The 106493-nt window shown below is 71.2% G+C and carries 89 protein-coding genes and 1 pseudogene (1 of these 90 cut by a window edge); 43 read left to right on the top strand and 47 right to left on the bottom strand.

Annotated elements, in window-relative coordinates; genetic code table 11:
• Positions 1-6 precede the first annotated feature (6 nt).
• Together ACLBX9_RS11730 and ACLBX9_RS11725 are read right to left on the bottom strand one after the other, a co-directional pair.
• Positions 7-933, bottom strand: a complete 927-nt coding sequence (locus ACLBX9_RS11730) for an ABC transporter permease (protein ID WP_447717960.1) — start codon at positions 931-933, stop codon at positions 7-9.
• Positions 926-1696, bottom strand: coding sequence for an ABC transporter ATP-binding protein (locus ACLBX9_RS11725; RefSeq protein WP_010685112.1), 771 nt, complete (start codon positions 1694-1696; stop codon positions 926-928). Before ACLBX9_RS11725 ends, ACLBX9_RS11730 begins: the two co-directional genes overlap by 8 nt.
• A gap of 389 nt (positions 1697-2085) precedes the next feature.
• On the opposite strand from ACLBX9_RS11725, the gene ACLBX9_RS11720 reads away from it, so the two are divergent.
• Complete coding sequence (locus ACLBX9_RS11720) at positions 2086-3777, top strand: methyl-accepting chemotaxis protein (RefSeq protein ID WP_447719031.1); 1692 nt, start codon at positions 2086-2088, stop codon at positions 3775-3777.
• Positions 3778-3801: 24 nt separating this feature from the next.
• On the opposite strand, the gene ACLBX9_RS11715 is transcribed toward ACLBX9_RS11720, so the two are convergent.
• From ACLBX9_RS11715 to ACLBX9_RS11685, 7 genes are all read right to left on the bottom strand, one after another.
• A complete protein-coding gene (locus ACLBX9_RS11715) occupies positions 3802-4941 on the bottom strand; it encodes an amidohydrolase/deacetylase family metallohydrolase (RefSeq protein ID WP_447719030.1) in 1140 nt (379 codons plus the stop codon).
• Positions 4942-4978: 37 nt separating this feature from the next.
• Positions 4979-5989 carry an ABC transporter ATP-binding protein gene (locus tag ACLBX9_RS11710; protein ID WP_010685115.1) on the bottom strand — a complete coding sequence of 337 codons (1011 nt, stop codon included), beginning with the start codon at positions 5987-5989 and terminating at the stop codon, positions 4979-4981.
• Positions 5986-6996, bottom strand: coding sequence for an ABC transporter ATP-binding protein (locus ACLBX9_RS11705; RefSeq protein WP_447719029.1), 1011 nt, complete (start codon positions 6994-6996; stop codon positions 5986-5988). Before ACLBX9_RS11705 ends, ACLBX9_RS11710 begins: the two co-directional genes overlap by 4 nt.
• Positions 6996-7907 (bottom strand): ABC transporter permease, encoded by a 912-nt coding sequence (locus tag ACLBX9_RS11700; protein ID WP_039893924.1) that lies wholly within the window; start codon positions 7905-7907, stop codon positions 6996-6998. Before ACLBX9_RS11700 ends, ACLBX9_RS11705 begins: the two co-directional genes overlap by 1 nt.
• 59 nt (positions 7908-7966) lie before the next feature.
• Positions 7967-8908 (bottom strand): ABC transporter permease, encoded by a 942-nt coding sequence (locus ACLBX9_RS11695; RefSeq protein ID WP_010685118.1) that lies wholly within the window; start codon positions 8906-8908, stop codon positions 7967-7969.
• A 263-nt stretch (positions 8909-9171) separates the two neighbouring features.
• A complete protein-coding gene (locus tag ACLBX9_RS11690) occupies positions 9172-10758 on the bottom strand; it encodes an ABC transporter substrate-binding protein (RefSeq protein WP_447719028.1) in 1587 nt (528 codons plus the stop codon).
• Positions 10759-11402: 644 nt separating this feature from the next.
• Positions 11403-12680 carry a polyhydroxyalkanoate depolymerase gene (locus ACLBX9_RS11685; RefSeq protein WP_447719036.1) on the bottom strand — a complete coding sequence of 426 codons (1278 nt, stop codon included), beginning with the start codon at positions 12678-12680 and terminating at the stop codon, positions 11403-11405.
• A 296-nt stretch (positions 12681-12976) separates the two neighbouring features.
• Between ACLBX9_RS11685 and ACLBX9_RS11680 the strand changes: the two genes are divergently transcribed.
• From ACLBX9_RS11680 to purQ, 5 genes are all read left to right on the top strand, one after another.
• Positions 12977-14362, top strand: a complete 1386-nt coding sequence (locus ACLBX9_RS11680; RefSeq protein ID WP_010685121.1) for an ActS/PrrB/RegB family redox-sensitive histidine kinase — start codon at positions 12977-12979, stop codon at positions 14360-14362.
• A 45-nt stretch (positions 14363-14407) separates the two neighbouring features.
• Positions 14408-15007, top strand: coding sequence for an ActR/PrrA/RegA family redox response regulator transcription factor (locus tag ACLBX9_RS11675; RefSeq protein WP_010685122.1), 600 nt, complete (start codon positions 14408-14410; stop codon positions 15005-15007).
• 107 nt (positions 15008-15114) lie between these two features.
• Positions 15115-15354 carry a hypothetical protein gene (locus tag ACLBX9_RS11670; protein ID WP_010685123.1) on the top strand — a complete coding sequence of 80 codons (240 nt, stop codon included), beginning with the start codon at positions 15115-15117 and terminating at the stop codon, positions 15352-15354.
• 140 nt (positions 15355-15494) lie between these two features.
• Complete coding sequence (purS, locus tag ACLBX9_RS11665) at positions 15495-15734, top strand: phosphoribosylformylglycinamidine synthase subunit PurS (protein ID WP_010685124.1); 240 nt, start codon at positions 15495-15497, stop codon at positions 15732-15734.
• Complete coding sequence (purQ, locus tag ACLBX9_RS11660; protein ID WP_010685125.1) at positions 15734-16414, top strand: phosphoribosylformylglycinamidine synthase subunit PurQ; 681 nt, start codon at positions 15734-15736, stop codon at positions 16412-16414. The genes purS and purQ overlap by 1 nt, the downstream gene beginning before the upstream one ends.
• A gap of 728 nt (positions 16415-17142) precedes the next feature.
• Here the strand turns inward: purQ and ACLBX9_RS11655 are convergent.
• From ACLBX9_RS11655 to ACLBX9_RS11635, 5 genes are all read right to left on the bottom strand, one after another.
• Positions 17143-19575, bottom strand: a complete 2433-nt coding sequence (locus ACLBX9_RS11655) for a penicillin-binding protein 1A (RefSeq protein ID WP_447719027.1) — start codon at positions 19573-19575, stop codon at positions 17143-17145.
• A gap of 170 nt (positions 19576-19745) precedes the next feature.
• Positions 19746-20993, bottom strand: coding sequence for an N-acetylmuramoyl-L-alanine amidase (locus ACLBX9_RS11650; RefSeq protein ID WP_447719026.1), 1248 nt, complete (start codon positions 20991-20993; stop codon positions 19746-19748).
• A 323-nt stretch (positions 20994-21316) separates the two neighbouring features.
• Positions 21317-22012 (bottom strand): hypothetical protein, encoded by a 696-nt coding sequence (locus ACLBX9_RS11645; protein ID WP_447719025.1) that lies wholly within the window; start codon positions 22010-22012, stop codon positions 21317-21319.
• Between the two features lie 198 nt (positions 22013-22210).
• Entirely contained in the window at positions 22211-22564 is a 354-nt protein-coding gene (locus tag ACLBX9_RS11640; protein ID WP_010685130.1) for a phasin, read from the bottom strand.
• Positions 22565-22879: 315 nt separating this feature from the next.
• Positions 22880-24166 (bottom strand): glycosyltransferase, encoded by a 1287-nt coding sequence (locus tag ACLBX9_RS11635; protein ID WP_447719024.1) that lies wholly within the window; start codon positions 24164-24166, stop codon positions 22880-22882.
• A 111-nt stretch (positions 24167-24277) separates the two neighbouring features.
• On the opposite strand from ACLBX9_RS11635, the gene ACLBX9_RS11630 reads away from it, so the two are divergent.
• Both ACLBX9_RS11630 and ACLBX9_RS11625 read left to right on the top strand, forming a co-directional pair.
• Positions 24278-25543, top strand: a complete 1266-nt coding sequence (locus ACLBX9_RS11630) for a glycosyltransferase family 4 protein (protein WP_447719023.1) — start codon at positions 24278-24280, stop codon at positions 25541-25543.
• A 383-nt stretch (positions 25544-25926) separates the two neighbouring features.
• On the top strand, positions 25927-26103 hold the full coding sequence (locus tag ACLBX9_RS11625; RefSeq protein ID WP_010685132.1) for a hypothetical protein: 177 nt from the start codon (positions 25927-25929) through the stop codon (positions 26101-26103).
• A gap of 204 nt (positions 26104-26307) precedes the next feature.
• Here the strand turns inward: ACLBX9_RS11625 and ACLBX9_RS11620 are convergent, their stop codons facing one another.
• From ACLBX9_RS11620 to ACLBX9_RS11605, 4 genes are all read right to left on the bottom strand, one after another.
• Entirely contained in the window at positions 26308-27990 is a 1683-nt protein-coding gene (locus ACLBX9_RS11620) for an acyl-CoA dehydrogenase family protein (protein WP_010685133.1), read from the bottom strand.
• 619 nt (positions 27991-28609) lie between these two features.
• A complete protein-coding gene (locus ACLBX9_RS11615; RefSeq protein WP_447719022.1) occupies positions 28610-28816 on the bottom strand; it encodes a hypothetical protein in 207 nt (68 codons plus the stop codon).
• 193 nt (positions 28817-29009) lie between these two features.
• Entirely contained in the window at positions 29010-30560 is a 1551-nt protein-coding gene (locus ACLBX9_RS11610; protein WP_447719021.1) for an FAD-dependent oxidoreductase, read from the bottom strand.
• 113 nt (positions 30561-30673) lie between these two features.
• Positions 30674-31564: a DMT family transporter gene (locus ACLBX9_RS11605; RefSeq protein ID WP_447719020.1), complete on the bottom strand. Its 891-nt coding sequence runs from the start codon at positions 31562-31564 to the stop codon at positions 30674-30676.
• A gap of 214 nt (positions 31565-31778) precedes the next feature.
• Between ACLBX9_RS11605 and ACLBX9_RS11600 the strand changes: the two genes are divergently transcribed.
• Complete coding sequence (locus ACLBX9_RS11600) at positions 31779-32681, top strand: YihY/virulence factor BrkB family protein (RefSeq protein ID WP_010685138.1); 903 nt, start codon at positions 31779-31781, stop codon at positions 32679-32681.
• 49 nt (positions 32682-32730) lie between these two features.
• On the opposite strand, the gene ACLBX9_RS11595 is transcribed toward ACLBX9_RS11600, so the two are convergent.
• From ACLBX9_RS11595 to ACLBX9_RS11585, 3 genes are all read right to left on the bottom strand, one after another.
• Positions 32731-34404 (bottom strand): formate--tetrahydrofolate ligase, encoded by a 1674-nt coding sequence (locus tag ACLBX9_RS11595; RefSeq protein WP_447719019.1) that lies wholly within the window; start codon positions 34402-34404, stop codon positions 32731-32733.
• A 296-nt stretch (positions 34405-34700) separates the two neighbouring features.
• Positions 34701-36569 carry a tetratricopeptide repeat protein gene (locus tag ACLBX9_RS11590; RefSeq protein WP_447719018.1) on the bottom strand — a complete coding sequence of 623 codons (1869 nt, stop codon included), beginning with the start codon at positions 36567-36569 and terminating at the stop codon, positions 34701-34703.
• A gap of 279 nt (positions 36570-36848) precedes the next feature.
• Positions 36849-38522 carry an electron transfer flavoprotein-ubiquinone oxidoreductase gene (locus ACLBX9_RS11585; protein ID WP_447719017.1) on the bottom strand — a complete coding sequence of 558 codons (1674 nt, stop codon included), beginning with the start codon at positions 38520-38522 and terminating at the stop codon, positions 36849-36851.
• A gap of 395 nt (positions 38523-38917) precedes the next feature.
• Here ACLBX9_RS11585 and ACLBX9_RS11580 point away from each other — a divergent pair, with 395 nt between their 5' ends.
• Both ACLBX9_RS11580 and ypfJ read left to right on the top strand, forming a co-directional pair.
• Positions 38918-39820: a uracil-DNA glycosylase gene (locus ACLBX9_RS11580; protein WP_447719016.1), complete on the top strand. Its 903-nt coding sequence runs from the start codon at positions 38918-38920 to the stop codon at positions 39818-39820.
• A gap of 155 nt (positions 39821-39975) precedes the next feature.
• Entirely contained in the window at positions 39976-40887 is a 912-nt protein-coding gene (gene ypfJ / locus ACLBX9_RS11575; RefSeq protein ID WP_010685143.1) for a KPN_02809 family neutral zinc metallopeptidase, read from the top strand.
• A gap of 123 nt (positions 40888-41010) precedes the next feature.
• On the opposite strand, the gene ACLBX9_RS11570 is transcribed toward ypfJ, so the two are convergent.
• Positions 41011-41271, bottom strand: a complete 261-nt coding sequence (locus ACLBX9_RS11570) for a hypothetical protein (RefSeq protein WP_039893851.1) — start codon at positions 41269-41271, stop codon at positions 41011-41013.
• A gap of 232 nt (positions 41272-41503) precedes the next feature.
• Here ACLBX9_RS11570 and ACLBX9_RS11565 point away from each other — a divergent pair, with 232 nt between their 5' ends.
• Together ACLBX9_RS11565 and ACLBX9_RS11560 are read left to right on the top strand one after the other, a co-directional pair.
• Positions 41504-43126: an ABC-F family ATP-binding cassette domain-containing protein gene (locus tag ACLBX9_RS11565; protein ID WP_010685145.1), complete on the top strand. Its 1623-nt coding sequence runs from the start codon at positions 41504-41506 to the stop codon at positions 43124-43126.
• A gap of 109 nt (positions 43127-43235) precedes the next feature.
• Positions 43236-43718, top strand: coding sequence for a hypothetical protein (locus tag ACLBX9_RS11560; protein WP_039893852.1), 483 nt, complete (start codon positions 43236-43238; stop codon positions 43716-43718).
• A 15-nt stretch (positions 43719-43733) separates the two neighbouring features.
• Here the strand turns inward: ACLBX9_RS11560 and mnmE are convergent, their stop codons facing one another.
• The gene (gene mnmE, locus ACLBX9_RS11555; RefSeq protein WP_447719015.1) at positions 43734-45059 is read right to left on the bottom strand and encodes a tRNA uridine-5-carboxymethylaminomethyl(34) synthesis GTPase MnmE; all 1326 of its coding nucleotides are present in this window, start codon (positions 45057-45059) and stop codon (positions 43734-43736) included.
• Between the two features lie 156 nt (positions 45060-45215).
• Here mnmE and bla point away from each other — a divergent pair, with 156 nt between their 5' ends.
• The 5 genes and pseudogenes from bla (at position 45216) to ACLBX9_RS11530 (ending at position 49481) form a co-directional block, all read left to right on the top strand.
• Positions 45216-46097, top strand: a complete 882-nt coding sequence (gene bla, locus ACLBX9_RS11550; RefSeq protein ID WP_447719014.1) for a class A beta-lactamase — start codon at positions 45216-45218, stop codon at positions 46095-46097.
• Between the two features lie 93 nt (positions 46098-46190).
• A pseudogene (locus ACLBX9_RS11545) lies at positions 46191-46678 on the top strand (YbaK/EbsC family protein).
• A gap of 70 nt (positions 46679-46748) precedes the next feature.
• On the top strand, positions 46749-47105 hold the full coding sequence (locus ACLBX9_RS11540) for a hypothetical protein (RefSeq protein ID WP_085988040.1): 357 nt from the start codon (positions 46749-46751) through the stop codon (positions 47103-47105).
• Positions 47106-47209: 104 nt separating this feature from the next.
• Positions 47210-48058 (top strand): pantoate--beta-alanine ligase, encoded by an 849-nt coding sequence (panC, locus tag ACLBX9_RS11535; RefSeq protein WP_447719013.1) that lies wholly within the window; start codon positions 47210-47212, stop codon positions 48056-48058.
• A gap of 112 nt (positions 48059-48170) precedes the next feature.
• Positions 48171-49481, top strand: coding sequence for an OprO/OprP family phosphate-selective porin (locus ACLBX9_RS11530; protein WP_447719012.1), 1311 nt, complete (start codon positions 48171-48173; stop codon positions 49479-49481).
• A 126-nt stretch (positions 49482-49607) separates the two neighbouring features.
• Here ACLBX9_RS11530 and ACLBX9_RS11525 read toward each other — a convergent pair whose 3' ends face one another.
• Positions 49608-51065 carry an EAL domain-containing protein gene (locus tag ACLBX9_RS11525; protein WP_447719011.1) on the bottom strand — a complete coding sequence of 486 codons (1458 nt, stop codon included), beginning with the start codon at positions 51063-51065 and terminating at the stop codon, positions 49608-49610.
• A gap of 279 nt (positions 51066-51344) precedes the next feature.
• Between ACLBX9_RS11525 and ACLBX9_RS11520 the strand changes: the two genes are divergently transcribed.
• Both ACLBX9_RS11520 and ACLBX9_RS11515 read left to right on the top strand, forming a co-directional pair.
• Complete coding sequence (locus ACLBX9_RS11520) at positions 51345-52223, top strand: MipA/OmpV family protein (protein WP_010685154.1); 879 nt, start codon at positions 51345-51347, stop codon at positions 52221-52223.
• 61 nt (positions 52224-52284) lie between these two features.
• Positions 52285-52506, top strand: coding sequence for a heavy-metal-associated domain-containing protein (locus tag ACLBX9_RS11515; RefSeq protein WP_010685155.1), 222 nt, complete (start codon positions 52285-52287; stop codon positions 52504-52506).
• Between the two features lie 57 nt (positions 52507-52563).
• On the opposite strand, the gene ACLBX9_RS11510 is transcribed toward ACLBX9_RS11515, so the two are convergent.
• On the bottom strand, positions 52564-52713 hold the full coding sequence (locus ACLBX9_RS11510; RefSeq protein WP_010685156.1) for a hypothetical protein: 150 nt from the start codon (positions 52711-52713) through the stop codon (positions 52564-52566).
• A 385-nt stretch (positions 52714-53098) separates the two neighbouring features.
• Here ACLBX9_RS11510 and mnmG point away from each other — a divergent pair, with 385 nt between their 5' ends.
• From mnmG to ACLBX9_RS11485, 5 genes are all read left to right on the top strand, one after another.
• The gene (gene mnmG / locus ACLBX9_RS11505; protein ID WP_447719010.1) at positions 53099-55006 is read left to right on the top strand and encodes a tRNA uridine-5-carboxymethylaminomethyl(34) synthesis enzyme MnmG; all 1908 of its coding nucleotides are present in this window, start codon (positions 53099-53101) and stop codon (positions 55004-55006) included.
• Positions 55003-55638: a 16S rRNA (guanine(527)-N(7))-methyltransferase RsmG gene (rsmG, locus tag ACLBX9_RS11500; protein ID WP_447719009.1), complete on the top strand. Its 636-nt coding sequence runs from the start codon at positions 55003-55005 to the stop codon at positions 55636-55638. The genes mnmG and rsmG overlap by 4 nt, the downstream gene beginning before the upstream one ends.
• Complete coding sequence (locus ACLBX9_RS11495) at positions 55635-56492, top strand: ParA family protein (RefSeq protein WP_010685159.1); 858 nt, start codon at positions 55635-55637, stop codon at positions 56490-56492. The genes rsmG and ACLBX9_RS11495 overlap by 4 nt, the downstream gene beginning before the upstream one ends.
• A 108-nt stretch (positions 56493-56600) precedes the next feature.
• Complete coding sequence (locus ACLBX9_RS11490) at positions 56601-57494, top strand: ParB/RepB/Spo0J family partition protein (protein ID WP_447719035.1); 894 nt, start codon at positions 56601-56603, stop codon at positions 57492-57494.
• A gap of 121 nt (positions 57495-57615) precedes the next feature.
• A complete protein-coding gene (locus tag ACLBX9_RS11485; RefSeq protein WP_447719008.1) occupies positions 57616-58350 on the top strand; it encodes a class I SAM-dependent methyltransferase in 735 nt (244 codons plus the stop codon).
• A 5-nt stretch (positions 58351-58355) separates the two neighbouring features.
• On the opposite strand, the gene holA is transcribed toward ACLBX9_RS11485, so the two are convergent.
• From holA to ACLBX9_RS11440, 9 genes are all read right to left on the bottom strand, one after another.
• Entirely contained in the window at positions 58356-59387 is a 1032-nt protein-coding gene (gene holA, locus ACLBX9_RS11480; RefSeq protein ID WP_010685162.1) for a DNA polymerase III subunit delta, read from the bottom strand.
• A 2-nt stretch (positions 59388-59389) separates the two neighbouring features.
• On the bottom strand, positions 59390-59935 hold the full coding sequence (gene lptE, locus ACLBX9_RS11475) for an LPS assembly lipoprotein LptE (protein WP_039893855.1): 546 nt from the start codon (positions 59933-59935) through the stop codon (positions 59390-59392).
• A 161-nt stretch (positions 59936-60096) separates the two neighbouring features.
• Positions 60097-61053: an AEC family transporter gene (locus ACLBX9_RS11470; RefSeq protein WP_447719007.1), complete on the bottom strand. Its 957-nt coding sequence runs from the start codon at positions 61051-61053 to the stop codon at positions 60097-60099.
• 117 nt (positions 61054-61170) lie between these two features.
• A complete protein-coding gene (locus ACLBX9_RS11465) occupies positions 61171-63429 on the bottom strand; it encodes a TonB-dependent siderophore receptor (RefSeq protein ID WP_010685165.1) in 2259 nt (752 codons plus the stop codon).
• Between the two features lie 133 nt (positions 63430-63562).
• Positions 63563-64426 carry an acid phosphatase gene (locus ACLBX9_RS11460; RefSeq protein ID WP_447719006.1) on the bottom strand — a complete coding sequence of 288 codons (864 nt, stop codon included), beginning with the start codon at positions 64424-64426 and terminating at the stop codon, positions 63563-63565.
• Between the two features lie 169 nt (positions 64427-64595).
• Positions 64596-65450: an alpha/beta fold hydrolase gene (locus ACLBX9_RS11455; protein ID WP_447719005.1), complete on the bottom strand. Its 855-nt coding sequence runs from the start codon at positions 65448-65450 to the stop codon at positions 64596-64598.
• Between the two features lie 26 nt (positions 65451-65476).
• On the bottom strand, positions 65477-66322 hold the full coding sequence (gene dapD / locus ACLBX9_RS11450) for a 2,3,4,5-tetrahydropyridine-2,6-dicarboxylate N-succinyltransferase (RefSeq protein WP_039893858.1): 846 nt from the start codon (positions 66320-66322) through the stop codon (positions 65477-65479).
• 141 nt (positions 66323-66463) lie between these two features.
• Positions 66464-66916, bottom strand: coding sequence for a cyclic nucleotide-binding domain-containing protein (locus ACLBX9_RS11445; RefSeq protein ID WP_447719004.1), 453 nt, complete (start codon positions 66914-66916; stop codon positions 66464-66466).
• Positions 66917-66981: 65 nt separating this feature from the next.
• Positions 66982-67668: a response regulator transcription factor gene (locus tag ACLBX9_RS11440; RefSeq protein WP_010685170.1), complete on the bottom strand. Its 687-nt coding sequence runs from the start codon at positions 67666-67668 to the stop codon at positions 66982-66984.
• A 398-nt stretch (positions 67669-68066) separates the two neighbouring features.
• On the opposite strand from ACLBX9_RS11440, the gene ACLBX9_RS11435 reads away from it, so the two are divergent.
• Positions 68067-68633 carry a L,D-transpeptidase family protein gene (locus tag ACLBX9_RS11435; protein ID WP_447719003.1) on the top strand — a complete coding sequence of 189 codons (567 nt, stop codon included), beginning with the start codon at positions 68067-68069 and terminating at the stop codon, positions 68631-68633.
• Positions 68634-68636: 3 nt separating this feature from the next.
• Here the strand turns inward: ACLBX9_RS11435 and ACLBX9_RS11430 are convergent, their stop codons facing one another.
• Positions 68637-69344 carry a YggS family pyridoxal phosphate-dependent enzyme gene (locus tag ACLBX9_RS11430; RefSeq protein WP_447719034.1) on the bottom strand — a complete coding sequence of 236 codons (708 nt, stop codon included), beginning with the start codon at positions 69342-69344 and terminating at the stop codon, positions 68637-68639.
• A 407-nt stretch (positions 69345-69751) separates the two neighbouring features.
• On the opposite strand from ACLBX9_RS11430, the gene leuS reads away from it, so the two are divergent.
• The gene (leuS, locus tag ACLBX9_RS11425) at positions 69752-72334 is read left to right on the top strand and encodes a leucine--tRNA ligase (RefSeq protein WP_447719002.1); all 2583 of its coding nucleotides are present in this window, start codon (positions 69752-69754) and stop codon (positions 72332-72334) included.
• Positions 72335-72601: 267 nt separating this feature from the next.
• Here the strand turns inward: leuS and ACLBX9_RS11420 are convergent, their stop codons facing one another.
• The gene (locus ACLBX9_RS11420; protein WP_010685174.1) at positions 72602-73369 is read right to left on the bottom strand and encodes a TerC family protein; all 768 of its coding nucleotides are present in this window, start codon (positions 73367-73369) and stop codon (positions 72602-72604) included.
• Positions 73366-74331 (bottom strand): lipid kinase, encoded by a 966-nt coding sequence (locus tag ACLBX9_RS11415; protein ID WP_010685175.1) that lies wholly within the window; start codon positions 74329-74331, stop codon positions 73366-73368. Before ACLBX9_RS11415 ends, ACLBX9_RS11420 begins: the two co-directional genes overlap by 4 nt.
• Before the next feature lie 310 nt (positions 74332-74641).
• On the opposite strand from ACLBX9_RS11415, the gene ACLBX9_RS11410 reads away from it, so the two are divergent.
• The 3 genes from ACLBX9_RS11410 to ACLBX9_RS11400 all read left to right on the top strand — a co-directional run bounded on the left by ACLBX9_RS11410 (position 74642) and on the right by ACLBX9_RS11400 (position 78096).
• Complete coding sequence (locus ACLBX9_RS11410) at positions 74642-75577, top strand: hypothetical protein (RefSeq protein ID WP_010685176.1); 936 nt, start codon at positions 74642-74644, stop codon at positions 75575-75577.
• A 141-nt stretch (positions 75578-75718) separates the two neighbouring features.
• On the top strand, positions 75719-77029 hold the full coding sequence (locus ACLBX9_RS11405) for a thermonuclease family protein (RefSeq protein WP_447719001.1): 1311 nt from the start codon (positions 75719-75721) through the stop codon (positions 77027-77029).
• Positions 77030-77055: 26 nt separating this feature from the next.
• On the top strand, positions 77056-78096 hold the full coding sequence (locus ACLBX9_RS11400) for an aldose epimerase family protein (protein ID WP_447719000.1): 1041 nt from the start codon (positions 77056-77058) through the stop codon (positions 78094-78096).
• Positions 78097-78645: 549 nt separating this feature from the next.
• On the opposite strand, the gene ACLBX9_RS11395 is transcribed toward ACLBX9_RS11400, so the two are convergent.
• Together ACLBX9_RS11395 and ACLBX9_RS11390 are read right to left on the bottom strand one after the other, a co-directional pair.
• A complete protein-coding gene (locus ACLBX9_RS11395) occupies positions 78646-79155 on the bottom strand; it encodes an Hsp20 family protein (RefSeq protein WP_447718999.1) in 510 nt (169 codons plus the stop codon).
• A 312-nt stretch (positions 79156-79467) separates the two neighbouring features.
• Positions 79468-80505 (bottom strand): KpsF/GutQ family sugar-phosphate isomerase, encoded by a 1038-nt coding sequence (locus ACLBX9_RS11390; protein ID WP_039893859.1) that lies wholly within the window; start codon positions 80503-80505, stop codon positions 79468-79470.
• 193 nt (positions 80506-80698) lie between these two features.
• Between ACLBX9_RS11390 and ACLBX9_RS11385 the strand changes: the two genes are divergently transcribed.
• Positions 80699-82132, top strand: a complete 1434-nt coding sequence (locus tag ACLBX9_RS11385; RefSeq protein WP_010685181.1) for an FAD-linked oxidase C-terminal domain-containing protein — start codon at positions 80699-80701, stop codon at positions 82130-82132.
• Positions 82133-82156: 24 nt separating this feature from the next.
• Here the strand turns inward: ACLBX9_RS11385 and ACLBX9_RS11380 are convergent, their stop codons facing one another.
• The 4 genes from ACLBX9_RS11380 to ACLBX9_RS11365 form a co-directional block, all read right to left on the bottom strand.
• Positions 82157-82699, bottom strand: a complete 543-nt coding sequence (locus tag ACLBX9_RS11380; protein WP_010685182.1) for a MucR family transcriptional regulator — start codon at positions 82697-82699, stop codon at positions 82157-82159.
• 427 nt (positions 82700-83126) lie between these two features.
• Positions 83127-84338, bottom strand: coding sequence for an ABC transporter permease (locus tag ACLBX9_RS11375; RefSeq protein WP_447718998.1), 1212 nt, complete (start codon positions 84336-84338; stop codon positions 83127-83129).
• Positions 84339-84936: 598 nt separating this feature from the next.
• Entirely contained in the window at positions 84937-85440 is a 504-nt protein-coding gene (locus tag ACLBX9_RS11370; protein WP_010685184.1) for a DUF4112 domain-containing protein, read from the bottom strand.
• An 81-nt stretch (positions 85441-85521) separates the two neighbouring features.
• Positions 85522-86676 (bottom strand): aminotransferase, encoded by a 1155-nt coding sequence (locus ACLBX9_RS11365; RefSeq protein WP_447718997.1) that lies wholly within the window; start codon positions 86674-86676, stop codon positions 85522-85524.
• 383 nt (positions 86677-87059) lie between these two features.
• Between ACLBX9_RS11365 and ACLBX9_RS11360 the strand changes: the two genes are divergently transcribed.
• The 6 genes from ACLBX9_RS11360 to ACLBX9_RS11335 all read left to right on the top strand — a co-directional run bounded on the left by ACLBX9_RS11360 (position 87060) and on the right by ACLBX9_RS11335 (position 98125).
• A complete protein-coding gene (locus ACLBX9_RS11360; protein ID WP_191991988.1) occupies positions 87060-87227 on the top strand; it encodes a hypothetical protein in 168 nt (55 codons plus the stop codon).
• Between the two features lie 310 nt (positions 87228-87537).
• The gene (locus tag ACLBX9_RS11355; protein ID WP_010685187.1) at positions 87538-88911 is read left to right on the top strand and encodes an MdtA/MuxA family multidrug efflux RND transporter periplasmic adaptor subunit; all 1374 of its coding nucleotides are present in this window, start codon (positions 87538-87540) and stop codon (positions 88909-88911) included.
• 211 nt (positions 88912-89122) lie between these two features.
• Positions 89123-92260: an MdtB/MuxB family multidrug efflux RND transporter permease subunit gene (locus ACLBX9_RS11350; protein WP_447718996.1), complete on the top strand. Its 3138-nt coding sequence runs from the start codon at positions 89123-89125 to the stop codon at positions 92258-92260.
• Positions 92257-93123 carry an endonuclease domain-containing protein gene (locus ACLBX9_RS11345; RefSeq protein WP_447718995.1) on the top strand — a complete coding sequence of 289 codons (867 nt, stop codon included), beginning with the start codon at positions 92257-92259 and terminating at the stop codon, positions 93121-93123. Before ACLBX9_RS11350 ends, ACLBX9_RS11345 begins: the two co-directional genes overlap by 4 nt.
• Complete coding sequence (locus ACLBX9_RS11340; protein WP_447718994.1) at positions 93120-96584, top strand: efflux RND transporter permease subunit; 3465 nt, start codon at positions 93120-93122, stop codon at positions 96582-96584. The genes ACLBX9_RS11345 and ACLBX9_RS11340 overlap by 4 nt, the downstream gene beginning before the upstream one ends.
• The gene (locus ACLBX9_RS11335; protein WP_447718993.1) at positions 96584-98125 is read left to right on the top strand and encodes an efflux transporter outer membrane subunit; all 1542 of its coding nucleotides are present in this window, start codon (positions 96584-96586) and stop codon (positions 98123-98125) included. Before ACLBX9_RS11340 ends, ACLBX9_RS11335 begins: the two co-directional genes overlap by 1 nt.
• A gap of 233 nt (positions 98126-98358) precedes the next feature.
• Here ACLBX9_RS11335 and ACLBX9_RS11330 read toward each other — a convergent pair whose 3' ends face one another.
• Together ACLBX9_RS11330 and ACLBX9_RS11325 are read right to left on the bottom strand one after the other, a co-directional pair.
• Entirely contained in the window at positions 98359-99126 is a 768-nt protein-coding gene (locus ACLBX9_RS11330) for an SHOCT domain-containing protein (protein ID WP_447718992.1), read from the bottom strand.
• A gap of 154 nt (positions 99127-99280) precedes the next feature.
• Positions 99281-99877, bottom strand: a complete 597-nt coding sequence (locus tag ACLBX9_RS11325; RefSeq protein ID WP_010685192.1) for a nitroreductase family protein — start codon at positions 99875-99877, stop codon at positions 99281-99283.
• A 134-nt stretch (positions 99878-100011) separates the two neighbouring features.
• Here ACLBX9_RS11325 and ACLBX9_RS11320 point away from each other — a divergent pair, with 134 nt between their 5' ends.
• Both ACLBX9_RS11320 and ACLBX9_RS11315 read left to right on the top strand, forming a co-directional pair.
• Positions 100012-100725: a DUF433 domain-containing protein gene (locus tag ACLBX9_RS11320; RefSeq protein WP_447718991.1), complete on the top strand. Its 714-nt coding sequence runs from the start codon at positions 100012-100014 to the stop codon at positions 100723-100725.
• The gene (locus tag ACLBX9_RS11315) at positions 100722-101114 is read left to right on the top strand and encodes a PIN-like domain-containing protein (RefSeq protein ID WP_447718990.1); all 393 of its coding nucleotides are present in this window, start codon (positions 100722-100724) and stop codon (positions 101112-101114) included. Before ACLBX9_RS11320 ends, ACLBX9_RS11315 begins: the two co-directional genes overlap by 4 nt.
• 26 nt (positions 101115-101140) lie before the next feature.
• Here the strand turns inward: ACLBX9_RS11315 and ACLBX9_RS11310 are convergent, their stop codons facing one another.
• Positions 101141-102208: a GSCFA domain-containing protein gene (locus ACLBX9_RS11310; RefSeq protein WP_447718989.1), complete on the bottom strand. Its 1068-nt coding sequence runs from the start codon at positions 102206-102208 to the stop codon at positions 101141-101143.
• A 74-nt stretch (positions 102209-102282) separates the two neighbouring features.
• Here ACLBX9_RS11310 and ACLBX9_RS11305 point away from each other — a divergent pair, with 74 nt between their 5' ends.
• Complete coding sequence (locus tag ACLBX9_RS11305) at positions 102283-103317, top strand: WcbI family polysaccharide biosynthesis putative acetyltransferase (RefSeq protein ID WP_447718988.1); 1035 nt, start codon at positions 102283-102285, stop codon at positions 103315-103317.
• 6 nt (positions 103318-103323) lie between these two features.
• Here the strand turns inward: ACLBX9_RS11305 and ACLBX9_RS11300 are convergent, their stop codons facing one another.
• On the bottom strand, positions 103324-103728 hold the full coding sequence (locus ACLBX9_RS11300) for a response regulator (protein ID WP_447718987.1): 405 nt from the start codon (positions 103726-103728) through the stop codon (positions 103324-103326).
• Between the two features lie 363 nt (positions 103729-104091).
• Between ACLBX9_RS11300 and pal the strand changes: the two genes are divergently transcribed.
• The 3 genes from pal to tilS all read left to right on the top strand — a co-directional run.
• Positions 104092-104586 (top strand): peptidoglycan-associated lipoprotein Pal, encoded by a 495-nt coding sequence (gene pal, locus ACLBX9_RS11295; RefSeq protein ID WP_010685196.1) that lies wholly within the window; start codon positions 104092-104094, stop codon positions 104584-104586.
• 119 nt (positions 104587-104705) lie between these two features.
• Positions 104706-105728, top strand: coding sequence for a tol-pal system protein YbgF (gene ybgF, locus ACLBX9_RS11290; protein ID WP_010685197.1), 1023 nt, complete (start codon positions 104706-104708; stop codon positions 105726-105728).
• A protein-coding gene (gene tilS / locus ACLBX9_RS11285; protein ID WP_447718986.1) for a tRNA lysidine(34) synthetase TilS crosses the window boundary here: on the top strand, positions 105725-106493 show its 5' portion. Its footprint extends 389 nt past the window's final position; 769 of the gene's 1158 nt are visible here — the first part of the coding sequence; it begins with the start codon at positions 105725-105727; its stop codon lies off the right edge, out of view. The genes ybgF and tilS overlap by 4 nt, the downstream gene beginning before the upstream one ends.

Below are 106493 nucleotides of genomic sequence, written 5' to 3'. Positions count from 1 at the left end.
CGCCGCTCAGGCCTGCATGCCCCAGCGCTGGACGGTGCGGCGCTCGATGGTCTGGAAGATCAGGTTCTCGACCACGAGGCCGATCAGGATGACGGTGAGCAGGCCGGCGAACACGTTCGGGATGTCGAGCATGTTCTTGTTCTCGAAGATGAACCAGCCCAGCCCCCCCGCCCCGGACGACACGCCGAACACCAGCTCGGCCGCGATCAGGGTGCGCCACGCGAACGCCCAGCCGACCTTCAGGCCGGTCAGGATCGAGGGGAACGCCGCCGGGATCAGGATCTTGCCGATCAGCCCCGGGCCCGACAGCCCGTAGTTGCGCCCGACCATCTTCAGCGTCCGGCTCACCGACAGGAAGCCCGAATGCGTGTTGAGCGCGATCGCCCAGGTCACCGAGTGCACCAGCACGAAGATCAGGCTGCCGTTGCCCAACCCGAACCAGATCAGCGCCAGCGGCAGCAGCGCGATCGCCGGCAAGGGATTGAACATCGACGTCAAGGTCTCGAGGAAGTCGGTCCCGATCCGCGACGCGATGGCGACGCCGGTGAGCAGCGTCGCCAGCGCGACGCCCGCGGCGTAGCCCATCAGCAGCACCTTCAGCGACACCCAGGCGCGCGCCGGCAGCGTGCCGTCCATGATGCCGCGCACGAACGCCTCCACGGTGGCGGTGAAGGTCGGGAACAAAAGGTCGTTGTCGAGGTAGCGCCCGTAGGCCTCCCAGATCCCGGCCAGCAGCGCCAGGATCAGCAGCTTGCGCAGCCACGCCTGGTTGTACAGCCGCTCGGCCCACGACAGCTTCTTCTCCACCACCGTGGCGCCGTGGGCGTGCCCGGTCTCGCGCACGATCTCGGGCCGGGGCGGGTCCGCAAGGGCGGGCCGCGGCGGCACCGTCCCCGGCCGGGGCGCGTCCGTCAGGGCTTGCGCGCTAGACATTCTCCGCCTCCTGGATCTCCTCCGAGAACAGCATCTGCTGGATCCGGCCCTCCAGCCGCAGCGCCGCCTCCGGGCTGTCGGCGCTGTTGAGCTCGGCCTTGACCTCGCCCGGGTGCGGCGAGAGCAGCAGGATGCGCGAGCCGACCTTGATCGCCTCGGGGATCGAGTGGGTCACGAACAGCACGGTGAAGCGCGTGCCCTCCCACAGCGCCAGCAGCTCGTCCTGCATGCGCCGCCGCGTGAGCGCGTCCAGCGCGGCGAACGGCTCGTCCATCAGCAGGATGTCGGGCTCCATGGCCATGCCGCGGGCGATGGCCACGCGCTGCTTCATCCCGCCCGAGAGCGTGTGCGGATAGCTGTCGGCGAACTTCGTCAGGTTGACCTTGTCGATGTACAGGTTGGCCCGCTCCAGGGCCGCGCGGCCCTTGAGCCGGCCCGAGGCCTCGAGGGCAAACACCACGTTCTGCCGCACCGTCTTCCACGGCAGCAGCTGGTCGAACTCCTGGAACACCATCATCCGGTCGGGCCCGGGCTCGGTGACCGCCTGACCCTTCAGGCGGATCTCGCCCTCCGTCGGCGCCATGTAGCCGCCCACCGCCTTGAGCAGCGTCGACTTCCCGCAGCCCGACGGCCCGAGCAGCACGAACCGGTCCCCGGGCCAAACCCGGAAGCTCACCCGGTAGGTGGCCGTGACGAGATGCTCGGGCGTCTTGTAGCGGAGCGTGACGCCGTCCACCTCCAGAAGAGGCTGACCCGTGTCCATCCTTCCTCCCTGCCGCCGCGGCTTGGGCCACGTTTCGTTGGCGGCCCGGATATGGTCCGGGCTTCACGGAAATGTGTATCGGTCGCACTCGGAGGCTGTAAAGGCGCTCACGCCCCGCGCGGCCCGCTTTGCGTCGCATCTGTCACGGCGGCCGAAGACGCTGTATCGACCATTAATATTCGTTTCTCGTCTAGTTTTCATATATTGAAGGCATTATTCAGGTCACAATACTGCAAATGTTATAAGGTATTGATCTCTTCCGACTTAAGCCGCTCATTTAGCGATCACCGTGGAAGTATTTTCTTAAAAGGTATCTTTCATCAATTCGCCGCATGGTGATGCACGCAATCCGATTGGTTCGGATCGATAGAAATCTTCGGGGCCCCTCCATGCGGTTTCAGTTATCCATCAAGGCATCCCTGATCGGAGCCTTCGGCTGTCTCGCCCTCATCGCCGCGGGACAGGGGACTCTCTCGCTGACCAAGCTGTCCGGCATCCGCTATTCTGTGAACGAGGTGACGAAGAACTGGCTGCCCTCGGTGCTGATCCTCGGAACGATCCAGAACGACGTGGCCGACATCCGCGTCAAACAATTCCGCATGCTGACCTTCAACGCCACACCCGAGCAGCGTGCCGACAACCAGAACCTGCAGGCGACTGCCATGGCCAAGCTCGCGGCCGACCGGGCGATCTACGAGCCCATGATCTCCTCGCCGGAGGAGCGGGCCCTGTGGGAGGCGTTCAGCGGGCTCTGGGCGCAGTACGAGGAATCCAACCGCGCGATGGCCCAGCTCCTCGAGCAGGGCCGGCCCGCGGAGGCGCTGGCGCTGATCGGCAGCCGCGCGCAGCTCGACCTGTACAACCGCATGCGCGAGGCCCTTGGGTCGGACGCGGAGCTGAACAACCGCAGCGCCCATCAGGAGACCAGCTCCGCCCTGACGCAGGCCGAGGCCGCCATGGTCGCCGCCTACGTGGCGGTGGCGTTCGCGGTGGCGGCAGCGTTCGCGGCGTCCCTGTTCGGGATGCTGCGGGTCTCGCGTCCGATCACGGTCATCACGCAGGCCATGGCGGTCCTGGCCCGCGGCGACGCGGCCGCCGCGGTGCCGTACCGGGACCGCCGGGACGAGATCGGCGCCATGGCGTCCGCCGTGCAGGTGTTCAAGGACAACCTGATCCGCACCCGGGCGCTGGAGGCGGAGACCGCCGAGGCGCGGCTTGCCGCCGAGGAGCAGCGCCGAAGCGGCATGCGCCAGATGGCCGACAGCTTCGAGCGGGCGGTCGGCGGCATCATCGGCCTCGTCTCGTCCTCCGCCACCGAGTTGCAGGCCACCGCGGGCTCGATGTCGGCCATGGCCAGCCAGACCTCGGCCCAGTCCACCACCGTGGCGGCGGCGGCCGAGGAGGCGGCCTCGAACGTCAACACGGTGGCGGCCGCGGCCGAGGAACTCGGCTCTTCCGTGCAGGAGATCGGCCGGCAGGTGGACGGCTCGGCCGACCTCGCCCGGCGCGCCGTGAGCGAGGTCGACCGGACCGGCGCGCTGGTGCAGGAACTGAGCGCGGCGGTCACCCGCATTGGCGACGTGGTCGGGCTGATCTCGTCGATCGCCGGGCAGACGAACCTGCTGGCGCTGAACGCCACCATCGAGGCCGCGCGGGCCGGCGCGGCAGGGCGCGGCTTCGCGGTGGTGGCCTCCGAGGTGAAGGCGCTGGCCGAGCAGACCGCCAGGGCCACCGAGGAGATCTCGGGCCAGATCAGCCGGGTCCAGGACTCGACCGGTCAGGCGGTCACGGCGATCGGCTCCATCACGGCGCGGATCCAGGAGATCAGCGGGGTGGCGACCACCATCGCGGCCGCCGTGGAGGAGCAGGGCGCGGCGACGCAGGAGATCGTCCGCAACGTCACGCAGGCGGCGCAGGGCACCGGCGCGGTGACCAGCACCATCACCGGGGTGGCGGGCGCCGCCGAGGAGACCGGGGCGGCGGCGAGCCAGGTGCTGGGCGCGGCCTCCGAGCTGTCGCGCCAGTCCGAGCACCTCGCCGCCGAGGTCGGGCGCTTCCTGGCGACCGTCCGGGCCGCCTGATGTCCTGGGCCGAGGGCATCCGGCTCAGGCCGGGTGCCACCACCGGCCCTTGAGCACCACGCCCTCCGCGGTGATCCTCTGGGCACCCGTCATGTGCTCGCCGCGGGTGTCGACGTAGTCGAAGGCGCCGTCGCGGACCGCCAGCACGGTGGCGTCGCCCAGCGCCCCGACCTTCAGGGTGCCGTACTCCATGCGCTTCAGCGCCACGGCGGCGTTCACCGTGGAGGCGGCGATGACGTCGGTGAGGCTCATGCCGAGGCAGAGCATCTTCGACATGGTGGTGACCTGATCGAAGGCCGGCCCCTCGATGCAGAGCTGGTGCACGTCGGACGAGATCGTGTCCGGCAGGAAGCCGCCGGCCAGCATGGCCCGGGCGGTCTTGAAGGCGAACGAGCCCTTGCCGTGGCCGATGTCGAACAGCACGCCCCGCGCCCGCGCCTCGCGGAGCGCCGGCTTCACCGCTCCTTGAGCGGTCACCGGCGAATTCGGGAAGGGCCGGAAGGCGTGGGTCAGCACGTCGCCGGGGCGGAGCATCGCCAGCACCTGCTCGTAGCTCGGCGGCGGCTCGTCGATATGGGCCATGAGCGGCAGGCCGGTCTCCTCCGCCACCTGCAGGGCGATGTCCAGCGGCGCGGTGCCCTGGTCGCCCGAGGCGTGGCGCCCGACCCGGACCTTGATGCCGACGATCACGTCCCGGTTGGCCTCGGCGACCTCGACCGCCTCCCGGGGCGCCATGAGCCGCGGGTCCTCGCTCTCGCCGACCATGACGGTCTTCGAGAAGCCGAAGATGCCCGCGAAGGAGACGTGCAGGTAGGCGAGGATCCGCGCCTGCGACCGCTCGATCACGTGACTGCGGAAGCCCGCGAAATTGCCCGGCCCGGCGCTGCCGGTATCGACCGAGGTGGTGACCCCGGAGGTCCGGCAGAATGCGTCGGCGTCGATGCCGAGCGAGGTGCCGCCCCAGTAGACATGGGTGTGCAGGTCGATCAGGCCCGGCGCGACGATGGCGCCGTCCATGTCGCGGACCTGCGTGCCCGGTCCCGCCGGCAGGTCGCGGCCGAAGCCCGAGACGCGGCCGTCCGCGAAGGCGACGTCGCAGATTCCGTCGTGGTTCTGCGACGGGTCGATGACCCGCGCGCCCTTCAGGATGAGGTCGTGCGGCACGGAAGGCTCCGGATGTGTTTCGCGGGACGCTCAACCGTCATGCCGCCCGAGCGACCGCGTCGTTGAGGTGGCAGGCGGCGAGGTGGCCGGCGCCCACGGGATCCAGCGCCGGCACCTCGGTCCGGCAGCGGTCGAAGGCGTGCGGGCAGCGGGTGTGGAAGCGGCAGCCCGACGGCGGGTTGATCGGGCTCGGCACGTCCCCCTTGAGCACGATCCGGGTGCGCCCGGCCCCGGGCTCGGGGATCGGCACCGCCGAGAGCAGGGCCTGGGTGTAGGGATGCTTCGGCGCCAGGAAGATGTCCCGGCGCGGACCGATCTCGACGATCTTGCCGAGATACATCACCGCCACCCGGTGGGTCATGTGCTCGACGATGGCGAGGTCGTGCGAGATGAACAGCATCGCAAGATCAAGCTCGCGCTGCAGGTCGCGCAGCAGATTGACGATCTGCGCCTTGACCGAGACGTCGAGCGCCGAGACGGCCTCGTCGCAGATGATCAGGTCCGGCTCGGCGGCGAGCGCCCGGGCGATGCCGATGCGCTGGCGCTGGCCGCCCGAGAACTCGTGCGGGAAGCGCCCGAGCGCCTCGCGCGGCAGGCCGACCCGCTCCATCAGGCTGGCCAGCCGACTCTCCAGATCGGCGGCGTTGCGGGCCAGCCCGAAATTGCGGATCGGCTCGGCCAGGATCGCCCGAACCCGCATCCGCGGATTGAGCGACGAGAACGGGTCCTGGAACACCATCTGGATGTGGCGCCGCAGGGGCCGGAGCGTCCCGGCCGAGAGGTCGTCGATGCGCTTCCCGTCGAGCACCACCTGGCCGGCGGTGGGGGCGTAGAGCCGCATCAGCGCCTTGGCGACGGTGGACTTGCCGCAGCCGGACTCGCCGACGAGCGACAGGGTCTCGCCGCGGGCGACCGTAAAGGACAGGCCGTCCACCGCCTTGAGCACCCGGGTCTGCCGGCCGAGCAGGCCGCCGCCGAGGGAAAAATGCTTCTTGAGGTCGTTGACCTCCAGCAGGGTGCGGCCGGCGGGTGCGGGCGTGGCGCTCATGCCGCGAGGGCGTCCTTCGGCGCGTAATGGCAGGCGGCGAGGTGGCCGGGCGCCTTCGGCTCCAGGGCCGGGGCGTAGGCGCGGCACAGGTCGGTGACGTCCGGGCAGCGCCCGGCGAAGACGCAGCCCTCGATCCTACCTTTGAGGCTCGGCACCATGCCGGGGATCTCGGCGAGCCGCGCGTCGGCCCCGTGCTCGACCGCGCCGAGCTTCGGCACAGCCCCCATCAGGCCGCGGGTGTAGGGGTGGCGCGGCGCCCGGAACAGGTCGCGGACCGGCGCCTCCTCGACCTTGCGGCCGGCATACATCACCACCACCCGGTCGGCGACCTCGGCCACCACGCCGAGATCGTGGGTGATCAGCATGATGGCGGCGCCGACCCGGGCCTTCAGGTCGCGCATCAGGTCGAGGATCTGGGCCTGGATGGTCACGTCGAGCGCCGTGGTCGGCTCGTCGGCGATCAGGAGCTTCGGCGAGCAGGCGAGCGCGATGGCGATCATCACCCGCTGGCGCATGCCGCCCGAGAGCTGGTGCGGGTATTCCCGCACCCGGCGCTTCGGCTCGGGGATGCCGACCAGCGTCAGCATCTCCACGGCCCGCGCCTCGGCCTCGCGCCGGCCGAGGCCCTGGTGCAGGCGCAGGGTCTCGCCGATCTGGCGGCCGACCGTCAGCACCGGGTTCAGCGAGGTCATCGGCTCCTGGAAGATCACGCTGATGTCGTTGCCGCGGATCTTGCGCATGGCGCTGTTGGGCAGGTCGAGGAGGTTTTTCCCTTCGAACTTGATCGCGCCGGCGATGCGGGCGGGCGGCTCGGGCAGGAGCCGCAGGATCGACATCGAGGTCACCGACTTGCCGCAGCCGGATTCGCCCACGATCGCCAGGGTCTCGCCCGACTGGATCGCGAACGAGACCCCGTCCACCGCCCGGTTCACCCCGTCGGGGGTGCGGAAATGGACCTGCAGGTTCTCGATCGACAGGAGGGGGGTGCCGCTCACGCCGGTGCTCATCAGACGTCCTTGGCCATGCGGGGATCGAGGGCGTCGCGCAGGCCGTCGCCGACGAGGTTCACGGCGAGCACCGTCATCGAGAGGAAGATGGCCGGGAACAGGATGATGTAGAACTTGACCTGCCAGAGCGCCCGGCCCTCGGCCATGATGTTGCCCCAGGAGGGCGTCGAGGGCGGCACGCCCGCGCCGATGAACGACAGGATCGCCTCGGTGATCATCGCGGAGGCGCAGATGTAGGTCGCCTGCACGGTCATGGGCGCCAGCGTATTGGGCAGGATGTGGCGCCAGATGATCGCCGGCATCCGGGTGCCGGTGGTCACGGCCGCCTCGACGTAGGGTTGTTCGCGCAGCGACAGCACCACGCCGCGTACGAGGCGGGCGACGCGGGGGATCTCCGCGATGGTGATGGCGATGATGACGTTCTGGACCGAGCCGCGGGTCAGCGCCATCAGCGCGATGGCGAGCAGGATCGGCGGGATCGACATCATCCCGTCGACGACCCGCATGACGATCCCGTCGAGCCAGCGCACCATGCCGGAGACGAGCCCGACCGCCAGCCCGGCGACTGAGGCGAGGAACGCCACCGAGAAGCCCACCAGCAGCGAGACCCGCGCCCCGTAGACCACCCGCGAGTAGACGTCGCGGCCGAGCATGTCGGTGCCGAACCAGTACTGGGCGGAGGGCACCCGGGTGCGCTTGGCGGGCGCCAGGGCGGTCGGGTCGACGGTGCCGAGATAGGGGGCCAGCACCGCCATCAGGAAGACGATGAGGAGCAGCACGCCGCCGACCACGATGGTCGGGTTGCGGCGCACGTAGGTCCAGACCGGGCCCCGGCGCTTGCGGGCCGGGATCACGTCCGGCAGCGGCGCCGCGACGGCGAGGCCGGGCGGCGGTGCTGCCTTGGCGGTCACGCCCTCGGGCGGGGCGCCCGCCGGCGGGGCGTGGTCGGGGAAGGGCGCGACGGTCGCGGTCAATAGCGGATCCTCGGGTCGAGCACGGTGTAGAAGAGGTCGATGGCGAGGTTCACGAGCACGTAGACGAAGCTGAACAGCAGCACGACGCCCTGGATGACCGGGTAGTCGCGCCGCAGGATCGCGTCGACGGTGAGGCGCCCGAGGCCGGGGATGGCGAAGACCGTCTCGGTCACCACCGCGCCGCCGATCAGCAGGGCGATGCCGATGCCGATGACGGTGACGATCGGCACCGCGGCGTTCTTGAGGGCGTGGACGAACAGGACCGGCCCCTGCGACAGCCCCTTGGCCCGGGCGGTGCGCACGTAATCCTGGCTCAGCACGTCGAGCATGGTGGCCCGCGTCACCCGGGCGATCAGCGCGATGTAGACGAGGCCGAGCGTCACCGCCGGCAGGATCAGGTTGGACAGCCAGGGCCAGAGCCCCTGCTCGATCGGCGTGTAGCCCTGGACGGGCAGCCAGCCGAGTTCGAGGGCGAAGACGTAGGCCAGGATGTAGCCGACCACGAAGACCGGCACCGAGAAGCCCGTCACGGCGAGCCCCATGACGAGGCGGTCGATCAGGCTGCCGGCCTTCCAGGCGGCGACGACGCCCAGCGGCACCGCCACCACGATGGCGAAGACCAGGGTGACGAGCATCAGCGAGACGGTGGGCTGCACCCGCTGGCCGATCATGGTGGTGACCGGCAGGTTGGTGAAGATCGAGGTGCCGAGATCCCCGTGGAGGATCTGCCAGGACCATTCCCAGAACCGCACCAGGAACGGCCGGTCGAGGCCGAGCGTGGCGCGGATGCGGGCGACGTCGTCGGGCGTCGCCTGGTCGCCCGCGATGATCGCCGCCGGGTCGCCGGGGGCGAAATAGAGGAGGCTGAAGACGAACAGCCCGACCACCGCCATGACCGGGATGGTGGCGAGGATGCGCCTGCCGATATAGCCGAGCATGGGGCCTCGCTAGGGCGTGGGCGAGAGGGACTGAAGGGCTCGACGCATCCCCCTCCCCCCTCTGCGGGGGAGGGTGGCCCCCGAAGGGGGTCGGGAGAGGGGAACCCGGCTTCCGGAAGGGACGCGGCCTGCATGAAGGGCAAAGCCCGATCCTGCATCGTCGCTCCCCTCTCCCGACCCTCGCTGACGCGAGGGCCACCCTCCCCCGCAGAGGGGGGAGGGAGCCCGCACCAGGCGTGCCGACCCGACCATCACCCGCCCCCTCACGCCTTCGACACGCCCCAGGTGAAGGGGATCGGCCCCTTCACGATGCCCGAGACGTTCTTCCGCCACGCCTGGTAGCCGAGGAAGAACCCGGTCGGGACGTAGACCACGCCCTCGCAGGCGGCGGCGTTGACCTTGTCGATGGCGGCCTTCTCGGCGGCCGGATCGGCGGCATCGAACCACTCGGCGATGGCGGTCTCCACCGGCGGGATGTTCGGCCAGCCGAACCACGCCTTGTCGCCGCTCGCCCGCACCGCCGGGTAGCCGGCCGGGTTGATGGTGTCGGCGCCGGCGTGCCACGTGTGGAACATGTTCCAGCCGCCCTGGGACGGCGGCGCCTTGGAGGTCCGCCGGGTGCCGGTGGTGCCCCAGTCGGTGGCGACGAAGTCGACGTTGAAGCCCATCTGCTTCAGCAGGTCGGCGGTGATGTCGCCCTGCGCCTTGGTGATCCCCTGGTCCTGGGCCACGATGCAGACCACCGGCTCGCCCTTGTAGCCGGCTTCCTTAAGCAGCTTCTGGCCGAGCTTGATGTCGCCCTTGCCGACATTCTCGCCGCCCGCCTCGCTGTAGAGCGCCGTGCCGGGGGTGAAGAAGCCCGGCAGCTTCTTCCACAGGCTGTCGTCGTCGCCGACGATCGCCCGCATGTAATCCTCTTGGCTCATCGCGGTCATGACCGCCTGCCGGATCTTCGGATTGTCGAAGGGCGGGTACAGGTGGTTCATCCGGAACGACCCGATATTGCCCAGCGGGTCGGCGATATCGACGTTGAGGTTGGCGTTCTTGCGCAGGAGCGGGACGAGGTCGGAGATCGGGTTCTCCCACCAGTCGACTTCGCCGTTCTGCAGGGCCGCCGAGGCGGTGGCCGCGTCCGGCATGATCACCCACTCGACCCGGTCGACCAGCATGCGCTTGCCCCCGGCGAGCCAGGAATTCGGCTCGTCCCGGGGCTTGTAGTCGGCAAACGTCTCGAACACCGCCCGGGCGCCGGGCACCCACTCGTTGCGCACGAACTTCATCGGACCCGAGCCGACATACTCTGTGATCTGGGTGAACGGGTCGGTCTTGGCGATCCGCTCCGGCATCATCAGCGCCATCGGGGCGTTGGTCTTGCCGAGCGCGTAGAGGAGTTTCGGGAACGGCTTCTTGAGGCGCCAGCGGAAGGTCCGGTCGTCGGTCGCCGCGAGTTCGTCCTGGACGCCGCGGATCATGATGCCGATCGGGTCGCGGGCCATCCAGCGGTTGAGGCTCGCCACGATGTCCCTCGCCTGCACCGGCTCGCCGTCATGCCACTTGAGGCCGGGCCGCAGCCGGAAGGTCCAGGTCAGCTTGTCGCCCGAGACCTCCTCGGACTCGACCATCTGGCGCTGCGGCTTCAACTGGTCGTCGACGCCGTACAGCATGTCCCAGACGAGGGTGCCGGCGTTGCGCACCACGTACTGGGTCCCCCAGATGGGATCGAAATTGGCGAGGTTCGCCTGGGGCACGAAGCGCAGCACCTTGGCGCCCTGCGCCCGCGCCGGCCGCGCGAGTTGCGGCGCAGCCATACCGAGCGCAGCCGAGCCCTTGAGAAAGGTCCTGCGGTCCATCGTCGTCTCCCTGGCGGTGCGGATCTCAAGCATCGGCCGCCGGCCCGCACCTTGCGGGCGAGTTTGAACAATTCTTAAGCAGAGGCGCAATGGCCCGGCGTGACAACGGGGCCCGGGCAAGCGTTCGCGCGGCCGTCGGACGGACGGCGTGGGGACTGGCGCGGGCGGCAAGTGGGGTCAGCGGGCTCACGGCGCGCCTCACGCAAACCCCGCGCCAGCACGGCCGCGAGTGCGTTATGTATTCAGGATGACTGAAGGATCATCGGCGCGCGGCACAGGGCTTCACGGGCGGCAGATCGCGACCGGCCCTTCTCTCGAGCGGACTACGCTGTTCGCACATCTCGATCAGGAACAGGCACACACAGCTCCGCTGCTCCCCCTCCCCCTGTTGCGGGGGAGGGTGGCCCCTGCGTCAGCAGGGGTCGGGAGAGGGGAGCGACGTTTCCGGAAGAATCGCGACCAACATGAAGGCCAGCGGCTACTTCTGCGCCGTCGCTCCCCTCTCCCGACCCCCTTCGGGGGCCACCCTCCCCCGCAGAGGGGGGAGGGAGACCTGCGGAGCCGTCTTGTCCGCTCTCAGAGGAGATGTGTGAACAGCGAAGCCGACACGGGAGAGGGAACCCACGCTGCGTTCCGCGGCCGCCTCAGCCCACCTGCCGCAGGTGCGCGCCGCGCACGCTCGGATTCGCCTGCATGGCGCGGATGAAGGCGGCGATGCGGGGCGCGATCACCGCCCGGTAGCGGGACCCGTTGAACACGCCGTAATGGCCGACGCCGGCCTGGAGGTGGTAGGCCTTGCGCGCCTCCGGCAGGTTCGGCGTCAGGTCCAAAGCCGCCTTGGTCTGCCCGACGCCCGAGATGTCGTCGTTCTCGCCCTCGACGGCGAGGATCGCGCAGCGGCGGATCGCCCCGAGATCGACGGGCGTACCCCGGTGCGTCATCAGGCCCTTCGGCAGGGCGTGGTCGACGAACACGGTCTGCACGGTCTGGAGGTAGTACTCGGCGGTGAGGTCCATCACCGCGAGGTACTCGTCGTAGAACTCGCGGTGCTTCTCGGCCGAGTCACCGTCGCCCTTCACCAGATGGTCGAACATGTCCGAGTGGGCGGTGACGTGGCGGTCGAGGTTCATCGCCATGAAGCCCGACAGCTGCAGGAATCCCGGATAGACCTGGCGCCAGGCGCCCGGATAGATCGGCGGCACGAGGCTGATCGTGTTCTTCTCGAACCACGCCTGCCCGCGCTCCTGCGCGAGGCAGTTCACCGCGGTGGGCGAGCGGCGCGTGTCGATCGGCCCGCCCATCAGGGTCATGGAGGTCGGCACCGCGGGCTCGTCGGTCGCCTCCATCAGCGCCACCGCGGCGATCACCGGCACCGCCGGCTGGCACACCGCCATCACGTGCAGGTCCGGCCCGAGGACGGCGAACATCTCCTGCAGGTAGTCGATGTAGTCGTCGAGGTCGAACCGTCCGGCGACCACCGGCACCATCCGGGCGTCGGTCCAGTCGGTGATGAACACCCGGTGGTTCGGCAGCATCGCCTCCACGGTGCCGCGCAGCAGCGTGGCGTAGTGGCCCGACATCGGCGCGACGATCAGCAGCTTCGGCTGCGGTTCGGCAGGAGCCGTCGGGAAGGCGCGGTCGAAGGCGATCAGGCGGCAGAACGGCCGCTCCCAGACCACCCGCTCGGTGACCGGCACGGGGGCGCCGTCGACGACCGTCTCGGTGAACCCGAAGGCGGGCTTGCCGTACTGGCGGGTGACGCGCTCGAACATCTCGCAGCCGGCACTGACCGCGCGGGCGTAGGGTCCGTAGGCCAGGGGATTGCCCGGCATCTGCAGCCCGTAGCGCGTGAGGTCCGCGGCGACCCGGGCCGGCGCCATCAGGGCGCGGGCGCCCTCGTACATGGAATAGGCCAGCAGCATCGTCACCTCGCAGTCCTGATCGGGTCGGCGGCATCCAGCCACGCGGCCCATCCCCGTCCAACCCGACACGTTAGGATAATGCTCCACGCTGAATGAAGGCGGAACATCCCGCACCCGCGACGACTTGCCTGAGACAACTTGCCTGTGACCCGTTGCCTGTGACGACGTTAGCCAGCGACGACTCGTCCGAGTCGGCTTGCTGGGATCCCCGCTCCTGCGCCAAGGGGTCGGGATCGCGGAAACGACCCGCGAGAAGCCGGGCGGCGCGTGCCGTCGGGCGCATACCGAACCTGCGCATGCCCGACACCGATCTCAGCGGCCTCGGCCGCGACGCCCGACATCTGCGGCTCGACACCTTCGTCCGCCTGCGCTGGCTCGCCATCACGGGCCAGAGCGCGGCGGTCGTGGGGGCGCAGTTCGGCCTCGGCCTGCCGCTCCCCTTCGGCTGGTGCTTCCTGGTGATCGCCACCTCGTCCTGGCTGAACCTCGCCCTGCGGATCCGCTTCCCGGCGAGCTACCGGCTGAGCGACGATTCCGCCGCGCTGCTGCTGGCCTTCGACATCGTGCAGCTCGCCGCCCTCCTGTTCCTCACGGGCGGCCTGCAGAACCCGTTCTCGCTGCTGTTCCTCGCGCCGGTGCTGATCTCCGCCACCGCGCTGCCCCCGGAGCGGACCCTGGCGCTCGGTCTCCTGGCGGTGGGGCTCGCGACGCTGCTGGCCCTGGTGCACCGGCCCCTGCCCTGGTTCGCCGACGGGCGGATCGAGCTGCCGTTCCTGTACGTCTCGGGCGTCTGGACCGCGATCCTGCTCGGCACCGCCTTCACGGGCGTCTACGCGTGGCGGGTGGCGGAGGAGACCCGGCTCCTCGCCCAGGCGCTCGCCGCCACCGAGCTGGTGCTCGCCCGCGAGCAGCACCTCTCGCAGCTCGACGGGCTGGCGGCGGCCGCTGCCCACGAACTGGGCACACCGCTCGGCACCATCATGGTGGTGACCAAGGAGCTGATCCGCCAGCTCGGGCCCACGGCCTCGCCCGCGGTGGCGGAGGATCTCGAGCTGCTGCGCGAGCAGGTCGACCGCTGCCGCGGCATCCTGGGCAAGCTCACCTCCCTCGACGGGGACGGGGCGAACTTCCTCGAGACGGTCACGTTCAGCCACCTCGTGGAGGAGCTGGTCGCCCCGCAGCGCGGGCTCGGCGCCGTCCTGGACGTCACCAGCACGGGCGACGGGCCGGAGCCGGCCTGCCGCCGCAACCCGGGGGTGATGTTCGGCCTCGCCAACATCCTCGACAACGCCGTCGATTTCGCGGAGGCGCGGGTTTCCGTGGAGGGGCGCTGGAGCCAGGAGCGCGTCTGGATCGAGATCCGCGACGACGGGCCGGGCTTCTCCAGCGAGGTGCTGCTGCGGGCGGGCGAGCCCTACGTGACGACCCGCAGCCAGGACCGGCCGCAGACCGGCGGGACCGTGGGGGCCGGGCTCGGCCTCGGGCTGTTCATCGCCAAGACGCTGATCGAGCGCTCGGGCGCCCAGCTGACGCTGACCAACGTCTCGGCGCCGGATGCCCACGGCGCCGTCGTGCGGGTGTCCTGGGCCCGCCACATCTTCGAGCGGGGCGCCGCGCCGCGGCATTCTCCCGAACTCAATATACGCACCCCCCTGCCGCCGCGCGATGCCGTACCTATATAGGGGACAGACCAAGAACCCGACGAAATAACCCGAAAGGAGTGCCGGATGCTCACGCAGACCGGGATTTCGGCGGCGACCGACGCTGCCGTGATCAACGAGGCCGATCCGCTGGCCGCCTTCGCCGACCGCAGCCTTCTGATCGTCGATGACGACAAGCCCTTCTCCACCCGCCTCGCCCGCGCGATGGAGAGCCGCGGCTACCACGTCCAGGTCGCCGACAGCGTGGCCGACGGCGTCTCGGCCGTCGAGGCGCGGGCGCCCGCCTTCGCGGTGATCGACATGCGCCTCGGCGACGGCAACGGCCTCGACGTGATCGCCCGCCTCAAGGAGCGCCGGCCGGAGGCCCGGGGCGTGATCCTGACCGGCTACGGCAACATCGCCACGGCGGTCACCGCGGTGAAGCTCGGCGCCTTCGACTATCTCGCCAAGCCCGCCGACGCCGACGAGATCCACGGCACCCTGATGGCGCAGCCCGGCGAGCGGGCCGACCCGCCGGAGAACCCGATGTCGGCGGACCGCGTCCGCTGGGAGCACATCCAGCGGGTCTACGAGCTGTGCAGCCGCAACGTCAGCGAGACCGCGCGGCGCCTGAACATGCACCGGCGGACGCTGCAGCGGATCCTGGCCAAGCGCGCGCCGCGCTGATCCACCGGCCGACGCACGGTCGGTTGCATCGGCCTGCCCTGGTAGGCTAGTCGCACGGGTCTCGGGCGTTCGCGCCCGGGACCCGATCTGTTTGGGGGCTTGAGACCGTGAACGGGCGCAACGCCATCACCATCGTGAGCATGATGGTCCTCGTCGGCACCGAGGTGTTCGCCGTGGCCATCGCGGCCGGCTGGGCCATCGCCGGCATCTTCGACCTCGGGGAGCGCGTGGGCCACGTCCTGATGGGCGTGTTCAGCCTGTTCGCGGCCTGGATCATGCTCCAGCTCTGGCGCCGGGCGACCAGCATCGAGCCGCTGCGGGCGACCTCCGCGGCGCCCCGCCGGTAAGCGAACCCCGCGCGGACCCGCCCCGCCCTCGCGTTGCTGGCGAGCCGGGAGGGTCCCTGTTAGAACCGCTCCGCGGCCGGCTGCGTAACGGCGCCGCAGCTCACATCCCGTCCCCGGCCCCCTGCGAGACCCGAAGACCCATGAAAGCCCGCATCATCGTCACCCTGAAGACCGGTGTTCTGGACCCGCAGGGCAAGGCGATCGAGGCCGCCCTCAAGTCGCTGGCCATCGAGGGCGTTGACGGCGTCCGGCAGGGCAAGGTCTTCGACATCGAGGTGTCGGCGGCCGACGCCGCCGCCGCCGAGGCGACCCTGCGCACCGCCTGCGAGAAGCTCCTGGCCAACACGGTGGTCGAGAACTACGCGATCGAGATCCTCTGATGCGCGCCGCCGTCGTCGTCTTCCCGGGCTCGAACCGCGAATCGGACGTCGTCCGGGCCCTGCGCCGGTCGGGCGCCCAGGTGGACCTCGTCTGGCACGCGGACCACGAACTCCCCGCCGGGACCGACCTCGCGGTCCTGCCGGGCGGGTTCTCGTACGGCGATTACCTCCGCTGCGGCGCCATCGCCGGCCGGGCGGCCGCGATGGACGCGGTGCGGGCCCATGCGGCCCGCGGCGGCCTCGTCCTCGGGATCTGCAACGGATTCCAGATCCTGTGCGAGTCCGGCCTCCTGCCGGGCGTGCTGATGCGCAACGTCAACCGGCGCTTCATCTGCCACCGGCAGACGCTCCGGGTCGAGCGCACCGACACCCGCTTCACCAGCGCCTACAGGCAGGGCCAGGTGATCGACGTCTGCGTCGCCCACGGGGAAGGCAACTACTTCGCCGATCCGGAGACCCTGGCGCGGATCGAGGACGAGGGCCGGGTGGCGTTCCGGTACTGCGACGCGGACGGCACCATCACCGTGGAGGCCAACCGCAACGGCTCGCTCAACGCCATCGCCGGGGTCTATTCCGAGAACCGCAACGTCCTCGGGATGATGCCGCATCCGGAGAACTTCGTCGAAGGCCTGATCGGCGGGACCGACGGGCGCGGGCTTTTCGACAGTCTCGCGGCGTGAGAATGGGCCACGAGAATCGGTATTAACCAACGGTTAGGGTTTTCAGGCCATAAACAGGCATCCAGACTTCTGGATATCGAGTTGGACGTTGTTCGTCCGCTCTGTTTGATGCCTCCCTGAAGACTCTTCCAAGCCGCTCCATCCGGGGCGGCTTTTTTCTGTGCGCCGGGGGCGTGCCCGCACGCGATTCGAGAACGCGACCGAGCATCCGCGTCTCACCCTCCGCCACCCCGGCGGGCTACCGGTTTCGCACGGTGTCCCTGATACCGTTTCCGGTTGAACGCTTCGGTCGGTGCAGCCCGCTCCGTCTTTGCGGGCGCAGCGAAGCAACCCAGGGCTGCGGTACCTCGGGGAGCGTGGCGCGATCTGGATTGCTTCGCTCCGCTCGCAAAGACGGCGGAACCGATCCGATCAACCGGAAACGGTATGACGCCGCACAAGCAGAACGTGGCGCGGATCCCCTCGCCTGTGCGGACTCGCGGATTCACACTTCCGGGGCTGAGACCAACACCCCTGAAGAATGGGCGCTTTCCCCTCCCCCTTGCGGGGAGAGATCAGGGGTGGGGGTGGTTCAGGTCTGGTCGCCGCGGTGCCGTCTGCACCACCCCCACCTCCGGCTCCTCCCCGCAATGGGGAGGAGAGCGCCTCGGCGCAGAGTGGGCGCGGTGCGCTCTGCCGGCCCCATCGGGCAAAAGAAAACGGCGGGTGCCAGACCCGCCGTGATCCTCTCAGTACAACCCGCCGGCCTGCGCGGCCCGGTCGGCGTCCGGCGGCACCGCCGCGGTCGCGGGCGGCGGACCCTCCCGGTTCGCGGGCGGCGCCACGTAGGAATCCGGCGGCGCGGTGCCGGGCTTGAACGCCTCCAGGATCGTCCCGGCGCCCTCCCCCGAGCCGGCGCGGGTGCCGCTGGCGAGGTTGACGCGGATCAGCTTGATCCCCGGGGGCACGCGGAACGGCGTCGGCGGCTTGTCCTTGAGCGCCGTCTTCAGGAACTCCAGGGCGATCGGCGCCGCCAGGCCGCCGCCGGTGGCGCGGTCACCGAGCGAGCGCGGCTTGTCGAAGCCGAGATAGATGCCGACCGCCAGATCCGGCGAGAAGCCCACGAACCACGCGTCCTTGGCGTCGTTGGTGGTGCCGGTCTTGCCGGCGAGCGGCTTGCCGATCTGTTTCAGGATCGTGGCGGTGCCGCGCTGGACCACGCCCTCCATGATCGAGACCATCTGGTAGGCGGTCAGCGGGTCGAGGACCTGCTCGGAATCGTCCACCAGCTTCGGCTCGTCCTGGCCCGACCACTTCTCGGCGTCGCAGCCGATGCACTTGCGGTTGTCGTGGCGGTAGATGGTCTCGCCGGTGCGGTCCTGGATCCGGTCGATTAGGGTCGGCCGGATGCGCCGGCCGCCATTGGCCAGCATCGAGTAGGCGGTGACCATGCGCATCACCGTGGTCTCACCCGCGCCCAGCGACATCGGCAGCACCGGCAGCATGTCGTCGTAGACGCCGAAGCGGCGGGCATACTCGGCGATGAGCGGCATGCCGACATCCTTGGCGAGCCGGACCGTCATCAGGTTCTTCGAGTGCTCGATGCCGTAGCGGAGCGTGTGCGGGCCGCCGGACTTGCCGTCGTAGTTCGAGGGCGTCCAGGCCTCCTGGCCGGGGCCGGCCTCGATGGTGATCGGCGAATCCTGCACGATCGACGCCGGGGTGTAGCCGTTGTCCAGAGCCGCCGAGTAGACGATCGGCTTGAACGAGGAGCCCGGCTGGCGCATCGCCTGGGTGGCGCGGTTGAACTCGGACTCGTCGTACGAGAAGCCGCCGACCATGGCGTGGACGCGGCCCGTGTTCGGGTCCATGGCCACGATGGCGCCGGAGACCTCCGGCTTCTGGCGCAGGCGGAACTGGCCGCGGCCGCCCTCCATCGCCTCGACATAGACCATGTCGCCGGCCTGGAGGTTCGGGCGGCCGGCCCAGCGCATGCCGTCGGGGGTGATCACGCCGGTCTCGCGATCCTTGCCCACTTGGCCGGACGCCTCGCGCCGGGGCTGGAGGCCCACCTGCACGCCGCCGGCGCCGTTGCCCAGCACCACGGCGAGCCGCCACGGCGCCACGTCGCCGAGCGCAGGAACCTCGGCCGCCGCCATGCCCCAGTCGCGCCCAGTCAGGTCGACCTTGGTGACCGGACCACGCCAGCCATGGGCCTGGTCGTAGCGCACGAGGCCGTCGACCAGCGCCTTGCGGGCCCAGGCCTGCATCTTCGGGTCGAGGGTGGCGCGCACCGAGAGGCCGCCCTCGTAGAGCTTCTTCTCGCCGTAGCGCTCGGAGATCTCGCGGCGAACCTCCTCGGTGAAGTAGTTGGCGTTGGCAGCGTTCGGGAAGGCGACCCGCGGGTTGACGCCGAGCGGCATCTTCTTGGCGGACTCCGCCTCCTCCTTGGTGATGTAGCCGTTCTCCGCCATCAGGCGGATGATCTCGTTGCGGCGGTCCAGCGCCGCCTGGGTCTTGCGGTAGGGGTGGTAGTTGTTCGGCCCCTTCGGCAGGGCGGCGAGGTAGGCCGCCTCGTTGATGGTCAATTCGTGGACCGACTTGCCGAAATAGTCGAGCGCCGCCGCCGCGACCCCGTGCAGGTTGCGCCCCGGGACGATGGTGCCCAGGAAGATCTCGTTGAGGTACAGCTCCAGGATCTTGTCCTTGGAGTAGGCCGCCTCGATCCGGAGCGCCAGCAGCGCCTCCTTGATCTTGCGGTCATAGGTCTGCTCGGAGGACAGCAGGAAGTTCTTGGCGACCTGCTGGGTGATGGTCGAGGCGCCCTGGCGCTTGCCCGATTTCGCGTTCGTCAGGAAGGCGCGGACGATCCCCTCGGGGTCGATGCCGCCGTGCTTGTAGAAGTTCTTGTCCTCGGCCGACAGGAAGGCCGCCACGACGATCTTCGGCATCGCCTGGATCGGCAGGTAGAGCCGGCGCTCGCGGGCATACTCGGCCAGCATCGAGCCGTCGGCCGCGTGGACGCGGGTCATCACCGGCGGCTCGTAATTGGAGAGCGCCGCGTGGTCGGGCAGGTCCTGGCTGTACTTCCAGTAGAAGTAGCCGCCCACCGCCGCGCCGACCACGAACAGCACCGCGGCGGCGCTGAACAGGATCCCGAAGAAACGAAGGATCAGACGCATCCGGTGTTCCGCTCGTCGCTGGCCCGGCCGCATGCCGGAATCGGCTCATCCGGCGCGTAACGTCCGCCCTCGATGCGGTCGGCCCCCGGATAGTCCCGTCAGGCCCCCTCGAAATGCCGGCTCAGCGGCGGTGCGACGGGGCGTTCGGATGCCCCGTATCGACACTTACTCTATGGTAAAACTGGGGCGACGGCGGCCGAGCGGCGCGTCCCCACCGGCCGCCCCAGCGTGGCACGATTGGTGAAGAACAGGTCGATCGCCTTGGCCATGGAGCCGGTGACGCCGGCCCGCCACTCCGGCGATTGCAGCATCTCCAGGTCGCGCTTGCTCGACAGATAGCCCAATTCCACCAGCACGCTGGGCACGTCGGGTGAGCGCAGCACCACGAAGCGCGCCTCGCGGTGGGGCTTGGAACTCATCTCCATCACGGGGGCGAGCTGACCCATCAGCGTGCGGGCGAAGCCCGACGAGAAGCCGCGGGTCTCCCGCAGGGTCAGCTCCTGCAGGATGTCGGCGATGTCGGGCGGCGCCTCGGCGGCCTCGACGCCCGCGGCGGCATCGGCCCGGTTCTCGCGCTCGGCAAGCTTGGCGGACTCGGCGTCGGTGGCCTTCTCGGACCCCGTGTAGATCGTGGCGCCGCGCACCTGGGGGGCGGCCGAGATCGAATCCGCGTGGATCGACACGAACAGGTCGGCCTTGGCCTCCCGGGCGAGGCGCACCCGCTCGGCCAGCGGCACGAACACGTCCCGGTCGCGGGTCATCCGGACCCTGTAGCGGCCGCCCGCCTCCAGCTTCTCGACGAGCGCCTGGGCGAAGCCGAACACGATGTCCTTCTCGAACACGCCGCCCACCGCGATGGCCCCGGGATCGGTGCCGCCGTGGCCGGCATCGACCATGATCAGCGGGCGCCGGTCGGCGGGCTCGGGCGCGGCGGTCCGGGCCTGCACGGGGGCGGGATCGGCCGCGGACGCCGCCTTCCGGAAGGCCTCGCGGTCGGCGCGCTGCAGCGGGATCGTGAGCAGGACGGCCCCGTCCTTGGGCCGCGTGGCGGTCTCGATCCGTCCCACCGTGGCGGGCGAGGCGAGGTCGATCACGATGCGGGAGCGGCCCGGGGCGAACAGGCCGTAGCGGAAGGATTGCACGAGGCCGTCGCGGCGGCTGCCGGTGCCGGGTTCGAGCTGGAAGTTGACCTCGGGCAGGTCGATCACCGCCCGGTCGGGCCGCTCCATCACGAAGCCGCGGGCCTCGACGGCGCGGGACAGGGTCAGGGTGAGGCGCGTCGTCCCCGCCTGGGTGGCCAGATCCGCCCCGATGGCGACCGCGGGTTTCTCGCCGGTCTCCGCGCGGGCCGACGGTCCCGCCAGCGCCAGCGCGAGGCAGAGACAGGCGGTACGAATCAGGCGCGTGCAGCTCGGCATCGGTCCGGCATCGTCTCCCGTGCCCTCCACGAGGGCATAGGACCGGCATGGTTAACGGATGGTCACCCGTGCCGGTTCGCTCGGGCCGTTCCTGAGACCGCAATGCGACGATCCCGGGGCGGTCGCAGGGCCACGGACCCGGGTTGCGACGCTGCCGCTTGCTGATCGCCTCGCAACACCCGTCCCGTCATCCCGGGGCGCCGCAGGCGTGCCCCTCCGGGTCCTGCTCCGCAGTTCCGGAATGACGGCTTAGTTCTCCCGAGGTCGAGACGAGTCCCGTTGACCCGGATTCGCAGCCCTGGAGGCAATCGCCCCGGGACGCTTCAGCGGAACGCCATCACCCGACTCGCCTTGCTGACCACCGTGACCCAGCAGCTCAAGGAGGCGTCGGCGGCGCGCTGCGCCTCACCGACCTGGAGACGGATCAGGTCGGCCGGCGTGCGGGCGTCGGACAGGGCGCGCAGATGCGCGAGGGCGGCCTCGCCCTCGCCGCGCATGTAGCGCGCGATGGTCGAGCTGATCTCGACGACGTCCCAGCGCTCGGGCGCGAACACGATGCGCTGCGAAGCCGGGGCAGCGGCGACGGCCGGGGATTCCGCCAGGACGGGAGACAGGTCCGGTGCGACGGCGTCGGTCGGCGCCGATCCCGGCTGCACGACCGGCTCGGCCTCCGGGATCGGTGCCTCGTCGGGGGCCGCCGCGGAGGACGGCTCGGGCTGAGGATCACCCTGCGGGTCGGAGATTTCGGTGGTGGCCTGCGCCACCGGTTCGGCCGTCCCGGCCTCCGGCACGACGGCCGCCTCGACGGCGAGCCCCTGGTCCGTGGCAGGATCGGTGGCCGTCTCGTCCTTGGACGTCTCGTACTTGGACGTCTCGTACTTGGCCGTCACGGCCTTGGCCGTCTCGATGGCGGAGATCCCGGTCGCGGGCGTCTCGGCCCCGGACGGCACATCCGCATCAAGCGGCGGCTTCGGCTCCCAGGCGGGACGTCCCCCTCTCGGTCGACGCGGCTTTCCCATCGCGCGATCTCCTCCTGTCCGCGGCAGCTCGTTCCGGGCGGAGCGGCGGCCGGAGGATCGTGCGCGGCCGGCCCGCTCGCCCCGCCGGGGCCGGACCTGTGACGCTCGGGCGTCGAAATCTCTGGGTCCGGCCGGCGCGAAGCGGCCGTCCGGATGCCGGAACGCGACCCCGGATGACCGGGGTCGCGCGGTTTCGCCTTAGCGGGCGGCGTTCTGGGCGAGGGCGCCGTAGTCCTTGGCCTGCGCCTGCAGGGCGGCAAACTGGCTGCGGACGAACTCGGACTGGAGCTCGAAGGCCTCGCGCAGGTCCTTGGTGCGCACGAGCTTCTGGGCGAAGTCGAAGGTCGCGTTGGCGTTGGTCTGCGCGTGATCAAACCCCTTCGCGACCGCCGCGGTGAAGGTCGACTGGAAGGTCTGGCCCGAGGCCTGGACCTGCTCAGTGGCCTTGATGGCGTTCGCCATGAGGGTGCCGACGGCGTTGCGGGCCTGGTCGACGCTCTTCTCGGCGAAGTCGCGCATCTCGGTCGGGATCTCGAAGTTCGGGGTCTGCATCGATGTCTCCAGCATCATTCTTGGAGCGGGACGCCGTCTGCGTCCGCGGTGACGCGCCTCTATATGTTGCACTGCAACAAGAAGTCAAGTGCATGTTTCGGGGTCGATGCCGGATGGGTAGGACCCGATAAAATGCCGGTGCCAAGGTTCCGTACAGTCCCCGGCAGACTCGGCCGCCTGCGAATCGCTCACGCTCAAGCTCTGCCAGATATTGGCGGCTCGCGGGCCGACATTCGCGACGCGGGCTGGGTTTACAAAATTATTTCTCGATGTCCAGAGGACAGGCAAAGGATATTGTATTCTGTTCGCTGACGCTCAGGCGGGTTCGATTCCGGGACTGTGCGGGCGCGGCGCGGGTCGCGCATGTTGCGACGCACCAAGATCCGACCGGGCGAGGCCGATATAGAGGGCCTGCAGCGCCGCCGCGTGCACGGCGAGCGTCATCGGCTCCGCACGGAAACGGCGCCGGGCTTCGGCACCGAGGGTGCGGGTCCGGGCGTCGTCCCGCAGGGCTGCGAACGCGTCCGCCAGCGGCGCTACCTCCGGGGCGACGACGAAGCCGGTCTGGCCGTGCCGGACCTTCTCGGCGGCGCCCGAGCGGTCGGAGGCCACCACCGGGATCCCGGCCGCCAGCGCCTCGTAGACGGTGAGCGGGCCGGTCTCATACCAGCGCGACGGGGCGGCCAGGGCCCGCGCGCGGGTGCGCAGCATCGCCCAGACCGCCTCGGGCGCCTGCCAGCCCACCACCTCGACCCCGGGCCGGCCGCGCAGCTCAGCCTCCAGCGGGCCGGCGCCGATGAACAGGGCGGTCAGGCCGGCGGCCCTGGCCGCGTCGGCCACGAGATCGGCGCCCTTCTCCCGGGTCAGGCGTCCGACATACGCGACCGCGTCGCCCCCCGCCGGCGCGGCCGGCGGCCCGTCCGCGACCCGGACCGGGTTGTCGACGCGGTGATGGGTGACCGCATCGCCGCCCAGGAGGTCGCCCATCCGCTCCGCGACGAGACGGCGGCTCGCGTCGCAGACGTGGACGACGTGGAGCGGGCGGCCCCTCAGCACCCGCCGCAGCGTCACCGCGCGGGCGACGCGCACGAGCTTGTGGGCGCGGCTGCGCGGGTCGCAGGGCGCCGCGAGGCAGGCCGCCGACAGGGGTACGCGCCCGCAGGGCTCGGCCCGGTCGAAGCGGTAGTAGACGCCGTTCGGGCAGGCCAGGGCGTAATCGTGCAGGGTCACGACCAGCGGCGCGCCCGCTGCCGCGAGGATCGGGAAGACCGCCGGCGACAGGGCGCGGGTCCACTGGTGCAGGTGGATGACGTCGGGCCGCGTCGGCAATCCGCCGAGCGCGGCGGCGAGGCCGCGGGCCGCCGCCGCGTGCCAGAGGCCGGCCGCCGCCGCCCGGGCCCCGCCGAGCGACCAGATGTCGGGCAGGTCGAGCACGACCCGCCGGATGCCGGCATGGTCCAGCATCGGGTCGGCGGGGCCGGCGATCGCCTGGATGTAGGTCACCGCGACGCCCGCCTCGGCGAGCCCGCGGGCCGATTCGAGGGCGACCTTCTCGGCGCCGCCGCTGGCGGCCGCGAACTCGGCCAGGATCACGACGTGCATGCGGCTCCCCCGGCCTTCGACCGAGGGAGCATGGCGGAGACCGGTTTACGGGGGATCAACCGCCGGCTGTTACTGACTTCGGTCCCGGATCACAGCGGCGGAGTCCCTGACGTGCACGTCGTCCTCGTCGCAGACCACGCCGCCATCAACGGCGGCCAGGCCAAGGTCGCCATCGAGTCGGCCCTCGGCCTCGCCGCCCGCGGCGTGCGCGTGAGCCTGTTCGCCGCGGTGGGACCCGTGGATCCGCGGCTGGAGCCCGCCGGCATCCGGGTGGTCTGCCTGGATCAGGACGACGTCACCACGGCGCGCAGCAAACTGGCCTTCGCCGCGCAGGCGATCTGGAACGGGGCGGCGGGCCGGGCGCTGGCGCGGGAACTCGCTGCCTGCGATCCCCGCGACACGCTGGTCCACGTCCATGCCTTCGCCAAGGCGCTCTCGCCCGCGATCGGCCCGGCGCTCCGCGCCTCGGGCCTGCCCTGCCTCTACACGATGCACGAGTTCTTCCTGGTCTGCCCGACCGGCGGCTTCTACGCCTACCCGGAGCAGCGGATCTGCCACCGGCGGCCCATGTCGGCCGCCTGCGTCGTGGCGAACTGCGACGCCCGCAGCTATCCGCGCAAGGTCGCCCGGATGATCCGCCATGCCGGCCTCACCCAGGTGGCCCGGCTGCCGGAGCTGTTCGCCCACGTCATCACGATCAGCGACCTGCAGGAGGGCGTCGTGCGGCCGCTGATGCCGCCGGGCACCGCGTTCCACCGGGTCGACAACCCGATCGCCGTGGCGCGGGCGCCGGTTCGGGACGAGCCGCCGGGCGACTTCCTGTTCGTCGGGCGGATCTCCACCGAGAAGGGCGCGCCGATCTTCGCCGAGGCGGCCCGGCGGGCGGGCGCACGCGCGGTCTTCGTGGGCGACGGCCCCCAGCGGGCCGAGCTCGCCGCGCGCTACCCGGAGGCGGTGATGCTCGGCTGGCGCGACGCCGCGGGCGTGCAGGCGCTGATGCGGCAGGCCCGGGCGCTGGTCTTCCCGAGCGTCTGGTACGAGGGCCAGCCGCTCACCGTCTACGAGGCGCTGGCCTGCGGCACGCCGGTGATCGTCAGCGATGCCTGCGCGGGTCGGGAGGCGGTGGTCGACGGCGAGACCGGGTTCTGGTTCCGCTCGGGCGACTCGGAGGCGCTGGCCGCGCATCTGCGCCGCCTGTCGGAGGACGGGCTCGCCGCCCGGATGGGCCGCGCCGCCCACGACCGCTACTGGGCGGCGCCGCTGACCCTCGATGCGCATCTGGACCGGCTCGAAGGGGTCTACGAGACCGTGATGCGCGAGGCGTCCGCGCGCGGGCCAGCTGCCGCGCGGGCCAGGCGGCCGCTCGCCACCGCGTGACACCCACGCCGGTCAGAGCCGTGCGCGATGGCATTGCACAGGGTCCGCGACACAAGCCAGGGAAGCCCTGGACCAGCTCTCCCACCCCTCCCCCTCATCCTGAGGTGCCGGAGCGCAGCGGAGGCCTCGAAGGAGCCCTCCAGCCGGCGCGCGTTCCCTGGAGGGCTCCTTCGAGGCGGCTGCGCAGCACCTCAGGATGAGGGGGGATGGGTGGGATCGCCGGAGTCCAGGACACCGTCGGATCCTGTGTGACGCGGCCGCTTCGCTGCGCGCGCGATGACGGAGGGGACATCTCGACCCGGAAAGATCGGAAACACCGGCCCTCCCTCGCGTTGATGCCCACCAGCACCCTTGCGTGCCCCCGTCACGGACGAGCGTGAGACATGGCCGACGACCACAAGCCGAACGAGACCAAGCCGGGCTTCCAGCAGGGCAGCGCCAAGCCGGGCGACGACAAGCACCCCGACAACAAGCAGGAGAAGCTCAACGAGCGCCTGGACGACGCCCTGGAGGAGACGTTTCCGTCGAGCGACCCGGTCTCGGTGAAGATCACCAAGTAGGGGTTGGCCTCCGCCAGGGGGCTGAGCCCGTCACCTGCCGACCGGAGAAACGCTCTCTTCTCCCCTTGTGGGGAGGAGCCGGAGATGGGGGTTAGAGCAGGATCGGGCGGAGCGGTGCCTTCTGGACCACCCCCATCCCTGGCCCCTCCCCGCGAGGGGGGGGAGGGGAAAGCGCGCGGATGGCTCTGTGAACCGTCCGACTGATCAGGCGGCTTCGAGTAACCGGCGAGCGATCACCTGGGCCTGGATCTCCGCCGCGCCCTCGAAGATCGAGAGGATGCGGGCGTCGCACAGGATCCGGCTCACCGGGTATTCCAGCGCGAAGCCGTTGCCGCCGTGGATCTGCAGGGCGTTGTCGGCCGCCGCCCAGGCGACGCGGGCGCCCAGCAGCTTCGCCATCCCGGCCTCGAGGTCGCAGCGCTTGCCCTCGTCCTTCTCGCGAGCCGAGAAGTAGGTGAGCTGGCGGGCGATGTTGATCTCCACCGCCATCATGGCGAGCTTGTCGGCGACCCGCGGGAAGCTGACCAGCGGCTTGCCGAACTGGACCCGCTCCTCGGCGTAGCGCAGCCCCACGTCGAGGGCCGACTGGGCGACGCCGATGGCGCGCGCCGCGGTCTGGATGCGGGCCGATTCGAAGGTCTGCATCAGCTGGGCGAAGCCCTTGCCCTCGACCTCGCCGAGCAGGTTGGCGGCCGGCACCTCCAGCCCCTCGAAGGCCAGCTCGTACTCCTTCATGCCGCGGTAGCCGAGCACCTCGATCTCGCCCCCCGACAGACCCTGCACGGGGAAGGGATCCTCATCCGTCCCGCGCGGCTTCTCGGCGATGAGCATGGAGAGGCCCTTGTGGCCCTTCTCCTCGGGCTTGGTGCGCACCAGCACTGTCATGATGTCGGCGCGGACCGGGTGGGTGATCCAAGTCTTGTTGCCGGTTATTTTCCAGACATCGCCGTCCTTGACCGCGCGCGTGCGCAAGCTCGCGAGGTCGGAGCCGGTGTTCGGCTCGGTGAAGACGGCGGTGGGCAGGATGTCGCCCGAGGCGATCTTCGGCAGGAAGCGCTGCTTCTGCTCCTCGGTGCCGCCGCACAGGATCAGCTCCGCGGCGATCTCCGAGCGGGTGCCGAGCGAGCCGACGCCGATATAGGCGCGGGACAATTCCTCCGAGACCACGCACATGGCGGTCTTGGGCAGGCCCATGCCGCCGTATTCCTCGGGGATCGTCAGCCCGAAGACGCCGAGCTCGGCCATCTTCTGCACGATCTCCATCGGGATGTAGGCGTTCTTCAGGTGCCACTCGTGCGCCTGATCGACCACCTCGGCCTTGCCGAAGCGGCGCATCTCGGAGCGGATCGCCTCCATGTCCTCGTCGAGGCCCGAGGCGCCGACCGTGGCCGAGCCGCTGCCGTCGCGCATCTGGGCGACCAGGGCGGCGCGGTTCTCCGGGGTGTTGCCCTCGGCGATCAGGGTCTCGACGGCGTCGGTGCGGTAGGAGGCCACCTCCTTGGCGGTGAGCCCGAGGGAGCCGGTGGGCCGGACCATCTCGCCCTGGCTCATCGGGATGCCGGAGAACAGCTGGTCGAGGTACTCGCCGGCGCCGATCCGCACGAGGAGCGACTCCGTCTCGCCGAACCGGCCCTCCGCCTGGAGGCGCTCGGCATAGCCGCCGAGTTCGGCGATGGCCTCGGCGTAGGTCGCGAGCCACGCGAGGCCGTGGGCGGCGTGCTGCTGCCCTTCGAGCTTGGCCGCATCGACGCGCCCGTCCGTGCCGAGGATCCGCGTCCGGACCCGGCGGGTGGCCTCCGCGGCGAGGGCCTTGGCGCTCTCGCCGGCGGACTTGGTCAGGGAGACGAGATCCTGCGGTTCGGTCTGGATGGCGGGGGATGCGGACATGCGTTCAGCTCGCGTGGCGTTTTATTGGATCGTGTCTTTTAACCTGTTCGGGCGCGGAGCCGAAGCAGATTTCGTTTGTGGCGTCTTGAACTGAAGTTGAAGACGCGACGACTTGGCGAGAACCCGTTCGACTTGGGAGGTCCAAATTTCAACCTCATTCTGAGGTGCCGGAGCGCAGCGGAGGCCTCGAAGGAGCCCTCCAAGAGCCGCGCGATCCTGGAGCCTTACGATGAGGCGCTTCAGAAAACCCGTCTGTGTCTCGATGGCTACGACCAGGGATCCGACCCGTCATTCAGGGGCGCCGCAGGCGAGCCCGGACCCGGAGGGCACGCCGGAGGCGGGCAATCCAGAACCGCTGTTGGTGCAGAGTCTTGGCGCGGTGGCGGGTCTGGATTTCCGGGCTCCGCTGCGCGGCCCCGGAATGACGGAGGGAAGCGGCTGCGATGCGTCGATAGAGTGGGAGTTGAGCCATCCGCCCGAACGGGCGACGAAAATCGCACGGTGTCCAATTTCTAGCCCTGGAGCTCTCCTTCGAGGCCCGCTGACGCGGGCACCTGAGGATGCGGTGGTGATTGGGAGATCGCCGGCTTCGATCGACGGACGGGTCACGTCCGACCGCTCAGCGCTTCTGTTCGCAGCGCGTCTTCACATAGGCCCCGTCCTCGCCCTTGAACCCGGAATTGGCCGCCAGCACCGGCCCCTGCACGAGGCATTCCTGGAGCGTGTGGGCCGGGCCGGTGACCACGTCGATGGCGGTTTCGCGGGAGCAGTCCGGCGCCTGGACGGTGGCGGCGCAGATGAGGGCGACGACGACGATCGAATTCATGGGGCCTCCCGTGAGTCGGGCCCGGCTCTCGAGACGGCGGGCGGCGTCTACCGAAAGATGAAAGTCCTGGGGCTGGTTCCATCGGCCCGGAGACTGGGTCTTTGCGACCGGAGGGCAGCGAGCCAGGGCAGCGCTGCGTTCGGAAGCGTCGCGCATCTCCGGGTCGCTTCACTGCACGCGATGACGGCGTGCGTCACACCAGCGCGGCGAGATCGGCGCCCGACTCGATCACGTCAGGGCTCGGCACCCGATCCTCGCCCAGCAGGTGCAGGAAGGCCGTGAAGGCCGGGTTGCGCCCGATGCTGCAGGCGGCCACCGCCCGGTTCTCGCGGACGTAGTAGGCGATGAAGTCCAGCGCCTCCGGGTCGCCCTGCAGGATGATCCGCTCGAAACCCGGCGCGTAGCCGCCGTAATCGAGTCGCTTGTCCCCCTGGTTGCTCCAGAAGAACGGCGCGCCGGAAAAGCCGCCGGTTGCGCCCAGGATCGCCCGGGCCGCGTGCGTCCCGTGCTGCTGCGCCAGCCGCCAGTGCTCGATCCGGGCCGTGACGCCGCTGCCGCGCTCGGGAAAGGCCGCGATGTCGCCCGCGACCCAGACGTTGTCGGCGAGCTTCAGGTCGGCGCCCACCGGGAGGCCGCCGTGCTCGTCAGGCTCGACGCCCGCCACGATCCCGGTCTCCGGCGCGGCGCCGGCGCCGATCAGCACGAGGTCGGCCGGCAGCCGCGTGCCGTCCGCGGTCTCGACCGCCGCGACGGAGCCGGTGCCGGCGATCCGCGCGACCGCGCCGGTGACGAAGGTCACGCCGGTGCCGGCATGGTAGCGCTTCAAGGCCGCGCCCACGGCTTCGCCGAAGCGCTTGGCGAAGGGAATCTCCTCGCGGGACAGGACCGTCACCGACAGGCCGCGCTTGGTCAGGAAGGCGGCGGCCTCCAGGCCGATGAAGCCCGCGCCGATCACCACCACCCGTTCGGCCGCGCCCGCCGCCTCGCTGAGCCGGACCGCGTCGTCGAGGCTGCGCAGGGTCATCACGCCGTCGAGGCGGGCCCCTTCGAAATCCGGCACCACGGCGCGGCTGCCGGTGGCGATCAGCAGGGCGTCGCCGGTGAGCACGCGTCCGTCCGCCAGGGTCACGCTGCGGGCGGCCGGGTCGATCCGGCTCGCCTCGGCCTTGAGCCGCTCCACCCGGTGGGCGGTGGAGAAATCCGGCTCCAGCAGGGTCTTTTCCGGCGGGGTCGGCTTGGCGAGGAACTGCTTGGACAGCTTGGTCCGGTCGTAGGGCGGGTGCGCCTCGCGGCCGACCATGGTGATGGCGCCGGAGTAGCCCTCGCGCCGGAGCGTGGTGACGCAGGCGACCGCCGCCGCGCCGGTGCCGACGATCAGGACATGGCCGACGGGCGTCTCGGCGCGCCTGGCCGGAGCGGGCTCGGGGGCGAGCGTGGCCACCGCCTCGCCGCCCTCGATCCGGACGGGGTAGCGGGTGAGCGCCGCGAGGGCCGGAGGCTCCTCCAGGGCACCGTCGGCCAGGGAGAACGCCGCCTTGTGCCAGGGGCAGTACAGCCGGCCGCCGCAGATCTCGCCCTTGGCGAGGGGGGCGCCGAGATGCGGGCACTTGGCCTGGAAGGCGCGCACGCCGTCCGCATCGCGCACGAACAGCACCGCCTCCTCGCCGGCCTTGCCCTCGGCTTTCCCGCCGAGCGGGATGGCGTCGAGGGCGAGGCGGACCTCGCGGGGCTTATCCTGGTTCATGATCGCCTCGCCCGCTGCCGGCCCGGACCGTCGCGGCCCGCGCGCACCAAACCGCGAGGACCGGAAGGGTTTCCGGGCCTTCGGTCGCAGGGCCGGCGCCGCGCCGCCGCGGCTCAGCCCCGGCTGGCGACCGCGACTCCGAGGGCGGCGAGCGCCATGCCGGCGCCCTGCACCGGCGTCAGAACCTCGCCGAACAGCAGGTAGCCGAGGAGGGCCGCCACCGGCGGCACGAGGAAGAACAGCGCGGCGACGCCCGCCACCGCCCCCCGCCGGATCAGCACCAGCAGCAGCAGGATCCCCGCCACCGAGTTGACCAGCACCGCCCAGGCGAGACCGAGCCACAGGGCCGGGGCCGGGTCGTAGGCCGTGCTGCCGAAGGCCAGCGCCAGCGGGATCGCGCAGGCCATGCCCCCGACGAATTGCAGCGTCGCGCCGGCCAGCAGGTCGCCCCGGCCGCCGGTGCGCTTCTGCCAGAGGGTGCCGAACGTCAGGGCGAGCACCGCCAGGAGACTGATCGCGAGCGCTTCCGGCGGGATCCCGGACGGGTCCGTGGCGCCGAGCTTCGGGGCGAGGACCAGGGCCGTGCCGGCAAAGCCCAGGAGGATGCCGAGCGCCCGCCGCCCGCTGACGCGCTCGCCCAGCAGCGGCCGCGCCAGCAGCGCGGTCAGCAGCGGCTGGAGGCTGCCGACGAGGGCCGCGATGCCGGCCGGCAGCCCGTGGCTCACCGCCCAGAACACCCCCGACAGGTAGACGCCCTGCATCAGGAAGCCCGCGATGACGGGGTCGCGCCAGCCCGCCCGGTCCCCGGGCCAGCGCACCCGGGAGGCCGTGGCGATGCCGGCCAGCACCAGGGCGACGGCGGTGAAGCGGACGGCCGTGAAGGCCAGCGGGTCCGCGTGCGGCACCACCGCCCGGGCGGAGATGAAGCCGGTCGCCCAGATCGGGATGAACAGCGCCGGCAGGGCGCTGGACGCGAGGCTCGGCGGGCGGGCGGGGTCAGGCATGGCGGTATCTAAGGAGCATCGGACCGGCGAGTCGCAACGGCGATCAGGCCCTCCGGCCGGCCGGCTAGGGCGGCAGGCGCCCGGCGTGGCGCCGGCGCGTCACTGGCCGGCGATCAAAACCCGATCGGGACCGGATCGGGCCGGCGGCGTTGACGGGCGGGTCCCGGCGCCGTTCATCGGCGAGCCGCTTCGTCACGAGGATCGTTGACCACCCGTGAATCCCCTCCGCAGTGGACTTCAGGTCGCCGGCCTCGCCGCGCAGCGCTTCGTCTCCCACGACGGCTGGGCGATCGCGAGCCACATCGCGCTCTCGACCCTGACGTCGCTGTTCCCGTTCCTGATCCTGCTGGCGGCGCTCGCCGGCCTGTTCGGCACGCAGTCGCTGGCCGACGAGGCCGGCGTGCTGATCTTCGACGCGTGGCCCCGCGAGATCGCCAAGCCGATCGTCGGCGAGGTGCACCGGGTGCTCACCGAGCAGCGCAGCGGCGTGCTGACGCTGGGCGCGCTGTTTGCCCTGTACTTCTCCTCCTCGGGGGTCGAGAGCCTGCGGGTCGGCCTGAACCGGGCCTACGGGCTGCGCGAGAGCCGGCCCTGGTGGCTGACCCGGCTCGAATCGATCGGCTACGTCATCTGCGGCGCCTTCGCCATGCTGGCCTTCGCGCTGCTGGTGGTGCTGGGACCGCTGATCTGGCGCAACGTCGTGCTGGTGGCGCCGGGACTGGAGCCCCTGAGCCTCACGGTGGCGATCGGGCGCATCGCCATCACGGCCCTGCTCCTCGCCGTCGTCCTGGTGATCGCCCACAAGTTCGTCGCCGCCGGGCGCCGCTCGATCCTGTCGGTGCTGCCGGGGATCGGGGTGACGCTGGTGCTGTGGTTCTTCGCGGGCCTCGGCTTCGGCTACTACCTCGACCGGTTCTCGAACGCCTACGCGTCGACCTACGGGGGTCTGGCCACCGCGATGGTGTTCCTGGTGTTCCTCTACTGGCTCGCCGCCATGTTCCTGTTCGGCGGCGAGATCAACGGCACGGTGATCGCCGCCCGCCGCAGCCGCCTGCAGGCCAAGATGCTGGCGCGGCGGGCCGAGAGGGAGGGGAAGTGGACGGGCTCGGGCCCCTGACCGCGCAGGACCAGGGATCTCCGCGAGCCCGCCCCGGGGCGGCCGCCCCTCAGAACAGCCCGTCGATCTGGCCGTTGGCGTCCAGCCGGATCGTGTCGGCGGCCGGCACGCGCGGCAGGCCCGGCATGGTCATGATCTCCCCGCAGATCACCACCACGAAGCCCGCGCCGGCCGACAGCCGGACGTCGCGCACGCCGACGATGTGGCCCTCCGGCGCCCCCATCAGGGTCGGGTCGGTGGAGAACGAGTACTGGGTCTTGGCCATGCAGATCGGCAGATGGCCGTAGCCGTCCTTCTCGAAGGTTGCGAGCTTGCCGGCCGCCTTGGTCTCGATCTGGATGTCGGCGGCGCCGTAGAGCTTGGTGGCGATCGCCCGGATCTTGTCGGTCAGGCGCGTCTCCGTCTCGTAGGCGTGGCGGATCGGCGCCGGCTCGGCCTGGCTGAGCTTCACCACCGCGCGGGCGAGTTCCTCGGCGCCGGCCCCGCCCTCGGCCCAGTGGCGGCAGGTGATCGCCTCCACGTCGAGCCGCTCGCGGCACAGCTCCTTCAGCTTGGCGTGCTCGGCGTCGGTGTCGGCATGGAAGTGGTTGACGCCGACCACCACCGGCAGGCCGAAGCCGCGCAGGTTGGTCACGTGCCGGGCGAGATTCGCAAAGCCCTTCTCCAGGGCCTCGATGTTCTCGCCCCCGAGGTTCTTCTTATCGACGCCACCGTGCATCTTGAGGGCGCGGATCGTGGCCACGACCACCACGGCCGACGGGGTCAGGCCCGCCTGCCGGCACTTGATGTCCAGAAACTTCTCCGCACCCAGATCGGCGCCGAAGCCGGCCTCCGTCACCGTGTAGTCGGCGAGCCGCAGGCCGGCCCGCGTGGCGATCACCGAGTTGCAGCCATGGGCGATGTTGGCGAAGGGGCCGCCGTGGATCAGCGCCGGGTTGCCTTCGAGCGTCTGCACGAGGTTCGGCTGCAGGGCGTCCTTGAGCAGCACCGTCATGGCGCCGGTGGCCTTCACGTCCTTGAGGGTGACGAGCTTGCGGTCGCGGGTCTCGGCGATGACGATCCGGCCGAGGCGCTCCTCTAGGTCGGCCAAGTCCTTGGCGAGGCAGAACACCGCCATCACCTCGGAGGCGACCGTGATGTCGAACCCGTCCTCCCGGGGGAAGCCGTTGGCGACGCCGCCGAGCGACTGGTTGATCGCGCGCAGGGCCCGGTCGTTCATGTCGACGACGCGGCGCCAGTGGATCCGGCGCACGTCGATGTTGAGCTCGTTCGCCCAGTAGACGTGGTTGTCGATCAGCGCGGCCGCGAGGCTGTGGGCCGACGTGATGGCGTGGAAGTCGCCGGTGAAGTGCAGGTTGATCTGCTCCATCGGCACGACCTGCGCCTTGCCGCCGCCGGCGGCGCCGCCCTTCATGCCGAAGCACGGCCCGAGCGAGGGCTCGCGCAGGCAGATCATGGTCTTCTCGCCGATGCGGTTCAGGGCGTCGCCGAGGCCGACCGTGGTGGTGGTCTTGCCCTCGCCCGCCGGCGTCGGGGAGATCGCCGTCACCAGCACGAGCTTGCCGGGCTTCCGGCTCTCCAGCCCGGCGATGTAGCCGTGGTCGATCTTGGCGATGTGCTTGCCGTAATTGTGGAGCGCGTCATCCGGGATGCCGAGCCGCTCGGCGACCTGCCCGATCGGCTTCAGGGTCGCGGCGCGGGCGATCTCGATATCTGACGGCATGGGCGTTCCTCCCTGAATCGCGGGCTCGTGGCCCGCCGCCGGCTCTTGCCGTGCGGATATCCGGTCGCGCGGGCGACCGCCCGCGAACGGCTGCGCACTGTGCGTCAAACGGTTGGGAAAAGCGCGTCGATTTTTATGAGGGAGCGGACAAAATACTCTTGTCGACCCGGAAGGGAGCATGCCCAGCCGTCTTTGCGAGCGGAGCGAAGCGATTCAGCAGCGCCACGCCGACCGAAGTCGCGCCGCCCTGGGTCGCTTCGCTGCGCTCGCGATAACGGGCGCCGGTGGGCGTCGGATCAGCCCCCCGACTTCTTGGCCTTGTCGGCGGCGCCCGGCGCCTCGTGCGGCTGGGGCGCGCCCTTGGGCAGTTCCGGATTCTCCGGATTGTGCGGGGCCGCCACCGGGGCCGGCACGGTCTCGGCGGTGGCGGTCGGCTTCTCGATGTCGGGCAGGCCGTCCTTCAGCTTCGCGTTGATCTGCGCGAGGTCGTCGGGCTCGGGGTTCAGGTCCTTGGCGTGCTGCCACTGGAACTTGCCCTCCAGGCGCCGGCCGGAGCGCCAGTAGGCGTCGCCCAGGTGGTCGTTGATGGTCGGATCGCCCGGCTTCAGCTCGACCGCCTTCTCCAGTTCGCGCACCGCGTCGTCCCAGCGGCCGAGGCGGAAATACGCCCAGCCGAGGCTGTCCACGATCATGCCGTCCCGGGGGCTCGCGTCGGCGGCCTGCTGCAGCAGCTTGAACGCCTCGTCGATGTTGGTGTTCTGGTCGACCCAGGAATAGCCGAGATAGTTCATCACCTGGGCCTTGGCGGCCGGCTGGTTGGCCGGCACCAGGGACAGGGCCTTCTTCAGGTCGGCCTCCGCCTTCGGCCACTGCTTGGCGCGCTCGTAGGCGGTGCCGCGGAAATAGTAGGTCGTCCAGTAATTGGCCTGGGGCCGGTCGCCGATCAGGCCGATCGCCCGGGTGTAGGTGGCGGCGGCCTCCTCGTACTTCTTGCGGGCGCGCTGGACGTTGCCGAGGGCCGTGATGACGTCGATGTCGTCGGGATGCGCCTTCATGGTGGCGTCGAGGTGCTCCAGCGCCTCGTCGCCCTTGCCCATCTGCTCCAGGTTCAGGCCGACCTGGATGTCGGCGTTGAGCTTGAGCGGGGAATTGGCCGGGATCTGCGCGTAGGCCTCGTTGGCGCGCTCCGGCTGCTTCATCCGGTCGAGGGTGTCGGCGAGCGTCAGCCGGGCGAGCGCGTGGTCGGGGGCGAGGTAGAGGGCCAGACGCAGGTAGATGACGGCGGGCAGCTCGTCGCCCTGCGTCGAGCCCGCGGAGCCCAGCCCGTACAGCACCTCGGCGGCGCCTTCCTGCGCGGTGGTGATCAGCCGCCCGAGGGGCTTGCCGTCCTTGAGCTTGTCGAGGGCGTCGCGCACCAGCGGGTGGCGGGGCGAGAGTTGGTCGAAGTCGGAATAGGCCTGGATCGCCAGATCGGTGCGGCCGAGGCTCGCCTCCATCCGGGCATAGGCGTCGACGATGCGCAGCGTGTTGCGGTCGGCCTCGTAGGCGGCCTTCAGGCGCCGCTCGGCCTCGGCGTTGTCGCCGGTCACCGAGGCGATCAGGCCGGCGTGATAGTCGCGGAACGTGTTGTAGTAGCGCTCGCCCCGGAGCTTGTTGACCGTCTCCAGCGCCTTCTTGCCGTCACCGGCGCCCGCGTACGACCAGGCGGTCAGCAGCGTGGCGGTGAGGTCGGTCGCCGCGCCCCGGCCGCTCCGCGAAAAATTCTGGCGGGCGGCGGCCCACTGGCCGGCCTTGATCTGGCGCACCCCGAGGGAGAGGTTGGCGAGACCGTTGGTCGGATCGCGGGCGATCAGCTTCTCGGCGGTGCGGAACGCGTCCGGCAGGGCGCCGTCGGCGAGCAGCGAGATGAAGGCGCGCTCGACGAGTTCCGCGTTGCGCGGGTCGGCCTTCACGGCCTCGCGGTAGAAGGTGGCGGCCGCCGCGGTGTCCCGGGACGCGCCCGCGATGTAGGCCGAGAGGAAGTTGCCCTCCAGCGAATCCGCGGGCTCGTAATCGAGCACCGGGGTCGATTCCTTCGGCTGCGCGGCCAGGACGGTCTGCGGCAAGCCGGCGGCGAGCAGCAGGGCGAGCGCCGAAACGCTCCGGCGGGCGCGGAATGTCATCATGAACCGATCGCGGCTCCTGGGCGCCGGCCCGTCACGGGGGTCGGGCGCGAGAATGGCGGGGCGTCCCCGAAAAAACGTTGGGGACACTGAACCCATCCCGCCAGCCCCGCAAGGCGAAAGGATGGCGTCGGGGCCGCGGAGCGCGTCGTCCGCGTTCCCGTCATCGCGAGCACGGCGACGCGACCCAGGGCGGCGCCACCGCGGAAGGCGTGACGCCGCTGGATCGCTTCGCTGCGCTCGCAAAGACAGATGCTCCGGCTCCCCGGCCGGGGGCGATCCTCACATGTTCGGATAGTTCGGCCCGCCCGGACCCTCCGGCGTCACCCAGTCGATGTTCTGGTTCGGATCCTTGATGTCGCAGGTCTTGCAGTGGACGCAGTTCTGCGCGTTGATCTGATAGCGCACGCCGTCGCTCGCGGACGCGTCCTCCACCCACTCGTAGACGCCCGCCGGGCAGTAGCGGCCGGAAGGGCCGCCGAAGACGTCGTGCTCGGAGCGCTTCTGCAGCTCCAGGTCGCGGACCTTCAGGTGGGGTGGCTGGTCCTCCTCGTGGTTGGTGTTCGACAGGTAGACCGAGGACAGCCGGTCGAAGGTCAGCTTGCCGTCGGGCTTCGGGTAGACGATCGGCGTCACCTCGGAGAGCGGCTTCAGGCAGGCGTGGTCGGGCTTGCCGTGCGCGAGCGTGCCGAACGGCGAGGCGCCCAGGATGGTGGTCGCCCACATGTCGATGCCGCCGAGGCCGACGCCGACCAGCGTGCCGTACTTGGACCAGAGCGGCTTGACGTTGCGCACCGCCTTCAGGTCCTGCCCGATCGGGCTGTCGCGCCAGCCGGATTCGTAGGCGGTGAGTTCGTCGCCGGCGCGGCCCGCCTTCAGGGCGTCCGCGATGGCGTCGGCCGCCTGCATGCCGGACAGCACCGCGTTGTGCGAGCCCTTGATCCGCGGCACGTTCACGAAGCCGGCCGAGCAGCCGACGAGGCAGCCGCCGGGGAAGACCAGCTTCGGCACCGATTGCCAGCCGCCCTCCATGATGGCCCGCGCCCCGTAGCCGATGCGCTTGGCGCCCTCGAAGGTCTCGGCGATCATCGGGTGGGTCTTGAAGCGCTGGAACTCCTCGAACGGCGACAGGGTCGGGTTCTCGTAGTTCAGGTGCGTGACGAAGCCGACCGAGAGCAGGTGGTCGCCGAAATGGTAGAGCCAGGAGCCGCCGCCGGCCTTGTTGGGCAGCGGCCAGCCCATCGTGTGCTGCACCAGCCCCGGCTCGAACTTGCCGGGGGCGAGCTGCCACAGCTCCTTCACGCCGAGCCCGTACTTGAAGTGGTCGCTGTGCCGGTTGAGCTCGAAGCGCTGGATCAGCCCCTTGGTCAGATTGCCCCGGGCGCCCTCGCCGAACACCGTGTACTTGCCGCGCAATTCCATGCCGCGGGTGTAGTCGTCGCGCGGATCGCCCGACTTGCCGATGCCGAGATCGCCCGTGGCGATGCCCGCCACGGCGCCGTTGTCGTCGAACAGCACCTCGGAGGCCGGGAAGCCGGGATAGATCTCGACGCCGAGCGCCTCGGCCTGGACGCCCAGGTACTTGCACACGTTCGAGAGCGACCCGACAAAGTTGCCGTGGTTCGACATGAGCTTGGGGAAGAACACGTTCGGCAGGGTGATGCCGCTGTTCTTGGTGAGCATCATGAACTCGTCGCGCTGCACCTCCGTCTTGAGCGGCCGCTCCGGATCGGTGCGCCACTCCGGCAGCAGGCGATCCAGGCCGATCGGGTCGATCACCGCCCCCGACAGGATGTGGGCGCCGACCTCCGAGCCCTTCTCGACGACGACGACGGAGATCTCCTCGCCGATCTCGGCGGCGCGCTGCTTCAGGCGGATCGCGGTGGCGAGCCCGGCCGGGCCGGCGCCGACCACGACCACGTCGAAATCCATGCTCTCGCGTTCGGGCAGCGCCATCCTCGCCTCTCCTTTTCTTTGTTCCAGCCCCGATGTCTCGCCGGACCGGCAACGCTGATGCCGTCTCAAGCGATTCCAAGCTGGAAAGGCAAGTTGCCGACGCTCAAGCTCAAGGCAAAGTTCCCTTTGCCGCACCGGAGAGGATACGGGATACGCCCACCCACCCCCTCATCCTGAGGTGACCGCGGAGCGGGCCTCGAAGGAGGGCTCCAGGGATCGCGCGGCTGGCTGGAGCCCTCCTTCGAGGCCTGCGCTGCGCTCCGGCACCTCAGGATGAGGGGACAGGGTGGGACGATCGGTGTCTCGGGGCCGGAAGACACCGCGCTGTTCGGTCACGCAAGCCCTTGCCACCCGACGCGATTCCCTGAGTTGTCCACAGGTCCCGGCGATCCCACATGCTGAGTCCCATGCCGAGCCCGACCGACGCGCAAGCCGACCTGATCGCCTATCTCGATTTTCACGTGGAGGCCGGTGCCGACGCGGCGCTCGACGAGCATCCGCACGACCGCTTCACGGAGACCGATACGCCCGCGCCGACCCTGCGCACCCAGCGCCGGGCCGCGCCCCGGTCCACCGAGCAGCCCGTCAGCGCCGTCGCCAACACGCTAGTGCCACCCCCCGGTTCGCCGCCGCTCGCGGCTCCCTCCCCTGCGGCGCCGCGCACTTTCGGCCGCGCCGCCAGCGCCCAGCCCGACGAGGCCGCGAGCGACGCCCGCGCCCGGGCACGGCAGGCCAAGAGTCTCGACGAGCTGGAGCGGATCCTCGCGGATTTCGACGCGTGCCCGCTGCGCTTCACGGCGAAGAACCTCGTCTTCGCCGATGGCAACCCCGAGGCGCGGGTGATGTTTCTCGGCGAGGCGCCCGGCGCCGACGAGGACCGGATCGGCAAACCCTTCATGGGCCGCTCGGGCCAGCTCCTCGACAAGATGATGAAGGCGGTCGGGCTCGACCGGACCAGCGCGTATATCGGCAACATCGTGCCGTGGCGGCCCCCGGGGAACCGCAACCCGACCCCCCAGGAGGTGGCGGTCTGCCGACCCTTCGTGGAGCGCCAGATCGAGCTGGTCGACCCGGACATCATCGTGTGCCTCGGCGCGCCCGCGACCCAGACGCTGACCGGCACCAAGGACGGCATCCTGCGCACCCGCGGCCGGCTGTTTCCCTACCGGCTGCCCGGCCGCGAGGTGAAGCTGCTGGCGACCCTCCACCCGGCCTTCCTGCTGCGCCAGCCGGTCCAGAAGCGCCTGGCGTGGCGGGACTTCCGCGCCCTGCGCGCGCTGCTGGACGGGAAAGCTTGACCGCAAGCTTGACCCGGATCGCGGAACCGGGTCTCCCCTCCCGCCATTAGAGCTTCGTTCCCGCCGGCGGTCCGCCGCCGTCCGGACACGACGACGCACGGCAAACCGCGTCCTGCCCGAGGCGGCCGGCGCAGCATCGATGGCGGGACCCGACCATGCGCTGGGAAGATCTACGCAGCTCCGACAACGTCGAGGACCGCCGCGGCGAGGGCGGCGGCGGTGGCGGGATGGGCTTTCCCGGCGGCGGCGCCGGCGGGCTCGGCATCGGCACCATCGTGGTGCTGCTGATCATCAGCTATTTCACGGGCATCAACCCGGCGATCCTGATCGGCGGCGCCGAGCGGATCGGCGGCGGCCACAGCCAGCAGGAGCAGCCCGCCGACCCGCAGACCCAGGCGAAGCGCCGCCAGGCACCCACCGACGAGAGCGGCCGGTTCGCGTCGAAGATCCTCGGCAACACCGAGGACGTGTGGAGCCAGATCCTGCCGCAGCAGACCGGCAAGCAGTACACCCCGACGACCCTGGTGCTCTACACCGGCGGCACCCGCTCGGGCTGCGGCTCGGCCCAGGCGGCCATGGGCCCGTTCTACTGCCCGCTCGACAAGAAGGTCTATCTGGACACGGGCTTCTTCAAGGAGATGGCCTCGAAGTTCGGCGTGAAGGGCGACTTCGCCTACGCGTACGTCATCGCCCACGAGGTCGGCCACCACGTCCAGGACGTGCTCGGCATCCTCGGCAAGGTCCAGCAGCGCCAGCAGCAGGCCTCCAGCAAGACCGAGGCGAACGCCCTCTCGGTGCGCATCGAGCTGATGGCCGACTGCCTCGCCGGCGTCTGGGCCAAGAACTCCAACGACAAGTACGCCGAACTCGACCAGGGCGACATCGACGAGGCGCTCAACGCCGCCGCGCAGATCGGCGACGACGCCCTGCAGCAGCGCTCGCGCGGCTACGTGGTGCCGGATTCCTTCACCCACGGCTCCTCGGCCCAGCGGCAGCGCTGGTTCACGGCCGGCTACAAGAGCGGCCAGACCAAGGCCTGCGACACGTTCCGGACGGCGGGGAACTGAGGCGCTCCGAGAGCCTCAACCCCGTCCTTGCGAGCGGAGCGAAGCGACCCAGGGCAGCGCGACCTCTCGGATAGTGGTGCCGACTGGATTGCTTCGCTGCGCTCGCAAAGACGGCGTACCGCCTCACCCCCGGCTCAACCGCAGCGCGTTGGCCTGGACCTTCCGCCGGTAGCTGCGGATCACCTTGCCGTTCGAGGCCCCCGCGGCCAGCATCAGGGCGGCCTCGCTGGCGGCCATGATCTTCTCGGTCACCATCAGCTGCGCCTCGACCTGCGCGGCCGGGCCGCCGAAGGCGAACATCGCCATCCGCTGAGCGATCACGCCCTGGGCCTCCAGGCCGAGCATGGCCATGTCGAGGCTCGTCGTCCACCAACCGCAAAACATCGCGTTCCTCAGAGCGACCGCAACGGCCAAGCCCGGCACCATATAGGCCGGGCCGTCCGTCCGTGCGGCAGGGAAACGACGTAGCCCGCGAAATCGGGCCGAAAAGCCGCAGGACGCATGGATGAGGGCCACGGTTGCGCGCATTGCAGGGCCGCCCATGGGCCGCCCCGTCTTTGCGCCGTCTCGATCCATGCCGTAAGCGCCCCGCAGATCCCCCGACACGGCTCGCCGCATGATACGCCTCGACAAGATCACCAAGCAGAACGGGCGGCAGCTCGTCTTCATCGAGGCCTCGGCCGCCCTGCAGCGGGGCGAGAAGGTCGGGCTGGTCGGCCCGAACGGGGCCGGCAAGACCACCCTGTTCCGGATGATCATCGGCCAGGAGCAGCCCGACGAGGGGCAGGTCGCCGCCGACCGGGGCATCACGATCGGCTATTTCAGCCAGGATGTCGGCGAGATGTCGGGCCGCAGCGTCGTCACCGAGGTGATGGACGGGGCCGGCCCGGTGAGCGCGGTGGCGGCCGAACTCGCCGAGCTCGGCGCCGCCTTGGCCGATCCGGACCGCGCCGACGAGATGGACGCCCTGGTCGAGCGCTACGGCGAGGTCCAGGCCCGGTTCGAGGAGCTCGACGGCTACGCCCTGGAGGGCCGGGCCCGCGAGGTGCTCGACGGCCTGAGCTTCAGCCAGGAGATGATGGACGGCGATGTCGGCGCGCTCTCGGGCGGCTGGAAGATGCGCGTGGCCCTCGCCCGCATCCTGCTGATGCGCCCGGACGTCATGCTCCTCGACGAGCCGTCCAACCACCTCGACATCGAGAGCCTGATCTGGCTCGAATCGTTCCTGAAGGGCTATGACGGCGCCCTGCTGATGACCTCGCACGACCGCGAGTTCATGAACCGCATCGTCACCAAGGTCATCGAGATCGACGGCGGCGCGCTCACCTCCTACTCGGGCGACTACGCCTTCTACGAGGGCCAGCGGAAGCTCAACGAGGCGCAGCAGCAGGCCCAGTTCGAGCGCCAGCAGGCGATGCTGGCGAAGGAGATCGCCTTCATCGAGCGGTTCAAGGCCAGGGCCTCCCACGCCGCGCAGGTGCAGAGCCGGGTGAAGAAGCTCGACAAGATCGAGCGCGTGGAGCCGCCCCGGCGGCGGCAATCGGTGGCCTTCGAGTTCCAGCCGGCGCCGCGCTCGGGCGACGACGTCGTGATGCTGAAAGGCGTCCACAAGCGCTATGGCAGCCGCACCATCTACGAGGGGCTCGACTTCTCGGTCCGGCGCAGGGAGCGCTGGTGCGTGATGGGGATCAACGGCGCCGGCAAGTCGACGCTGCTGAAGCTCGTGACCGGCACCACGGCCCCCGACGACGGCTCGGTCACGGTCGGCGGCAGCGTCAAGCTCGGCTACTTCGCGCAGCACGCCATGGACCTGCTCGACGGCGACCGCACCGTGTTCCAGACCCTGGAGGAGGCCTTCCCGCAGGCCGGGCAGGGATCGCTGCGGGCGCTCGCCGGCTGCTTCGGCTTCTCGGGCGACGACGTCGAGAAGCGCTGCCGGGTGCTCTCGGGCGGCGAGAAGGCCCGGCTGGTCATGGCGTTGATGCTCTACGACCCGCCGAACTTCCTGGTGCTCGACGAGCCGACCAACCACCTCGACATGGGCACCAAGGAGATGCTGATCGAGGCGCTGGCCACTTACGAGGGCACGATGCTGTTCGTGTCCCACGACCGGCATTTCCTGGCGGCCCTGTCGAACCGGGTGCTGGAGGTCACGCCGGAGGGGATCCACCAGTACGGCGGCGGCTACACCGAGTACGTGGCCCGCACCGGCCAGGAGGCGCCGGGCCTGCGGAGCTGAGGGCCGCCCGCGCGGGTGGGACGCGTCCGGAGGCCCTGCGACGGACGCTCCGCTTACCTCCGCGCGCAACCCAGGTTAGGCTGCGCGAAAGCGGCCCTGGTGAGATGCCGTGCGACGCCTGCTGAAATTCCTCCACACGATGGGGTCCGCCGGGTTGCTGGGGGCGATGGCGTCCCTGGTGATCCTGCTGAGCCTCGCGCCGCCGCCGACGGCGCTGGCCGGGTATGCGGCGATGCGCGGCGCGATGGGCGCCGTCGCCACCTGGATCTTCCTGCCGGCGCTCGCGGTGACGCTGATGTCCGGCCTGCTCGCCATGGCGCTCAACCGCGCCTACCTCAACGCCGGCTGGGCCTGGATCAAGCTCGCCACCGGCGTCCTGATGTTCGAGGGCGGGCTGGTCTACGTGCAGGGGCCGATGAAGCGCGAAGCCGAGCAGAGCGCCCAGGCTCTCGCCGGGTCCTTCGATCCCGCCGCGTTGGCAACCGCGCTCCAGGGCGAGCGCGGCACGCTGTGGGTGCTGCTCGCCGTGTCCACGGCGAATGTCGCCCTCGGGATCTGGCGCCCGCGGGTGCTGCGGCTGCCCCAGTCGTAGGCCGGGCCCGGCCGCCTACTTGCCGATACAGAAGCCGGCAAATAATCGATCGAGCACGTCCTCGACACCGACATGGCCGGCGACCTCCCCGAGGGCGCGGACGGCGAGACGCAGATCCTCGGCGGCGAGCTCCGGCAGTCCGCCGGCGCCGGCGAGCATGCGGTCGAGGTGCTCCACGCAGGCTTCGAGCGCCGCGCGGTGACGCGCGCGGGTGATCAGCGCGTCGCCATGGCCGAGACCGTTCTCGGCCTCGGCCTGCACGGCGTCAATCAGGGCCTGGAGACCCAGGCCCGTACGGGCCGAGACGCAGAGCGCACCGCCCGCACCCAATGATGATGAGCCGGCAAAAAGATCGGCTTTGGTGTGCACCGTGAGGGTCGGGGTCACTACCGGTCCGAGGTCGGGCGGTGACCCGTCGGGTGGCACCAGCACCAGGATCAGGTCGGCGGCCTCGATCCGGGCGCGTGTCCGGAGGATACCGGCGGCCTCCACCGGCTCATCGGTCACGCGCAGGCCCGCCGTATCGACGAGGAGGACCGGCAGGCCGGCGAGATCCAGCCGCACCTCGATCGCGTCGCGGGTCGTACCGGGGATCTCCGAGACGATGGCGACGTCCCGTCGGCTCAGGGCGTTCAGCAGGGTCGATTTGCCGGCATTCGGCGCGCCCGCAAGCACCACCGTGAAGCCGTCGCGCAGGCGCTCGCCCCGCCGTCCGTCGCGCAACGCCGTCACGATCGTGTCACGCAGGGCTGCGGCGCGGTCGAACAGGGCGACGTCCAGCCCGGCCTCGTCCACGTCGCCCTCGTCGGAGAAATCGAGGGCCGCCTCGGCGGAGGCTAGGCAGTCGATCGCCTCCGCCCGCCAAGCGGCAACCTGACGGCTGAGGGCGCCGTCGAGCTGACGCAGGGCTTGACGGCGCTGCCCCTCCGTCTCGGCATCGATGAGGTCGGCCACCGCCTCGGCCTCGGCGAGGTCCATCCGGCCGTTCAGCACCGCCCGCCGCGTGAAGGCGCCCGGGCCGGCGGCGCGGCAGCCCGGCAGGCGCGCCAGCGCCGCCAGAACCCCCATGCGGACCGCCGGACCACCGTGGAGGTGCAGCTCGGCCATATCCTCGCCGCTGTAGGTCTCCGGTCCGGGGAACCACGCCACCAGGGCGCGATCGAGTTCGGTCCCGTCCGCCGGGTCGCGAAGGGTCCGGAGCGACAGGCGCCGGGCGGCCGGGACAGCGCCGCTCAAGGCGACGAGGACGTCCCGGGCGGCCGGCCCGCTGATCCGGACCACCGCCACGGCGGCGCGACCGAACCCGCTGGCGGGTGCGAACAGGGTTTCAGATGCCGTCATGGTTCGCGGCCACAGGCAAGCTCTGCCATCTCTCCGCCTCAGCGCTGGTTTCACGTGAAACACGCGGGCCGTCCTATACGCCATTCCGGCGGCGCGCCGAGACGGTCCGGACCCGCAGACCAGGCGCGGGCCGATCGAACCAGGAGGGAGCCCACGATGCACCCAACGCGCCGCACGCTCTGCCGCACGCTCCTCGCCGCCCCGCTGATCCTGCCGGCACGCTCAGCCCTCGCGGGGGATGCATCCGATCTCGCCGCCATTGAGCACCGGCTCGGCGGCCGGCTCGGCGTCGCCGCCTATTCGGCCGAGCGGGCATTGCTCCGCCACCGGGCGGACGAGCGCTTCCCACTCTGCAGCACCTTCAAGGTCCTGGCCGTCGCGGCCATTCTGGCACGCGTCGATGCCGGCTCGGAGAGCCTCGACCGGACCGTCCGGTACGGGACCCAGGACCTTCTGAGCTACGCGCCGGTGACCCGGAAGGCGCTGGAGGCGGCCGGCGGGACCGGACAGCTCTCCGTCTCGGACCTCTGCGCCGCCGCCCTCGAATGGAGTGACAACACCGCCGTGAACCTGCTCCTCGTCCCCCTGGGTGGACCGGCGGGCCTGACCGCCTGGCTGCGCGGGCTCGGCGACCCCGTGACCCGGCTCGACCGCACAGAGCCGCCCCTGAACGAGGCCATCCCGGGCGACCCCCGCGACACCACCACGCCGGAGGCCATGCAGGCGACCCTCGGCCGGATCCTGCTCGGCTCAGTCCTGTCCCCGTCCTCGCGCGCGCGGCTGGAGGGTTGGATGGTCGCGAGCCAGACCGGGTTCAAGCGGCTTCGCGCCGGCCTGCCGAAGGACTGGCCCGTCGGCGACAAGACCGGCAGCGGCGACAACGGCTCGTTCAACGACGTGGCGATCCTGCGCCCGCCGGGGCGTGCCCCCGTGATCGCCGCCGTGTACATGACCGGCGCGACGGCGCCCGCGGAGGTCGTCGAATCGGCCTATGCCGAGATCGGACGGCTCATCGCCGCGCGGGCGGCCGGCGCCTGATCCGGGTGACGGCCGACGCCCCCGGCGGACGCGCGCCGCGACGGGGCCGACACCATCGCCGGACCTGACCCACGACCGACCGTTCGACAGGACATGGCCAAGACAGCCCCGAAGAGCACCCGCGCGACCCAGGCCCTCGAGAGGGCCGGGATTCGCTGCAGCCTCCACGCCTAGGATTACGACCCGGACGCCCAGCGCATCGGCCTCCAGGCCGCGGAGGCCCTCGGGGTCGCACCCGACCGCGTGCTGAAGACCCTGATGGCGGCCGTGGACGGGCGTCCCGTCTGCCTGCTGGTGGCCTCCGACAGGGAGGTCTCGATGAAGCGGGTGGCCGCCGCCTTCGCCGGCAAGGGCGCGGCGATGCTCAAGCCCGCCGAGGCCGAGCGGCTGACGGGCTATCACGTGGGCGGGATCAGTCCCCTCGGGCAGAAGCGGTCCTTTCCCACTCGATCGATGCCGGCTCCCTCGGCGACCCAGGCGCGGAGATCCACATCAACGGCGGCGGCCGGGGGCTGCAGATCCGCCTGACGGAGGCCCACCTCGTCGCCGCGCTGCAGGCCCTCGTCGTGCCGCTCACCTGATCCGCTCCGGGTAAGCCCGCGTTTACCCTGTTGCCGCAGGGTCCGGCGCGCGGAGAGTGACGGGTGCGGCATGCGGATGACGGGACGGAGCCTAGGGGTGGGACTCGGACTCGCCCTGCTGCTCGGCGGTTCCGGCGCGGCGGCCGATCTCGATGTCCGCGGTGTCGCCGAGCCCGGCCTCGCCGGAAGCCCGCGCTTCTTCCCACGCAGCGACGGGATGGACCGGCGCCCGGTCTACGCCGTGCGGACACGCCCGGTGCCGGTGGGCTGCACGCCCCGGCGGGCACGGGTGCCGACCAACGCCCCCGACGATCCGAGCTATGTCGGCTCCGAGTACGGCCTGTCGCACCCGAGCTACTACGGTTTCACGCCGCCGCTCGGCGTCGACGATCCGTTCGGGCGCTCCCTCCTGCCCTACTGCCCCTGACGCGACCGGCCGGGACGGGTTGCCCCGCCGGCTTTCCCTTTGCTGTTCCCTCGGGCCGGCCGCATGCTCTAGACGGGCCTCGTCCCCCGTTCGGAGCCTGATCCGTGCCCGATTCGACGCCCCAGCATTTCAGCGATCTCGCCGCCCTCCGTCGCTGCATCGCCGGATGGCGGGCGGCGGGCGAGCGCATCGTGCTGGTGCCGACCATGGGAGCCCTGCATGCGGGGCACCTCGCCCTCGTGGCCGAGGCGCAGCGGATCGGCCGCAGGACCGTGGCGAGCATCTTCGTGAATCCCACCCAGTTCGGCCCGAACGAGGACTTTTCCCGGTACCCGCGCGACCTTCAGGCCGACCTCGCGCTTCTCGGGCAGGCCGGAACCGACGCCGCCTGGACGCCCGAGGTCGGCACCATGTACCCGCCGGGCTTCGCCACGCGGATCGAGGTCGCGGGGCTGTCGGAGGGGCTGTGCGGCCCGTTCCGGCCCGGCCATTTCGCCGGGGTCGCCACGGTGGTGACCAAGCTGCTGAACCAGGTCCGGCCGGACGTCGCCCTGTTCGGCGAGAAGGATTTCCAGCAGCTGCGGGTCATCCAGCAGGCTGTGGCCGACCTCGACCTCGCCGTCGAGATCCGCGGCGTACCCACCCTGCGGGAGCCGGACGGCCTCGCGATGTCGTCGCGGAACCGCTACTTGTCTCCCGAGGAACGCGCCGTCGCGCCGAAGCTTCACGCGGTGCTGGCCGACATCGCCGCCGCCTCGCGCAACGGCACCCCGGTGGCCGGCCGGATCGCCGCCGGAAAGGCCGCGCTCGAGGTGGCGGGGTTCCGGGTCCAGTACCTCGCGGTCTGCGATGCCCGGTCCCTGGCGACGGTGGAGCGGGTCGACGGCCCCGCCCGCGTCCTGGCGGCCGCCTTCCTGGGCCGGACCCGGCTCATCGACAACCTCGCGGTCTAGGCGACACGCCACCGCGCACGCGTCGCGCGCCGTCGCGGATCCGTGCGGCGTGGCCGCCGGGCCACGCGGCCGCTGTTTTCGCGCATTTCCAACCGGTGATGTTGGCGGTCCCGTGCCGACCTGCTCACTGTGGGGCGTGATCGGCCTGCGCCCCACTCCGGCCCTCCTGGCCGCCTCCCTGGCCTTCGCGACGCCGGCCGGCGCGGGCGAGGACGCGTTCGAGGGCATGGCCGGGCCCTACGGCGAGCGCCTGCGCGTCGACGAGAAGGGGCTGGCCCTCACCTTTCCCGAGCCGGACGTGACGCTGCAGATCGGCGGCCGGCTGCAGATCGATGCCGGCGCGGCGGGCTTCAGCCGGCCGGGCCTGCGCGACGCCTTCCCGGACACCGTCACCGTCTACCGCTCCTGGATCGAGCCGACGCTGACCATCGGCCGGGACTGGGTGATCGCCTTCCAGTACGATTTCGCCGATCCGATCCTGCCGATCAACGACGCCTTCGTCGCCTGGAAAGGGCTGCCGGACACGATCCTGACGCTGGGCAACATGAAGGTGCCGTTCAGCCTCGAATGGCTGCAGAGCAACAACGACACCCTGTTCACCGAGCGCTCCCTGGCCAACGCCTTCGTGCCGGACCGCCGCTTCGGCTTCGCGATCGGCCATCACGGGCAGGCCTGGACTGGGGTGGCCGGCGTATTCGGCAACGCCGCCAGCAACGGCATCTCGGGCGACGGCGTCGCGGCAGCGGCGCGCGCCACCTGGGCGCCGATCCTGGAGGAGCGCGAGACCTTGCATCTCGGGCTCGCGGGGATCCACCGGCGGCGCTCCCGAAGCGACGGCGATTTCAGCTTCTCGACGCCGGCGGAAGCCTCCCTGTTCGCCCGCCCCTTCGTCGATACCGGCGACCTGCCCGACGTGGCCCGGGCCTCGCGGATCGGGACCGAGATCGCCTATCGCAGCGGGCCGATCCTCCTGCAGGCCGAATATATCCGCGCCGAGATCGAGCGGTTCCCGGGACCCGGCGGGGCGCCGCCCGTCCTCGGCTTCCAGGGGGGCTACGTCGAGGCGGGCTGGGTGCTCAACGGCGAGGGCCGCGGCTACGCGCTGACGCCCCAGGGCGGCACCACCTACGCGACCTTCAAGGGCGTGAGCGTGCCGGAGGGACAGCGGGTGACGCGGGGCGGGATCGGCGTATTCGAGCTGGCCGCCCGCTTCAGCGCCATCGAACTCAACGCCCGGGGCTTCCGCGGCGGGACGGAGCGGGACGTGACGCTCGGCCTGAGCTGGTACCCCGAGCCGAACCTCCGCCTGATCGCCAACTACATCCACGGGCGCGTGCGGCCGGGCGAGTCCCAGTCCGACGCCTTCGGCACGGCGCCGTTCTCGGTCGACACTGTCATCACGCGGCTGCAGATCTACTGGTAGCCGCCGCGATCCCCGTTTCGGCGCACGAGCGCGCAAGTCCCCCCGCTCCGCGTTGCATGTCGGGCGAGAGAGGGCGATCGGTCGGTCCGCCAGCCCCCCCGCGCGGAGGCCGAGCGGGGCGGGCCTCTAGACCGCGCGGCGCAGCACCGACCGGAACGGGCGCCGCTCCGGCTCCGGAGCGGTCGGGGGCGTCGGAGCATCGGCGGGTGCGGCGGCCAGGACCTCGGCGCGCACGGGCCGCGGGGCCGCGAAGGCCCCGCCCTGCGCGAACGGCACGTCGAGATCGATGAGGTCCGGCACGTCCGCCTCGTCGGCGACGCCCGTGGCGACCAGGCGGATCCCCGCCCGCGCCAGGGTCGGCGCCGTGTCCTCCACGGCGATGTCCGGCAGGCCGCGCTGGCCGGCCCCGGGCCGCAGCAGCATCGCGGCCGGCATCCTCACTTGGCCGATGCCGAGCGCCGCGAGTTCCGCCGGGTTGAAGGTCGGATTGTCCGGCCGGTCGAGGCTGAAGCCGATCCGGCCCTTCAGGGGCGCCAGCAGGCCCCGCTGCCCGGCGTCGAGGCCGCGCCAGCTCGCCTGCGGCAGGGCCAGCACCAGACCCGCCAGGGCGGGATCCTCCGCCGCCATGCGGGCCAGCTCGCGCATCAAACCGGGCTCGAACAGCGACAGGGGCGAGAGGCCGTAGGTCAGCGTGGTGTCGCTGCCCCGCCGTGCGAGGTGGCGCACCACGATGGCGGCCCGCTGCAGCATGCGGCGGTCCAGCTCGGTGGTGCGGCCGTAGCGCTCCAGCACCGGCAGAAAGGCCTCGGGCTCGGCCGGGACCGGCGCGTCGCCGACCCGCAGCCGCACCAGCGCCTCGTAGGCAACGACCTTGCGCTGCGGCAGGGTGACGACCGGCTGCAGGTGGATCTCCAGCCCCTCCCCCTCGAAGGCCCGGATGATCTCGGCCTCGCCCGCGGCATCCCGGGCGGGCCGGGGGGGAATCGGCCGCGGCGGGATCGGTCGTGTCGGTGCCGCCGGTTCCCGGGTCGCCGCGGCCGGCGGGGCGTCGGGTCGGGTGGGCAGCGGTTCCTGCGGTGCGGGGACGGTCTCGCGACGGTGCGCGGGCGCGGCCGGTCCTGTGATCGCGTCCGCGGCCGGCACCGAGACAACCGGGACAACCGGGACAGGCGGCGGCTCCGGCCTGGCCTTGAGACCCGCGATCTCGGCATCCTGGGTGCTCACCACCGCGGTGAGGTCGCGGACGATGCCGCTCAGCAGCCCGAACTCGACGGTGAGCTCCTCGATCTGGGCCCGCAAGGCCGGCTCCGCGCCGTCCGGCCGCGGCTGAACCGCCGCGGCGGCGGCGGCCGTCTCGACCTTGAGCAGGCGCCGGGACAGCAGATCGACCTCGCCGGACAGCTTCTCGCAGCGGGCCTTCAGGGTGGCGATGCGGGTGAGGGCGAGGCCGGCGACGCCGGCGGCCGCGGTGCCGAGCGTCAGCGCACTCCAGAGCGGCAGGAACACGGCGAGGGGCCCGAACACGACGAGCCCGAGAAGGCCGACCGTCAACAGCCCCGCGTACCGGCCGAGGACCGGGACCATCGTCTGAACACCCGACAGGATCACGCACCGGTCGCCGGGGGACATCCCGGGCGAAGCCCCGCCGGGCGAGGACCCTCCGGCGAATCATTGGCCCCGCGGGAACGGCGCGGCAAGTCTGCAAGTCGGCTCCGATGACGCGGCGCGTGTGAATTCCGGGCGGTGTGACGCGAGCGCCCGCTGGAACGTTGCGGATTCATCACGGCCGGCCCGATTGCGCGGCGTCGCGCTGCGGCTTGTGCGCCGCGCGCATGCGCGCGGGATGAAAAAGAGCCATAAAGCGTGGCCATGACGTCAGTGCCTCCGCGCAGCCCACGATTCCGCACCATTCTCGGTGTCGGGATCCTCCTCGCCGTCTCCGGCGCGACCGCGTCGCGCGCGGCGGATCTCGGCGCGGATCTTCCGCGCGCGACGCCGACCTTTGCCATGGTCGATCCCAATACCTGGATCGTCACGGTGAGCGGCTCGATCCAGGCCGTGCCGCGCTATCCCGGGGCCAGCGACTACACGGCCGTCGGCTATCCCTCCATCGACATCCGCCGGGTGGGCGAGCCACGCCGCTTCTCGACGCCGGATGACGGCTTCAGCCTGTCGCTCTACGACGACCAGACCTTCCGGATCGGCCCCACGGCGCGGTTCGTGCCCGGTCGCTACTACGGCGACGACCGCCGTCACCTGTTCGGGCTCCGCGACGCACGCTTCGCCGTGGAGCCGGGCCTGTTCGTGGAGTTCTACCCGGTCTCCTTCATCCGCACGCGGGCGGAGATCCGGCAGGGCGTGTACGGTCATCACGGCACGGTCGGCTCACTGGCGGCCGACTACCTCATCCCCACGGAGAAGTTCCTGTTCTCGGTGGGTCCGCGCTTCAACATCGGCGATGCCAGCTTCGCGCGGAAGTATTTCGGCGTGTCGCCGGCCGAGGCGGCCTTGAACGGCCGCGTCACCCCGTACAATCCGGACAGCTACTACGCGGCGGGCGTCCTCGGCGCCGTGACCTACACGCAGAGCGAGACCTGGGCCTACACGGCCTACGCCGGCTACAACCGCATCCTGGGGGCCTCCGGCGACAGCCCTCTGGTGCGCCGCCCGTTCGGCAACCCCAACCAGTACCAGTTCGGCCTGCGCATCGACTACGCCTTCCGCATGCCGGCCCTGTTCTGACCCGCTTGCGCGGGCCGGACCGGACCCCGACATGCCGGCGACACGATTCTAGGAGGTCGCCATGGACGAGACGCGCGCCGAGCTGCTGATGCGGGTGGACGGCATGACCTGCGACGGCTGCGCCGCCGCGGTGACCCGCACGGTGCGCCGCATCGATCCCGAAGCCGACGTCGCGGTGGACCGGAGCGCGGGGCGCGTGGCCATCCGCACCGACGCGCAGGCCCTGATCATCGCCGAAGCCCTCACGAAGGCAGGCTACGCGGCCACGGCCATGACCGGCTGAGTCGCCGGGACCGGCCGACGCAGGCCCGGCACAGGCCTCGCCAGGGGTGGACCCGGCTTACGAGCGGGTGAGGAACATCCCGGCGAGCAGCAGGGCGAAACCCGCGAGCCCGAACAGGCCTTCCTTCCGCTTGGTGCGATCGAGGAAATGGGCGGCGGCGCCGGCCGCGCAACAGACGGCACCCAGGCCGATCGTGAGCGACGACATCTCGGTCTCTCCTCATCCCGCGTCCCCGGCCGCGCGGGAAGAACAGTCCATCCTGTGGGCCTGCCGGACGCCGTTGTCCGTTCGGGAGTCGGGCACGACGCGAGCCTTGCATGAGCCGTGCCAACTGGCAAGTTTTGACATCAAGTCCTGATCACGTTGCCAGCAGTACAACCGGCAGGTGAGACTTCATTCGCCTACATTATCGATCTGAATACTGGATTCGAAATCGACGTCGATCTCGTGCGACGCGGCATGGTCTGGCGCGCGGGCGCGTTGACCGCCGCGCCCGCACCCGCTTAGACCAGCCCCGCCATGTCGGGCCAGCCGGCCCCCTCCCCCGCGCGAGCCTGCGGCGGGATCCCTGCGAGAGGCTGCTCGTTCCACGATGGACACACCAACACGCGACCGATTCGACGTCGCGGTCGTCGGCGGCGGTCACGCCGGCGTCGAGGCCGCCGCCGCGGCGGCGCGCTGCGGCGCCCGCACCGCCCTCGTGACGCATGATCCGGCGACGATCGGCGCCATGTCGTGCAACCCCGCCATCGGTGGTCTCGGCAAGGGACACCTCGTGCGCGAGGTCGACGCCCTCGACGGCCTGATGGGCCGGGTTGCGGACGCCGCCGGCATCCAGTTCCGCCTGCTCAACCGCCGCAAGGGACCGGCCGTCCGCGGCCCGCGCACGCAGGCCGATCGGAAGCTCTACGCGGCCGCCATGCAGGCGGCTATCGCCGATACCGCGGGCCTGACGGTGATCGCGGGCGCCTGCGAGGATCTCGCCTTCGATGCCGCGGGCCACCTATGCGGACTTGTCCTGGCCGACGGGCGCACCCTCCTCTGCGGCGCCGTGGTGCTGACGACCGGCACCTTCCTGCGCGGCCTGATCCATATCGGCGAGACGCAGATTCCAGCCGGCCGTGTCGGCGAGGCCCCGGCGATCGGGCTGGCGCGGACCCTCGACCGCCTGGGCCTGCGCCTCGGGCGGCTGAAGACCGGCACGCCCCCGCGCCTCGACGGCCGGACGATCGACTGGGCCGAGCTGGAGATGCAGGAGGCCGATGCCGATCCGGTGCCGTTCTCGACCCTCACCGAGCGGATCACCACGCCGCAGATCCGGTGCGGCATCACCCGGACCACCCAGGCGGTCCACGACCTGATCCGCGCCAACCTGCACCGCTCGCCGATGTATTCCGGCGGCATCGCCAGCCGGGGCCCGCGCTACTGTCCCTCCATCGAGGACAAGGTCGTGCGCTTCGGCGACCGGGAGGGGCACCAGATCTTCCTCGAACCCGAGGGCCTCGACGACCCGACGGTCTACCCGAACGGCATCTCCACGGCGCTCCCCGAGGCCGTGCAGCACGACCTCGTGCGGGCGATCCCGGGGCTGGAGCGCACCGCGATCCTCCGACCCGGCTACGCGATCGAGTACGACTACGTCGATCCGCGCGAGCTCGATGCGGGCCTTCAGGTGAAGCGCTTGCCGGGCCTGTTCCTGGCCGGCCAGATCAACGGCACGACGGGTTACGAGGAGGCGGCCGGCCAGGGGCTCGTGGCCGGGCTCAACGCAGCCCGTCACGCGGGCGGGCTCGGCATCGCCGCCTTCGACCGGGCCGAGTCCTACCTCGGCGTCATGATCGACGACCTCGTGACCCACGGGGTCAGCGAGCCCTACCGGATGTTCACCTCACGCTCGGAGTACCGGCTGTCCCTGCGGGTCGACAATGCCGATGCCCGCCTGACGCCCCGCGGTGTCGCCCTGGGCTGCGTCGGCTCCCACCGCGCCGGGCACTTCACCGCCTCCCAGTTGGCCCTCGCGGAGGCCCGGTCCCGGCTGGACGCGCTGAGCCTGACGCCGAGCCAGGCGGCCGCCCACGGGATCAGCCTCAACCGGGACGGGATCCGGCGCACGGGCTTCCAGCTCCTGGCTTATCCGGAGATCGCCTGGGCGGACTTGGCGGCGGTCTGGCCCGACCTCGCGGCAGTCCCGCCCCGCATCGCCGACCGGCTCAAGACCGACGCGACCTACGCGGTCTATCTCGACCGCCAGAACGCCGACATCGCCGCTTTCCGGCGCGACGAGGCGGTGCGGCTGCCGGCCGGTCTCGACTACGCGGCGATCAGCGGCCTGTCCAACGAGATGCGCGCGAAGCTGGAGACCGTGCGGCCCGGCACCCTGGGGCAGGCGGCGCGGATCGAGGGCGTCACGCCGGCGGCGCTGACGCTCCTGGCCGCCCACGCCCGGCGGGGCGAGCGATCGGGCGCGGACCGTGCGGGCGCTGGCCGCCTGTCGGCATGACCGACCCGGACCGCGCCCGCGTCCTCGCCGGCTCTCGTGTTTCACGTGAAACAGCCGAGCGGCTCGACCTCTACGTGGCCCAGCTCAGGCGCTGGCAGCCGATCAAGAACCTCGTCGGTCCGGCCACGCTCACGGAGGTCTGGAGCCGCCACATCGACGACGCGCTCCAGCTCCTCGATCTCGCGCCAAAGGCCCGCAGCTGGCTCGACCTCGGCTCGGGCGCCGGGATCCCGGGCCTGATCCTGGCCATTGCCGGGGCGGAGCGGGGCATCCGGGTGGACCTCGTGGAGAGCAACGCGCGCAAATGCGCCTTCCTCACCGAGACGGCCCGCCTCACGAAGGCGCCGGTCCGGGTGCGCAATGCCCGGATCGAGGCGGTGATCGACGCGTATGTCGGGACCGAGATCGTCTGCGCCCGGGCGCTGGCGCCGATGACCCAGCTCCTCGCATGGACGGCACCTCTGTTGAAAACGGGCACCACCGGTCTGTTTCCGAAGGGCCGGGACGTACAAGCCGAATTGACCCAGGCCGCCACGCAGTGGACAGTCGTTAACGACCTCGTGCCGAGCCGGACCGATTCCGAAGCCCGGATCGTGCGCGTCACTGCCCTCGCCGCCCCGAGCCACCGATGAGCGAAGCGATCCTCGGCGATCCCGCCGACCGGTCCATGGATTCATCCATGCGACGCCCCCTGCGCGTGCTGGCGCTCGCCAACCAGAAGGGCGGTGTCGGCAAGACCACCACGGCGATCAACCTCGGAACCGCCCTGGCGGCGATCGGCGAGGACGTGCTGGTGATCGACCTCGACCCGCAGGGCAACGCCTCCACCGGGCTGGGCATCGACCGCGCCAGCCGCCGGGTCTCGACCTACGAGGTGATGGCCGGCGAGGCCTCCCTGGCGCAGGCGGTGGTCCCCACGGCGGTGCCGCGGCTCTCGATCGCGCCCTCGACCATGGATCTCCTGGGGCTGGAGCTGGAACTGGCCACCCTGCCCGACCGGGCGCACCGGCTGCGCGGCGTGCTGAAGAGCCTGACCCAGGCGCCGAGCCTCAGCCGGATCAGCTACGTGCTGATCGACTGCCCGCCCTCGCTCAACCTCCTGACCATCAACGCGCTGGCCGCCGCCGACGCGGTGCTGGTGCCGCTGCAATGCGAGTTCTTCGCCCTGGAGGGCCTGAGCCAGCTGCTGCGGACGGTCGAGCAGGTCCGCGGCGCCCTCAACCCGAAGCTGACGATCCAGGGCATCGTGCTGACGATGTTCGACCCGCGCAACAACCTCTCGGCCCAGGTGGTCGCGGACGTGCGCGGCTTCATGGGCGACAAGGTCTACGAGACCGTGATCCCGCGCAACGTCCGGATCTCCGAGGCGCCCTCGCACGGCAAGCCGGCCCTGTTGTACGACCTGAAATGCGCCGGCAGCCAAGCCTATCTGCGCCTCGCCTCGGAGGTGATCCAGCGCGAGGGCCGGGTGCCGGCGGCGGCCTGACGGCATCGACGTCGAACGGGGACCGGCCGGCCTCGCGGGGCGGCGCGTCCCGGTGAGCCCCCTCATGGCCTGAGGGGTCGAGTGTGGAGCGTGACACGGGTGGCGATCATGGCGGAGGAGGGGGCAAGACCCCGACTGGGGCGCGGACTCGCGGCGCTGATCGGCGATTTCGGCGATACCGGGCAGGCGCCCGCGAAGGCGGAGGGGCAGCGCAAGGTGCCGGTGGAGTTCCTGCGCCCCAACCCGCGCAACCCGCGCCGCAGCTTCGGCGAGACCGAACTCGCCGAGCTCGCGGCCTCGATCACCCAGCGCGGCATCATCCAGCCGATCGTCGTGCGGGCGATCGGCGACGTGCCCGGGACCTTCGAGATCGTCGCCGGCGAGCGCCGCTGGCGGGCGGCCCAGCGGGCCGAGCTCGACGAGGTGCCGGTGGTGGTGGTCGAGATCGACGACCGGGGCTCGCTGGAATTCGCCATCCTGGAGAATGTCCAGCGCAGTGACCTCAACCCGATCGAGGAGGCCTCGGGCTACGAGCGCCTGATGCAGGACTTCTCCTACACGCAGAAGGAACTGGCCGAGATCCTGGGCAAGAGCCGCAGCCACCTCGCCAACACCTTGCGCCTGCTCAACCTGCCGGCCTCCGTGCAGGAGCGCGTCTCGGCGGGCGAGCTCACCGCCGGCCATGCCCGCGCGCTGCTCGCCGTGCGCGATCCGGAGGCGCTGGCCCGCCGCGTCGTCGCGGAGGGCCTGTCGGTCCGGGACGTGGAGGCGATCGCGGCCGCCGAGGCCCAGCCGACCGAGACCCCCCGGGCCGGCCGCCCTCGCCTCTCCGCCGAGCGGGCCGCCCCGGTCCGCGACCTGGAGCTGCGGATCCACCGGGCGCTCGGCGTCCCGGTCTCCTACCGGCCGAAGGACGCGGATTCGGGCGAGATCCGCATCCGCTACGAGACTCAGGACGAGCTGCAGGGGCTGCTCAACCGCTTCCGGGTGTCGGACGGCTGAGAAGGCTCGGTCGGCGCCGCCCTCGACCAACGCGGGCCATCCCGGTTGAGCGGCCGTGCCGCTCCACCGGAGGTCGGGACCAGCAGCCCGGTCAGTGCCCCGATGATCGGAGGGACAGATCTTGGCAGAACGGGTCAGCGCCGCGGCGCGGAAGTTCGACGCCGACCGGGCGGGGGAATACGCGCAGCAGAGCTGGATCGCCCTGGCCGGCTACGACGCCTGCCACGAACTCGCCGCCTGCATGCTCGCCGCCGCGCTGGGTCGCGGCACGCCCGCGCGGCTGCTGATCGTCGGTGCGGGCGGCGGGGGGACCGAGATCGTCACCGCGGCGGCCCTTGAGCCCGCGTGGCGCTTCACTGCCGTCGACCCCTCCAGCGCCATGATGGATCTCACCGTCGCTCGGTTGAAGCAGGACGGGCTCCTCGACCGGACCGAGATCGTCTGCGGCCCGCCGGAGGCCCTCCCCCGCGATGCGGCTTACGACGCCGCGACCCTGATCGGCGTGCTGCATCATCTGCCGGGCGACGCGGCGAAGCGGGCGATCCTGCACGCCATTGCCAAGCGCCTGAGGCCGGGGGCGCCCCTGGTGCTGGCCGGCAACCACTACGCGTATGCGAGCCAGCCCCTGCTGCTGGCGGCCTGGGGCGAGCGCTGGCGTCAGCAGGGCGCCGGCGCCGAGGAGATCGAGGCCAAGCGCGGGAAGATCCTGCAGGGCGCCGATCCGCCCCACTCCGAGGAGGCCGTCGCGACCCTGCTGGATGCGGCCGGCTTCGAAGCTCCGACCCGCTTCTTCTCCAGCCTGTTCTGGGGCGCGTGGCTCGCGCGCCGCCGTGCCGGACGCTTCGACGGCGCTTGAGCCCCCTACCGCCGCCGCCGCGCCGCCGCCTCGGCGACGCGCAGCAGCGCCGCGGAGGCGAGCGCGTGGGCGAGGTCCGGCTCGGCCCGCCGGCAGGCGAGAACCGCCTCCTGGAGGGCCGCCACCGCCTGCCGCAGGGTTCCGGCCGGCCAGGCGCCCAGCTGGCCCTCGATGCTGGCCTTGCGCTTGAAATGGAGGCCGCGCCACGTGGCCACCATCAGGGCGGGCGTCTTGTCGGGGTTGTCGAGGCGGGTCGTCAGCAGGGTGAGGGCGTGGCGCAGGGCCGAACCCAGCACGACCCCCGGGTCCAGGCCCTCGTGGCGGAACCGCCGGTAATCCCGCTCCACCGCGTCGCGGCGGCCGTCGAAGGCGGCGTCGATCAGCGTGTTGAGCACGCTGGCCGCCACGTCGCTCGTCACCGCCTCGACGTGGTCGAGGGTGACGGTCCCCTCCCCGGCCGCGTAGAGGGCGAGCTTCTCGATCTCCATCAGGCTGGCCCGGCGGTCGCCGCCGAGGCTGCGGGCCAGAACCTCCCGGGCGGCCCGGTCGATACGCAGGCCGCGCGCCTGCAGGGTGCGTTCGATCAGGTCCGAGAGGGTCCGCTCGTCGTCGGCGTAGCAGGGGATCGCCAGTGCCTTGGCCGAGCGTTCGCAGAGGGTGCGCAGAGGGTTGTTCTTGGCGAGGTCGCCCGCCTCCACGACGATGCGGGCGTCGGCGACCGCGGCCCCCAGCACCGCCTCGACGGCCGGCGCGTAGTTGCGGCTCCCCGGCCGGACCCAGATCGACCGGCGGCCGCCGAACAGGCCCATCGTCCCGGCCTCGTCGCAGAGGCGCCCGGGATCGGAGGCGAGGGCGTCGCCGTCGATCCGCACCAGCGCGAAGGGGTCCGCCGGGTCGGCGACGAAATCCTCGGCGAGCTTGCGGGCGCGCTCGGTCACGAGCCCGGTGTCGGGCCCGTAGACGAGGATCACCGGGATGCGCGGATCGGGCCCGCGCCGGATCAGCCCCTCGATCTCGCCGGCCTTGACGGCGGTCACGCCTAAGGCTTCGTCGAGAGCACGGCGGCGAGGCGGCTCTTGATCTGGTCGGAGAGGACGCTGGCCAGCCGGATCTCGGCATCCCGGGCGGCGCGCTGGCTGGCGAAGCGCTGGACCGAGCGGTCGTAGGTCGCCGTCGAGGTGGCGACCCCCTCGGTGTAGACCTTCGCGCCGCTCATGTCCTCGAGGCTGTATTTGATGTTGGCCACCAGCGTGCCGGCTTCGGCGCGGCCGGTGGTGGTGGAGACGAGCGGCGTCTGCACGATCTCGGAGCCCGCGAGCTTCAGGCGGTAGCGCTTGGTCGCCGGCTGGCCCGACCCGTCGAGGTCGAAGACGAGTTCGCTGCGCAGGTAGTGCCCGAGCCGCTCCTGGCCCTGAGCCATGGCAACCTCGTCGACTTGGACGGAGGCGAGCAGCGCCTGGACGGACTCGCCGGACGCCGTCGGCCCGTAGAGCGGCCGGAAACAGGCCGAGAGGCTCAAGCCCAGGCTGGCCACGCAGGCGAGGCGAGCGATCCGCCCCGCAATCGATACGCCCGAACTCACCATCGCGCCGCTGTTCCACCCCGCTTCGCCGGTTCGTTCTAGCGCGGACACGGCGTGCCGCGCCACGATGCTAGAGACCAACCGTTACGATTCCCTGTCGCGCGTCCTCGTTGCGCGTGCTCTGCGGCAAGAGCGTGGTCGCGCGGTTTCGGAATGTCACGGCTCTAGCCGATCGCCGCCAGGTAGGCCGAGACCGTGACGACCGCCAGCACCGTGGAGACCAGCACCACCGTGGCGGTCAGGTCGGCCTCGCGCCGGTAGAACTCCGCCAGCATGAACGGCCCGGTGCCGGTGGGGAGCGCGGCCATGAGCACCGCCGTGTGCAGCAGGAGCGGCGGCAGGTCGAACAGGGAGCGGCCGAGCCCGTAGACCAGGAGCGGGTGGCCGGCGAGCTTCAGACCGACCAGGAGGGCCGCGACCCGCCCCTGCCCGGCCTGGGGCCGGCGCTCCTGGGCCAGGAACAGGCCGAGCGCCACCAGGGCGCAGGGCGCGGCCGCGCCGCCGAGGAGCTTCAGGAAGGTCTCCGCGGCGGCCGGCAGCGCCAGCCCCGCGGCGGGTACCAGGGCACCCAGCGCCGGCGCCACGAGGAGCGGGTTGCGCACCAGGGAGCGGCCGACCGCGCGCCAGACGGGCACGCGCGGCCCGGTCCGGCCGGTCGCCGCCGCCTCCCGCCGGAGCCCCGTCTCGATCAGCACGATCGCCACCGCGAACACACCGCAGACCGTGATGATGGCCGCCACCGTGGTGGGCGCCAGGGCCTCCGGCCCGAAGGCGACGAGCGCCAGGGGAAATCCCATGAAGCCGCAATTGGCGTAGCCGGCGTTGAGCCCGTCCACGGCGGCGTCCGCCAGCGGGCGCCCCTGCCCCCGCCGGATCAGCACGGTGAGCGCGAAGATCGCGAGGCTGCCGAGGCCGAAGGCGCCGATGAAGCCGGGCTTCCAGATGGTGCTCCAATGGGCGTGGGCGGTGACGTCGAACAGGAGCGCCGGCAGCGCCAGGAACACCACGAAGCGGTTGAGTTCGGTGGTGGCGGCGGCGCCGAGCACGCCGATCCGCCGGGCGAGCCAGCCGGCGAAGATCAGCGCGAAGATCGGCAGCACGACCAGCAGGGTCGAGAGCATGGCGGGTCCGGGACGGAGGACGATGCTCCGGCCTTAGGACGATCCCCGCGCCGATCTCCAGTGCCGGAGGCGGGGGCCTGCCATGTTGCTGGTCCCGCCCCCTACCCTTCCGGTTGCCTACCAGCGGTAGATCAGGCTGCCGATCACCGTGGCGGGGGCACCGCGGTAGCAGAAGCCGGCCTGGCAGTTGTAGTAATCGCGATCGAAGATGTTGAACGCGTTGATCTGCGCCCGGAAGCCTTTGTACTTCGGGTCGAGGGCGGCGAAATCATAGGCCACGAGGGCGTCGAACAGCGTCACGGTCGGGTTGCGCACCGTGTTCTCGTCGTCGGCGAAGTTGTTGGCGTTGAACCGGATGCCGCCGCCGATCGTCAGGCCGCGCAGGGCCGAGGAGGGCGGGAACAGGTAGGTCAGGAAGGACGCGAACGTGTCCCCCGGGATGCCCGAGAGCTGATTCCCGTCGATCGCCGCGCCGGTCACCGCGGAGGTCTGCCGGACGAACCGGAAGTCGAGATGCGTGTAGGCGACCGTCAGGTTGGTGCCCGGCGCGAAGTTCGCCGTCGCCTCCATCTCGAAGCCGCGGGAATTCACCGCGCCGGTCGCCACCTGGTTGGCGAAGTTCGTGGGGTCCTGGCGCAGGATGCTGGTCTGGTTGATGTCGAAGCCCGCGATCGCCGCGCTGATGTTGGTGCCGGGGATCAGGTACTTCACGCCGGCCTCGATCTGGTCGCCGGTGGCGGGCCGATACGGGCGGCCGGTGACGGTGTTGACGCCGACCTGCGGCGTGAAGGTCGTGGCGTAGCTCGCGTAGGGCACGAGGCCGGGGGCCAGCTCGTAGTTCAGGCCGGCGCGGTACGTGAAGGCGCTGTCGTTCTGGCTCTGCGGGCCGGCGATCACGCCTCGGGTGTTGCTCGCCGTGTCGGAGGCGACCCAGTCCTGGCGTCCCGTCAGCGTCAGCACGAACTGACCCCACTTGGCCTGTTCCTGGATGTAGAGGCCGACCTGGTCCTGCGCCTGCCGCGAGGTGCGGTCGATGCTCGGCCGGGCGATCGGCTGGCGGCCGTAGTTCAGCGTGAGCAGGTTGAGGTCGGGCGCCACGCCGAAGCCGGCGAGGCTCGAGAAATCGTAGTGGTAGTAGTCGATTCCGGCGAGCAGCGTGTGGGCCACCGGCCCGGTCCGGACATGGCCCTCGAGCTGCGTGTCCACCGCGACGGAGGCCAGCGACTGCTTGAACAGGCCGGTGGAGCGCTGCGCGCTGAGGCCGGTGACCGAATCGACCTGCGTGTACGAGAAGTTGGCGTCGACCCCGGTGTAGCGGAAGTTCTGCCGGACAATCAGGTCCGGCGTGAAGACGTGCTCGAAGGCGTAACCGATCCGGTGCTGGTCGGTCCGGTAGGTGTTGAGCGCGCCGTCGCCCGAGTAGATCCGCGACACCCGGAAGCCCGGGAAGTTGTAGAAGCTCGCGTTGCCCGGGACGTTCGATTCCTGGAACTCGGTCAGCAGCGTGAAGGTGGTGTCGCTCGAGGGCCGCCACGTGAAGGCGGGGGCGATGGTGAACCGGTCGTCCCGGACGCCCGGGCCCGGCAGGAACGTGTCGGACTGGCGGGCGACGCCGGTGAGCCGGAAGGCCATGGTGCCGTCCGAGCCCTCGACCGGGCCGCCGAGGTCGAAATTGCCCTGGTAGCGGTCGAAGCTGCCGCCCTGGAACCAGACCTCGCCGAAGGGCGCGAAGACCGGGCGCTTGCTGGTCACGTCGACGATGCCGCCCGGCGAGCCGAGGCCGTAGAGCCCGCTGGCCGGACCGCGCAGGATCGTCAGGGCTTCCGCGCCGTAGGGCTCGATGCGCGGCACCGCGAAGCCGACGCCGGTCTGGCGCAGGCCGTCGCGGAAGATGCCGTCGTAGGTCTCGGCGAAGCCGCGGATGTAGAAGGAATCGGCCCGCGGATCGAAACCGAACACGTTGCTCGCCACGCCCGGCGTGTAGGCGAGGGCCTCGTTGAGGCTCTGGACGTTGCGGTCATTGAGCTGCTCGCGGGTGACCACCGAGACCGATTGCGGCGTCTCGATCAGCGGCGTGTTGGTCTTGGTCGCGGTGGGGCTGACGCGGGCGACGTAGCCGGTGACGCCCGAGGGGCCGCCCCCGCCGCCGCTCGTCGCCGAACTGTTGCCGCCGCCCCCGCTCACGTTCGCGCCGCCGGTCCCGGCACCGGCCACCGGCGCCGCCGCCGGGCGGCTCGCCTCGACGGAGATCTCGTTGAGCTGCACGGCCGCACCTTGTGCGGCGGCACCCTGCGCGGCGGCCGCGCCGACGAGGGCGACGCCGGTCAAGGCGGTGCTGGCGAGAAGCAGACCAATCCGGACGGAACTGAGTGACATCGGAGACCCCGAACGCGCTCAAACTCAGGCGCGGTACGGAGCCCACGTTCAACCGGTCACGGCCTCGCGATCAAGCCGAATTCGTGTTGTAAATCACACACTTAGAAGACTTCAAATCTGGAATCGTTCGAGGCTAGAAATCCAGCGGCGGCTCGCGCAGGGCGTTGGCCTCGCGGGTGCAGACGGCCTGATCGGGGGCCGCCCCGGCCCCGGCCAGGGCGGCGCGGAGTTCGGCGCGGGCCTTTTCCAGGTCGGCGCGGAAGGTCGGGTCGCCCATCAGGGCCGCGAAGACCGCGGTGCCGGTGAGGCGTCCCGCCACGACGTCGCTGAGCCAGTGCACGCCGCACACCACCCGGCTCTCGCCGTAGGCCCGCCCGCGGACCAGGATCGGGGTCGCCTTCTCGGGCACCAGGGCCGCCAGGATCAGCGCGTAGGCCCATCCCTGCGTCGCGTGGCCCGACGGGTAGCTGAAGCTGTCGGCCAGCGCCTGGGTCCGCTGCACGCAGATCGGCGCCTCGTTGCCCACGAAGGGTCGAAGGCGGCGATAGTGGACCTTCGGTCCCCGCGTCGCCCGGGCGAGATCGAGGCGGGCGCGCTCCAGCAGGTTGATCACCGCCGGCACCCGGGCCTGGTCGATGCGGGTGCCGAGCACGCAGGCGAAGTTCTCCAGCACCGCGGCGGCCCCCTCGGAGACGTCGTTGGCGGCGATGTCCCAGCGGGGGCTGCCCTTGAGGGCGCGGGTGTTGGCGAAGGCGGCCCGGTCCGCCTTGTCGAGGGGCGCGTCGTGGGCGGGCGGCGGCAGGAGGATCTGGATCCCGTCGGGGAGTGCGGCGTCGGCCAGGTAGGGCTTCACGGCCGGCTTGCCGGGCTTGAGCGTGTCGGAGCCGAGGGACGGGGCGGCCGCGTCCGGCGGGGGAGGGCGGGGCGTCTCCTCGGCGCGGGCGGGCACGGCGGCGAGAAGCACGGCGAGAATCGGCGGGGTCAGGGTGCGGAGCATCGGATCCGTGGTTGGCTCGGATGGAATCTGCGGGCCGCTCCCGCTGCCGAACGAACGTCCCGACCGGCCGCCTCAGTCCCTGCACAGCCGCCCCGATCTGTCCAGGGGCGCGCCCCGGCGTCGATCCGGGCCGCCGGAGCATCGAACCGGCACCCTGTGCCGGCCGCCCTCAGCCCGCCCGGATCGCGGCCGCGACCGCCTGCGGATGCTCCTCGTGAGGGCTCAGGGCACCGGGAATCGCGGCGCCGGTCACCCGGCCGCTCGCGATCAGGGCGTCCATCTCGGCCCCGGAGCGGCGCGGGGCGCCCGCGGGCCGCAGCACCAGGGTCGGCGGCAGGGGGCCGCCGAACAGGTCGAGGAACGCCTCCCGGCTCCCGACCGGGTCGAGGCCGCCGGTGACGAAGGCGGCGGTGCCGAACCGGCCGTTGCGCTGGCGGGTGATCGCGTGCTTCCCCCGGATCAGGTCCGGGGTCACCCGGGCTGAATCGGCGTAGACGTGGGCGCGCATCATCCGGCCGATGATCGGCGGGCTGATGTTGATCCGGTACAGGGCCTCGCCGAGGATCGGCGCCTCCACGGCCCGGCGGATGCGCGGGAACCAGTGGGCCCGGCCCGGCATCGCGGTGGGCAGTGGCCCCCGCCAGGTCGGCGCCACCAGGACGAGCCGCGCGAAGGCTTGCGGATGGCGCCGCGCCGCCGCCACGAGGTAGCCCGCCGCGTGGCCGGCCGCGACCCCGAGGGCGTAGGGGCCCGGAGCGGCTTCGAGCAGCGCGTCCAGGTAGGCGTGGAACGTCTCCGGGGCCAGCGGCACCCGCACCCGGGGATGGGCGCCGAAACCCGGCCAGTCGGGGATGCGGCAGCGATAATCCGAGCCGAGCGCCCGGGCGAGGCCTTCCATCTCGGCACGCGCCGAGATGGTCGACAGGGCCGGGAGCAACAGCGCGTCCCTGCCCTGCCCGATCACGTCGCAGGGGGTCGGCACCGGCCGGCCCGCCACCGTGAGGTTCAGCGCCTGCGTCTCCATGGGGCCGCCCTCGAGTCCCGGACGAATCAGGTGCGGAGCAGCTCGTTGATGGCGGTCTTGGACCGGGTGCCGGCATCGACGCGCTTGACGATCACCGCGCAGTACAGGCCCGGACCGGGCGAGCCGTCCGGCAGGGCCTTGCCGGGCATCGTGCCGGACACGACCACCGAGTAGGGCGGCACGCGGCCGTACATCACCTCGCCGGTGGTTCGGTCCACGATCTTGGTGGAGGCCCCGATATAGACGCCCATCGACAGGACGCTGCCCTGGCCAACGATCACGCCCTCGGCCACCTCGGCGCGGGCGCCGATGAAGCAATCGTCCTCGATGATCACCGGGTTGGCCTGGAGCGGCTCCAGCACGCCCGCGATGCCGGCGCCGCCCGAGATGTGGCAGTTCTTCCCCACCTGCGCGCAGGAGCCGATCGTCACCCAGGTGTCGACCATGGTGCCCTCGCCGACATGGGCGCCGAGATTGACGAAGCTCGGCATCAGCACGGCGCCCGGCGCGATGTAGGAGCCGCGGCGGACGAAGCAGCCCGGAACCGCGCGCAGACCCGCGGCCCGGAATTCGGCCTCGCCCCAGCCGGCGAACTTGGAGGCGACCTTGTCCCACCAGGGAGCGCCGCCGGGGCCGCCCTCGATCGTCGCCATGTCGTTGAGGCGGAAGGAGAGCAGCACCGCCTTCTTGAGCCACTGGTTGACCACCCAGTCGTGGTTGCCGCTCTTCTCGGCGACGCGGGCCTTGCCGGAATCGAGCAGGTCCAGGGCCGCCTCGACGGCCTCGCGCACCGCGCCCTTCGTGGCGGTCGAGACGTTCGCGCGGTCCTCCCAGGCGGCTTCGATGGTCTGGGCGAGATCGGAATGGGGCATGCCGGCCTGAGACGGGGAGGGCTGAGACATGGAGATCTGGACAACTCGTGCGACGGGAGCCCGTGCTTACAAGCGGGGCTCGGGCCTGTCACCTGAGGGGAGGGGAGGGGACGGCGCAGGCGGCGCGCACCGCCGTCATCCTCACGCGTCGTCGAGCAGAACCCGCACGCGGTCGAGATCGGTCACGAACGCCGCGAGATCCTGCGCCAGCGTGGCGTGGACCGCCTGCGCGGCCTCCGGAAATTCCTCCAGGACGCGGCGCATCAGAGTCGGGGTGATGCGCATGACTTCCGCGGGGCCCTCGGCCCGGGCCTGCGTGGGTCGCGTGCCGCGCACGAACAGGGCGAGCTGCCCGATCACCGCGGACCGGCCGGCCCGCACCGGCTCGCCACCGCCCTGGCGCGGGGTCAGCCGGATCGTGCCGGACAGGACCACGAAGCCGCCATCCGCGGCGTCGCCGCGGTCGAACAGGAGGTCGCCGTCGGCGAGTTCGCGCCGCTCGGCCGCGAAGGTCAGCAGGCGCAGGGCATCACGGTCGAGGAAGCCGAATACCGGCGCGGCGGCGAGGATCGCGATGTCGTCGTCGAGCCCCAAGGAACCGCCCCATCAACCCTGCCGACCGGGATTGCAGGATCGATTACACGCAAAAACCGGAACAGTCAGGGCAGCAATTTATATCCGCCACCCTCGGTGACGAGGATCGCCGCGGTGGCGGGGTTCGGCTCGATCTTCTGGCGCAGCCGGTAGATATGCGTCTCCAGCGTGTGGGTGGTGACGTGGGCGTTGTAGCCCCAGACCTCGGCGAGCAGGGTGTCGCGGTTCACCACGGCGCGCCCCGCCCGGTAGAGGAAGCGCAGGATCGCGGTCTCCTTCTCGGTGAGCTTCAGCTTCGAGCCGCGCTCGCCGACCAGCAGCTTGGCGCCGGGCCGGAACGTGTAGGGGCCGATCTGGAACACCGCGTCCTCGGAGGCCTCGTGGCTGCGCAGGTGCGCGCGGATCCGGGCCAGCAGGATACCGAACTTGAACGGCTTGGTGACGTAGTCGTTGGCGCCGGCCTCCAGGCCCTCGACATGGTCGGCCTCGGAATCCTGCGCGGTCAGCATGATCACCGGGCCGCGGAAGCCGCCGGCCCGCATCCGGCGCACGGCCTCGCGCCCGTCGAGGTCGGGCAGGCCGACATCCATCACGGCGAGGTCGATGCGCTCCGAAGCGACCCGCCGGATCGCGTCCGCGGCGTTCGCTTCCGTGAACACCGAGAATTCCTCGCAGAGATCCAGCTGCTCGGTGAGGGTGTCGCGCAGGATCGCGTCGTCGTCGCAGATCAGCAAGCGGTAGGCGTTCGACATCGTCCGGGTCCCAGAGCAAGCTGCGGGAAGGGGAGGGCCGCCTTCCGGTCGCAGCGTGCGATGACTAAATCTCGGCAGGATCGCGCGCGGCGACTCTGCCGAGGCTTTTGTTTCCGCATCATTGTTCAGGCCGGACGCTGAACGCGCGGCGAACGAGGCGGCGGCGGACTGGACGGGACCGGGATCCGGAGGCGTCGATCCCACCGCCCAGGCGGTGGATGGGTTCGCTCCCTGATCCCGACTCGGCGGTCCGGTTTCCGGCTAAGGATAGGGCAACGTTTGTGGCTGGAAATTGCCTTGTGCGCAATTGTTCACCGGTTTTGCTACGCGCTTCCGATTCTGAGAAGCGCCATCCGGCCTCGGCGGCCCGGTGAGGACGAATAGCGGAGGGGCTGGGCGTGCGTCGACGGCAGAGTGAGCATCCCGGACCGATCCGTCAGACGCTGGGCGAGATCCGCGTGCGGGCGCTGGTCGGAGACCGGCGACGCGGGCAACTCCTGGTCGGCACGGCTGTGATTCCCTGCGCCCTCGGGGCCGGCGGCATCGTCGGCGACAAGCGCGAGGGCGACGGCGGCTCGCCGCGGGGACGCTTCCGCCTGCGGGGCGGCGCCTACCGGCCTGACCATCTCGGGATCCGTCCGCGCACGGCGCTGCCGCTCCGGGCGACCCGTCCCGATGACGGCTGGTGTGACGACCGGCGCCACCGCCGCTACAACCAACCGATCCGCCTGCCGGCTCCGGGGGTGAGCGCCGAGGCGATGTGGCGGGGCGACGGGCTGTACGACGTGGTGATCGACCTCGACTACAACCGCGCCCCGATCCGGAGGGGGCGGGGCTCGGCGATCTTCCTGCATGTCGCCCGGGACGGCTACCGCCCGACGGAGGGCTGCGTCGCCCTGGCCCGGGCCGACCTGCTGCGGCTGCTCCGCCGGCTCGGGCCGCGGACGCATCTGCGGATCGGGTGAGGCTCACGCCTTCCGGGTCCGCGCCCCGAAGATCGCCGTCCCGACCCGGACATGGGTGGCGCCGAGCTGGATCGCGGCCGGAAAATCCGCGCTCATGCCCATGGAGAGGATCGGCAGATTGTGCGCCTTCGCGAGCCGGGCCAGCAGGGCGAAGTGGGCGGAGGGCGGATCCTCGGCCGGGGGGATGCACATCAGCCCCTGGATCGCCAGGCCGTGGGTCTCGCGGCACTCGGACAGCAGGGTGTCGAGCTGGTCGGGCAGAACCCCGCCCTTCTGCGGCTCCGCGCCGGTGTTGACCTGGATTAGCAGCTTCGGGGTCCGGCCGGACCGGTCGATCTCCTTGGCCAGCGCCGCGGCGAGCGACAGGCGGTCCAGGGAGTGGATCACGTCGAACAGCGCCACCGCCTCCCGCGCCTTGTTGGATTGCAGCGGGCCGACGAGGTGCAGCTCCACATCCGGATAGCGGGCCCGCAGGTCCGGCCACTTCGCGGTGGATTCCTGGACGTAGTTCTCGCCGAAGACCCGCTGTCCGGCCTTGAGCGCCGGCAGGATGCCGTCGGCCGGCACGGTCTTGGAGACCGCGACGAGCTGCACCGAGGCGGGGTCGCGCTCGGAATCCTCGGCCGCCCGGGCGATGGCGGCCCGCACCTCGGCGAGGCCGGCGGCGACGTCGGCCTGCCCAACCGGGGGCTTCTCAGTCCTGTGACCCATCCCGTCGGTCGGGAGGGCGTTCGTGTCGGTGGTCGCATCGTCCATGGCGTGCCTGTCCTGTCGCTGCCGGGCGCCGGATTGCGCGACGGTCATCCCGTCCAACCGCCTCATCCTGCGGTGCCGGAGCGGCGCGGAGGCCTCGGAGGAGCCCTCCGGACACCACTGCGATCCCTGGAGCCCTCCTTCGAGGCGGCTTCGCCGCACCTCAGGATGAGGGGGGTGGATGGGATGACCCCGCGGTTGAGTCCGCGTCGTGTACCGTTCCTGCCGACCTATGCGCTCGCGCGCCCCGCGCAAGTCCGAATCGCGCCCGCCGTTGACCGGCTCCGGCGCAGATATGCTATCGCGGCGCGACCGTGCCGCGGCCGTTCCCCGAACGCCGTCGAGCCTCTGACCTCATCGGATCCATGACCAGCACCGTCCCCCAGCCCGTCGAGCGCTACAACGCCAAGGATGCCGAGCCGCGCTGGCAGGAAGCCTGGGCCGAGCAGCGCCTGTTCGAGACCGACAATTCCGATTCGCGCCCGAAATACTACGTGCTGGAGATGTTCCCCTACCCGTCGGGGCGCATCCACATGGGCCATGTCCGCAACTACGCGATGGGCGACGTGGTCGCCCGCTACAAGCGCGCCCGCGGCTTCAACGTGCTGCACCCGATGGGCTGGGACGCGTTCGGCCTGCCGGCCGAGAACGCCGCCATGGAGCGCAAGGTCAACCCACGGGACTGGACCTACGCCAACATCGCGTCGATGCGCGACCAGCTGAAGGCCATGGGCCTGTCGCTCGACTGGAGCCGGGAGATCGCGACCTGCGACCCCGACTACTACAAGCACCAGCAGCGCATGTTCCTGGATTTCCTGGAGAAGGGCCTGGTCACCCGCCGTACCGCCAAGGTGAACTGGGACCCGGTGGACCACACGGTGCTGGCCAACGAGCAGGTGATCGACGGGCGCGGCTGGCGCTCGGGCGCGCTCGTGGAACAGCGCGAGCTGACTCAGTGGTTCTTCAAGATCACCGACTTTGCCGAGGATCTGCTGACCGCCCTCGACGGTCTGGACCGCTGGCCGGACAAGGTCCGGCTGATGCAGAAGAACTGGATCGGCCGCTCGGAGGGTCTGGAGGTCCGGTTCGCCCTGGCGCGGCCGGTGGCCGGCGCCGGTGATTCGGTCACCGTCTACACGACCCGGCCCGACACGCTGTACGGCGCCAAGTTCCTGGCGATCGCGGCCGACCATCCCCTGGCGGCCGCTCTGGCCGTGGGCAGGCCGGACCTGCAGACCTTCATCGAGGAGTGCCGCCGCACCGGCACCGCCCAGGCCGCGATCGACACCGCCGAGAAGCACGGTTTCGACACCGGCCTGACCGTCCGCCACCCCCTGGACCCGTCCTGGGAGCTGCCGGTCTACGTGGCGAACTTCGTGCTGATGGAATACGGCACCGGCGCGGTGTTCGGCTGCCCGGCCCACGACCAGCGCGACCTCGATTTCGCGAACAAGTACGGTCTGGGCAACACGCCCGTCGTCTGCCCCGAGGGCCGGGACCCGGCGGCCTTCGTCGTCACCGACACCGCCTATGTCGAGGACGGGCGGATGATCAACTCGCGCTTCCTCGACGGGATGAGCACGGCGGAGGCCTTCGAGGCCGTGGCCCGGCGGCTGGAAGGCGAGGGGATCGCGACCCGCAAGGTGCAGTTCCGCCTGCGCGACTGGGGCGTCTCGCGCCAGCGCTACTGGGGCTGCCCGATCCCGATCATCCACTGCGAGTCCTGCGGCCCGGTCCCCGTGCCGGTGGCGGAGCTGCCGGTGCGGCTGCCGGAGGAGGTCTCCTTCGAGCAGCCCGGCAACCCGCTGGAGCGCGACGCCGCGTGGCGGAACGTGCCCTGCCCGCATTGCGGCGCGCCGGCCCGGCGCGAGACCGACACGATGGACACGTTCGTCGATTCGTCCTGGTACTACGCCCGCTTCACCGCGCCCTGGCTGGCGGACGCCCCCACCGACCGGGCGGTGGTCGACCGCTGGCTGGCGGTGGACCAATATATCGGCGGCATCGAGCACGCGATCCTGCACCTGCTCTACGCGCGGTTCTTCATGCGCGCCATGTGCGAGACCGGCTGGGCCGGCACGCCTGAGCCCTTCGCGGGCCTGTTCACGCAGGGCATGGTCGTCCACGAGACCTACAAGGACGCCGCCGGCGCCTGGGTGCCCCCGGCCGAGGTCCGGATCACCGCCGAGGAGGGCGAGCGCCGCGCGTTTCACGTGAAAACTCAGGCGCCGGTCGCCATCGGCCCGATCGAGAAGATGTCGAAGTCGAAGAAGAACGTGGTCGACCCCGACGACATCATCGCGAGCTACGGGGCCGACACGGCACGCTGGTTCATGCTGTCCGACTCGCCGCCCGAGCGCGACGTGATCTGGACCGAGGAGGGCGTGCAGGGCGCAGCCCGCTTCGTCCAGAAGGTCTGGCGGCTGGTGAACGCTGCCGGGCAGGCGACCGGCGACGGCGCCGCGGACCTCGCCCTGCGCAAGGCCGCCCACCGGGCGCTGGCCTCCGTGCAGGACGATATCGAGCGCCTGCGCTTCAACCGCTGCGTGGCCCATATCTACACCCTGGCCAACGCCCTGGAGGAGGGCCTGCGCGGCCCGGTCTCGCCGGCGGCGGCCCAGGAGGCGGCCGGGATCCTGGTGCAGCTCATCGCGCCGATGATGCCGCATCTGGCGGAAGAGTGCTGGGCCGTGCTGGGGCGCCCGGGCCTCGTCGCCCAGGCCCCCTGGCCGGAGGCGGAGGCCGGCCTCCTCGTCGAGGACGAGATCACCCTGCCGGTCCAGATCAACGGCAAGAAGCGCGCGGACGTCACCGTGAAGCGGGACGCCGACGCCCAGGCCGTGGAGGCCGCCACCCTGGCGCTGGAGGCGGTGCAGACGATCCTGGAGGGGCGGGCGCCCCGCAAGGTGATCGTGGTGCCGGGGCGGATCGTGAACCTGGTGGTGTGAAGCGTCCGGGTCGATTCGGAGAGCCGTTTTAGAGAGCGACCCGCCAACCGGCAGACCCATCCGGGCGCAGGGCTCCGAATTCGGGCCAACGAGATCTGGCTCCCGCGCGCAGGAACAACATCGTCATTCCGGGACTGTGGAGCAGGGCCCGGAATCCGGATCCACAACGTGCACGGCACGGCGGGCGATTCGGGATCGCCCGCCTGCGGCGTGCTCCTCCGGGGCCGGGCTCGCCTGCGGCCTCGGTTTGATCACTCGGACACGGCCTCAGGCCCGCCGCGCCTGATCGACCGGCGCAACGGCCTCTCCCTTGGCACCCCGCCTGCGCCGCCGGGCCAGCATGTTGAGCCCCTCGACGCCGGCCGAGAACGCCATGGCGGTGTAGATGTAGCCCTTCGGCACGTGCGCGCCGAACCCTTCGGCGATCAGCGTCATGCCGATCATGATCAGGAAGCCCAGGGCCAGCATCACCACCGTGGGGTTGCGGGCGATGAAGGCCGAGAGCGGCTCGGCCGCCACCAGCATCACGATCACGGCGACCACCACCGCCACCATCATCACCGGCACGTGCTCGGTCATGCCGACCGCCGTGATGATCGAGTCGATGGAGAAGACGAGATCGAGAAGCAGGATCTGGCCGATCGCCGCGCCGAAACCGAGGCTGCCGCCGCCCTCCTTCGCGTCGGGGTCGGGATCGACCGTGTGGTGGATCTCCTTGGTGGCCTTCCACAGCAGGAACAGGCCGCCGCCGATCAGGATCATGTCGCGCCAGGAGAAGTCCTGGCCGAGGATCGAGAAGACCGGCTCGGTCAGGTGCACGATGAACGCCACCGTGCCGAGCAGGCCCAGCCGCAGGATCAGCGCCAGCCCGATTCCGATGCGCCGTGCCCGGGTCTGCTGACCCGCCGGCAGCTTGTTGGTCAGGATCGAGATGAAGATCAGGTTGTCGACGCCGAGCACCACCTCCATCACCACCAGGGTGGCGAGGGCGGCCCAGACGGCGGGCTGGCTGGCGAGTTGGAGCAGGTCGGTCACAGGCGGGGCGCCTCGCTGGTCGGAAACAGGCGGCTGCCGAAGGAGCTGCCGAGGGAAGCGAGGTCGAACGGGGCGGGCCCGCGCACCGGCTCCGGGGCGAAGACCTGCAGGATCTTCGGGATCACCTTGAAGTGGGCCGGCGTGTGCGTGGTCAGCTCGCCGTCGGTGTTCACCGGCCGGGGCTTGCGGGTCGAGAGCCGGATCTCCTGGGCGTGGAAGGCCCGCACGTCGGCGGCGCGGCCGTGCGTGCCCCGCCGCAGCGCGGGGAGCAGCGCGAGCAGCCGCCACCAGTGGTTGATCTCCAGGCTGTAGAAATCGAGCTTGCCGTCATCCACCGCGGCGCTCTCGGCCACCGTCATGCCGCCGCCGTAGTGGCGGCCGTTGCCGACCGAGACCTGGATGGTGGTGACCTTCTCCACCGTGCCGTCGTGCTCGATCGTCACCGTGAAGGGCCGGACCCGGCGCAGGACCCGGACGGCCGCGACGGCGTAGCCGAGCACGCCGAACGTCTTCTTCGATTCGGCGGTGAGCTCGCCCGCGAGTTCCGCCGAGAACCCGACGCTCGCCACGTTGAAGAAATAATGGCCGTTGACCCAGCCGAGATCCACGGGCCGCGCCTGCGCAGTCGGGATGAAGCGTGCCGCCGCCAGGGGATCCGGCGGCAGGCTCAGCGAGCGGGCGAGGTCGTTGGCCGTGCCGAGCGGCAGGATGGCCAGCGGCAGGCCGCTCTCGACCAGCGCGGGCGCGGCGTGGTTCATGGTACCGTCGCCGCCCCCGAGGATCACGAGGTCGACCTTGCCGGCCCCGGCGCGGATCACGTCGCGGCACTCGGCGTCCGGCGGCGGCTCGACCGGCTCGATGCCGCCCTCCCGGAGGATGCGGCGCACCTCCTCCAGGTCGAGCCCGCCGTTGCGGGCCTTGGCGTTGCAGATGAGCAGCGCCCGGCGCTGGACGGTGCTCATCGCGGGATCCCGGCCTGCGGGCCGGCCGGCGTCTCGGTCTCAGGTCGGACCACGGAATCCTCGATGCGCGGCGGCGCGGTGCGGAAGGGATGAGAACCTGGGAACAGCCTCAGGCCCGGCAAGGCCAAGGCTGTCCCCGACTTGGTACCCAAACGCACGAACGCAACCCCATCATCCCCGCAATCCAGGGCTGGTCGCGGCCGAATCATCCGGCAGGATGGTGGACGCGCCCGAGCCGTCCATGAAGCGCCTCGGACAGGCGGGCGCGTTCCGCCATCAGACGTCAGACCCGGCCGCCAGGAAGGCACCGATGCCCGCCACCGTTTCCCACCGCCCCAAAGTCCTCGCGCCCCGAGTCCTGGCGCCCCAAGTCCTGGCGCCCCAAGTCCTGGCGCCCCGAGTCCTCGCGCCCAAAGCCTTCGCGCCCAAAGCCCTCGCGCTCGGCCTGCTGCTTCCGCTGGCTCTGGCGGGGGCGGCCTCGGCCCAGCAGCAGACGGGGGCGCCGCAGACGGCCTGGGTGGATCCACCGCAGCGCGCGTCCGTGGCGGCGCCCGCGCAGGATTCGGCCGGCCGACAGGGCTCTCAGACGGTGGCGAAGGACCGGGACGACGGGAACCGCGATCCTGCGCCCGTCCGGCAGGCCGCCGGGACGGCATCCCGCGCGCAGCCGAAGGCCGCCGCGACCCGGGTTCGCGCTCCGGATCGGGCCGCCCCGGAGCGGCCGCCGGCCCGGGAGGCACTCCGCCGCCACGCCCACGCGGCGCACCGCCTCGCCGCGGTGCCGACCGCTCCGACGAGGCCGATGGCACCGGCCGTCTCCGGCGAGCGTGCCGCCGCGGCGCGGACCCTGACCGCCGACTATCTCGCCACCGTCTCGGGCCCGGTCGACACGATGGTCGGGGCCGCGAACCGGTTGTACGCGACGCGCGTCCGCTTCTACGGCCGGCCGGTCACGACGGCGGGCCTCGCCGCCGAGAAGCGCAGCTTCGTCCAGCGCTGGCCCGAGCGTCGCTACGAGCCGCGGGCGATGAGCACCGCCTGCGACGCCGAGACCTGCACGATCCGCACGCTCGTGGCGTTCCGCACCGCCAACCCCGGTCGCGGCGCGGTCTCCAGCGGCGAGGCCGAGCTGATCCTGGAGGTGGGTTTCGCGGGCACCCGGCCCTACATCATCGGGGAGAGCGGGCGCGTCCTGCGCCGGAGCCTCCAGGCCGGCACCCTGGCTCCCTCGCCCGGCAAGGCGTAAGAGCCTCCGGGTGGGGGCCCGGGCCGTGGCGCGCCCGGTTGCGCCGCGGCGCGGACGAGGGATACGTCCCGGCGATCGGGCGTTGAGCGAGGCGCTCCCGCGCAGGCCCTGCGCCGCGCGGGTCGGGCCGGGATCGGGTGTATGACGTCTTCAACGGTGGTGGCGAAACAGGATGAGGAGCCGGCGCGTCCGGCCCTCGACGATCCCGGCCGCGCCGCCCTGCGCGCGGCGATCCGGGCCGAGATCGTCCGCGCCCGTCCCCGCCCGGTGGCCGTCCGGACCCTCGAACTCCTGGCGGAAGCCGCCACGGCCCCGGAGGCGGCCGGGACCGGGATCCGCGTGCTCGACCGACACGGGGCCGTGCGCAGGCGCGGCGAAACCGCCGAGCCGATGACCCTCGCGGATCTGATCGCGGAGCTGCAGGAATGGCATCCCGCCCTGTTCCTGCCGCCCGAGCCGGAGCCGGAGCCTGTCCCGCAGGCCGAGGAACAGCGGGATTCGGCCCTCCTGAGCAGCGCCTACGAGGTGAAGGCAGCCACCGCGCGCTTCGTCGGGACGCAGTCCGAGCGTGCGCGCTCCCTGGCGGAGCGCTCCTCGGTGCAGGGCCGGGCGCTGGCGCAGACCGCCGCCGGCCGGTTCGCGACCCTGCGGACCACCCTGCGCGGCCGGTTCGCGCGGCCGGTCGAAGCCGTCGGCGATCCCGGCGCCGGCCCGGCCGTCGACGAGGCCGGCGCTTCGCGGCGGCCGGATCCGGTCGCGGCCTGGAACAGCGGTCCCGGCCGGTTCGGCGAGGCCGTGCGCGACCGCCTGGAGGCGGTGCGCGATCGCCTCGGCTTCGGCGGTGGCCTCGGCGACGAGGGCGCCAACCGCCAGCGCCGCTGGCTCACGGGTGCCAGCGTGGCGGCCCTGGTGGCGGTGATCGCCGCGGGCCTCGTCCTGGAGGGTCGCCCGCCCGAGGCCGCGCGCCCGGCCGCCACCGCGCGGACCCCGGACCAGACGGCGTCCCCCGGCAGCGCAACTCCCAGCGGCGCGGCCCCGGCCGCACCGCCCGCCGCGACGCCGTCCGCCCCCGATACCGTCACGCCGCCGCCCGAGACCGGCGGCGAACCCGAGCCCGACCCGACGCCGCCCGCCCCGAACTCCGTGACGGGTCCGGTCCAGGTGGTCGACACCGCCACCCTCAAGGTCGGCGGGAAGGTCGTGCGTCTGTTCGGCGTCGAATGGGTGCGGGGCGGTCAGGCGGAGGAACTCGCCCGCTACATCGGCGGCCGGCCGGTGACCTGCCAGCCCGCCCCCGGCAGCCAGACCATGAACTGCCTCGTGGACGGCCGTGACCTCTCCGAGGTGGTGCTGTTCAACGGCGGCGGGCGCGCCTCGCCGGAGGCCAGCCCGGAACTGGTCGCCGCCGAGGACCATGCCCGGAGCGAGCGGCTCGGCGTCTGGAAGCGCTGACCGGGCTTCGGCCGGAAGGAAACGGCATGCCGGGTCAGGTCTTCGGTCATACAGCGGACGGACAGGCGGTCGCGCGCCACGTCCTGAGCCGGGGGAGCGTGCGCGTCGCCGTCATCGATTTCGGGGCTGCCGTCACGGCGATCGAGGTTCCCGACCGGGCCGGTCGCAGCGCCAACGTGGTCCTCGGCCTCGACACCCTGGAGGGCTACGAGACCGTGAGCCCGAGCTTCGGCGCGGTGGTCGGCCGCTACGCCAACCGGATCGGGGGCGGGCGCTTCAGCCTCGATGGGCACACCTACCGGCTGCCGGTGAACGAGGGCCCCAACACCCTGCATGGCGGGCCGCGGAACTTCGGCCGGCGGCTGTGGCGGGTGGAGCGATCCGACGCGACGAGCCTCGTGCTCGCCCGGCTCTCGCCGGACGGCGAGGAGGGCTTCCCGGGCAATCTGGAGGTGCGCGTGCGCTACAGCCTGCCCGGGGAGGGCGTGCTGCGCCTCGACTACGCCGCCACGACCGACCGGCCGACAATCCTGAACCTCACCAACCACAGCTACTTCAATCTCGCCGGGGAGGGCGCCGGCAGCGTGCTGGGCCATGAGGTTCGGCTCGACGCCGACGCCTTCACCCCGACGGACGCCACGCAGGTCCCCACGGGCGAGATCCGGCCGGTCGACGGCACGCCGTTCGACTTCCGCACGCCGCGCCGGCTGGAGGCGCACATCCGGGACGGCGATCCGCAGCTCGCCATCGCCAAGGGCTACGACCACACCTTCGTGCTGCGCGGGCCGGCCGGCACGCTGCGGCCGGCGGCCACCTGCATCGATCCCGGCAGCGGGCGGCGCCTCGACGTCTGGACCACGCAACCGGCGCTGCAGCTCTACACCGGCAACAACCTCGACGGCACGCTGATCGGACCCTCCGGACGGATCTACCGATCCGGCGACGGCGTCTGCTTCGAGACGCAGGGTTTTCCCGACGCGCCGAACCGGCCGACCTTCCCGTCCGCGGTGCTCCGGCCCGGCGAGACCTTCGCGGCGACCACGGAGTTCCGGTTCTCGGTGGCGTGAGCCCGTCCCCGCTCGAACGGTCCGGCCGCACTATCCGGCTGGCTGCGCCGCTCCGGGTCGCCGCGCCGGTCACGCCCAGGAGGGCGGACGGGATTGCGCGCGGCGCGGCCGCGACGCCGGATCAGGGCCCGGCGGCCGGCCAGCCCAGGCGCGGATGCCCAGGCCGGTGTCCCGACGGGCAGGTCGCTGTGTCCGGAGCCGGCTACACGATCCTGAACAGGATCCTGCATGGTTGTCTCCGCGTCGATCATGCGCACGCGCATCAGAGGAGCGCGAGACGTGGGGCGGATCGGACGCCGAAACGCGCCCGCGAGCGACAGCAGCGCGGCGTCCCAGGCTGTCCGGTGGGGCGCGTGGCCCGGCCCGGCCCGCGCGATCGCAAGGCCGAGCCAGGCAAAGCCCGATAGGCTAGCAGGCCGGCCAGGACCCGGGGTAGCGCCGGCATCGGGCAGGGCGCCGCCAAAGGCCGCGCACGGCAGGGGGAATGCCATCGGCTCAGGTGGGAGTGGCCCGGGCTTGGGAAGCCCGGGCGGCCGATCGGTCGGCCGATCAGGCAGCCTTGGCCTGGACGGATTTGCTTCCGGCAACCTCGGCTTCGGCGATCCGCGTCGGCGCATTGTCCTGCCCGGACGTGGCCGGGACGCCGCCGATGGCGATGCGCCGGGGTTTCAGGGCTTCCGGCACCGCGCGCTTCAGCGCGACGGTGAGCAGGCCGTTCTCCAGGCTTGCGCCGACGACCTTCACGTGTTCGGCGAGGTTGAAGGTCTGGCGGAAGGTGCGCGCCGCGATGCCGCGGTGGAGGTAGTGCCGCTCCCCCTCCGGCGCCGCCTTCTGGCCCGAGACCAGCAGCGTGGTGTCCTGCTGGATGAGCTCGATCTCATCGGGCGTGAAGCCGGCCACCGCCATGGTGATGCGGTACTGGTCCTCGGCGACCTTCTCGATGTTGTAGGGCGGCCAGGCCGCGGTGGTCTCGACGCGCTCAGCCTGATTGAGCAGCTCGAACAGCCGGTCGAACCCGATCGACGACCGGAATAGGGGCGAAACGTCGTAAGTCCTCATAACCACATCCTCCGACGAGCAACGTGACTACAAGCGACGCCGGACACCGTGTCCGGCGCCCAAGGCGAGCCCGGTTTCGGGCCTCGCACGCGCGAAACGTCGCGGGTTGGGCGTGGGTTCCCGGGCTGAGGCGAAATTTTTCGGGGCTCGACGCGGGGGATGGGGGCGGCGCAGCCGGATCTGCGGATCTCCCTCCCGTAGAAGCGTGCGGCCTCACATATCGGGCTCGGCATCGTCGCCCGATGGGGCGCACCCGACATCCCGCGCCCTCTCACCCCGCGGAGGGGAGGGCGGGGCCCGTGTCGGCTCCGATCAGGCGATGCCGGCGCGCAGCAGGTCGTGGACGTGGACGATGCCCACCGGCCGCCCGTCCGCAACCGCGAAGACCGCCGTGATCAGCCGGCGGTTCATCAGTTCCAGGGCCGCCTGGGCGAGCTTGTGCGGCTCGACGGTGATCGGGTCGCGGGTCATGACCGCCGAGACCGGCGTGTCGAGGAGCGCCGGGCCCATGTGGCGGCGCAGGTCGCCGTCCGTGACGATGCCCACGAGTCGGCCGGCCGCGTCGGTGACGCCGACGCAGCCGTAGCGCCGCGCCGCGATCTCGATCAGCACCTCGGACATCAGCGCGGTCTCGCTGACCAGCGGCATGTCCTGGGGGCCGTGCATCACCTGCTGCACGGTCTTCAGGCGGGCCGCCAGGGTCCCGCCGGGATGCAGGGTGTGGAACCGGGCCGAGGTGAAGCCCCGCCGCTCCAGCAACGCCACCGCGAGCGCGTCGCCGAGCGCCAGCTGGATCAGGCTGGAGGAGGTCGGCGCGAGGTCGTGCGGGCAGGATTCCCGCACCCGCGGCAGTTCCAAGAGCACGTCGGCGGCGCGGCCCAGCGTGCTCTCGCCGTTGCGGGTGATGGCGACCAGCGGGATCGAGAACCGGCGGCTGAAGCCCACGAGGTCGGACAGCTCGGCGGTCTCCCCCGACCAGGAGAGCGCGATGATCACGTCGTCCCGGGCGATCATCCCGAGGTCGCCGTGGCTCGCCTCGGTGGGGTGGACGAAGAACGCGTGGGTGCCGGTGGAGGCCAGCGTCGCGGCGATCTTGCGCCCGACATGCCCGCTCTTGCCGATGCCGCTGACGATCACCCGGCCCTTGCTCTGCAGGATCGTCTGCACCGCCTCCTCGAAGGCGGCGCCGAGCCGGCCCTGGAACGCCGCGCTCGCCTCCTGCAGGGCGGCGATGCCGAGCTGCAGGCTTCGGATCCCGAGATCCCGGGTGGTGGCGAGGTGCGCCGACGGCACCGCGAAGCTGTCGTCGCGGCGGTCGTCGCGCAGGGCGCTGGAGGCGGGAGCGTTCATCGGTTCCGTTCTGAACCCGGCGGCCGGGCCGGCGATGCGAAGCGTGAGCGCCGACGCTAGGCAGCCGTCGTGGTTGAAATGTGACGCGGGGACGACGCAGGGCCGCAGGCTTGCCGACCCCGCTCCGGTTGAAGCCGCGCCCGCTCGGGTCCATGCTGGTGCCACGCCACACGTAACCGAGGGCACCAGCCCCATGTCGATCCGCTTCCCCGAACCCGATGCCGCCATCCTCGCCCGGCGCGAGGCGATCCTGGCCGGCCTCGCGCCCCTGGTGGCGCCCGAGGCCCTGGTGGTGAGCGAGGACGAGCGCCGGGCCTTCGAGACCGACGGGCTCACCGCCTACCGGCAGATGCCGCTCGCCGTGGTGCTGCCCTCGACCACCGAGGAAGTCGCGGCCGTCATGGCCTATTGCCACGCCAACGGCGTGCGGGTCGTGCCCCGGGGTGCCGGCACCTCGCTCGCGGGCGGCGCCATCGCGCAGGCCGACGCGATCATCCTGGGCGTCGGCAAGATGACGAAGGTCCTCGACATGGACTTCGCCAACCGCACCGCCCGGGTGCAGAGCGGCATCACCAACCTGGCGATCTCGGGAGCGGTCTCCCACGAGGGCTTCTTCTACGCCCCCGACCCGTCGAGCCAGCTCGCCTGCACCATCGCGGGCAACATCGCGATGAATTCCGGCGGCGCGCACTGCCTGAAATACGGCGTGACCACCAACAACCTGCTCGGCGTCACCCTGGTGCTCAACGACGGCACCGTGGTGGAGATCGGCGGTCAGCACCTCGACAGCGGCGGCTACGACCTGCTCGGCCTCGTCTGCGGCTCGGAGGGGCAGCTCGGCATCGTCACCGAGGCGACCGTGCGGATCCTGCGCGCGGCCGAAGGGGCGCGGCCGGTGCTGGTCGGCTTCTCGAAGGTCGAGGATGCGGGCGACTGCGTGGCGGCGATCATCGCGGCCGGCATCATCCCGGTGGCGATCGAGTACATGGACCGCGAGGCGATCCTGATCACCGAGGATTTCGCCCAGGCCGGCTACCCGCGCGACGCCGAGGCGATGCTGATCATCGAGGTCGAGGGCTCGGACACCGAGTGCGACGCCATGCTGGCGCGGATCGAGCGGATCGCGGAAGGATTCCGCCCGACCAGCGTGCGGGTCTCGCGCTCGGAAGCCGAGTCCGCCGCGATCTGGAAGGGCCGCAAGTCGGCCTTCGGCGCCACCGGCCGGATCTCCGACTACATCTGCATGGACGGCACGATCCCCACCGGCCAGCTCGGGCCGGTGCTCGAGCGGATCGGCGCCATCTGCGCCGAGAAGGGCCTGCGGGTCGCCAACGTGTTCCACGCCGGCGACGGCAACCTGCACCCGCTGATCCTGTTCGACATCAACCGGCCCGGCGAGTTGCAGAAGGCCGAGGAAGCGGGCGACGAGATCCTGAAGCTCTGCGTCGAGGTCGGCGGCTGTCTCACCGGCGAGCACGGCGTCGGCATCGAGAAGCGCGAATTGATGCGCTTCCAGTACGATCAGGTCGATCTCGAGCAGCAGATGCGGGTCAAGGCGGTGTTCGATCCGGACTGGATGCTGAACCCCGCCAAGGTCTTCCCGCTGGAGGGACGGATCGCGGCCTGATCCAGGCCGCCCGTCCGGGGCCGCTCAGGCGGCCTCGACCTTGCGGCTGGACCCGCGGCCCTTGGCCGAGGCGGACCCGCCCTTGCGGCGGCTCTCCGCGGGGGCGGGGGCTGCCTCCACCGCTTCGGCCTCCTCCTTGCCACCCTGCTGGGCGCGGCCGGGCTGACCGAGGCCGAGGCTCTTGGCCAGGGCCGAGCGCTGCGCCGAGTAGTTCGCCGAGGTCGTCGGGTAGTCGCTCGGCAGCCCGTAGCGCTCGCGGTAGCCCTGCGGATCCAGGCCATGCTTGGTCAGGTGGCGCTTCAGGGTCTTGTACGACTTGCCGTCGATGAAGCTGATCAGACCGTCGGGGCGGATCGACTTGCGGACCTGGGCCGGTGTCGGGCGCTCCACGCTCTCGTCGACGACCGCGGCCGGACCGGACCCGATCGAATGCAGCGCCTCGTGGATGCTCGCGATCAGCAGCGGCAGTTCGGCCGAGGGCAGCGAGTTGTTGGAAACGTAGGCCGCGACGACGTCTACGGTCTGTTCGATGTAATCCATCTGGGATGTCGGCGCAGCGTCAGACATTCTCTCTTTCCTTGGCAACGAAGCCTGATGAGGTCCCCTCTTTTCGCGAGTTAAGACACCGCCTGGAAAATGCAAGGTGATCCATACAATTCCCTGTGCCCAGCCAAAAGTCTAAGTATGCATCATGGGCCTTGGCTTACAGGGCAAGGTTGCATTCACGGCACAATAAGGGCTCTTCCAAAGCGATTTGTCCCGGTCAAATCTGTGAATGCTCGGCGGATCCGCCGGCCGGGTTTTCGTTGACGGCAGAGACCTTTACCCGCGAGCAGAGCCGGCCTTCTAGACGGTCTTGCGGCACCGTTTTTCGGTCCTGTTGAAAAAGCGGCACAATCTTCGCGCAAAAGTCCGCGATGAACGCGTCGCATGCGTCATTCGGTTCGGCCCCGCGGACCGGCGGTCGGGCGCGGGGACGTCCGGGCGACGGTGGTCAGGCGAAGGTCTTGCGCGGGTCGAACGCGTCGCGCACCGCCTCGCCGGCGAAGACCAGCAGGCTCAGCATCACGGCGATGACCAGGAAGCCGGTCAGCCCGAGCCAGGGCGCGGTCAGGTTGTCCTTGCCCTGGGCGAGCAGTTCGCCGAGGGACGGCGAGCCCGGCGGCAGGCCGAAGCCCAGGAAGTCCAGCGAGGTCAGCGTGGTGATCGAGCCGTTCAGGATGAACGGCAGGAAGGTCAGCGTCGCCACCATGGCGTTCGGCAGCAGGTGCACCGCCATGATGCGGATGTTCGACAGGCCGAGCGCCCGGGCGGCCCTGACATACTCGAAGTTGCGCGCCCGCAGGAATTCGGCGCGCACGACGCTCACCAGCGCCACCCAGGAGAACAGCAGCATGATCCCGAGCAGCACGAAGAAGCCCGGGGCGATGAAGGCCGAGATGATGATGATCAGGTAGAGTGTCGGGATGCCGCCCCAGACCTCGATGAAGCGCTGGAAGGCGAGATCGACCCAGCCGCCGAAATAGCCCTGCACGGCCCCCGCGATCACGCCGATGACCGACGAGACCGCGGCCAGGATCAGGCCGAACAGCACCGAGATGCGGAAGCCGTAGATCACCCGCGCCAGCACGTCCCGGGTGGTGTTGTCGGTGCCGAGCCAGTGCCAGGGGATGTCGGCGCAGGTCGCGCCGCCGAGCTTTTCCGCCACGGGCCGGCACTGCGCGTCCGACAGCATCCAGGTCGGCGGGGAGGGGGAGGGGGTCGGCAGGTCCTCGTTGATCGTGTCGTAGGAGAACCGGATCGGCGGCCAGAGGGCCCATCCGTTCTCGGCGATCTCCTTCCGGATCTCGGGGGAGCGGTAATCGGTCACCGCGAGGAAGCCGCCGAACTTCTCCTCCGGATAGTCCACCAGCACGGGGACCAGCCACTCGCCCTTGTAGGACAGGAGGATCGGGCGGTCGTTGGCGATGAACTCGGCGAACAGGCTGAGGACGAACAACCCGGCGAAGATCAGGAACGACCAGAAGCCGAGGCGGTTGCGGCGGAAATTGTCGAGCCGGCGCCGGTTGAGCGGCGACAGCCCGCGGCGTCCCGCCGGGGTCAGGGGCGGGGGCGCCCCCTCGTCCGGGCGCAGCACGAGCGGCTGGGCACCGGGCATCGGCGCCGGCACGACCTCGCTCTCGCCGGAGCGGGCGACCTCGTTCATCGCTGGGGGCTCCCAAGTCGGTCCGCGCGGTTGTCCGTTCCTCGGCGAGCGCCGGTGGCCGCAGGTCTGCGCGTAAGGCTGACGCTGGTGACGGATCGCGCCGCGCCCCCTCTCCCGAGCGGGCTACGATGTTCACACGTCGCAGGCCGCTGGGCTCTCTCCTCCCCCTTGCGGGGAGGAGTTGGAGGTGGGGGTGGTTCAGGATCGAGCGCCGCGGTGCCTTCTGCACCACCCCCACCCCCTGACCCCTCCCCGCAAGGGGGAGGGGAAAGCGCCCTTTTTTCAAAGCGTTGGCGCCAGACCGAGACGTGTGAATCCGGTAGCCCGTGCGGGAGAGGGTTGGGGTGAGCGACCAGACGTTTCCGGAGCGGGCACGCCATCGCGGCGCGTTCAGGCAGCGCCTGATCCTGACACGTCCCACCCCTCACCCTGTCCCTCTCCCGCACGGGAGAGGGGATCTGCGCTCGATCCTGACGCCGCGTCGGTACACACGCCGTGCGAACCGTCTGCCCACCGAGGAGAACGTGGCGCGGAGCCGCGCCCACCCGTTCACCCGGCGGGGTGTGAAGGCTTGTCTCGCGATGAAGGCCAGACCCGTTCAGCCCTCGAGCCGGGTCGCGGTGCCGTCGATTTCGGCGGGGCGCAGGCCGCCGCTGCGCTCCATCCAGCGGCGCAGCAGGCGGACGTTGCGGCGGTTGGCCTTGAAGGCGGCGTCGAACAGGTCGCCCGCCACCGGCACCGCGCCGATCAGCCCGTCGAAGGCCACGTTCAGCCCCATCCGGGCCAGCAGCCAGCGCGGCGCCCCGAGGCGCTTGGCCTCGTAGACGATGAAGGACGAGATCACCATGCCGGCCACGTCGCCGATCACCGGCACGAGGCCGATCACCGCGTCGAGACCGACCCGGCGGTTGATGCCCGGGATGATGAAGGCCGTGTCCATCAGGTGGGCCAGCGTCTCCAGCCGGGCGAGGCTCGCCTCGCGGCCGAGATCCGCCGACAGGAAGGGTGGCCGATGGGCCGCGCGGGCGTCGCCCGGGAAGGTCTCGGCGAAGGTCTCGGCACGGGAGAAACGCCCGGCCCGGGCAGCCTGGGTGAAGTCCATGATCGGGGTCCGTCGGAAAGCCATCGCTCCCAACGATGTGGCCCCCCGATCGGATCCCCGCAAGGACGGCGCCCGCCGCGCTCATGCCGGCCTCCCGGGAAGCCCGCCCATGCGGTCGAGCGCCGCATCCAGGGTGGCGTCGGCCTTGGCGAAGCAGAGCCGGACGAGGTTGCGCACCGCGGCGTCCGGATAGAAGGCGCTCACGGGGATCGCCGCGACGCCGTGCCGGGTGACGAGCGCCTCGCAGAACGCCGCGTCGTCGGCGTAGCCGAGACCCGCGATGTCGATGTTGAGGAACCACGTCGCCTGGGCCGGCAGCACCGCGAAGCCGAGGTCGCGCAGGCCCCCGGCCAGCCGGTCGCGGGACCGCGCGTAGCCCGCCCGCATCGCCTCGAACCACGGGGCCGGCTTGCCCAGCCCGTAGGCCACGGCCTCCTGAAGGTTCGGGGGCGTGGTGAAGGTCAGGAACTGGTGCGCCTTGGCGAGGCCGCGCATCAGCCGGGCATCGGCCATCACGAAGCCGACCTTCCAGCCGGTGAGCGAGAAGATCTTGCCCGCCGAGCCGATCTTCACCGTCCGCTCGCGCATCCCGGGCCGCGCCATCAGCGGCTGGTGACGGGCGCCGTCGAAGACCACGTGCTCCCAGACCTCGTCGCAGAGGGCGGTCACGTCGAAACGCCGGCAGTAGCGGGCGAGCAGGTCGAGGTCGTCCGGCGCCATCAGGGTGGCGCTCGGGTTGAGGGGATTGTTCAGCACCACGACCCGGGTGCGGTCCCCGAACGCCTCCGCCAGCGCGTCCTCGTCCAGGCGGAAAGCCGGCGGCTTCAGGGCCACGACCCGCGGCACGCCCCCCGCCCGGCGGACCAGCGGCAGGTAGGCGTCATACATGGGGGCGAACAGCACGACCTCGTCGCCGGGCTTGATCAGCGCCAGGAGCGCGCCGGCCAGCGCCTCGGTGGCGCCGGACGTCACCATCACCTCGGTCTCGGGATCGACGCTGAGCCCCTGATGCAGGGCGTAGTGGGCGGCGACCGCCTCCCGCAGGGCCGGCAGCCCCATCATCGGCGGATACTGGTTCCAGCCGTCGCGCAGAGCCCGGGCGCCGCGCTCGCGCACGTCCTCCGGGCCGGGATCGTCCGGGAAACCCTGGCCGAGATTGATCGCGCCGTGGACCCGCGCCAGCCGCGACATGGTCTCGAACACCGTCGTGGGCAGGGCATCGAAGACGGGGTTCATGCGGTGCGGCGGGCGGCGCCGGGCCTGGAGGGCTGCGGCAGGACGGATCTCGGAATGGCAGATCCCGATAGGACAGATCGCGACATGGCCGGCCTGTAGCACGGGCGCGCCGCGGAGCGGAATGTGTGCCTCCGCACAGACCTCCTTTCGGCAGCGCAGCGACCGGCTGACGAATGTTGACATTCATCACTCGTATCGTAGGTTAATGACACGGCTGGAGCGGCGTTCTCGCCGACGGGGCTTCGCCCCCTCGCCCCGTCAGCGGGGTGCCGCTCCGGTCCTCTCGAAGGGCCATCGGCTTGCGGGCCGGTGGCCCTTTCGTCATGTCCGGGGCGGGCTGCCCCGATCACCGGGCCGCCGCCCCGGATGCGACGATGCGGACGATGCCACGCGAACTCCCCGTCTGCCTGCTCCTGGCCCTGCTGATCGGCGGCCTCGGCGTGGGTCTGCGGCGCGCCGTGGCGGTCACGCCGGTGGACGACGCGTTCCGCGCCGTGCTGCGGGCCTACGCGGCGCCGGACCCGGCCGGCGGACCTCAGCAACACGAGTGAAACGTCGCCGCCCTAGTGACGGCGCATTGGGCAGGCACCGATGCGCCGTGTCCAGTGACGGACCCGTTCGGTGACAGCGCAGAGCGAACATGTCGCCGCGGTAAGGAGCCGTTCGGGAGCCGGACAGCTTTATGGGCTTATGCTCCCGCGTGCGGGATCGGAATCGTCGGCCCGGGAGGGACGGCGGCGCCGACGCGGGTTTCCGGGGCGCAGCAGGGTGCGGCGCCGCGGCGATCGGACCGGGGGCTTGGACAGCGAGGGATAGGGTGCCGACGGTCGCGCAGGTGACCGTCCTGTGCTCTAGTCAGGCATGAACGAGAGTTCACCGATCCGGACCGACACGGCCCGCGCCTACCAGCCGGGCGAGGCGCCGGTGCGCGACGTCCGGCGGCGGCGGTTCCGGCCGATCCGCTGGCTGGTCATCCTCGTGCTGCTCGCGGGCGCCGGGGCGATCGGCCACCGCTGGTACGAGGCGCGCACCGACAAGGGCGCGGAGCCCGCCACCGCCCACCGGACCGGCGGCCGCGGCGGCCGGCACGGCGGCGCCGACATGCCGCAGGCGGTGGGCATCGCGTCGGTCACGACCGGCGACATGCCGGTGGTGCTGCAGGGCCTCGGCACGGTGACGCCGCTCGCCACCGTGACGGTGAAGTCGCAGATCAGCGGCTATCTCACGCAGGTGCAGTTCCGCGAGGGCCAGATGGTCAAGGCGGGCGACGAGCTGGCCCGGATCGATTCCCGGCCCTACGAGGCCCTGCTCGCCCAGTACCAGGGCCAGCTCGCCCGCGACCAGGCGCTGCTGCAGAACTCGAAGCTCGACCTCCAGCGCTACCAGACGCTGAACCGGCAGGACTCGATCTCGAAGCAGAACGTCGACACGCAAGGAGCGCTGGTGAAGCAGAACGAGGGCACGGTCGCGGCCGACCAGGCGCTCGTGGACCAGCAGAAGCTCAACATCGCCTACACGCACATCGTCTCGCCCGTGGACGGGCGGGTCGGCCTGCGTCAGGTCGACCAGGGCAACTACATCTCGGCCGCCTCCACGGCGATCGTGGTGGTGACCCAGCTCCATCCGATCTCGGTGGTGTTCACCCTGCCGGAGGACGACGTCGCGCGGGTGATGCGGCAGGTCCGGGCGGGCACGAAGCTGACGGTGCGGGCCTACGACCGCGGCGACGCCCACGAGATCGCCACCGGCCGTCTCGACACGGTCGACAACCAGATCGACACGACCACCGGTACGGTGAAGCTGCGCGCCCTGTTCGACAATGCCGACGAGGAGCTGTTCCCGAACCAGTTCGTCAACGCCAAGCTCACCGTCGACACGGTGCGGGGCGCGACGCTGGTGCCGAATTCCAGCCTGCTCCAGGGCACGCCCGGCACCTACGTCTACCTGATGGACGGGGACAGCAAGGTCACGGTCCGGCCGATCAAGACCGGCGAGACCGACGGGACCCACACGGTGGTGGTCTCCGGGCTGAACCCCGGCGACCGGGTCGTCACGGACGGCACCGACCGGCTGAAGGACGGCGCACCGGTGCGGATCACCGAGGGCGCGCAGGCGGATGCCGGCAAGGCCGCTGAGGCGAAGCCGGACGGCAAGGGCGAGGTGCAGCCCGGCGCGGCAGATTCCCAAGGGGCAGCGGAGGGCGGTCGTCGGCACCGGCGCCGTCAGGCGCAGTGAGAACCGGACTCGCGCTCCCCTCCCCCTCCCCCCTCTGCGGGGGAGGGTGGCCCCTGCGTCAGCAGGGGTCGGGAGAGGGGAGCGACATCTCCGGATGTAGCGTGACCTTCATGAAGGCCGGCGCCCTCTCCTGCGCCGTCGCTCCCCTCTCCCCCCCTGCTGCGCAGGGTACCCTCCCCCGCAGAGGGGGGAGGGAGAACGGGAGCGCGTCATGAACCCGTCCCGCCTGTTCATCCTGCGCCCGGTGGCCACGACGCTGCTGATGCTGGCGATCCTGATCGTCGGCGGCGTGTCGTACCTGAACCTGCCGGTCTCGGCGCTGCCGGCGGTCGACTACCCGACGATACAGGTCCAGACCTTCTATCCCGGCGCCAGCCCCGAGGTGATGACCTCCTCGGTCACCGCGCCCCTGGAGCGGCAGTTCGGCCAGCTCGCCAACCTCAACCAGATGACCTCGCAATCCTCGGCGGGCGCCTCGGTCATCACGCTTCAGTTCAGCCTCGATCTGCCCCTGGACATCGCCGAGCAGCAGGTCCAGGCGGCGATCAACGCCGCCGGCAATCTGCTCCCCTCCGACCTGCCGGCGCCGCCGATCTACGCCAAGGTCAACCCGGCCGACGCGCCCGTGCTGACGCTGGCGCTGACCTCGAAGACCCTGCCGCTCACCCAGGTGCGCGACCTCGCGGAGTCGCGCCTCGCTCAGAAGATCAGCCAGGTGGCGGGCGTCGGGCTGGTGAGCATCTCGGGCGGCCAGCGCCCGGCCGTGCGGGTGCGGTTCAACGCGCGGGCGCTCGCCGCCTACGGGCTCAACATCGACGACCTGCGCACCACCATCACCAACCTCAACGTCAACACGCCCAAGGGCACGATCGACGGGCCGAAGCAGTCCTACGCGATCAACGCCAACGACCAGATCCGCGACCCCAAGGCCTACGATTCGGCGATCATCGCCTACCGCAACGGCGCCCCGGTGATGCTCTCGGAGGTGGCCGACGTGGTCGAGGGGCCGGAGAACACCAAGCTCGGCGCCTGGGCCGACGCGACGCCGGCGGTGATCCTCAACATCCAGCGCCAGCCCGGCGCCAACGTCATCGCCACCGTCGACAAGATCAAGTCGCTGCTGCCGCAGCTCCAGGCGAGCCTGCCGGCCGCCGTCGCGGTGGCGCCGCTGACCGACCGGACCACCACGATCCGCGCCTCCGTGGAGGACGTGCAGTTCGAGCTCGGCCTCGCTATCGCCCTCGTCGTGCTGGTGATCTTCCTGTTCCTGCGCAGCCTGTCGGCGACCCTGATCCCGAGCCTGTCGGTGCCCCTGTCGCTGGTCGGCGCCCTCTCGGTGATGGACCTGTACGGCTTCTCCCTCGACAACCTGTCGCTGATGGCGCTCACCATCGCCACCGGCTTCGTGGTCGACGACGCCATCGTGGTGATCGAGAATATCGCCCGGCACGTGGAGGGCAGCGACTCGGAGGCCGGCATCTCCCCCCTGGAGGCGGCGCTCAAGGGCTCCCGCGAGATCGGCTTCACGATCATCTCGCTGACCGTCTCGCTGATCGCCGTGCTGATCCCGCTCCTGTTCATGGGCGACGTGGTCGGGCGGCTGTTCCACGAATTCGCCATCACCCTGGCGGCGACCATCATCATCTCGGCGGTGGTGTCGCTGACCCTGGTGCCGATGCTCTGCGCCCGGCTCCTGAAGCACGTGCCGGAGGCGGCCCAACGCCGGGAGGGCGTGCTCTCCCGCCTCGGCCGGCGCGCCATCGACGGCACGATCGAATCCTACGGCCGCTCCCTGCGGATCGTCCTGAACCACCAGGGCCTGACGCTGCTGGTGGCGCTCGGCACGCTCGCGCTCACCATCTACCTGTTCGCGGTGATCCCGAAGGGCTTCTTCCCCGTGCAGGACACGGGCGTGATCCAGGGCATCACCCAGGCCGACCAGTCGGTCTCCTACGCCGCCATGGCCGAGCGCCAGCAGCGCATGGCCGAGATCGTCCTGAAGGACCCGGACGTGGCGAGCCTGTCGTCCTTCATCGGCGTCGACGGCCAGAACGTCACGCTGAATTCCGGCCGGATGCTGATCAACCTGAAGCCCCGGGACGCGCGCTCGGCGTCCGCCAGCGCGATCATCCGGCGGATCTCGGCGGCGGCCGCGAACGAGCCCGGCATGCGGCTCTACATGCAGCCGGTCCAGGACCTGACCATCGACACCGCCGTCTCGGCAACCCAGTACCAGGTGATCCTGGAGAGCCCGAACATCGACGATTTCGAGACCTGGGTGCCGCGCTTCACCGAGGCGCTGGCGCAATCGCCCGTGGTGATGGACGTGGCGAGCGACCACCAGGGCCAGGGGCTCGCCGCCTACGTGACGATCGACCGGCCCACCGCCGGCCGCTACGGCATCACCCCCGCCACCATCGACAACGCCCTCTACGACGCCTTCGGGCAGCGGATCATCTCGACGATCTTCACCCAGTCCAACCAGTACCGGGTGATCCTGGAGGCGGATCCGAAGCTGCACACGACGCTCCGCAGCCTCGACGCGATCTACCTGCCCTCCTCGACGGCGGCGAACGGGCAGGTCCCGCTCTCCGCGGTGGCGCGGATCAGCGAGCGGCGGGCGCCGCTGCTGATCTCGCATCTCGGCCAGTTTCCGGCCACCACCGTGTCCTTCAACCTCGCGCCCGGCGCGGCGCTCGGCCAGGCAGTCGAGGCGATCGATAAGGTCAAGGCCGAGATCGGCCTGCCGCCCTCGTTCCGGGTGGTGCCGCAGGGCTCGGTCTTCGCCTTCCAGTCGGCGCTCGGCAACGAGCTGTTCCTCGTGCTGGCGGCGATCGTCACGGTCTACATCGTGCTGGGCGTGCTCTACGAGAGCTTCATCCACCCGATCACGATCCTCTCGACCCTGCCGTCGGCGGGGATCGGAGCGCTGCTCGGCCTGATGCTGTTCGGGCTGTCGCTCGACATCATCGCGGTGATCGGCATCGTGCTCTTGATCGGCATCGTGAAGAAGAACGCCATCATGATGATCGACTTCGCGCTCCAGGCGGAGCGCGAGGACGGGCTGGAGCCCCGGGAGGCGATCTTCCAGGCCTGCCTGCTGCGCTTCCGGCCGATCCTGATGACGACGCTGGCGGCGCTCTTCGCCGCGGTGCCGCTGATCCTCGGCACCGGAGTGGGCTCGGAGCTGCGCCAGCCGCTCGGCATCTGCATCGCGGGCGGCCTGATCGTCAGCCAGGTGCTGACGCTGTTCACCACGCCGGTGATCTACCTGGCGTTCGACCGGCTGGAGCGGCGGATTTCCGGGCGGCGGGAGTCCGGGTTGGAGAGTGGTGAGGTTCTGCCATGATGAGGCGGGACGATCCCGCAGCTCCCCCTCCCCCCTCTGCGGGGGAGGGTGGCCCCTGCGTGAGCAGGGGTCGGGAGAGGGGCAGCGCGACGGTTCAGGATATGGAACCTGTCGCGACCTTTCCGGAGGCGTCGCTCCCCTCTCCCGACCCCCTTCGGGGGCCACCCTCCCCCGCAGAGGGGGGAGGGAGGGCGCGTGGCAGGTCCCACTCAGGGACACCTCGGAACGAGGGGCGCCCCGGCAGGCCCGATCCGCGCCTGCGCGCCTTCGCCCGGGAGCAGCGGCAATCCTACACGCGGGCCGAGGACGCCGTCTGGCAGCAGGTGCGCGGCGGGCGCTTCCGCGGCCTGAAATTCCGGCGGCAGGTGCCGATCCCGCCCTACATCGCGGATTTCCTCTGCGCCTCCGCACGGCTGATCGTCGAGCTGGACGGCGAACCGCACGAGACCGAGGCGCGCCGACAGCGGGATGCGAAACGGGATGCTTGGCTGAAGAGCCAGGGGTTCGCGGTTCTGCGCTTCCCGAACGAGCTTGTTCTCAGCAATCTCGGTTTGGTTCTCGACCAAGTCGCTGAAGCCGTCGCGACAAAGACAGGCCATGGCTCCTCCCTCCCCCCTCTGCGGGGGAGGGTACCCTGCGAAGCAGGGGGGGAGAGGGGAGCGACGGTTCAGGAAAAGGCTGCGTCTGTCATGCAGGCCGCGCCTGCTCCTGAAGCCGCGTCCCCTCTTGCGGGACTTCGTCCCGACCCGACCCCTGCTAACGCAGGGGCCACCCTCCCCCGCAGAGGGGGGAGGGGGATGCACGGAATCGATTGCGCCTCTTCCGACGAACCTGCTCCAGCCCACGGGAGCCCCATCCCGTGAACATCTCCGAGCCGTTCATCCGGCGGCCGGTGGCGACCACGCTGCTCACGATCGGCGTGCTTCTCGCCGGGCTGTTCGCCTTCCTGAAGCTGCCGGTGGCGCCGCTGCCGCAGATCGACTTCCCCGTGATCCTCGTCCAGGCCCAGATGGCCGGGGCCTCCCCCGACACCATGGCCACCACGGTGGCGGCGCCGCTTGAACGGCGGCTCGGCGCCATCGCGGACGTCAACGAGATGACGTCCACCAACACCCTGGGCTCGACCCGGATCGTGCTGCTGTTCGGCCTCAACCGCGACATCGACGGCGCCGCCCGCGACGTCCAGGCCGCCATCAACGCGGCCCGCGCCGACCTGCCGACCGCGCTCCGGCAGAATCCGACCTACCGCAAGTTCAACCCCGCCGACACGCCGATCATCATCCTCGGCATGACCTCGGAGACCCTGACCCGCGGTCAGGTCTACGATTCCGCCGCCACCGTCGTGCAGCAGAAGCTCTCCCAGCTGCCCGGCGTCGGCAACGTCGATATCGGCGGCTCGTCCCTGCCGGCGGTGCGGGTCGAGCTCGATCCCACCGCCCTGTTCAACTACGGGATCGGCCTCGAGGGCATCCGGGCGGCGCTCGCCTCCGCCAACGCCAACTCGCCCAAGGGCGAGATCGACGCCGGGGACCGCCGCTACCAGCTCTACGCCAACGACCAGGGCCGCAAGGCCGCCGATTACCGCGACATCATCGTGGCCTACCGCAACGGCGCCGCGGTGAAGCTCACCGATGTCGGGCAGGTGCTCGACGGGGTCGAGGACAAGCGCAACCTCGGCATCGTCAACGGCAAGCCCGGCGTGCTGCTGTTCGTCTACAAGCAGCCCGGCGCCAACGTGGTCGAGACCATCAAGGCCGTGAAGGAGGCCCTGCCGCAGATCACCGCGGCGCTCCCCGGCGGCATCGACATCAAGCTCACCGGTGACCGCAGCGCCACGATCCGCGCCTCGCTCTCGGCCACCGAGGAGACCCTGCTGGTGGCGGTCGGCCTCGTCATCCTGGTGGTCTTCGCCTTCCTGCGCTCCTGGCGGGCCACCCTGGTCCCGGCGGTGGCCGTGCCGATCTCGATCATCGGCACCTTCTCGGCGATGTACCTGCTCGGCTACTCGCTCAACATCCTGTCGCTGACCGCGCTGATCATCGGCACCGGCTTCGTGGTCGACGACGCCATCGTGGTGCTGGAGAACGTCCAGCGCCACATCGAGGAGGGCAAGCCCCGGCTCCAGGCGGCGCTGATCGGGGCGCGGGAGGTCGGGTTCACGGTGATCTCGATGAGCCTGTCGCTCATCGCGGTGTTCCTGCCGATCCTGCTGATGGGCGGCCTCGTCGGCCGCATCTTCCAGGAATTCTCGGTGACCCTGTCGCTGTCGATCCTGATCTCGCTGGTCCTGTCGCTCACCACCACCCCGATGATGTGCGCCCGGCTGCTGCGCGCCGAGGGGCATGGGACCAACGGTGCCCCCCCCTCGGGCCGCCGGCCGAACTGGCTGATCCGGATGCTGGAGGGCGGCTTCACCCGGCTGCTCGACGCCTACGGACGCACGCTCGAGGTGGCGCTCGCCCATCCGCGCCTCGTGCTCCTGACCCTGCTCGCCACGGTCGGGCTGAACGTCTACCTCTACATCATCGTCCCGAAGGGCTTCTTCCCCGAGCAGGACACCGGCCAGATGATGGGCGGCATCCAGGCCGACCAGCGCATCTCGTTCCAGTCCATGGAGCAGAAGCTCAAGCAGGCGACGTCGATCGTCGGCGCCGATCCGGCGATCGAGAGCGTGGTCGGCTTCACGGGCGGGCGCGGCACCAACTCGGCCAACGTGTTCATCGGCCTGAAGCCCCTCAACGAGCGGGCGCCGATCTCCGCCGTGATGGCCCGGCTGCGGCCGAAGCTCGCCCAGGTCGCGGGCGCCCGGCTCTACGTCTTCCCCCGGCAGGACCTGCAGATGGGCGGCCGTCAGAGCTTCGCCCAGTATCAGTACACCCTCCAGGGCGACACCCCCGAGGAGCTGTTCGCCGCCGCCCCGAAGCTGGTGGCGGCCCTCCAGAAGGACCCGACCTTCGCGGACGTGACCTCCGATCAGCAGGAGGGTGGGCTCGAGAGCCGGGTGGTGATCGACCGCAACACCGCGTTCCGCTACGGCATCACGCCGAACAAGATCGACAACACCCTCTACGACGCCTTCGGCCAGCGGCAGGTCTCGACGATCTACAACCCGCTGAACCAGTACCACGTGGTGATGGAGATCGCGCCGCGCTACCTGGAGTCGCCGGAGACGCTGAAGCAGATCTACGTCTCGACCTCGGGCGGCAACGCGGCGGGCTCCGCGACCACCAACGCGGTGGCCGGCACGGTGGCGGCGGGGGGCAGCGTCAACACCAACGCGGCCACCGGCACCAGCAGCCCGGGGAGCGCGTCGCAGGCTGCCGCGGGGGCCGCCGCCGGCTCCGGCGCGGTGGGTGGCAGCTCGGGCAGCCCCGGCGGCGCCGCGGCCGCGACCGCCGCGGCATCCACCAGCACGGCCGACACCGCCTCGAACGCCGCCGCCATCGCGTCGGATTCGGCGCGCAACGCCTCGTCCAACGCCATCGCGGCCTCGAAGGGCGGCGCCTCGTCGAGCGCGCCGGTCTCGGCCGCCAAGGAGACGATGATCCCGCTCTCGGCCTTCGCGCGGATCGAGCCCGGCAACGCGCCTACGCAGGTCAGCCACCAGGGCCTGTTCGTGGCGACCACGATCTCGTTCAACCTCGCCCCGGGCAAGAGCCTGTCGGACGCCACCGACGCCATCGACCGGGCCATGGCCTCCCTGCACCTGCCGGCGACGATCCACGGCGAGTACGCGGGCGCGGCCAAGAACTACGTGGCCTCGGCCTCGCGCCAGCCGCTGCTGATCCTGGCGGCGATCCTGGCGGTCTACGCGGTGCTGGGCATCCTGTACGAGAGCTTCGTGCACCCGCTCACGATCCTCTCGACCCTGCCGTCGGCGGGCGTCGGCGCGGTGCTGGCCCTGCTGGTGACCGGCACCGACTTCACCATCATCGCGCTGATCGCGGTCTTCCTCCTGATCGGCATCGTGAAGAAGAACGCGATCATGATGATCGACGTGGCCATCGACGCCGAGCGAACCCAGGGCGCGAATCCCGTGGACGCGATCCGCGAGGCCTGTCTCCTGCGCTTCCGGCCGATCATGATGACGACGCTCGCGGCCATGCTGGGGGCCGTGCCGCTGATCCTGGCCAACGGCGAGGGCGCGGAGCTGCGCCGTCCCCTGGGCATCGCCATCGTCGGCGGGTTGATTGTGAGCCAGATCCTGACCCTCTACACCACCCCCGTCGTCTACCTCACCCTCGATCGCCTCCGGCACAGGGTGCTCGACCGGCGCAGGCGCGCCGGACGGGGTGGAGAAGCGGCAATGCCGGCCGGAGAGTGATGGTTACGGTTTCACGTGAAACAGCGGCGGCTGCGAGAACGCGCGTGTCGCGCGCCGTTCTGCCGGCCCTGTGCCTGCCGCTCCTCCTCGCCGGCTGCGTGGTCGGTCCCGATTATGCCCGGCCCTCCGTGGAGACTCCGCTCGCCTACAAGCAGGGCGGCGTCCGGGAGGACAGCCCCGCCTACGTCGCCGCCCGGAGGAAGGGCTGGCGCGAGGCCCGGCCCAGCGATGCCGTCGAGCGCGGCGACTGGTGGCGGGTCTTCCGGGATCCGACCCTCGACCGGCTGATCCGCCTCGTCGACGTGGACAACCAGTCCCTCCGGCAGGCGGTGGCCAACTACCGGCAGGCCCGGGCGCTCGTCGCCTCCGCGCAGGCCGCCCTGTACCCGACCGTGATCGGTGCGCCGAGCATCACCCGGACCGGCAGCGGCAGCACCACGCGCACCAACGTCTCGCTGATCGGTCAGGCGAGCTGGGAACTCGACCTGTTCGGCGGTACCCGCCGCACCATCGAGAGCGAGGCGGCGCTGGCCCAGTCCGACGCCGCCACGATCGCGCTCACCCGCCTGACCATCCAGGCGGAGGTGGCGGCCGACTACCTGACAGTGCGCTACGCCGATTCCCTCCAGAGGGTGCTTGACGAGAACGTCGAGAACTTCAAGAAGACCCTGGCGATCACCGAGAACCAGTACGCTGCCGGCGTGGCGGCGCGCTCCGACGTGATCACCGCGCAGACCCAGGTCCAGACCATCGAGGCCCAGGCCATCGCGGTGCGCCTGACCCGGGTGCAGTACCTGAACGCCATCGCCACCCTGATCGGCCGGCCGCCCTCCGAGGTGTCGATCCCAGTCGCGGGCATCGCCCGGAACCCGCCGGGCGTGCCGGTCGGGATCCCGAGCGACCTGCTGGAGCGGCGGCCGGACGTCGCCCAGGCCGAGCGCCTCGTCCAGGCACAGAGCGAGCGCATCGGCGTGGCGGTGGCGGCCTTCTTCCCCACCGTCACGATCTCGGCCCAGGGCGGCATCTCGGGCGCGACCCGCAACGGGCTGCTGTCGGCGGCGAACCAGGTCTGGTCGGTCGCGGCGTCCGGCAGCGAGGTCCTGTTCGACGGAGGCGCCCGCACCGCCGCCCTGCGCTCGGCGGAAGCCGGCTACGATTCCGCTGTGGCCGGCTACAGGCAGGTGGTGCTCGCCGCCTTCGCGGAGGTCGAGAACCAGATGGCGGCGCTCCGCATCCTCGGCCAGCAGCAGGGGGCGCAGGACAAGGCCGTCGACCTGTCGCGCAAGGCCGTGGAGATCACGCTCAACGAGTACCGGGCCGGCACGCAGAACTTCACCACCGTGGTGACCGCGCAGGGCCTGCTGGTGACCAACGAGATCAACGCCCTTCAGGTGCGGCTGAACCGCTTCACCGCGGCCGTGACGCTGATCCGGGCGCTCGGCGGCGGCTGGGACGTACGCTCGCTGCCGAGCGATTCCGAGCTGAAGGGTCCGAGCCTCCCGATCGACCGGGGCGGGCAGGCGGTGCGGCCGGACGAGTAGGATCTCGGCCGCGGCTCCGGAGCTACTACCGACGTCTCGGCTGTCCCACCCCCTCATCCTGAGGTGCCGGAGCGCAGCGGAGGCCTCGAAGGAGCCCTCCAGAAACCACCGCGATCCCTGGGGCTCTCCTTCGAGGCCCGCTGCGCTCCGGCACCTCAGGATGAGGGGAATGGATGGGATCGCCCTGCGGGGGCGCGTTGGCGCGGATTGCGTCCGCTTCGGCGAAGAGATCCCTAAAGCCGCGCCAGCAGCTCCGCCTTCTTGTCGGAAAATTCCCGTTCGGTGAGCACGCCCCGCGCGTGCAGGTCCGCGAGCCGCTCGATGGTGGCCAGCACGTCCTCCCCGGACGGCCGCATCGGCGCGGGTGCCTCGACGGGCGCGGGCCGCGCCTGCGCCGGGTCGGCCTGCCGTGGGGCCGCCGCCGCGGCCTCGATGCGGTGCAGGCGGTCGAGATCGACGGCACCCGCCGGGCCGGTGAAGCCGAGCGTGCCGTTCGCCTGGGAGACCCCCGTGATGTGGTGTTCGCCCGTGTCGTAGACGGCGACGCCCGAGCCCGATTCGACGGCGAGCCGCCGGCGCCCGGGGAAATACGCGTAGCGCAGCCCGTTCTGCGCGCCGGTGCTCGCCGGTGATCCGAGATCCGCCGGCCACCACTCGCCGCCGCCGCGCCGCGCCGTCGGCGACGCCTCCGAGAAGCCGGCCTTCGGGAGCGCCGCGGCCAGCTCGTCGCAGAGGGCCTTGACCCGGGCCTTCAGGCCGTCGTCGAACATCCGGCCGACCATCACCATGCCGCCGGCGAACCATTGGCCCATCCCGCCGAGGTCGGGATGGTCGAACTGTGCCATCGTGCCGTGCCCGCGCTCGAGCGCCTGCACGACGTGGCGTACCGCGTCCAGGCTGACCCCGTGACGCTCGGCGACGCTCCGCAGCCCTGACGCATGGTCGAACCCGCCCTCGTCCGGGACGGCGGCGGATGCAGGGGTCCTGTCGGACGGATCCATCGGGTCGGCTCCGGACACGTCGCAGGGCGGACGGGATGCGCGCGGAACCGGCGACCCGCTGCCCGGGGACCAGCCTGTCGGCGATGATCCCCGGCCGCGACGGCGTTGCGATGCGAGCTCAATCCTCGGTCGCAGGCGCCGGTTCCGTTTCGCCTCAGCTGGCGGCGGGAAACGGGCCCGCGATGGTGAAATCACCGATCGGCCGCCGGCCGTTCGGCGTCTCGCGCGGGCGCTGCTCCTCGGTGAGGTCCGCCTCCGGGATCTTGCGGCCGACCGCGAAGGCGGCCTCGATCCGGTGGTTCTCGGGCAGGCGCAGGATTTCCGGCGCGCGGACATGGTCGAAGCCGACCATGCCGTGGGCATGCCAGCCCTGGTGGATCGCCTGGAGCTGGAAGGCGAGGGAGGCGGTGCCTGCGTCGAAGGAGTGGCTGTAGGACGGCTTCAGCTCGTCGCCGACCTTCATCATCCCGTTGGAGACCAGGAACAGAATCGCCCCGGTGCCGGAGACCCATTTCTGGTTGCCGGGCACGAGCAGGCCGAAGAACGTGTCCCAGTGGGCGTCGCCCCGGAGCGCGTAGAGGAAGCGCCAGGGCTGCGAGTTGTAGGCGGAGGGCGACCAGCGCGCCGCCTCGATCATCCGCATCAGCTCGGATTCGGGCACGGCTTCGCCCGTGAAGGCGCGGGGCGAGTGCCGCTTCACGAAGACCGGATCGATGTCGTGGTCGGCGCGGCGGGGCGGGGGCAGGCTCAAGGGATTTGTCTCCGGAAGGGCGCGGGCGCCCGGACGGCCGAGCTTGCCCGAAACGCCCGTCCGGAGGCAAACTTGGGCTCGGATCACCTGCCAAGCAAGTAGCGAAGGGCTCGGTCTCCGGGTACGCTCTCCCGGTGCTATCGCGTTCGCTCAATCACGCCTTCGAGGCGCCCGCGCTGGGGCTTGGTTTCTACACCGCCCCCGAGGCCGCGCGGCTTCTGCGCATGCCGGCCCGTACGATCAACCGCTGGCTTGGGGGCTACACCTACAGCTTAGACGGCCAACAGCGTCGGATGCCCCCGCTCTGGCTGCCGGAACTGCCGGCGAACGACCAGCACCTCGAACTCGGCTTCCGCGACCTCATCGAGTTGCGCTTCGTCCAAGCCTTCGTGCGCGAGCAGGTCGATCTGCGCGTGATCCGCCGCTGTCTTCGGACGGCCCGCGAGGTCGTGCAGGATCCCCGCCCGTTCTCGACCCGCCGGTTCAAGACCGATGGTCGCACGATCTTCCTCGAGAGTCTGAAGGTCGATGGCGAGACCGAGATGATTGACCTGACGCGCGGCCAGTACGTCATCCGCGCCGTGCTCGAGCGGACATTCCGCGACCTCGACATTGAGGGCGACGTCGTCACACGCTGGCGTCCGTTCGCAGGCCGGGACTCGATCGTCATCGACCCGCGCCGCGCCTTCGGTCAACCGATCGCCTCCGGGACCGGGGTCCCGACCGTAGCCCTCTCCGATGCCGTTAAGGCGGAGGGTTCCGTGGAGCGTGTCGCACGTCTTTACGAGGTTCCCGCAGACGTCGTCCGCGATGCCGTCCGCTTCGAAGCGTCGCTGCAGGTGGCGTGAAGATCGTCGTCGACGAGAACCTTCCGCCAGCCCTGGCCCGGGCGCTGGCCGCTCTGTTCGCAGGCACGCATGAAATCGTCCATATACGGGATCGCTATGGACCAGGCGTGACGGACCTGCAGTGGATTCCCGAGCTGAGCCGTGAGGGCAGCTGGGTGGTGATCTCTTGGGACCGTCGCATCCGCCGGAACAAGGCGGAGTTTAACGCTTTCCGCGCGTCGCGGCTCATTGGCTTCTTCCTCTCGGCCGGGCTCTACAAAGCGCCTCTCGTCAAGCAGGCCGAGCGGATTCTGGCTCTCTGGAGCGGCATCGAGACCTTCGCCGAGCGAGCCCGACCGGGCTCGATGTTCGAGCTTCCGCTTACGAGCACGCGGATCGGGACGCTGTAACAGTCTCCGCGTGCTGGTCGCGTGACTCACGCCACGCTGCGCTCGATCTCCTCCTCGTCGCAGATCACGCCGGCATTGCCCTCGAACTCCGCCGCGAGATCGACGGGGGCGTGGACCGGGGCCGCATTGACCCGGTCGCGCGCGAAGGTCGCCAGGAACAGCCGCATGACGTGGCGCACGCCCGCGTCGTTGATGGTGCGCTGGTCCTCGTTGTAGTAGCGCCCGGCATTCACGTTGCTCGTGACGATGTCGTAGGCGGGGAAGTAGACCGCCCGCGGATCGCCCCGGCCGACCACCTCGCCGGCCGCCACACGCAGCACCGACTTGGAGTAGCTGTTCGACTCCATCACGTGCCGGTCCATGTAGGTGGCGATCATCGGCACCGGCGAGACCGTGAAGATCACCCGCGCCTTCGGGTTCACGCTCCAGAGCCGGTCGAGGAAGCCGTTGAGGTCGCCGAGCACCTCGCCCGCCCCGGCATTCACGCACTCGTAGAGCGCCGGGTCGAAGGTTCCGCCCGCGACCCCGGGGGCGAGCGGCAGCGCCGCGCCATCGGCCCGCCAGCGCCAGCCTTCCGTGAGACCCAGGGTCAGCACGAACACGTCGAGCGTCTCGAACAGGCGGCGCACCTCGGCGAGATGCGCGTCGCGGGCCGCCACCACCTCGGCCTCGCTGGCGAAGCCGTCCGGCTCGACGGTCGGGCGGAATGGGTCGACGTAGCGGCCGTCGTCGCGCAGCCACGCCTTCAGCTCCGGCTCGAACGTGCCGTAGGCCCGGTCGAACAGCTGCACGAACTGGCGCGTGTAGTAGAGATTGCCGTAGCGCGCCGAGAACGTGCCGAACTGGCGGGCATTCGCCTCCTCGGCGCTCATCCCCGGGGCCGGCGGCTCGGTCAGGTAGTAGTTGAACCCGGCGCCGCGCACCGCCTCGGCCACCCGCTGCGCGAAGCAGGAGCCGCCGGTGGCGACCTTGTCGGTCGGCGCGATCACGAAGGTGTCCTTCGGATGCGGGTTGACCGCGAAAGGCGGCACGTTGGTGACGACCTTGCGCCAGAATCGCTCGGCCGGTAGACCCGTATACGGATTCAACGCCATCCTCGAACCCTCTTCTTCACGACGGCGACAGGCCCTCGGGGGTGCTGAGCCGTCCGCGGACACCGGCACGCGACGTGGCCCTGAACGACCTGCCCCGGCGCGCCCGCAGCGCGTTCACCCTCTCGCCGACCACTTGGGCTCCCACCTGGGCGACACCATGGCGGAACCGCGCCCGCGCCGCCACGACCCGTGACGGGCCGACCATCGCGGTGCTGGGCAATTGCCAGGCGCGGGGCATCGCCCGGGCGATGCGCCTGCTCGCCCCGCGGAGCCCGGTCCGCTACCTGCCCATGGGCTCGCTGAAGCGCGACCACGGCCATGTCGACGGCCTGATCCGGACCCTGCGCGCCCACGACCACGTCTTCTCGCAGGCCTTCCCGGCCGGGCTGATCCCGGGGGGCGACGTCGCCACCCTGCGCGCCGCCGATCCCCGGCTCAGGCTGTTCCCGTCGATCGTGTTCTCGGCCTTCCACCCGGACATGGTCTACGTGGGTCAGGCCTCGGACTTGGCCGCCCTGAAGCTGACCCCGTCGCCGATGGGCCAGTACCACTCGGCGATCGCGCTCACCGCCCACCGGCTCGGCCTCGATGCCGGCCGCACCGCCGCGCTGTTCCGCGAGGACGTGTTCGCCCGCCTCGGCTACCTCGACCATTGGGACCCGGCGGTGCGGGAACTCGTCGGTGCGGCGGATGCCGTCGGTTTCGACCTGCAGCGCGAGGTGACCCGCTGGGCGCGCCGCGGCGCCTTCATGCACCTGATGAACCATCCCAAGGTCCACGTCCTCGGCGACATCGCCCGGCGGCTGCTGCAGGAGAACGGGCTGACGCCCGAGCCCGTGGAGATCGAGGATTACCTCGGCGACGAGCTGGCGCAGGACGTGGTCTGGCCGCTCTACCCGGCCATCGCCGAGCATTTCGGTCTCACCGGCGCGTACCTGTTCAAGGCGAAGCCCCGGGGCGACGACTTCCCGGTGCTCTACGACCTGCCGGGCTTCGTCGCGGCGAGCTTTTCCATCTACGACACGACGCCGCCCGGCGACCTCGCCTGCCCGCGGGTGGAGGCGTGGCTCGCCGCGCCGGACATCGTGGCGCTGTTCCGGGGCGGCTGAGGCCGCTCAGCCCGCCGCGCGGAGCGGCGCGTCGAGATGCGCGGCGCCGAGGCCGTCGACCATCATCCGCACGAGCCGGTTGACCTCCTGCACCTGGAACGGCTTGCGCAGGAACAGGCTGCCGGGCACGCCGCTGCGGCCGTTCGTGTCCGTCGAGGTGTAGACCACCGGCCGGTCCGGATGGATCGCCCGGAAGGCGTGGGCCACCGTCCAGCCGTCGATCAGGCCGGGCAGGTGGATGTCGGTGAACAGCCAGTCGATTGCCGCGCCCTGCGCGCGCAGGAGCGTCAGCGCCGCCTCGCCCGTCGAGGCCTCGATCACCCGGATCCCGTGCGTCTCGCACAGGCTCGCGATGATCTCGAGGAGCAGGTAGCTGTCCTCGACGATGAGGACGCTCTGGGCGGGTCGCATGGCAGGGGTCCGGGGTTTTACACCCGCGATTCAGAAGTCATTAGGGTTGAGGAACCCTTAAAATACCGGCCTCTGACGACCACCGCGCGCGGGCCGCCGTGTGGCCGCGCCGCAACCCGCGCCGTTGAAATCGCCGCTGGAGCCGCACTCCGTCCCCGTGCACGCCGATACGCCCCGCAGCCGCCGCATTCGGGGTGCGACAGCGCACGCCACCGACCGGGGCGAGCCGCCACCACGTCTCCGCCCCAGGCGGCGGAACCGTCGCTTAACCATCCGCGCCTAAGACGGCGCTCAGGAGTACGCGGACCCGCCTCGAAGACCCGCAGCCGGCCTTCGGCACCGCTCGAGGAGTTTTTCCAGATCATGGCCCAGTCTTTTCGCGCCGCCGCCCTCGGCCTCGCCCTCGTGGCCTCGCTCGGCCTCGGCGCCTGCAGCAACGACAAGGACCTCGCCGACGCCTCCGCGTTCGGGGCGGGTGCCGCGACCCCGGGCAGCGCGCAGGACTTCGTCGTCAATATCGGCGACCGGGTCTTCTTCGAGTCGGATTCCACCGACCTGACGCCCACCGCGACCGCGACCCTCGACAAGCAGGCCGCGTGGCTGCAGCGCTACCCGCGCTACACCTTCATCATCGAGGGCCATGCCGACGAGCGCGGCACCCGCGAATACAACTTCTCCCTGGGTGCCCGCCGCGCCCAGGCGGTGAACGACTACCTCGCCACCCGCGGCATCGCGGCGAGCCGGATGCGGACCGTGTCGTACGGCAAGGAGCGGCCGGTGGCGGTGTGCAACGACATCTCCTGCTGGTCGCAGAACCGCCGGGCGGTGATCGTGCTCGACCGGGGCGCCGGGGCGTAAGCCCCCTGGCACCCCCCGACGGGGGCGGGAACGATCCCGCCTCCGCACCGCGCCCCAGTTTTGCCGCGGTGCGGCGCATCTGATAGGGCCTCGCGCTGACACCGGACCGCAGCCGCACCATGCCCGCCCGCCTTCGCACCCGCCTCGCCCTCGCCACGGCCCTCACCACGGCCCTCGGCGCCGCGCTCCTCGGCCACCCGGCCGCCGCGCAGGACGCCTCCGAACTGGTGGTGCGCCTCGGGCGCATCGAGAACCAGTCCCGGGTCATGGCCGGGCAGATCGAGACCCTCCAGTACGAGAACCGCCAGCTCAAGGAGCAGCTGCGCAAGTTCCAGGAGGACGTCGAGTTCCGCCTGAACGAGGGCAAGGGCGGCGGCAAGCCGGCGCCTTCGGCCGCTCCGTCCTCCGGGTCGGGTGGCGGCAACGTCAACGGCGTCAATCCCGGCTCCGGTCGCCCGGGCAAGCGCGGCGACGCCTTCGACCCGGCGCAATCTCCCGGCGCCCCCGGCGCGCCGATGCAGCTCGGCAGCACGCAGCCCTCCGCGCCCCTGCCGCCCCGGGAAGCGGTCGAGGCCGAGACTGCGCCCCGTCCGCAGCGTATCCCCCAAGGCGCGATCAGCGGGGCGACGGACGACGAGGACGCGGAGTCCGCCGCCCCCGGCTACGACGAGCCGGTGGACCTGCGCCCGCCGGCGCGGACCGGCGCGATCCCGGCGGCGCGCCCCTCCGAGAGCGTGGCCGCCACGCGCAGCGGCGACCCGGCGGCGGATTACGACGCCGCGGTGGAGCTGTTCCGCGCCAAGCAGTACGAGCAGGCCGAGATGGGCCTGCGCCAGTTCATCCAGTCGCATCCCCGCGACAATCGGGTTGCCGGCGCAACCTACTGGCTCGGCGAGAGCTACCTCGCCCGCGGCCGCAACCGCGAGGCGGCCGAGCAGTTCCTGAAGGTCTCCACCGACTACGCCCGCTCGACCCAGGCCCCCGAAGCCATGCTGAAGCTCGGCGTCACGCTGAACGCGCTGGGCGCCCGCGAACAGGCCTGCGCGACGCTGGCCGAGCTCGACCGGAAGTTCCCCAACGCCGCCGCGGGCGTCCGCCAGGGCGTCGTGCGCGAGCAGAAGCGCGCCCGCTGCGCCGCTTGAGCGGAGCGGGCGACCCGCTCCGCGACGCGATCGCCCCCTGGCTCGAACGGTCCGCCCGCCACGGGCGCGCCGTCCTGCTCGCCGTCTCCGGGGGGCCCGATTCGAGCGCCCTGATGCACGCGGCGGCGGCCCTTGCGCATCCCGGCACATCCCTGCGGGTCGCCACCGTCGACCATGGCTTGCGGCCGACATCCGGCGACGAGGCCGAGGGGGTCGCCCGCGCCGCGGACCGGCTCGGCCTGCCGCACACCACCCTGCGCTGGACGGGGCCGAAACCCGGCAGCGGCCTGCAGGACGCCGCCCGCGAAGCCCGCTACGCGCTGTTGTCGTCCCAGGCCGCGGCGATCGGTGCCGGCCTCGTGCTCACCGGCCACACCCGTGACGATCAGGCCGAGACGGTGCTGATGCGCCTCGCCGCCGGGAGCGGCCTCGCGGGCCTCGCCGGCATGCGCGCCGAGCGGAACCTCGCCCCCGAGATCGTGCTCGGGCGACCGTTCCTGCACCTGCCGAAGGCGACCCTGGTGGCGTGGTGCGAAGCGCGCGGCATCCCGGTCCTGCGCGACCCCACCAACGCCGACCCGCGCTTCGCCCGCGGCCGCCTGCGCGACGCCTGGCCGGCCCTGGAGCGCGAAGGCTTGAGCGCGGCGCGCCTCGCCCGCCTCGCCGAGCGCGCGGCGCGCGACGAGGCCGCCCTGAGGAGCGCGGCGGAGCGGGCGCTCGCCACGGCATTGCGGCTCGGCACGGAGCAGGGGGCGACGCTGCGCC

The sequence above is a fragment of the Methylobacterium sp. A49B genome, assembly GCF_053346215.1.
The sequence above is the reverse complement of the archived record's forward strand: the minus strand, read 5'-3'. Positions and strand labels throughout refer to the sequence as shown.

Excerpts from the sequence above, each read along its gene's own strand:
- ACLBX9_RS11655 (WP_447719027.1), bottom strand. The coding sequence starts at position 19,575 with ATGCGTCTGATCCTTCGTTTCTTCGGGATCCTGTTCAGCGCCGCCGCG.
- ACLBX9_RS11415 (WP_010685175.1), bottom strand. The coding sequence starts at position 74,331 with ATGAGCACCGTCCAGCGCCGGGCGCTGCTCATCTGCAACGCCAAGGCC.
- ACLBX9_RS11375 (WP_447718998.1), bottom strand. The coding sequence starts at position 84,338 with ATGAACGAGGTCGCCCGCTCCGGCGAGAGCGAGGTCGTGCCGGCGCCG.
- ACLBX9_RS11350 (WP_447718996.1), top strand. The coding sequence starts at position 89,123 with ATGAACCCGTCCCGCCTGTTCATCCTGCGCCCGGTGGCCACGACGCTG.
- dapD (WP_039893858.1), bottom strand. The coding sequence starts at position 66,322 with ATGCCCCATTCCGATCTCGCCCAGACCATCGAAGCCGCCTGGGAGGAC.
- bla (WP_447719014.1), top strand. The coding sequence starts at position 45,216 with ATGCACCCAACGCGCCGCACGCTCTGCCGCACGCTCCTCGCCGCCCCG.
- ACLBX9_RS11365 (WP_447718997.1), bottom strand. The coding sequence starts at position 86,676 with ATGAACCCCGTCTTCGATGCCCTGCCCACGACGGTGTTCGAGACCATG.
- mnmG (WP_447719010.1), top strand. The coding sequence starts at position 53,099 with ATGGACACACCAACACGCGACCGATTCGACGTCGCGGTCGTCGGCGGC.
- ACLBX9_RS11610 (WP_447719021.1), bottom strand. The coding sequence starts at position 30,560 with ATGAACCAGGATAAGCCCCGCGAGGTCCGCCTCGCCCTCGACGCCATC.
- ACLBX9_RS11385 (WP_010685181.1), top strand. The coding sequence starts at position 80,699 with ATGTCGATCCGCTTCCCCGAACCCGATGCCGCCATCCTCGCCCGGCGC.
- ACLBX9_RS11705 (WP_447719029.1), bottom strand. The coding sequence starts at position 6,996 with ATGAGCACCGGCGTGAGCGGCACCCCCCTCCTGTCGATCGAGAACCTG.
- ACLBX9_RS11440 (WP_010685170.1), bottom strand. The coding sequence starts at position 67,668 with ATGTCGAACGCCTACCGCTTGCTGATCTGCGACGACGACGCGATCCTG.
- ACLBX9_RS11695 (WP_010685118.1), bottom strand. The coding sequence starts at position 8,908 with ATGCTCGGCTATATCGGCAGGCGCATCCTCGCCACCATCCCGGTCATG.
- ACLBX9_RS11620 (WP_010685133.1), bottom strand. The coding sequence starts at position 27,990 with ATGTCCGCATCCCCCGCCATCCAGACCGAACCGCAGGATCTCGTCTCC.
- ACLBX9_RS11355 (WP_010685187.1), top strand. The coding sequence starts at position 87,538 with ATGAACGAGAGTTCACCGATCCGGACCGACACGGCCCGCGCCTACCAG.
- ACLBX9_RS11635 (WP_447719024.1), bottom strand. The coding sequence starts at position 24,166 with ATGCACGTCGTGATCCTGGCCGAGTTCGCGGCCGCCAGCGGCGGCGCC.
- ACLBX9_RS11525 (WP_447719011.1), bottom strand. The coding sequence starts at position 51,065 with ATGGTCCCGGTCCTCGGCCGGTACGCGGGGCTGTTGACGGTCGGCCTT.
- ACLBX9_RS11640 (WP_010685130.1), bottom strand. The coding sequence starts at position 22,564 with ATGCAGACCCCGAACTTCGAGATCCCGACCGAGATGCGCGACTTCGCC.
- ACLBX9_RS11395 (WP_447718999.1), bottom strand. The coding sequence starts at position 79,155 with ATGAGGACTTACGACGTTTCGCCCCTATTCCGGTCGTCGATCGGGTTC.
- ACLBX9_RS11455 (WP_447719005.1), bottom strand. The coding sequence starts at position 65,450 with ATGGAGACGCAGGCGCTGAACCTCACGGTGGCGGGCCGGCCGGTGCCG.
- ACLBX9_RS11730 (WP_447717960.1), bottom strand. The coding sequence starts at position 933 with ATGTCTAGCGCGCAAGCCCTGACGGACGCGCCCCGGCCGGGGACGGTG.
- ACLBX9_RS11380 (WP_010685182.1), bottom strand. The coding sequence starts at position 82,699 with ATGTCTGACGCTGCGCCGACATCCCAGATGGATTACATCGAACAGACC.
- lptE (WP_039893855.1), bottom strand. The coding sequence starts at position 59,935 with ATGGTGAGTTCGGGCGTATCGATTGCGGGGCGGATCGCTCGCCTCGCC.
- ACLBX9_RS11580 (WP_447719016.1), top strand. The coding sequence starts at position 38,918 with ATGCTGAGTCCCATGCCGAGCCCGACCGACGCGCAAGCCGACCTGATC.
- ACLBX9_RS11390 (WP_039893859.1), bottom strand. The coding sequence starts at position 80,505 with ATGAACGCTCCCGCCTCCAGCGCCCTGCGCGACGACCGCCGCGACGAC.
- pal (WP_010685196.1), top strand. The coding sequence starts at position 104,092 with ATGGCCCAGTCTTTTCGCGCCGCCGCCCTCGGCCTCGCCCTCGTGGCC.
- ACLBX9_RS11680 (WP_010685121.1), top strand. The coding sequence starts at position 12,977 with ATGCCCGACACCGATCTCAGCGGCCTCGGCCGCGACGCCCGACATCTG.
- ACLBX9_RS11300 (WP_447718987.1), bottom strand. The coding sequence starts at position 103,728 with ATGCGACCCGCCCAGAGCGTCCTCATCGTCGAGGACAGCTACCTGCTC.
- ACLBX9_RS11585 (WP_447719017.1), bottom strand. The coding sequence starts at position 38,522 with ATGGCGCTGCCCGAACGCGAGAGCATGGATTTCGACGTGGTCGTGGTC.
- leuS (WP_447719002.1), top strand. The coding sequence starts at position 69,752 with ATGACCAGCACCGTCCCCCAGCCCGTCGAGCGCTACAACGCCAAGGAT.
- ypfJ (WP_010685143.1), top strand. The coding sequence starts at position 39,976 with ATGCGCTGGGAAGATCTACGCAGCTCCGACAACGTCGAGGACCGCCGC.
- ACLBX9_RS11360 (WP_191991988.1), top strand. The coding sequence starts at position 87,060 with ATGCCACGCGAACTCCCCGTCTGCCTGCTCCTGGCCCTGCTGATCGGC.
- ACLBX9_RS11685 (WP_447719036.1), bottom strand. The coding sequence starts at position 12,680 with ATGCTGCTGGCCTATTCCATGTACGAGGGCGCCCGCGCCCTGATGGCG.
- ybgF (WP_010685197.1), top strand. The coding sequence starts at position 104,706 with ATGCCCGCCCGCCTTCGCACCCGCCTCGCCCTCGCCACGGCCCTCACC.
- ACLBX9_RS11675 (WP_010685122.1), top strand. The coding sequence starts at position 14,408 with ATGCTCACGCAGACCGGGATTTCGGCGGCGACCGACGCTGCCGTGATC.
- ACLBX9_RS11370 (WP_010685184.1), bottom strand. The coding sequence starts at position 85,440 with ATGGACTTCACCCAGGCTGCCCGGGCCGGGCGTTTCTCCCGTGCCGAG.
- ACLBX9_RS11615 (WP_447719022.1), bottom strand. The coding sequence starts at position 28,816 with ATGAATTCGATCGTCGTCGTCGCCCTCATCTGCGCCGCCACCGTCCAG.
- ACLBX9_RS11510 (WP_010685156.1), bottom strand. The coding sequence starts at position 52,713 with ATGTCGTCGCTCACGATCGGCCTGGGTGCCGTCTGTTGCGCGGCCGGC.
- ACLBX9_RS11410 (WP_010685176.1), top strand. The coding sequence starts at position 74,642 with ATGCCCGCCACCGTTTCCCACCGCCCCAAAGTCCTCGCGCCCCGAGTC.
- ACLBX9_RS11565 (WP_010685145.1), top strand. The coding sequence starts at position 41,504 with ATGATACGCCTCGACAAGATCACCAAGCAGAACGGGCGGCAGCTCGTC.
- ACLBX9_RS11515 (WP_010685155.1), top strand. The coding sequence starts at position 52,285 with ATGGACGAGACGCGCGCCGAGCTGCTGATGCGGGTGGACGGCATGACC.
- ACLBX9_RS11400 (WP_447719000.1), top strand. The coding sequence starts at position 77,056 with ATGCCGGGTCAGGTCTTCGGTCATACAGCGGACGGACAGGCGGTCGCG.
- ACLBX9_RS11310 (WP_447718989.1), bottom strand. The coding sequence starts at position 102,208 with ATGGCGTTGAATCCGTATACGGGTCTACCGGCCGAGCGATTCTGGCGC.
- ACLBX9_RS11720 (WP_447719031.1), top strand. The coding sequence starts at position 2,086 with ATGCGGTTTCAGTTATCCATCAAGGCATCCCTGATCGGAGCCTTCGGC.
- ACLBX9_RS11465 (WP_010685165.1), bottom strand. The coding sequence starts at position 63,429 with ATGTCACTCAGTTCCGTCCGGATTGGTCTGCTTCTCGCCAGCACCGCC.
- ACLBX9_RS11490 (WP_447719035.1), top strand. The coding sequence starts at position 56,601 with ATGGCGGAGGAGGGGGCAAGACCCCGACTGGGGCGCGGACTCGCGGCG.
- ACLBX9_RS11460 (WP_447719006.1), bottom strand. The coding sequence starts at position 64,426 with ATGCTCCGCACCCTGACCCCGCCGATTCTCGCCGTGCTTCTCGCCGCC.
- ACLBX9_RS11430 (WP_447719034.1), bottom strand. The coding sequence starts at position 69,344 with ATGGGTCACAGGACTGAGAAGCCCCCGGTTGGGCAGGCCGACGTCGCC.
- ACLBX9_RS11345 (WP_447718995.1), top strand. The coding sequence starts at position 92,257 with ATGATGAGGCGGGACGATCCCGCAGCTCCCCCTCCCCCCTCTGCGGGG.
- ACLBX9_RS11540 (WP_085988040.1), top strand. The coding sequence starts at position 46,749 with ATGCGGATGACGGGACGGAGCCTAGGGGTGGGACTCGGACTCGCCCTG.
- ACLBX9_RS11625 (WP_010685132.1), top strand. The coding sequence starts at position 25,927 with ATGGCCGACGACCACAAGCCGAACGAGACCAAGCCGGGCTTCCAGCAG.
- ACLBX9_RS11330 (WP_447718992.1), bottom strand. The coding sequence starts at position 99,126 with ATGGATCCGTCCGACAGGACCCCTGCATCCGCCGCCGTCCCGGACGAG.
- ACLBX9_RS11605 (WP_447719020.1), bottom strand. The coding sequence starts at position 31,564 with ATGCCTGACCCCGCCCGCCCGCCGAGCCTCGCGTCCAGCGCCCTGCCG.
- ACLBX9_RS11335 (WP_447718993.1), top strand. The coding sequence starts at position 96,584 with ATGGTTACGGTTTCACGTGAAACAGCGGCGGCTGCGAGAACGCGCGTG.
- ACLBX9_RS11495 (WP_010685159.1), top strand. The coding sequence starts at position 55,635 with ATGAGCGAAGCGATCCTCGGCGATCCCGCCGACCGGTCCATGGATTCA.
- ACLBX9_RS11590 (WP_447719018.1), bottom strand. The coding sequence starts at position 36,569 with ATGATGACATTCCGCGCCCGCCGGAGCGTTTCGGCGCTCGCCCTGCTG.
- mnmE (WP_447719015.1), bottom strand. The coding sequence starts at position 45,059 with ATGACGGCATCTGAAACCCTGTTCGCACCCGCCAGCGGGTTCGGTCGC.
- ACLBX9_RS11645 (WP_447719025.1), bottom strand. The coding sequence starts at position 22,012 with ATGGGAAAGCCGCGTCGACCGAGAGGGGGACGTCCCGCCTGGGAGCCG.
- ACLBX9_RS11690 (WP_447719028.1), bottom strand. The coding sequence starts at position 10,758 with ATGGACCGCAGGACCTTTCTCAAGGGCTCGGCTGCGCTCGGTATGGCT.
- rsmG (WP_447719009.1), top strand. The coding sequence starts at position 55,003 with ATGACCGACCCGGACCGCGCCCGCGTCCTCGCCGGCTCTCGTGTTTCA.
- ACLBX9_RS11405 (WP_447719001.1), top strand. The coding sequence starts at position 75,719 with ATGACGTCTTCAACGGTGGTGGCGAAACAGGATGAGGAGCCGGCGCGT.
- ACLBX9_RS11650 (WP_447719026.1), bottom strand. The coding sequence starts at position 20,993 with ATGCCGAGCTGCACGCGCCTGATTCGTACCGCCTGTCTCTGCCTCGCG.
- purS (WP_010685124.1), top strand. The coding sequence starts at position 15,495 with ATGAAAGCCCGCATCATCGTCACCCTGAAGACCGGTGTTCTGGACCCG.
- ACLBX9_RS11570 (WP_039893851.1), bottom strand. The coding sequence starts at position 41,271 with ATGTTTTGCGGTTGGTGGACGACGAGCCTCGACATGGCCATGCTCGGC.
- ACLBX9_RS11710 (WP_010685115.1), bottom strand. The coding sequence starts at position 5,989 with ATGAGCGCCACGCCCGCACCCGCCGGCCGCACCCTGCTGGAGGTCAAC.
- ACLBX9_RS11595 (WP_447719019.1), bottom strand. The coding sequence starts at position 34,404 with ATGCCGTCAGATATCGAGATCGCCCGCGCCGCGACCCTGAAGCCGATC.
- ACLBX9_RS11725 (WP_010685112.1), bottom strand. The coding sequence starts at position 1,696 with ATGGACACGGGTCAGCCTCTTCTGGAGGTGGACGGCGTCACGCTCCGC.
- ACLBX9_RS11470 (WP_447719007.1), bottom strand. The coding sequence starts at position 61,053 with ATGCTCTCGACCCTGCTGGTCGTGCTGCCGATCTTCGCGCTGATCTTC.
- purQ (WP_010685125.1), top strand. The coding sequence starts at position 15,734 with ATGCGCGCCGCCGTCGTCGTCTTCCCGGGCTCGAACCGCGAATCGGAC.